This is a genomic window from Endozoicomonas sp. GU-1 (assembly GCF_027366395.1).
Taxonomy (GTDB): domain Bacteria; phylum Pseudomonadota; class Gammaproteobacteria; order Pseudomonadales; family Endozoicomonadaceae; genus Endozoicomonas.
In genome coordinates this window covers 5,130,864-5,246,206 of record NZ_CP114771.1, presented here as the reverse complement: position 1 = coordinate 5,246,206, position 115,343 = coordinate 5,130,864, and the positions used below count along the sequence as shown (strand labels likewise).

Annotated in this window: 103 protein-coding genes and 3 pseudogenes (2 of these 106 cut by a window edge); 55 read left to right on the top strand and 51 right to left on the bottom strand. The window is 48.9% G+C overall.

Translation table 11 applies throughout. The features are described 5' to 3' along the window. Both argS and O3276_RS21930 read left to right on the top strand, forming a co-directional pair. Nucleotides 1-392, top strand: the 3' portion of a protein-coding gene (argS, locus tag O3276_RS21935; RefSeq protein WP_269673213.1) for an arginine--tRNA ligase. The gene continues 1,351 nt to the left of window position 1, outside the view; 392 of the gene's 1,743 nt are visible here — the last part of the coding sequence; its start codon lies off the left edge, out of view; it ends in the stop codon at nt 390-392. Between the two features lie 144 nt (nt 393-536). Continuing rightward, nucleotides 537-1,133, top strand: coding sequence for a hypothetical protein (locus tag O3276_RS21930; RefSeq protein ID WP_269673212.1), 597 nt, complete (start codon nt 537-539; stop codon nt 1,131-1,133). 65 nt (nt 1,134-1,198) lie between these two features. Here the strand turns inward: O3276_RS21930 and dtd are convergent, their stop codons facing one another. Genes dtd through O3276_RS21915 form a run of 3 tightly spaced genes read right to left on the bottom strand, consistent with a single transcriptional unit; the run spans nt 1,199 to nt 2,622 of the window. Then, complete coding sequence (gene dtd, locus O3276_RS21925; protein ID WP_269673211.1) at nt 1,199-1,636, bottom strand: D-aminoacyl-tRNA deacylase; 438 nt, start codon at nt 1,634-1,636, stop codon at nt 1,199-1,201. 33 nt (nt 1,637-1,669) lie between these two features. Beyond that, nucleotides 1,670-2,350 (bottom strand): prolyl aminopeptidase, encoded by a 681-nt coding sequence (gene pip / locus O3276_RS21920; RefSeq protein WP_269673210.1) that lies wholly within the window; start codon nt 2,348-2,350, stop codon nt 1,670-1,672. An 8-nt stretch (nt 2,351-2,358) separates the two neighbouring features. After that, complete coding sequence (locus tag O3276_RS21915; RefSeq protein ID WP_269673209.1) at nt 2,359-2,622, bottom strand: alpha/beta hydrolase family protein; 264 nt, start codon at nt 2,620-2,622, stop codon at nt 2,359-2,361. Nucleotides 2,623-2,905: 283 nt separating this feature from the next. Between O3276_RS21915 and O3276_RS21910 the strand changes: the two genes are divergently transcribed. Beyond that, nucleotides 2,906-3,931 (top strand): hypothetical protein, encoded by a 1,026-nt coding sequence (locus O3276_RS21910; protein ID WP_269673208.1) that lies wholly within the window; start codon nt 2,906-2,908, stop codon nt 3,929-3,931. Nucleotides 3,932-3,985: 54 nt separating this feature from the next. Here O3276_RS21910 and typA read toward each other — a convergent pair whose 3' ends face one another. From typA to O3276_RS21890, 4 genes are all read right to left on the bottom strand, one after another. Beyond that, nucleotides 3,986-5,803 carry a translational GTPase TypA gene (gene typA, locus O3276_RS21905; protein WP_269673207.1) on the bottom strand — a complete coding sequence of 606 codons (1,818 nt, stop codon included), beginning with the start codon at nt 5,801-5,803 and terminating at the stop codon, nt 3,986-3,988. A gap of 500 nt (nt 5,804-6,303) precedes the next feature. Next, entirely contained in the window at nt 6,304-6,921 is a 618-nt protein-coding gene (locus O3276_RS21900; protein ID WP_269673206.1) for an acyloxyacyl hydrolase, read from the bottom strand. Between the two features lie 80 nt (nt 6,922-7,001). Further along, nucleotides 7,002-8,084 carry a capsular biosynthesis protein gene (locus tag O3276_RS21895; RefSeq protein WP_269673205.1) on the bottom strand — a complete coding sequence of 361 codons (1,083 nt, stop codon included), beginning with the start codon at nt 8,082-8,084 and terminating at the stop codon, nt 7,002-7,004. Between the two features lie 352 nt (nt 8,085-8,436). Then, nucleotides 8,437-10,539 carry a capsule polysaccharide biogenesis protein gene (locus tag O3276_RS21890; RefSeq protein WP_269673204.1) on the bottom strand — a complete coding sequence of 701 codons (2,103 nt, stop codon included), beginning with the start codon at nt 10,537-10,539 and terminating at the stop codon, nt 8,437-8,439. A 337-nt stretch (nt 10,540-10,876) separates the two neighbouring features. On the opposite strand from O3276_RS21890, the gene O3276_RS21885 reads away from it, so the two are divergent. The 4 genes from O3276_RS21885 (at nt 10,877) to vapC (ending at nt 13,871) form a co-directional block, all read left to right on the top strand. Further along, a complete protein-coding gene (locus tag O3276_RS21885; protein WP_269673203.1) occupies nt 10,877-11,449 on the top strand; it encodes a TIGR04219 family outer membrane beta-barrel protein in 573 nt (190 codons plus the stop codon). 418 nt (nt 11,450-11,867) lie between these two features. Continuing rightward, nucleotides 11,868-13,097: a hypothetical protein gene (locus O3276_RS21880; RefSeq protein ID WP_269673202.1), complete on the top strand. Its 1,230-nt coding sequence runs from the start codon at nt 11,868-11,870 to the stop codon at nt 13,095-13,097. A 154-nt stretch (nt 13,098-13,251) separates the two neighbouring features. Beyond that, on the top strand, nt 13,252-13,452 hold the full coding sequence (locus O3276_RS21875; protein WP_269673201.1) for a type II toxin-antitoxin system VapB family antitoxin: 201 nt from the start codon (nt 13,252-13,254) through the stop codon (nt 13,450-13,452). An 8-nt stretch (nt 13,453-13,460) separates the two neighbouring features. Continuing rightward, nucleotides 13,461-13,871: a type II toxin-antitoxin system VapC family toxin gene (gene vapC / locus O3276_RS21870; RefSeq protein WP_269673200.1), complete on the top strand. Its 411-nt coding sequence runs from the start codon at nt 13,461-13,463 to the stop codon at nt 13,869-13,871. Nucleotides 13,872-13,955: 84 nt separating this feature from the next. Here vapC and O3276_RS21865 read toward each other — a convergent pair whose 3' ends face one another. Next, nucleotides 13,956-14,219: a DUF2442 domain-containing protein gene (locus O3276_RS21865; protein ID WP_269673199.1), complete on the bottom strand. Its 264-nt coding sequence runs from the start codon at nt 14,217-14,219 to the stop codon at nt 13,956-13,958. Next, the gene (locus tag O3276_RS21860; protein WP_269676039.1) at nt 14,212-14,478 is read right to left on the bottom strand and encodes a DUF4160 domain-containing protein; all 267 of its coding nucleotides are present in this window, start codon (nt 14,476-14,478) and stop codon (nt 14,212-14,214) included. The genes O3276_RS21865 and O3276_RS21860 overlap by 8 nt, the downstream gene beginning before the upstream one ends. Nucleotides 14,479-14,769: 291 nt before the next feature. On the opposite strand from O3276_RS21860, the gene O3276_RS21855 reads away from it, so the two are divergent. The 3 genes from O3276_RS21855 (at nt 14,770) to O3276_RS21845 (ending at nt 15,923) form a co-directional block, all read left to right on the top strand. Beyond that, nucleotides 14,770-15,099, top strand: coding sequence for a type II toxin-antitoxin system Phd/YefM family antitoxin (locus tag O3276_RS21855; protein WP_269673198.1), 330 nt, complete (start codon nt 14,770-14,772; stop codon nt 15,097-15,099). A gap of 2 nt (nt 15,100-15,101) precedes the next feature. After that, nucleotides 15,102-15,449 carry a type II toxin-antitoxin system RelE/ParE family toxin gene (locus O3276_RS21850; RefSeq protein ID WP_269673197.1) on the top strand — a complete coding sequence of 116 codons (348 nt, stop codon included), beginning with the start codon at nt 15,102-15,104 and terminating at the stop codon, nt 15,447-15,449. Nucleotides 15,450-15,587: 138 nt separating this feature from the next. After that, entirely contained in the window at nt 15,588-15,923 is a 336-nt protein-coding gene (locus tag O3276_RS21845) for a transposase (protein WP_442876546.1), read from the top strand. Between the two features lie 437 nt (nt 15,924-16,360). Here the strand turns inward: O3276_RS21845 and O3276_RS21840 are convergent, their stop codons facing one another. Next, a complete protein-coding gene (locus tag O3276_RS21840) occupies nt 16,361-17,785 on the bottom strand; it encodes a transposase (protein WP_269672517.1) in 1,425 nt (474 codons plus the stop codon). A 522-nt stretch (nt 17,786-18,307) separates the two neighbouring features. On the opposite strand from O3276_RS21840, the gene O3276_RS21835 reads away from it, so the two are divergent. From O3276_RS21835 to O3276_RS21825, 4 genes are all read left to right on the top strand, one after another. After that, a complete protein-coding gene (locus tag O3276_RS21835) occupies nt 18,308-18,454 on the top strand; it encodes a hypothetical protein (protein ID WP_269673196.1) in 147 nt (48 codons plus the stop codon). Continuing rightward, complete coding sequence (locus O3276_RS21830) at nt 18,454-18,765, top strand: hypothetical protein (protein WP_269673195.1); 312 nt, start codon at nt 18,454-18,456, stop codon at nt 18,763-18,765. Before O3276_RS21835 ends, O3276_RS21830 begins: the two co-directional genes overlap by 1 nt. Continuing rightward, entirely contained in the window at nt 18,675-19,079 is a 405-nt protein-coding gene (locus tag O3276_RS25960; protein WP_442876545.1) for an ankyrin repeat domain-containing protein, read from the top strand. The genes O3276_RS21830 and O3276_RS25960 overlap by 91 nt, the downstream gene beginning before the upstream one ends. Before the next feature lie 283 nt (nt 19,080-19,362). Beyond that, nucleotides 19,363-21,420: an ankyrin repeat domain-containing protein gene (locus O3276_RS21825; RefSeq protein WP_269673194.1), complete on the top strand. Its 2,058-nt coding sequence runs from the start codon at nt 19,363-19,365 to the stop codon at nt 21,418-21,420. A 30-nt stretch (nt 21,421-21,450) separates the two neighbouring features. Here O3276_RS21825 and O3276_RS21820 read toward each other — a convergent pair whose 3' ends face one another. Together O3276_RS21820 and O3276_RS21815 are read right to left on the bottom strand one after the other, a co-directional pair. Beyond that, on the bottom strand, nt 21,451-21,684 hold the full coding sequence (locus O3276_RS21820) for a hypothetical protein (RefSeq protein WP_269673193.1): 234 nt from the start codon (nt 21,682-21,684) through the stop codon (nt 21,451-21,453). Nucleotides 21,685-22,146: 462 nt separating this feature from the next. Beyond that, nucleotides 22,147-22,922, bottom strand: a protein-coding gene (locus O3276_RS21815; RefSeq protein ID WP_269672523.1) for an IS5 family transposase whose coding sequence is annotated in 2 segments (ribosomal slippage) — nt 22,147-22,583 and nt 22,583-22,922 — 777 coding nt in all. Because the reading frame shifts where the segments join, the coding sequence is not laid out codon by codon here. Between the two features lie 152 nt (nt 22,923-23,074). Between O3276_RS21815 and O3276_RS21810 the strand changes: the two genes are divergently transcribed. From O3276_RS21810 to O3276_RS25945, 9 genes and pseudogenes are all read left to right on the top strand, one after another. Then, nucleotides 23,075-23,401, top strand: coding sequence for an ankyrin repeat domain-containing protein (locus O3276_RS21810; RefSeq protein WP_269673192.1), 327 nt, complete (start codon nt 23,075-23,077; stop codon nt 23,399-23,401). A gap of 45 nt (nt 23,402-23,446) precedes the next feature. Next, nucleotides 23,447-23,713, top strand: coding sequence for a hypothetical protein (locus O3276_RS21805; protein WP_269673191.1), 267 nt, complete (start codon nt 23,447-23,449; stop codon nt 23,711-23,713). Between the two features lie 98 nt (nt 23,714-23,811). Next, nucleotides 23,812-25,065: an ISL3 family transposase gene (locus O3276_RS21800; protein WP_269671896.1), complete on the top strand. Its 1,254-nt coding sequence runs from the start codon at nt 23,812-23,814 to the stop codon at nt 25,063-25,065. A gap of 18 nt (nt 25,066-25,083) precedes the next feature. Next, a complete protein-coding gene (locus O3276_RS21795) occupies nt 25,084-26,382 on the top strand; it encodes a transposase (RefSeq protein WP_269673190.1) in 1,299 nt (432 codons plus the stop codon). Between the two features lie 431 nt (nt 26,383-26,813). Next, a complete protein-coding gene (locus tag O3276_RS21790; protein ID WP_269671929.1) occupies nt 26,814-27,848 on the top strand; it encodes an IS4 family transposase in 1,035 nt (344 codons plus the stop codon). A 15-nt stretch (nt 27,849-27,863) separates the two neighbouring features. Further along, nucleotides 27,864-29,138: an ankyrin repeat domain-containing protein gene (locus O3276_RS25955; RefSeq protein WP_442876612.1), complete on the top strand. Its 1,275-nt coding sequence runs from the start codon at nt 27,864-27,866 to the stop codon at nt 29,136-29,138. Between the two features lie 151 nt (nt 29,139-29,289). After that, nucleotides 29,290-30,365: pseudogene (istA, locus tag O3276_RS21775) on the top strand (IS21 family transposase); the annotation flags it as partial. A 31-nt stretch (nt 30,366-30,396) separates the two neighbouring features. Beyond that, nucleotides 30,397-30,642, top strand: a complete 246-nt coding sequence (locus O3276_RS25950; protein WP_442876544.1) for an ATP-binding protein — start codon at nt 30,397-30,399, stop codon at nt 30,640-30,642. Next, entirely contained in the window at nt 30,570-30,827 is a 258-nt protein-coding gene (locus O3276_RS25945) for a transposase (protein WP_101746541.1), read from the top strand. Before O3276_RS25950 ends, O3276_RS25945 begins: the two co-directional genes overlap by 73 nt. On the opposite strand, the gene O3276_RS21765 is transcribed toward O3276_RS25945, so the two are convergent. Then, nucleotides 30,781-31,167, bottom strand: a complete 387-nt coding sequence (locus O3276_RS21765) for a transposase (protein ID WP_269676037.1) — start codon at nt 31,165-31,167, stop codon at nt 30,781-30,783. The genes O3276_RS25945 and O3276_RS21765 overlap by 47 nt on opposite strands. A gap of 302 nt (nt 31,168-31,469) precedes the next feature. On the opposite strand from O3276_RS21765, the gene O3276_RS21760 reads away from it, so the two are divergent. After that, entirely contained in the window at nt 31,470-31,928 is a 459-nt protein-coding gene (locus O3276_RS21760) for a DUF29 domain-containing protein (RefSeq protein WP_101746539.1), read from the top strand. 204 nt (nt 31,929-32,132) lie between these two features. Here the strand turns inward: O3276_RS21760 and O3276_RS21755 are convergent, their stop codons facing one another. The 4 genes and pseudogenes from O3276_RS21755 to O3276_RS21740 form a co-directional block, all read right to left on the bottom strand. Further along, the gene (locus O3276_RS21755) at nt 32,133-32,555 is read right to left on the bottom strand and encodes a type II toxin-antitoxin system VapC family toxin (RefSeq protein WP_269673187.1); all 423 of its coding nucleotides are present in this window, start codon (nt 32,553-32,555) and stop codon (nt 32,133-32,135) included. After that, complete coding sequence (locus tag O3276_RS21750) at nt 32,552-32,794, bottom strand: DUF6364 family protein (protein ID WP_269673186.1); 243 nt, start codon at nt 32,792-32,794, stop codon at nt 32,552-32,554. Before O3276_RS21750 ends, O3276_RS21755 begins: the two co-directional genes overlap by 4 nt. A gap of 470 nt (nt 32,795-33,264) precedes the next feature. Beyond that, a pseudogene (locus O3276_RS21745) lies at nt 33,265-33,507 on the bottom strand (Txe/YoeB family addiction module toxin); the annotation flags it as partial. A gap of 26 nt (nt 33,508-33,533) precedes the next feature. Further along, nucleotides 33,534-33,788 (bottom strand): type II toxin-antitoxin system Phd/YefM family antitoxin, encoded by a 255-nt coding sequence (locus tag O3276_RS21740; RefSeq protein ID WP_269673185.1) that lies wholly within the window; start codon nt 33,786-33,788, stop codon nt 33,534-33,536. Between the two features lie 188 nt (nt 33,789-33,976). Here O3276_RS21740 and O3276_RS21735 point away from each other — a divergent pair, with 188 nt between their 5' ends. Continuing rightward, entirely contained in the window at nt 33,977-34,345 is a 369-nt protein-coding gene (locus O3276_RS21735; RefSeq protein WP_269673184.1) for a hypothetical protein, read from the top strand. Here O3276_RS21735 and O3276_RS21730 read toward each other — a convergent pair. The 3 genes from O3276_RS21730 to O3276_RS21720 all read right to left on the bottom strand — a co-directional run bounded on the left by O3276_RS21730 (nt 34,322) and on the right by O3276_RS21720 (nt 36,727). After that, the gene (locus tag O3276_RS21730; RefSeq protein WP_269673183.1) at nt 34,322-35,974 is read right to left on the bottom strand and encodes an IS1634 family transposase; all 1,653 of its coding nucleotides are present in this window, start codon (nt 35,972-35,974) and stop codon (nt 34,322-34,324) included. The two genes, O3276_RS21735 and O3276_RS21730, sit on opposite strands and share 24 nt — an antisense overlap. 116 nt (nt 35,975-36,090) lie before the next feature. Then, nucleotides 36,091-36,507 carry a type II toxin-antitoxin system VapC family toxin gene (locus tag O3276_RS21725; protein WP_269673182.1) on the bottom strand — a complete coding sequence of 139 codons (417 nt, stop codon included), beginning with the start codon at nt 36,505-36,507 and terminating at the stop codon, nt 36,091-36,093. Further along, nucleotides 36,494-36,727, bottom strand: coding sequence for a FitA-like ribbon-helix-helix domain-containing protein (locus O3276_RS21720; protein ID WP_269673181.1), 234 nt, complete (start codon nt 36,725-36,727; stop codon nt 36,494-36,496). Before O3276_RS21720 ends, O3276_RS21725 begins: the two co-directional genes overlap by 14 nt. Nucleotides 36,728-36,928: 201 nt before the next feature. Between O3276_RS21720 and O3276_RS25570 the strand changes: the two genes are divergently transcribed. The 4 genes from O3276_RS25570 to O3276_RS21700 all read left to right on the top strand — a co-directional run bounded on the left by O3276_RS25570 (nt 36,929) and on the right by O3276_RS21700 (nt 41,179). Beyond that, nucleotides 36,929-37,117, top strand: a complete 189-nt coding sequence (locus O3276_RS25570; RefSeq protein ID WP_332328148.1) for a hypothetical protein — start codon at nt 36,929-36,931, stop codon at nt 37,115-37,117. A 135-nt stretch (nt 37,118-37,252) separates the two neighbouring features. Next, nucleotides 37,253-38,677 carry a transposase gene (locus tag O3276_RS21710; protein WP_269673180.1) on the top strand — a complete coding sequence of 475 codons (1,425 nt, stop codon included), beginning with the start codon at nt 37,253-37,255 and terminating at the stop codon, nt 38,675-38,677. Nucleotides 38,678-39,147: 470 nt separating this feature from the next. Next, entirely contained in the window at nt 39,148-39,378 is a 231-nt protein-coding gene (locus tag O3276_RS21705; protein ID WP_269673179.1) for a hypothetical protein, read from the top strand. Then, a complete protein-coding gene (locus O3276_RS21700) occupies nt 39,365-41,179 on the top strand; it encodes an anthrax toxin-like adenylyl cyclase domain-containing protein (RefSeq protein WP_269673178.1) in 1,815 nt (604 codons plus the stop codon). Before O3276_RS21705 ends, O3276_RS21700 begins: the two co-directional genes overlap by 14 nt. A gap of 19 nt (nt 41,180-41,198) precedes the next feature. Here the strand turns inward: O3276_RS21700 and O3276_RS21695 are convergent, their stop codons facing one another. Beyond that, nucleotides 41,199-41,585 (bottom strand): type II toxin-antitoxin system VapC family toxin, encoded by a 387-nt coding sequence (locus O3276_RS21695; RefSeq protein ID WP_269673177.1) that lies wholly within the window; start codon nt 41,583-41,585, stop codon nt 41,199-41,201. Continuing rightward, nucleotides 41,585-41,863 carry an AbrB/MazE/SpoVT family DNA-binding domain-containing protein gene (locus O3276_RS21690; protein WP_269673176.1) on the bottom strand — a complete coding sequence of 93 codons (279 nt, stop codon included), beginning with the start codon at nt 41,861-41,863 and terminating at the stop codon, nt 41,585-41,587. The genes O3276_RS21695 and O3276_RS21690 overlap by 1 nt, the downstream gene beginning before the upstream one ends. 329 nt (nt 41,864-42,192) lie before the next feature. On the opposite strand from O3276_RS21690, the gene msbA reads away from it, so the two are divergent. The 3 genes from msbA to hldE all read left to right on the top strand — a co-directional run bounded on the left by msbA (nt 42,193) and on the right by hldE (nt 47,422). Beyond that, nucleotides 42,193-44,007 (top strand): lipid A export permease/ATP-binding protein MsbA, encoded by a 1,815-nt coding sequence (gene msbA, locus O3276_RS21685; protein ID WP_269673175.1) that lies wholly within the window; start codon nt 42,193-42,195, stop codon nt 44,005-44,007. A 216-nt stretch (nt 44,008-44,223) separates the two neighbouring features. Next, the gene (locus O3276_RS21680; protein WP_269673174.1) at nt 44,224-45,747 is read left to right on the top strand and encodes a hypothetical protein; all 1,524 of its coding nucleotides are present in this window, start codon (nt 44,224-44,226) and stop codon (nt 45,745-45,747) included. Between the two features lie 232 nt (nt 45,748-45,979). Further along, on the top strand, nt 45,980-47,422 hold the full coding sequence (gene hldE, locus O3276_RS21675; RefSeq protein ID WP_269673173.1) for a bifunctional D-glycero-beta-D-manno-heptose-7-phosphate kinase/D-glycero-beta-D-manno-heptose 1-phosphate adenylyltransferase HldE: 1,443 nt from the start codon (nt 45,980-45,982) through the stop codon (nt 47,420-47,422). Nucleotides 47,423-47,643: 221 nt separating this feature from the next. Here the strand turns inward: hldE and O3276_RS25565 are convergent, their stop codons facing one another. From O3276_RS25565 to O3276_RS21665, 3 genes are all read right to left on the bottom strand, one after another. Further along, complete coding sequence (locus O3276_RS25565) at nt 47,644-48,825, bottom strand: DUF3418 domain-containing protein (RefSeq protein ID WP_332328147.1); 1,182 nt, start codon at nt 48,823-48,825, stop codon at nt 47,644-47,646. Further along, the gene (gene hrpA, locus O3276_RS21670) at nt 48,806-51,541 is read right to left on the bottom strand and encodes an ATP-dependent RNA helicase HrpA (protein WP_332328146.1); all 2,736 of its coding nucleotides are present in this window, start codon (nt 51,539-51,541) and stop codon (nt 48,806-48,808) included. The genes O3276_RS25565 and hrpA overlap by 20 nt, the downstream gene beginning before the upstream one ends. 146 nt (nt 51,542-51,687) lie before the next feature. After that, nucleotides 51,688-53,367 carry an AMP-binding protein gene (locus O3276_RS21665; protein WP_269673172.1) on the bottom strand — a complete coding sequence of 560 codons (1,680 nt, stop codon included), beginning with the start codon at nt 53,365-53,367 and terminating at the stop codon, nt 51,688-51,690. Between the two features lie 399 nt (nt 53,368-53,766). Between O3276_RS21665 and O3276_RS21660 the strand changes: the two genes are divergently transcribed. Next, the gene (locus O3276_RS21660) at nt 53,767-54,771 is read left to right on the top strand and encodes an SEA domain-containing protein (protein ID WP_269673171.1); all 1,005 of its coding nucleotides are present in this window, start codon (nt 53,767-53,769) and stop codon (nt 54,769-54,771) included. A 68-nt stretch (nt 54,772-54,839) separates the two neighbouring features. Here O3276_RS21660 and ltrA read toward each other — a convergent pair whose 3' ends face one another. Further along, nucleotides 54,840-56,102 (bottom strand): group II intron reverse transcriptase/maturase, encoded by a 1,263-nt coding sequence (gene ltrA / locus O3276_RS21655; protein WP_269672318.1) that lies wholly within the window; start codon nt 56,100-56,102, stop codon nt 54,840-54,842. 575 nt (nt 56,103-56,677) lie between these two features. After that, on the bottom strand, nt 56,678-56,854 hold the full coding sequence (locus O3276_RS21650) for a hypothetical protein (RefSeq protein ID WP_269673170.1): 177 nt from the start codon (nt 56,852-56,854) through the stop codon (nt 56,678-56,680). A gap of 48 nt (nt 56,855-56,902) precedes the next feature. Between O3276_RS21650 and O3276_RS21645 the strand changes: the two genes are divergently transcribed. The 7 genes from O3276_RS21645 (at nt 56,903) to O3276_RS21625 (ending at nt 63,748) form a co-directional block, all read left to right on the top strand. Next, complete coding sequence (locus O3276_RS21645; protein WP_269673169.1) at nt 56,903-57,847, top strand: alpha/beta hydrolase; 945 nt, start codon at nt 56,903-56,905, stop codon at nt 57,845-57,847. Between the two features lie 30 nt (nt 57,848-57,877). Beyond that, complete coding sequence (locus O3276_RS21640) at nt 57,878-59,692, top strand: hypothetical protein (protein WP_269673168.1); 1,815 nt, start codon at nt 57,878-57,880, stop codon at nt 59,690-59,692. A 186-nt stretch (nt 59,693-59,878) separates the two neighbouring features. After that, entirely contained in the window at nt 59,879-60,361 is a 483-nt protein-coding gene (locus O3276_RS21635) for a MaoC family dehydratase (protein WP_101746558.1), read from the top strand. Nucleotides 60,362-60,478: 117 nt separating this feature from the next. Then, a complete protein-coding gene (locus tag O3276_RS25560) occupies nt 60,479-60,754 on the top strand; it encodes a hypothetical protein (protein ID WP_332328145.1) in 276 nt (91 codons plus the stop codon). Between the two features lie 20 nt (nt 60,755-60,774). After that, nucleotides 60,775-61,383 (top strand): pyridoxal-phosphate-dependent aminotransferase family protein, encoded by a 609-nt coding sequence (locus tag O3276_RS25555; RefSeq protein ID WP_332328144.1) that lies wholly within the window; start codon nt 60,775-60,777, stop codon nt 61,381-61,383. After that, the gene (locus O3276_RS25550) at nt 61,280-61,660 is read left to right on the top strand and encodes a pyridoxal-phosphate-dependent aminotransferase family protein (protein ID WP_332328143.1); all 381 of its coding nucleotides are present in this window, start codon (nt 61,280-61,282) and stop codon (nt 61,658-61,660) included. Before O3276_RS25555 ends, O3276_RS25550 begins: the two co-directional genes overlap by 104 nt. Before the next feature lie 336 nt (nt 61,661-61,996). Beyond that, nucleotides 61,997-63,748, top strand: coding sequence for a mechanosensitive ion channel family protein (locus O3276_RS21625; RefSeq protein ID WP_269673167.1), 1,752 nt, complete (start codon nt 61,997-61,999; stop codon nt 63,746-63,748). Between the two features lie 128 nt (nt 63,749-63,876). On the opposite strand, the gene O3276_RS21620 is transcribed toward O3276_RS21625, so the two are convergent. Continuing rightward, on the bottom strand, nt 63,877-64,617 hold the full coding sequence (locus O3276_RS21620) for a UPF0149 family protein (protein ID WP_269673166.1): 741 nt from the start codon (nt 64,615-64,617) through the stop codon (nt 63,877-63,879). Nucleotides 64,618-64,885: 268 nt separating this feature from the next. Here O3276_RS21620 and O3276_RS21615 point away from each other — a divergent pair, with 268 nt between their 5' ends. Further along, a complete protein-coding gene (locus tag O3276_RS21615) occupies nt 64,886-65,134 on the top strand; it encodes a BUD32 family EKC/KEOPS complex subunit (protein WP_269673165.1) in 249 nt (82 codons plus the stop codon). Between the two features lie 134 nt (nt 65,135-65,268). Here the strand turns inward: O3276_RS21615 and O3276_RS21610 are convergent, their stop codons facing one another. From O3276_RS21610 to O3276_RS25940, 3 genes are all read right to left on the bottom strand, one after another. After that, nucleotides 65,269-66,918, bottom strand: coding sequence for a heparin lyase I family protein (locus O3276_RS21610; RefSeq protein WP_269673164.1), 1,650 nt, complete (start codon nt 66,916-66,918; stop codon nt 65,269-65,271). A gap of 14 nt (nt 66,919-66,932) precedes the next feature. Beyond that, nucleotides 66,933-67,199 carry an IS66 family insertion sequence element accessory protein TnpB gene (gene tnpB / locus O3276_RS21605; RefSeq protein WP_269673163.1) on the bottom strand — a complete coding sequence of 89 codons (267 nt, stop codon included), beginning with the start codon at nt 67,197-67,199 and terminating at the stop codon, nt 66,933-66,935. 91 nt (nt 67,200-67,290) lie between these two features. Then, nucleotides 67,291-67,491: a C2H2-type zinc finger protein gene (locus O3276_RS25940; protein WP_442876611.1), complete on the bottom strand. Its 201-nt coding sequence runs from the start codon at nt 67,489-67,491 to the stop codon at nt 67,291-67,293. Between O3276_RS25940 and O3276_RS21600 the strand changes: the two genes are divergently transcribed. Beyond that, nucleotides 67,429-67,725, top strand: a complete 297-nt coding sequence (locus O3276_RS21600) for a hypothetical protein (RefSeq protein WP_269673162.1) — start codon at nt 67,429-67,431, stop codon at nt 67,723-67,725. The two genes, O3276_RS25940 and O3276_RS21600, sit on opposite strands and share 63 nt — an antisense overlap. A gap of 33 nt (nt 67,726-67,758) precedes the next feature. Here O3276_RS21600 and O3276_RS25935 read toward each other — a convergent pair. Both O3276_RS25935 and O3276_RS21595 read right to left on the bottom strand, forming a co-directional pair. After that, nucleotides 67,759-67,884 (bottom strand): annotated as a pseudogene (locus O3276_RS25935) (C2H2-type zinc finger protein); the annotation flags it as partial. Nucleotides 67,885-68,525: 641 nt separating this feature from the next. Continuing rightward, entirely contained in the window at nt 68,526-69,557 is a 1,032-nt protein-coding gene (locus tag O3276_RS21595) for a C2H2-type zinc finger protein (RefSeq protein ID WP_269673161.1), read from the bottom strand. A 493-nt stretch (nt 69,558-70,050) separates the two neighbouring features. On the opposite strand from O3276_RS21595, the gene nrdD reads away from it, so the two are divergent. Both nrdD and nrdG read left to right on the top strand, forming a co-directional pair. Beyond that, nucleotides 70,051-72,183 carry an anaerobic ribonucleoside-triphosphate reductase gene (gene nrdD / locus O3276_RS21590; protein ID WP_269673160.1) on the top strand — a complete coding sequence of 711 codons (2,133 nt, stop codon included), beginning with the start codon at nt 70,051-70,053 and terminating at the stop codon, nt 72,181-72,183. A gap of 58 nt (nt 72,184-72,241) precedes the next feature. Beyond that, complete coding sequence (gene nrdG / locus O3276_RS21585) at nt 72,242-72,727, top strand: anaerobic ribonucleoside-triphosphate reductase-activating protein (protein WP_269673159.1); 486 nt, start codon at nt 72,242-72,244, stop codon at nt 72,725-72,727. 1,654 nt (nt 72,728-74,381) lie between these two features. Here nrdG and O3276_RS21580 read toward each other — a convergent pair. The 3 genes from O3276_RS21580 to glyA all read right to left on the bottom strand — a co-directional run bounded on the left by O3276_RS21580 (nt 74,382) and on the right by glyA (nt 77,054). Beyond that, nucleotides 74,382-75,065, bottom strand: a complete 684-nt coding sequence (locus tag O3276_RS21580; RefSeq protein WP_269673158.1) for a zinc metallopeptidase — start codon at nt 75,063-75,065, stop codon at nt 74,382-74,384. Beyond that, on the bottom strand, nt 75,066-75,527 hold the full coding sequence (nrdR, locus tag O3276_RS21575) for a transcriptional regulator NrdR (protein WP_101746570.1): 462 nt from the start codon (nt 75,525-75,527) through the stop codon (nt 75,066-75,068). Nucleotides 75,528-75,788: 261 nt separating this feature from the next. Next, nucleotides 75,789-77,054 (bottom strand): serine hydroxymethyltransferase, encoded by a 1,266-nt coding sequence (gene glyA / locus O3276_RS21570; RefSeq protein WP_269673157.1) that lies wholly within the window; start codon nt 77,052-77,054, stop codon nt 75,789-75,791. Nucleotides 77,055-77,574: 520 nt separating this feature from the next. On the opposite strand from glyA, the gene O3276_RS21565 reads away from it, so the two are divergent. Beyond that, on the top strand, nt 77,575-78,561 hold the full coding sequence (locus O3276_RS21565; RefSeq protein WP_269673156.1) for an SET domain-containing protein: 987 nt from the start codon (nt 77,575-77,577) through the stop codon (nt 78,559-78,561). Between the two features lie 34 nt (nt 78,562-78,595). Here O3276_RS21565 and O3276_RS21560 read toward each other — a convergent pair whose 3' ends face one another. Both O3276_RS21560 and O3276_RS21555 read right to left on the bottom strand, forming a co-directional pair. Continuing rightward, nucleotides 78,596-80,014 (bottom strand): SET domain-containing protein, encoded by a 1,419-nt coding sequence (locus O3276_RS21560; protein WP_269673155.1) that lies wholly within the window; start codon nt 80,012-80,014, stop codon nt 78,596-78,598. 266 nt (nt 80,015-80,280) lie between these two features. Continuing rightward, on the bottom strand, nt 80,281-81,150 hold the full coding sequence (locus tag O3276_RS21555) for a hypothetical protein (protein WP_269673154.1): 870 nt from the start codon (nt 81,148-81,150) through the stop codon (nt 80,281-80,283). A 298-nt stretch (nt 81,151-81,448) separates the two neighbouring features. Between O3276_RS21555 and ettA the strand changes: the two genes are divergently transcribed. Further along, nucleotides 81,449-83,116 (top strand): energy-dependent translational throttle protein EttA, encoded by a 1,668-nt coding sequence (gene ettA / locus O3276_RS21550; RefSeq protein WP_269676036.1) that lies wholly within the window; start codon nt 81,449-81,451, stop codon nt 83,114-83,116. An 82-nt stretch (nt 83,117-83,198) separates the two neighbouring features. Here the strand turns inward: ettA and O3276_RS21545 are convergent, their stop codons facing one another. The 12 genes from O3276_RS21545 to O3276_RS21490 form a co-directional block, all read right to left on the bottom strand. Continuing rightward, nucleotides 83,199-84,353 (bottom strand): RING finger domain-containing protein, encoded by a 1,155-nt coding sequence (locus O3276_RS21545; RefSeq protein ID WP_269673153.1) that lies wholly within the window; start codon nt 84,351-84,353, stop codon nt 83,199-83,201. A 212-nt stretch (nt 84,354-84,565) separates the two neighbouring features. Next, nucleotides 84,566-85,741 (bottom strand): RING finger domain-containing protein, encoded by a 1,176-nt coding sequence (locus tag O3276_RS21540; RefSeq protein WP_269673152.1) that lies wholly within the window; start codon nt 85,739-85,741, stop codon nt 84,566-84,568. 217 nt (nt 85,742-85,958) lie between these two features. Then, complete coding sequence (vapB, locus tag O3276_RS21535) at nt 85,959-86,204, bottom strand: type II toxin-antitoxin system VapB family antitoxin (RefSeq protein ID WP_269673151.1); 246 nt, start codon at nt 86,202-86,204, stop codon at nt 85,959-85,961. A gap of 111 nt (nt 86,205-86,315) precedes the next feature. Continuing rightward, a complete protein-coding gene (locus O3276_RS21530; protein ID WP_269673150.1) occupies nt 86,316-86,666 on the bottom strand; it encodes a VRR-NUC domain-containing protein in 351 nt (116 codons plus the stop codon). 114 nt (nt 86,667-86,780) lie between these two features. After that, a complete protein-coding gene (locus tag O3276_RS21525; RefSeq protein ID WP_269673149.1) occupies nt 86,781-87,311 on the bottom strand; it encodes a ferritin family protein in 531 nt (176 codons plus the stop codon). Between the two features lie 846 nt (nt 87,312-88,157). Further along, nucleotides 88,158-88,598: a regulatory protein RecX gene (locus O3276_RS21520; RefSeq protein ID WP_269673148.1), complete on the bottom strand. Its 441-nt coding sequence runs from the start codon at nt 88,596-88,598 to the stop codon at nt 88,158-88,160. A gap of 208 nt (nt 88,599-88,806) precedes the next feature. Then, nucleotides 88,807-90,399: a SpoVR family protein gene (locus O3276_RS21515; protein WP_269673147.1), complete on the bottom strand. Its 1,593-nt coding sequence runs from the start codon at nt 90,397-90,399 to the stop codon at nt 88,807-88,809. After that, nucleotides 90,386-91,675, bottom strand: a complete 1,290-nt coding sequence (locus tag O3276_RS21510; protein ID WP_269673146.1) for a YeaH/YhbH family protein — start codon at nt 91,673-91,675, stop codon at nt 90,386-90,388. The genes O3276_RS21515 and O3276_RS21510 overlap by 14 nt, the downstream gene beginning before the upstream one ends. A 91-nt stretch (nt 91,676-91,766) precedes the next feature. Then, nucleotides 91,767-93,689, bottom strand: coding sequence for a PrkA family serine protein kinase (locus O3276_RS21505; protein WP_269676035.1), 1,923 nt, complete (start codon nt 93,687-93,689; stop codon nt 91,767-91,769). Nucleotides 93,690-93,943: 254 nt separating this feature from the next. Next, the gene (locus tag O3276_RS21500; protein WP_269673145.1) at nt 93,944-94,207 is read right to left on the bottom strand and encodes a hypothetical protein; all 264 of its coding nucleotides are present in this window, start codon (nt 94,205-94,207) and stop codon (nt 93,944-93,946) included. 64 nt (nt 94,208-94,271) lie between these two features. Next, nucleotides 94,272-95,936 (bottom strand): VRR-NUC domain-containing protein, encoded by a 1,665-nt coding sequence (locus tag O3276_RS21495; RefSeq protein WP_269673144.1) that lies wholly within the window; start codon nt 95,934-95,936, stop codon nt 94,272-94,274. Further along, nucleotides 95,929-96,597 (bottom strand): Rossmann-fold NAD(P)-binding domain-containing protein, encoded by a 669-nt coding sequence (locus O3276_RS21490; RefSeq protein WP_269673143.1) that lies wholly within the window; start codon nt 96,595-96,597, stop codon nt 95,929-95,931. Before O3276_RS21490 ends, O3276_RS21495 begins: the two co-directional genes overlap by 8 nt. Before the next feature lie 111 nt (nt 96,598-96,708). On the opposite strand from O3276_RS21490, the gene O3276_RS21485 reads away from it, so the two are divergent. From O3276_RS21485 to O3276_RS21450, 8 genes are all read left to right on the top strand, one after another. Further along, nucleotides 96,709-97,275 carry a DUF4202 domain-containing protein gene (locus tag O3276_RS21485; RefSeq protein WP_269673142.1) on the top strand — a complete coding sequence of 189 codons (567 nt, stop codon included), beginning with the start codon at nt 96,709-96,711 and terminating at the stop codon, nt 97,273-97,275. 396 nt (nt 97,276-97,671) lie between these two features. Further along, on the top strand, nt 97,672-98,484 hold the full coding sequence (locus tag O3276_RS21480) for a BrxA family protein (RefSeq protein ID WP_269673141.1): 813 nt from the start codon (nt 97,672-97,674) through the stop codon (nt 98,482-98,484). Further along, a complete protein-coding gene (locus tag O3276_RS21475) occupies nt 98,468-99,016 on the top strand; it encodes a BREX protein BrxB domain-containing protein (protein WP_269673140.1) in 549 nt (182 codons plus the stop codon). The genes O3276_RS21480 and O3276_RS21475 overlap by 17 nt, the downstream gene beginning before the upstream one ends. Nucleotides 99,017-99,040: 24 nt before the next feature. Continuing rightward, on the top strand, nt 99,041-102,697 hold the full coding sequence (brxC, locus tag O3276_RS21470; RefSeq protein WP_269673139.1) for a BREX system P-loop protein BrxC: 3,657 nt from the start codon (nt 99,041-99,043) through the stop codon (nt 102,695-102,697). 4 nt (nt 102,698-102,701) lie between these two features. Further along, nucleotides 102,702-106,400, top strand: a complete 3,699-nt coding sequence (pglX, locus tag O3276_RS21465) for a BREX-1 system adenine-specific DNA-methyltransferase PglX (protein WP_269673138.1) — start codon at nt 102,702-102,704, stop codon at nt 106,398-106,400. A 12-nt stretch (nt 106,401-106,412) separates the two neighbouring features. Next, nucleotides 106,413-108,680, top strand: a complete 2,268-nt coding sequence (locus O3276_RS21460; protein ID WP_269673137.1) for a PglZ domain-containing protein — start codon at nt 106,413-106,415, stop codon at nt 108,678-108,680. A 34-nt stretch (nt 108,681-108,714) separates the two neighbouring features. After that, nucleotides 108,715-110,766 (top strand): protease Lon-related BREX system protein BrxL, encoded by a 2,052-nt coding sequence (brxL, locus tag O3276_RS21455; protein ID WP_269673136.1) that lies wholly within the window; start codon nt 108,715-108,717, stop codon nt 110,764-110,766. 50 nt (nt 110,767-110,816) lie between these two features. Beyond that, nucleotides 110,817-110,975: a hypothetical protein gene (locus O3276_RS21450; protein WP_269673135.1), complete on the top strand. Its 159-nt coding sequence runs from the start codon at nt 110,817-110,819 to the stop codon at nt 110,973-110,975. A 168-nt stretch (nt 110,976-111,143) separates the two neighbouring features. Here the strand turns inward: O3276_RS21450 and O3276_RS21445 are convergent, their stop codons facing one another. Next, nucleotides 111,144-111,590 (bottom strand): RDD family protein, encoded by a 447-nt coding sequence (locus O3276_RS21445; protein ID WP_269673134.1) that lies wholly within the window; start codon nt 111,588-111,590, stop codon nt 111,144-111,146. An 801-nt stretch (nt 111,591-112,391) separates the two neighbouring features. Between O3276_RS21445 and ydiJ the strand changes: the two genes are divergently transcribed. After that, nucleotides 112,392-115,343 carry the 5' portion of a D-2-hydroxyglutarate dehydrogenase YdiJ gene (gene ydiJ, locus O3276_RS21440; RefSeq protein ID WP_269673133.1) on the top strand. Its footprint extends 111 nt past the window's final position, so 2,952 of the gene's 3,063 nt are visible here — the first part of the coding sequence; the start codon lies at nt 112,392-112,394; its stop codon lies off the right edge, out of view.

Genomic DNA, 115,343 nt, shown 5'->3' with positions numbered 1-115,343 from the left:
ACATGCTGGCCTTTGAGGGCAATACCGCACCTTACCTGCTCTATGCCTACACCCGGATCATGAGCATCTTCCGCAAGGCCGGTATCAGCGAGTCTGACCTCACTGGTGATATCCTGCTTGAGAACGATGCTGAACGGGAGCTGGCCCTGCTGCTGTGCCGCTTCAGCGAAACCATTGAATCCGTTGCCAGAGAAGGCCTGCCACATCAGCTTTGCGCCTATCTGTATGACATCTCCGGTGCCTTTATGAAGTTCTATGAAGCATGCCCGGTGAACAGGGAAGGCGTTTCTGAAGACCTGCGCAACAGCCGCTTGCAGATCTGCGCCCTGACCGCCAGAACCCTGAAGCTGGGTCTTGGCCTGCTGGGCATTGAAACCGTCGAGCAGATGTAATAATACCCGCCTGACACCCAATGTCAGGCCCTCTATCGCCTTATTTGCAATTATTTTGCCCAATTAGCCAACATTGGCGGAACTTTTCCGAAACCTCATAGTCTAGAACAATAGTTCAAAAGAATTTTAATAAGGAGGTCAACCATGAGTGGTTCTGCCATAACAAACGGAATAGTCCGATTTACCAAAAGGCTTATCGGTTCTTCCGAGCCCGTGTCTCGACCCTTAGCCATGTATATAGCTGGACGTATTGGCGGAGGTATAACTGTGCAGTTTGGCCCCAGGGCTGTTAAAGCTGTTGTCGACTATACAGTTACTGGCTTTTTTGCAAAGCGGCTTTGCTGTCTATCAGCAAATGCGTTTTTGGGCCCATACTATTACCCTGCCGGCCAGGTGATATTTTCCGGCCTTGCAGCAGTAAGCCCCGGGCCTGTAACGATTGCCGATAAAATTACTCCATACTTCTACCATCAGCGTTATCTGGCCGAGCTTGACAAAAGCGACTTTGACCCGACGCGATTGGAAGCTGAAGATGTGGAACTTGAAGGAGTGGAAGAGGGCTATGTAAATTACACCTACGAGTCCCTCCCTGTTGATGAGTCTACTTACTGTTTCTTCAACAAGGAAGATGCTGAAGGCATGCCACCCTTGCTTCCCCTCAATGGCAAGCCTGAGTTTGAAATGGAGGTATTCAAAACGGTCGAAACAGATGCTTCCGGGGATGATAATGCTGCACTGTAGCCAAAATATGGATCATCAGCCTATTACCGGGCTTGATGATCCATTCCGTTTTTCGGTATTTAACGCTAAGACTCCAGCAGAAATGTCACCGGCCCATCATTGAGCAGGGAGACTTTCATATCTGCACCAAAGCGGCCGGTGGCAACATTGTGATGCAGAGCTTCAGCCCGCTCAACAAAGTAGTGATATAGCTTTTCTCCCTGCTCAGGAGAGGCTCCGGCGCTGAAACCCGGGCGCAATCCTTTACGGGTATCCGCAACCAGGGTGAACTGGGAAACAATAAGCAGGCCGCCCCCCACATCGCGCAAACCAAGGTTCATCCTGCCCTGATCATCACTGAAAATTCGATATTTCAACACTTTATCCAGCAGTTTATCCGCCAGAGCCAGGTCATCCCCTTTTTCGACACCCAGCAACAGAAGAATGCCGGAACCGATTTCTCCGACCGTTTCCCCATCCACCACCACGCTGGCATGACTGACCCGCTGAATCAAAACTTTCATCGATGCATCTCGAGTTGTTTTTCCAATATGCTCTTATGGAGCCAATCTTCGGGCAAAATCATCCGTTGCCCTGACCAGTGCATCCACAATGCCCGGCTCACAGGAAGCGTGACCGGCATCCCGGATAATCTGCAAATCTGCTTGCGGCCAGTGATCCGCAAGCGCCTGCGCATTATCCAGCGGACAGATCATGTCATAACGCCCATGCACGATCACGCCGGGAATGGCTGATATCAGATTCATCTTCTCGATAATCTGATTCGGGTTAATGAAGGACTTATGTTTAAAGTAATGACATTCTATCCGCGAAAGGGATAAGGCCAGGTGTGGATCAGCAAAGTGATCCACCAGTTCATGGTTGGGTCGCAGAGTTGCCGTATTGCCCTCCCACAAAGACCAGTGCTTGGCAGCATTCATTCTGGCCAGTTCATCCTCGCCAAACAGCCGCTGATAATAAGCTTCCAGAAGATCACCTCGTTCACCTTCCGGTATCAGCTCCAGAAAGTGCGCCCAGTGATCCGGAAATACTCTGCTGGCTCCCTCTTTATAAAGCCAGTCAAGATCCTGTTGCCGGGAAAGAAAAACTCCCCTGAGAACCAGTCCTGACACACGCTTCGGGTGCGCCTGAGCATACAGCAACGAAAGTGTTGAGCCCCAGGAGCCGCCAAACACCAGCCACCGCTCAACGCCCAGGTTTTCACGAATCAACTCCATGTCTTCAATCAGTGCAGTGGTATTATTGTGATCCAGTTCAGCATGAGGCTGGAGCGGCCACTCCCCCTCTGATCAAAAAGAATAATCCGATACTTTTCCGGATCAAAAAAACGGCGATCCTGCTCTGTACAACCGGCACCCGGTCCACCATGCACGAAAAGAACCGGTAGCCCATCCTGAGAACCACACTCTTCAATGTATATCTCATGAATATCATCAACTTGCAGGTGCCGGGTAGCGTAGGGCTTGATGGCAGGATACAGGGTGCGCATGGAAAATCCTTTCAGGAAAACACCAGAACAATGCCTAACCTTAACCTTAAACGGTTATTGCGGCAAAGGGCACGTCGTCACTTTTAAAAACATAACTTGAACTAATTCGGCGGCAACCTGTCTGAGACTTAGAACATAAACATCCTCTACTGATAACACCACGCCATTCAGCTACGTACACCGACCTCTCAGGAGAGGGTAATAAAACAGCAACAGCCCGAAGAATATGAAATACCAACCTGGAAAAGTAATTAAAACAATTGTGGTCTTTTTGATCATCCTAATGGCAATACCCGCCAGAGCATCCCGGTACTTCTCTGATGATGATCAAATAATGATTCAGCAATGGGTAGCCAGGACGGGCTTTAAGATTTACTCAACCAATCCTGAAACCCAACAGCATGATCGCTGGCAATATACCCTGACGGCTTTACAAGCCCTGCATACCTGTCGACCCGAACAATTTTATCACTATCTTTCACAACTGCTTATTTCGGCGGGCAGAACGGCGGATGGTGAGCTGCAGCAACTGCTTCAGCCAGCATTGAATCTAAATAAAAAAGAGAAAAACGTCTTTGAAACGTTCATCCATGAGCAGAGCAAGGATGACCTCGCGGCTTGGTTAAGCCATCACACGGAACTGGATAAGCATCTCGTCCGTGATGACGAACTCTATAACAAGCTGTTTGAACTATTAACCAGAACCACCATTAGCAACACCCGGGTTTGCCCTGAAATGTTAATGCTGGAGAACTTCAAGAGGGTTAAGGAGAAGCGGCATGCGGTTTTGCAATGCATCGCCCTGTCAGCAAATCTGTATATTGTTGATATCGATATCAGCCACAACCGAATAGCCACCAGCAAAATACTGGGTCCGGGGCCCATCAGCACCGATCTGACGTCCTCGCCAGCAGTGGTTCTGGACAATAGTGAAGACCTGTTTGCAACCATTCCTGAACTCTACGACAACCCGCACATCAACCCGGTCATATTACTCACCTCACCGTTGGAATACGGTTTTCTGGTCTCTCACCGACTGAGCCAGAAAAGCAACAGGCCCCCGGTATCTCCCCTGACAACGTCCGACATTGAACAAATGCGACAGCGCTACAAGGCAAATAAAAACAAACGGGTTAAACATGAAAAGAAAAGACACTTTTTAGCGGAAGGAAAACGTAACCCTCACTTTCTGGAAGGCTGGATAGCATCACCGGGTTATACCTTTGTGGCATGCCTTGTTATTGCAGCGATTATTACTCAGCTAACGACCACAGTCCCATACCCCGGCAACCCCTGGTTAGGGCCATAAGAAACCCCACACTAAGTGGGGTTTTGCATACAGTATTGCAGTTATTCGCCAGTATTACTTCGAACGACTTGCACGCTTACGCTCATGTTCCTTCAGGAACTTTTTGCGAATACGGATATGGTTGGGCGTCACCTCAACCAGCTCATCGTCATCAATAAACTCCAGGGCCTGTTCCAGAGAGTGGCGAACCGGCGGTGTCAGAATGATGTTCTCATCGGTACCTGCGGCACGAATGTTCGTCAGCTGCTTGGCTTTGGTGGGGTTTACCGTCAAATCGTTATCGCGACTGTGCAGACCGATAATCTGGCCTTCATAAACATCAACGTTGGGGTTAATGAACAGACGGCCACGCTCCTGCAAGCTGAACAACGCATAAGCCAGCACCTTGCCATTCACCATGGAGATAAGAACCCCGTTGTTGCGCTGGCCAACTTCCCCACCCTTGACTTCACCGTAGTGATCGAAGATGGAGGTCAGGATACCGCTGCCTGAAGTCATGGTCAGGAACTGCGAACGGAAACCGATCAGACCACGGGCCGGCATAATGAAGTCAAGACGCACACGGCCTTTGCCATCCGGCACCATATCTTTCAGTTCAGCACGACGCTGGCCAAGCTCTTCCATCACCGGTCCCTGGTGCTGTTCTTCAATGTCCACCACCACGTGCTCAAAGGGCTCCTGCTTAACGCCGTCAATTTCCTTGACCACCACCTGTGGACGGGAAACCGCCAGCTCAAACCCTTCCCGACGCATGGTTTCAATCAGAACAGACAGGTGCAGTTCACCACGGCCGGATACCTTGAACTTATCTGCATCATCGCCCTGCTCAACGCGCAGCGCTACGTTGGAGATCAGTTCGCGATCAAGACGCTCACGGATATTACGGGAGGTAACGAATTTGCCATCCTGACCAGCAAACGGAGAGTCATTCACCTGGAAGGTCATGCTGACTGTTGGCTCATCAACCGTCAGCGGTGGCAGCATTTCCGGACGTTCAGGATCACAGATCGTGTCAGAGATGTTCAGCTTATCAATACCGGTAATGCAGACAATGTCACCGGCACGGGCTTCCGCCACTTCAACACGCTCAAGCCCCAGATGCCCCATGACCTGCTGCACTTTGGCCTTACGCTGCTTGTTGTCACGATCCACCAGTACAATCTGCTGACCAGGCTTCAGTACACCACGGGTAATACGGCCAATACCGATAACACCGACGTAGCTGTTGTAATCCAGGGCACTGATCTGCATCTGCAAAGGACCGTCAACATTGACCGGTGGTGCAGGCACACGCTCAGTAATCATCTCAAACAGCGGTGTCATATCTTCAGCCAGATTGTCCGGATCATGACCGGCAACACCGTTCAGTGCAGAGGCGTAAATCACCGGGAAGTCCAGCTGCTCATCCGTAGCGCCCAGACGATCAAACAGATCAAACACCTGATCCATAACCCAGTCAGGGCGAGCACCCGGACGATCAACCTTGTTGATTACTACAATCGGGCTCAGACCCTGCTCAAAGGCCTTCTGGGTAACAAAGCGGGTCTGTGGCATCGGACCATCAACGGCATCCACCAGCAGCAGAACCGAGTCAACCATGGAGAGCACCCGCTCAACTTCACCACCGAAGTCAGCGTGTCCCGGGGTATCAACGATATTGATATGGAAATCTTGCCACTCAATCGCGGTGTTCTTGGCCAGGATGGTAATACCACGTTCTTTTTCCTGGTCATTGGAGTCCATGATACGCTCAGCGCCCTGATCCTTACGACCCAGAGTACCTGACTGCTGCAGCAGCTTATCCACCAGCGTAGTCTTGCCGTGGTCTACGTGGGCGATAATGGCAACGTTTCTTAACTTATTAATTTCCAAAACTTATTCCGCCTTTCAAAATCTTTAAATCTTTTTCGTACACATATTTGTACACACTTTTAAATCTGTCTGCTCCAGGAGGCCGAGCAACTAAAATGGCGGCAATCCTACCACTACGCCACTCATACGCAAGTTTTATACACCCTTATATCTGCCCGCCTTACCAGCATTTAAGTGCATGGGTATACGTATATGACCAGATATAGCCGAGTTACCACGTTGACATTGCCACGGAAACCAGCCAAAAGGATTTTGCTAATGCTCAAAGCCATCAACAATAAACCGGGAACGGAAATCATATAACACATGTTTTCCATCGGCCCCGGGCATTGCCCTGCAAGCCAAAGCGGTCTTTTGAGTCTTGCCGATCGCGGGGCCACTTGCCGGTAGCTGATCTTACGGAAGTTTGGAAAGCACTCATGGCTTAACAGGCCCAGAAATAAAAATGGCCTGTCAGCGTTGAACGACACTGACAAGCCATCAGGTATTGATAATGTATTTTACCACTTCATCGTCATGCCAAGCATCTGGAAGTCCAGCCCTTCATTCTGAGAGTGTAAATAAGCATTGGAATAGTGAAACCAACCGTAAGTCAGCTCATACTGCTTTGAATCACCAAACTGGATGCCCAGCATAGTACGAATCTCAAACTGGGTATGGCCACCCATATTAATTGGTGACCTTAACTTCTTCTCCAGATCCTGCTCGGACTGATAACTCAACCCCACCCCAACATCCAGAAAGGGCAGCACGGAATAGTCCGCTTGCGGTGTCAGTCGAAATACCGGAGAGAAGCCAATCTGCCATGCTTTGTCTGCACCATCCGGACTCGGCTGATCTTTGGCAGACAGGTGACTTTGCCACTGGCTAAAGCCAAGATCGAAATAGCCATCCAGCTTCCAGTCGGGGTGACTGATAAAATCCTGTTCCCAGTCCCAGCGAACTGCAACGCGGGCATTACTGATATTGGCTTTATCGAAGAGGTATTTGCCACCAGAGATGCTGATACCATCAGGCATCAAATCGAGGCTCATTGCCTTAAGAGGTAAAGCCCCAGACAACAAAGAAGCCACCACTCCGACACCTGTTTTTAACCCAAAAATACTGAACGCTTTCATTGCCTGCTCCCTGGCCTGGTTCTTGTGTCACATAAGAACCATTGTCGGCAGCAGTTATGATGAGCGCAGTACGAAAACGGTCAGGCAACCTGTGGCTCATCCAAAAGATGATCAACAGGCTGCTCGTCAAGTAGCAGAACAACCGGAGCTCGCCTAAGGAAATGCTGTTCGTAAAAGGTCAGCACATTGGCACAGGTAATATCCAGTCTGGTGAAAAAGCTGCCGTTGATTTGGGTCTTGTCAAACAGCAAAGTCTGAAACTGATGGAAACGATCAATATCCACCGGCTCGGCATACTGCCAGAAGTCATTCAAAGTACATTGCGAGGTCAGGCCCGGAATATCGTATATCGCCCGCCCCATCACCTTTACGGGAATCTTGTGTAACAAAGCGGATGGCCCAACCGTGCTGTTCACCGTCACCACACCCAGGCAGTGGCTATAGATGCTGGGCAAACGCAGGTCGTGACAATAAATAACCCGATGAGAGATTCCCAGACGTTCTGCCAGTTCACGGATTACCCGTCCATAATGGGTATAGCCCCGGTCCATCGGATGGTGCTTTAACACCAGCACAGTCTGCTCCGGCCCATAGCTGGCAAAGGAGTGAATCACCTCCTCGATAAACGCTGTAACGGAACCATAGGACGAGTGATACAACATCTGACTATCGTCATGCACCTGCAGCGCCACCATAAAGAACCGCTGACTCAGTTCCGCTCGCATGGACTGTTCCACCTTCTGATCCTGAAAACGGTACAGCCCTTTTCGGGCAAACCCTCTGAGCCATTTTGCCCCCTCAACCACCGGCTGGAACGCCCTGTGATGGCAGTACCGGGCAAAACGCCGACGGGCAAACCAGGCCGCCCAATAATAAGCAGCGGCAAATCGGGTGCGGGCAGCCATCGTCCCGCCCATGGCTGCCTTTGATGAACAAGCATGGGTGTTGACCCCGGCAAGGTCTTCTAAAGAGAGTGCCAGCTGGCTAAAGGCATTCACTCCATGCTCTTCCAGAGTAATGGTGTCCGGCCGCAGGTAGCCTTCCTCAAACACCAGAAAACGCACCCCCAGTCGTTCACAAACCGGTTTGGCAGTGCGATGGTAGAACCGACAGTCCCCCAGCAAAAACACAGATTCAATACTGTGCCGCTGCAAATAGTCCAATAAAAAATCCGCCCAGTGATCCGGCGAATTGGTATAGGCAACCACATGATCTGCCCCGGCATAAAACTGATCACCCCCATTGAAGACAACCCGGTGTGTGGTATAGCCACTGTGGCTGAACAGCGCAGCCAGCTCCCGGAAAAAGGGCCCAACGGACCTTGCAAAAACAGTATATGGCGGGAATTCATGGTTCCGCAGCTTCCTACAGGCGGTTACTACTGTTAAAGGCTTCTGGAACCTTGTCCCAGAAAAAATAAAAATTTGATTCCATAATCAAAGCCGGGATGAACGGGGTGTACGGGTATTAACACTTTTCTGCACCAGTACACCTCAAACTCATTGAAACGATGTACTAAGAAGCTCTCAAGGCTTCCAGCAAAAATAACAGTTTTCGCTGTTTTCGACCCAACCAGGCCAGCAGCCCTGACGATGATGCTTGCCCACTTTTCCGCTCTTTTACCAACTGACGAATCAACCGCTCAGGAGTGGTAAAGCGCCCGGTCCGCCAATGGACATACCGTGGATAAAGACAAAGCGTGATATAAACCAGCTCGTCAATAGAGCGCCTGACCACACGACGAGGGCACGACATATGATCCACCGTCAAACCCCAGCCAGCGTAAAAAGGCATCCCCCAGCAATGCACCGTTTTATTCTGCAGCAAGGCTTCAAACCCCGCCTGGGAACTCATGACATGCAGCTCATCACAACGCTGAATGCAATCAAAGATATCCACATCGGCCACCACCCGGTCGGCCCACTGCAAGGCTTGAGCTTCAGGCAGGTGCCCTGCTCGCCCTGCCTGCACCACGTCCGGATGGGGTTTATACACGATAAAGGTGTTCCTGTCTGCCAGGTGCTCCCGCACCCGTTGCAATAAATCACGATTACTGCATACGGCTGGGCTGCCATATTTCAGTGAAGCATCACTATCTACCTGGCCAGTCACCAGCACTTTGCGCTGATCTGGCCTGGCACCGTGGAAAGGGTCTCTCTGGTTTCCCTTCAAGTTGTACTTACTGATGCGCTGCGCCAGTAGCTGGTGGATCAGATTCTGACCCCGTTGGCGATCTTCATACGACAGCACTTGAGTATTCAACGCCTGTTCCAGATCACTCGGTTGCATGGCGTTGTAATAAATACCACGGCTATCGAGCACCAGAGAACAGGGCCTGCGAAGCTCTGCACCCAGCCCCACTGACCGAATAAACCCATCTTCCATCCGCCATAGCGGCACAGGATATTCCGGCCTCTGTTGCCAGGGCTGCATACCCCACAGCAAGACACCATCCCGTTCAGTGAGTTGTTTGCGCAACGCTTTGTCATTGGATAAATAAACAATACGCCGGGCAAGGCCATGGGCAAACCGACTGACAAACGCCCGCTTCCACAGGCTGAAACCCAGGGCATACAGTGTTTCAATCTTCGGTTGATTATGTTCCTGCTGCAGCACAATCAACGCCAGCACATCTTCCAACTCACATTGTTCGTGAGTTTCCGGATGGATATAGCGGGTGTACAGCAAACAGGCCGCCGCAAACAGACTCTCAACCGAATGCCGACCCGTTCGCCTCGGGCAGGGCTCCCGGTCATCGGTCAGCCCCCAGCCACTGTAAAACGGCACACCAAAACAGACGACACTTTTCTTATGCCAGAGAGCTTCAAACCCGAGCTGGGAAGTTACCACATAGACCTTTGAAAACCAGGAAAACAACGATTGAGCATTGACCTTCGCGGCCAATACCCGAATTCTGTCGTTGTTAAAACCTTTAATCCGGGTACCACAGGGTTCCAGCTCGAAATACCCTCGCTTGGTACCGAGTACCACATCCGGGTGAACCTTTACCCACACCTCTGCGTTTGGATTCTCCTGTAATGCACAATGCAACATGGCCTGAAAACTGCCCATATCCGCCATACCAAAGGCAACGGAGGAATCACCAAAGGTCTGGTCAACCACCAGAACCCTTTCAAAACTGCGGCCAGAGCAAAAACCTTCTGATGAACTGTCACTGAAGAACGCACTACCATCAATAACCACAGGCTCATGGTTGTACTTACTGATTCGATGCTGACAAATACTGCCCAGCAATTTGTCAGCCCGAGCCAGCAGTTCCGGAGTTTGCCAATCGGACTTATTGAGCAAGTTCTCGATATCCGATGGCTGTGTCGCATCGTAATAGATACCGGTTTTATCGGTAATCAATGAAAAGCGCCGGTCTCCCTGGGCGGGGTGCCCAAGGTAACTGATAAACCCGTCTTCCAGCTGCCAGTAGGGTAACTGTTGCTTCTGGGCGAATGACTTCGCCTTCAGGGTATTCTCTTTCTGCCCCCAGCCAACCATCACTGAGCCATCACGTTGGAAATCACGTAATTTCTTTACCGGGCCTCCTAACAACGCAGGCAACTCGGGAGCGGAAGCAATACCGTGGGATACTGTGTAAAAAGTGTACAAGGCGTTACTCTGAAACGGAATATCAGAAATCAGGACTGGGAGGACATTAAAAGCAAAAAGCCAGCCAAACAATAAGAACAGACCACAGAGTCAAGGGGCATTCGAAAAGGGACAATTTAACGCTTACCGTCATTCCTGCCAGGAGGCTGTTTTGAAACCTTCCTTTGGGTTATGGCTCACACTGGCAGCACAAGCGTTGCCAGACCATTACTGGCTGAGGCAGCATCCCTGACTTTAACCGGCACCGCTTCGGCAAAACCCTAAATACACCTGGCAAAATACACGGTAGAGTGCACTTCCTATTACCAGACAACCGTCGTAAACTGAAGTGCAATCCATGAAAAAAGTAATCAGCCTATCCTGCCTGTTACTCTCCAGCACCTTTGCCCAGGCCGATATTCTGGGTGCCAAAGCGGGTGCTGACTATTGGCATACCGAAGACCAGGGTAAAGCAGGCTCTGCTTATGTCCAGATCGAACACCCGATGCCACTGCTGCCCAATGCGGCCCTGAGAGCTACCACCATTGAAGGTGCTGCAAACTCCGAAGGTTTTAACACCGTGGATGCCTACGGCTATTTCGAAATCCTCGATAACGATCTGGTTTCCATTGATCTTGGCGCAGGCGTTCACAAAATCGATGGCAGCCAACATTTTAATGATACCCTGCCCATGGCCGTTGCTGATGTGGAATGGCTGCCCGGCAGTACGTTCTCTTTCTACAGCAAGCTTAACTACGCCAAAAATAACGATGCCACAGTAGAGGATATTAGCGTGGGTGCGCGTTTCAATCTGCTACCGGCTATTCACCTGCAGGCAGGTTACCGCCACTACCAGATAGATACCGATAACGCTGGTGGCCATGCCGATACGGTTGAAGGTTTCACTGCCGGTTTGCATATCGATATTTAATATCGCTGGTTAAAGGTTTCAGGGAAGAATTTATGGTTAAGAAGGTTGCAGCGTTGGACAGTTGAAGGGTTACCCCACGTGCAGAGTGAAAAGGCGTTTTCCTGAAAACACTGATACCCAGCCGCAAGTTTACCCGAGATTACCCGGGAGGTAATTCGCGAAAAAAATACACTGGACCAAAAGGAGCTGTCGCTTCTGGATGCCTTTGAATCAGGTGACTATCAATCTCTGACAGAAGAACTTAAGGCAGCGTTGGGGAACCTGTCTGCTATTTTTCGTTTTTCCTTGACTTCCGTCAAGAACCAGGACCTGACACTGGCTTCCAGATTTGACGGTGCCTACCGGTTGTTGATCGTGAGATGCCTGATCCGTTTCCTATACTTCAGGAGATACCCAACAGCGCACATGGATGAAGCCAATGAGTAAGGTCGATGAAAGCACCCCGAGTCAGCCAGCCATCCCACCAAACAGCAACAGTCCGAAAAAACCTCAAAACACCAGTACAGGCCGAATTTCCCAAATAGCAGATGCTGAGATTAAGCCAACAATTGGCAAAGCTGGTCATGCATTATCCAATAAGTGGACAGATTTTGGTCTGGAGAAACACCAAATCACCCTGTCTTCGAAGATCACTGACCTCAAACAGAGTAAACAAGAGAAGGATCAGCTTATAATTCTCGAGGAGAAAATCCAGACCGCAACTCAAAAGCTGACCGACACGAACCATAATAGTCCAGAGCAGTGTCAGCAAATCAAGGCCCTCATCAACGCCTATATGGATGAACTCGAGATGCTGGACGATCCACCCTGCACGACCCGGCAACTGGCTTTGTTTAGAGACTACCTGCAAGAGCAATTGGTTCTCATGCCCAATGTCTACAAAGGTATTCTCCTCTCCAGCCCAAATACCAACAAGCGCTTTCTCAGTGAAATGGCGACCAAAATCAACGATAAGATTATTGCTACTATGCAGGCTCCAGACCATATTTTTGAGGATCTGGCCATACCGGCTGAGATTGAAAGAGAGGTGCGAATCCCCAGTGACAGTTGCCATGAAAGCGATATGCTCGCCATGAAAGCCGATTTAGATAAACAAGGTCAACTTGTCATCCCCAACCAGATCGGTGTCGATTTGATCAGAAACACTGTACGTATTCACAACAACAATGGAGTCAACTTTGACAATAGTGCTCTATGCGCTCAATACCGCCATAAGATGGCTCATAATGAGACGGATGCCGCCAACGAAGTTCGTCAGGCGTTAGAAGGTGAGATTATCAGTAACCTTGATGGGCTACCGATCGAAACAAAGATGCAGATACTCAGCCACATCAACCAGACCGAGCTCAATCATATGCTCTACTGTCTCCAGGGTACTCTGTTTGACATGATGCCCGATTGGGGTCTGCTCACCCAACAAAACCCAGAGCTGGCTATCGATGTGATACGTAACAACAACAGCACAGACATCACCTACCGCATGAACGCTATTCCAACCCTTGCGGGGGGGGGGCAGGAACTACTGATGGAGAGCCTCTCAAATATGACAGTCAATCTCGCATCTCGCTCAGTCGTACTGCCACTATCGATAATGATGGCCATGTTGATTATGGCAAAATTGAGGTGCGGTTCTATCTCCATAAGGTGAAAGAGGAATCCAGTGCCAAGTCTTGAATGTACTCCAAAAGGGAAACCAGCAAAAAGAACGACGATTAAAAAGTTAAAGCGTTACAGCCATTGGTAATGAATGAGGAGACAGGCTAAATTGTTTTTGTGTAAAGCATTGTGTAAGAGTTGATGATATGCCTTCAAACCTCGCTATAGACGATGACTTGATTGCCCAGGTTCAACAGCTGGGTGGCTTTAAAACCAAAAAGGCGGCCGTTAATGAAGCGCTTGCCGAATTTATTCGCCATCGCAAGCAGCTGGAACTGCTGGATGATTTCGGCACCATTGATTACCACGACGATCAGGCCTCCAAGAAAGAGGCCCGTAGAAAATAATGGTGCTGGTGGATACCTGCGTATGGTCTGCTGCACTGCGTCGGCGTTATGCTGAACCCCTGCCCGAAGAAGCAATCCTGTTGCAGAGATTAATCCGACAGCACCGTGCCGTGATGATTGGTCCGATACTGCAGGAAGTGTTAACCGGCATTAAGCATGAGGCTCAATTCACACGCTTGTGTGACAAACTCAGTACCTTTGATCTACTGCCTATTTCTGAAATGGACTATATCAGCGCGGCAACTCAAGCCAATATCTGTCGTAGACATGGGATTCAGGGATCACATACCGACTTTCTGATTGCTACAATGGCCATCAAACACCAGATCCCTGTACTGACAACAGATAAAGACTTTGTCCACTACCGCAAACACATACCTGTTATCTTGTATGCTGCTGTTCAGGAAGGCAAAAGCTAACACATTGAAACGCTTCAACAAAACCGCAATAGCGGTTTTCCTGTATCGAAGAAGGTTTTAGGGTGAGTTTTTTAAAGCAGGCCCTTAAGCAGCAGGCTTAACCAGTTTACCGGACTCTTCCAGCCTTTTATAAAGGCTTCCTGCACTGAACTCCAGGCCATTAGGCCAGCAAAGAGCCCCTAGCTCGATAAAAAAGCGCTGAAAAAAAACGTCATCCTCTAAAGCTCGGGTTAGGCTGGTTTTATGTGACAGCATTTCACTAAAATCCATAACACCAAAGCTGCCATCAGAAAAGCGAAGCTTTATTCCCAGGCCTGCCTGAAAAACAGCCTGAACAATTTTAATCATTATCAGCTCCTGCTATACGCTCAAGTGGTTGAAGATCCGTTGCCCTTTGCCAGTTGTCCGACAACTCAGCCTGATGCGACAAACACCAGTCACCAACAAGTTTTGCTGCTTTTATGGGTAAACGCCCCTCCAGAATATGGCCTGTGGATATTTCTACCAGCGCCTCATGCCCCTGATACTCGGCATGAATATGCGGTGGGGCATGGTCAGCGTGGTACATCCTGATATAAATCCCAAAAAAGCTTGATATTACTGGCATCATAGAATTCTTGTCGAGCGTATTATTATACCGATGGAAAAATAGATATAGTCTCAAAACAAGTCAAACCCATCAGCTACCTAAAAGCCAACGCAGAACAAGAACAGGCCACCCATTAAAATATCCAGACTAAAACAGGGTTAAATTTATGGCTGTCCTGAATCTCTTCAGCACCCAATACAAATAGGGAGGGATACTGCGAAAACCGGCCCGGAAAGGTTTGTGGATGACAGCAGAAAAGCTAGACTATATAAAGTCTTAATTAAGACTTTTCAATATAAGGAAGCCAGGATGAAACTTTCACAGCAAGTCAAACCCATCAGCTACCTGAAGGCCAACGCAGCCGAAGTACTTAACCAGCTGCAGGAGAGCCGGGAACCCCTGGTGATCACCCAGAATGGTGAAGCCAAAGCCGTTATTCAGGATATCCACAGTTATGAAGCATTACAGGAAGATCTTGCCCTGTTAAAACTGCTGGCCCTGGGCAAACGGCAGCTGGCAGACCAGAACACCATCACGGCAGACAGTGTAATGGCCGATATTGACCAGCTCCTTGAAGATGACAATCCTGAGAGCCATAAACACAGCGATAATCAACAACAAAACAGTGCAGGAGAATAACCATGGCAAAGGTTATTCTCACTCAGGATGCCCGTCAGGACATTCTGGACATTATAGCCTACACCAGAGACCACTTTGGCAAACCACAAGCTGTTAAATTAAGGCAGATCTTTAACACCTCCCTGCAAAGCCTCAGGGAACAACCCTATAAAGGCGCATGGGTTCCCGAACTGGCACAGTTTGGAAATACAGAATACCGGCAACTGGTGAGAAAACCTTTTCGCATTATTTATCTGATCACTGAGGCCGCAACAGAAAATAAACAGGACATCACCGTTGCCATATTGCTTTGCGCGGATGGGCGGAGAAATTTCAGCACATTATTACAAAAGCGGCTGTTCAGGCATTGAACACTATTCAGTGTTTTTAAAAATTTCCTTGACTTCATTCAAGAATCAAGACCCTGGTTTTACGAATAAGGCTTCAGGGTTAATCCCAAAGCCTGTAATACCACTAATAAGATCTTAAGGGTTGGATTCCCCTCCCCAATGTATGCAGCGATTGGTGACATAACGGCATTTCAAAATGGTCGGGAAATGGCAGCCTGGCTTGGACTGGTACCCAAACAACAGTCTACCGGTGGCGTACCCACTTTACTGGGGATCAGTAAACGAGGTGACACCTACCTGCGAACCCTGTTGATACACGGTGGACGAACCATTGTCAGGGTAGCCGACAAACACGACGATCGACGTAATAATTGGATTAAAGAGCTTAACCAGCGCAGGGGCAAGAATATACCAGCGGTGACAGTTGCCAATAAGAATGCTCGGATTGCCTGGGCTGTGTTAACCAAGAAAGAACCCTACAAGGCAGGAGCATGAGCATCAAACTATTAAACATTTGTCGTTAAAAAAGAAAAGCAACAGCGGTTAATCAGTGTAAGAAGCCTGCAACGAGTTGCGTGGATAAAGTTCAAATGATGGCATAAAAGGTAAGACCTGCACTCCCTTGAACCTGACCGGGGTCAGGGCCCATAGAGGCCGAAGACCTGATGAGGTGGGAGTGAGCCATCAGGGCCAGAGGCATTGAGACCTCACCCCAAAGGCCGGACTCTTTATTATAAGAGTGGAAGCACTACTCTTTAGTCATGATGGAAAACTTTTCCTTGCAATGCGGGGCGGACCATATATGACCCTCTTTTCCTGGCACACAAAACCGCATGGCAAAGACCCAGGGCTTCCGCCTGGCGTACATAAAAACAGTTGATGCCTTCCGGCAGAATATCCCGGACGATGGCTAACACTCGACTCTCAAGTTTCTAATGCACAAGTGTTTGATATTCCGGTAAACGATACTTGAGTGAAGCAGTTGGCATCATTCTCCCCAGCTCCCTGCCCGCCATATGCTTGCTGGATATTCTCACTGGCCGGTAGTCTTCCAGAGACTCCGTCAGCTTCTTGAACTGCTCCTGAGGATTTTCTGAATCCACAACTGTCCGGATGATATCCAGCAACGCATCGATTCTGAGCTTCTCGACCAGACAGCCAACGGTAAGCGCAGGCTGCTTGTGTTCCAAGCGGGCAGATTGTTCAGGATGAAGGAGCAACATATGGTCACACAGCACGCTCAGGATCACGCCACGCTCAGACCCTTCAATGCCTTGCTGCAAGGCTCTGTTGCACCAGCCTTCATGAAGTTTCCAGTCCTCAAAGAACACCTCGATCAACCACCTCAGCGTGTGAAGCCGGGCAATATCATCATGACGCCAGGAAACATCCGTGGCGGCCAGATAGCGATAGTCGTCCTCTCCCTCGTATTTCAAAGCAATAATAAATCGCTTCTGCCCATGGGCTTTGACCTTGAGACGGGCAGACAATACCGTCACCTTTTGCTCCTTTCCTCCTCGTATGACCAGAGTTTTTTTAACGCCAGGCCCGAGATAACTGTCAAAATAGGTCTTCAGATTAACTTCTTTGTTTTTGTAGATCACCGTCTGGTTCCAACGGAGCTGGCTAACAACCTGTGTTCCCGAGAAGACTGAGGAAGCTCCATCCATAAAATGGGCATCACCATAGAGAGCGTCCGCCAGGATGCCGGTGACGTTTATATCAGGAAAGTGGCGTTGGAAGGCCTGAATCAAATCCAGCGCCAGTAGCTGTTTTGTTGGGTACTCACTGTTGGGCTTTGGCTTGGGAGGTCGATCCTTTGGAGGAACTCCCTGTTTTTTCAACAAGTCTCTTTTCTTCCGCCATTCGGTCATCTTCGGGTCAGGCATATAGAACCGGAAGTCAATGGGAATGGTCACCAGCGGGGTTTGTAAAACCAGAAAGACCAGCTCCTGACCGTTGACATAACCACTGGTCTTCTTCTCCCTAATCTTGTGGGTCTTGCCTATCTTTTTGGTTCGTTTGCATCGTGAGCGCCCGGTGTCGTCAATAAGAAGATTTCCCTCTGATAAACCATAGCGGCCAATAATGACGAGAACACTGATGCGTAGCAGTAGATGCCAGACAATTTCGGATCGGTAAAACATCCACCATAAGGCGGCTGATGTGTATTGGCCAAGGCTTCGACGTTCCATGGTTGCCCAACAGAGCTTCTGCGTCAGAATCATTGCCGAAATGACAAATGCCAGAAAATAGCGTTGCTTGGTAGTCAGTCGCTGAGCTTGCGGAGCACGGCGTAAGGCTTGATCGAGATGATCAATAAATTGAGTAGCGCAGGGAAGAATACGTATAACCATGGTCACATGAATGTTGCCAATACATTACTTTGCAACCAAGCTTGGTACAGCAGGCCTCCTGTTGCCACGATGAAGACTCTGCGCAGCTAAAGTCCGAGTAGCGGCAGTGAGACCTGCTCAAATTTGACCCAATAGTCAGACTAAAACTTTAGAGTCGAGTATAAGCTTCGTCACCGCCAATTGGCCAAAGAGATTGACAGGCAGAGCCCAAAAGGGAAGCAGGCAGGATCAGAGCTTCTGCGCGCTAAATCTGACGATGTCATTATGCTTGCCGCACCCTCCCCAGTTCATTTGACTCAAGCTTATCAACTGGGTAAGCCCTACTCATCCCTTCGTATATGGAAGGTATCCTGACCGTAAGGAAAGGGTATGGTGGAGAGGGTAAAGGATGTCGGACAAAGTGAGTGTCTGCCGCGTTAACAACCTGTCCGGCATCAAAGACCTCCCGAATTCCTTTAACGGCTTTATTCTAATAGCTATAGAGCTACGCCGAAGCTCCATTCACTGACGCTTTATCAGGTTATGCATCAACGATCCTCATTACAAATCCAGTGGGCGGTTATCCACGCGCTGATGGTGCGGGAGATGAAAACCCGCTTTGGCGATTACCGTCTGGGCTATGCCTGGGCGCTGCTGGAGCCCCTGTTTCAGATCCTGTTTTTTCCTTAATGTACGCCTTTGGCAGCAGAACCATGGTGGGCGGATTGGCGATTCCGGTCTTTCTGGCCACCGGTATCGCACCGTTTCTTTATTTCAAGAAAGTCATTAGCCAAAGCCTTGGGGCGGTCACGGCCAACCAGAATCTGTTTCTCTTTCGTCAGATGCGGGTCTTCGATGCGTTCCTGGTGCGCTTCCTGCTGGAAATGGCCACACAGATATTGTCAAGGTATTGCTGGTTGACCGCTCCCTGGCCAAAGACAAGGATAACTATGGCTGTACAGCTTTCCACTTTGCTGCTCGTGATGGTCACACAGATATAGTCAAGGTATTGCTGGACATTGACCGCTCCTACCACCTTAACCTGGCCGTAGATATCGATAACTATGGCTATACGGCTCTTCACTTTGCTGCACGCGATGGACACACAGATATCGTCGAGTTGTTACTGGCCGCTGACGACTCCTTGGCCAATGTTAGGACTTTATATGATGGATTTACAGCTTTAGAGTTGGCCACCCATTTTGATCAAACTGCGTCCAGGGAACTCCTTATTCCTATGACGGAACCCGGGTCGAGCGAAACGGAGACCGAGGCTGAATTTTGGGGCTCTCTCTGTTTAATAATTGACTCATAACCATCCCGGAGCGTTGCCTGACTGGTGCCGTTGCTGTTGTTGGTGGTAATAGTGGTGCCAACCCGTACCCCTTCAGGAATAAGCCCCTTGAACTGTTGTCAGATACTCGTGGTTACCATTGCTTGCATTCCGTATAAACGATGACTGTCTTGTAAAAACTGTTTCCGTACCTGACTGTTGATTAAAACGACAATCTTCCTGTAAAAATTCTATCTTTTGTGGAACTCAATCGGCTGATTCTTTGTCCTACTCAAAGTTTTAAGTCAAGTAGCAGGCTAAAGCGATGAATGGTGTCGGTGGAAATGGGGCAGATTTATTCTTTCAATGTTCTATCTGCAGTCGTGACGACGGCTATTATGGCCAGCTTGGCGGGCGTTCACTGGTCAGAACCTCTTGCAATCCGAAACCCCACGTTTTCCACGTGGAATGCATCACCCAATGGCTTGACAATGAACACCAGAAGGTAAAAAGGCTTGATGAACGCCAATGTGCTGAATGTCTCCAGAAAAAGGCACTGCCATTGATTCGTATGGACGGTATGAGACCACTTAATGACGAATCCCCATATTGTGAAACCCGGATATTTAATGCCTGCCGTACCGGGAATACGGCCAACTTGAAAATGCTACTGAGCCAAGATAAGACTTTGGCCAATCGGGCTTACCATTCGGTGACCACCGGTCATCCTGAACACCTGTTAGCGGTTGCCTTAAAGAACGAACATACTGATGCAGTCCGGCTCTTGATTGATTACCAGGCCGATGTCAATGCCGTCGAGCACAATGGTGAGACCATCCTGCACATTGCTGCCCGGATGCGCCGCACCGAGGACTTCCAAATGCTGGTCAGGGCAGGGGCGGATATCAATAACGTATTGAGCACCGCTGTCCGAAAGGGTGATGCTCTACTCCTTGGATACCTGATCAGCACAAAACCCAGCCAACCTGCCCTTAATAAGGCCCTGCGCGAAGCCGCAGAGCAGGGGCAAACGAGGTGCCTTGAAATCCTGGTCAGAGCGGGAGCGAACGCCCTTGATCGTGCCTTGTACATCGCTGTTCTGTCAGGAGACATCGAGGCTCGACGCATTCTGGAACAACATGGTGCAAATATTATTACCGTAATTCACACTGCTGCCAGAGAAGGTTCTTTGGAATTTTTCAATCTCCAGCTTAACTGGAGTCACATCAATGAAACCAATGAAGAAGGTCAAACGCCGTTGCATATCACCGCAGCCAATGGGCATAGCGAGTGCCTGGAAAGGCTGCTTGAAATCAACAGAAAGAAGGTCAATGCTCGCAGCAATAGCGGCGAAACAGCCCTGCATCTGGCCGCTTGTAACGGCCACGGCAAATGCCTGAGTCCGCTGATTGAAAATGGGGCGAATTTGAATGCAACCAATAATAACGGTGAAACGGCCCTCCACTTGGCAGCTGGTAAAGGCCACAAAGCCATTATCAACGTATTGCTGGAAATTAAACCCTCCCTGGCCAAAGAGAAGGATAACGCTGGCAGTACGGCTTTCGACTTGGCTTTCTGCAAGGGCCACAAAGAGAGTGCCGAGGCCTTACGGGCAGCTGACGGCAACAAAGCGCCGCTTGACCGCACAGACACCGACAAGGCCGGGGTATTGTCGGACAGTGACCGATCCAGGCGCCTTCAGGATTTTCACGATGCCGCCGACAATGGCAACATAAAGTTGATCAGGAAATTGCTGAACTTAGACTCTTCCTTGGCCAAAGAGAAGGATATAAATGGCTGGACGGCTCTACACTTCGCTGCTTTTCGGGGCTACACAGACATTATCAAAGAATTGCTGAAAATCGAACCCTCCCTGACCAGGGAGAAAAATGAGTTTGGCCATACGGCTCTCGACTTGGCTCGCCTCATTGGCCACGAAGAGATCGCCAAGGACTTACGGGCAGCTGGCGGAAACAGAGCGGCTGTTGCCCGCACAGACACCGGCAAGGCCAGGGTATTGTCGGACCGTGACCGATCCGGGCGCATTCGGGATTTTCACTTTGCCGCCAACAGTGGCAAAACAAGGTTGATCAGGGAATGGCTGTATTTAGACTCTTCCCTGGCCGAAGAGAAGGATGAAAATGGCTGGACGGCTCTACACTTCGCTGCTAGTCGGGGCCACACAGACATTATCATCGCATTGCTGGAAATCAAACCCTCCCTGACCAAGGAGAAAGATGAGATTGGCAATACGGCTCTCGACTTGGCTATCCTGTTTGGCCACACTGAGTGCAAGGAACTTTTTGTTGAGGGCAATGGAGCCCAACCATCGGTTGAAGACAATGGACCCAACCATCGGGCTGCCTTCAACAATGAGCAATAAAATTTCGCGGAGAACTGATTCTTGATTATTTCAAACCTCCACCTCATACTGCGCCATGCTCGACGCAGTGCCTTTTATCTCACCATCCAGAATAAACGCCTTTTCACCAACGTTTACAGTCTCTCCCTTAACGGTAATCACCGAACCATCCCGAAGCTCTGCCTGACTGGTGCCGTTGCCATTGTTGGCTGCAATGGTGGCGACAACCCGCACCCCTTCGGGAATGAGCGCTTTGAACTGTTGCCAGATGTTAGTGGTGGCCATTGCTTGCATTCCAGATAAACGGTTACTGTCTGGTAAAAATTGGTTCCGCACCTGACTTTTGATTAAAACGACAATCTTCTTGTTAAAAATTCTTTTTTTGTGGAACTTAATCTGCTGATTTTTGTCCTACTCAGAGTTTTGAGTCAAGCAGCAGGCTAAAGCAATGTCGATGAATGGTGTCGGTGGAAACGAGGCAGATTTATTTTTTCAATGTTCTATCTGTCTTGGTGACGACGGCTATTGCGGGCAGTTTGGCGGGCGTTCACTGGTCAAAACCTCTTGCGATGGCGCTCACGTTTACCACCTGGAATGCATCACAGAGTCGCTCGAAATTGTACAATAGTCAGCAATGGCTCTTGACCAACGTCAATGTGCAGACTGCAAGCAACCTGCACTGCCATTGATTCGTATGGACGGCATGAGACTACTTAATGACGAATCCCCTTAGAGGCTGTTTTAAAACTACTTAAACCTTCGTAGCATTATGCGAATCATGCATATATAAACGAAGGCTTCTGAACTCCTTGGCAGCTGTTCATAGTCTTTAGATAAACGTCTGGATCCTTCAAACCAGCCAAAGGTTCTCTCCACAACCCAGCGCCTGGCTTGAACGACAAACTTTCCCCGTGGGCGTTTTGTGATTTCAAGTTCCCTTTTGGGTTTGAAGCGATAAAACCACTCTTCAAGGTAACCCCGGTAGCCACAATCAGCCCAGACTTTCCGGATGTTTTTAAAGTATTTCTTAAGGTGAGCCAGTATGAATTGACCTGCAAAACTATCACTAAATGCGGCTGCGTGTACCCATACCACCAGAATCAGGCCAAGAGTATCAACAGCTATATGACGTTTTCTGCCTTTTATTTTCTTCCCGCCATCATAGCCTCGATCCCCCCTTTTACCGAGGTTTTCACGGATTGGGAGTCAATGCTTGCTGCTGTTGGTTGTGGCTCTTTGCCCGCCTGAATTCGCACCTGGTCACGAAGAGCATCATGCACCTTCTTCCATGTGCCATCTTGTTTCCAGATTCGAAAATAGGTGTAGACAGTACTCCATGGTGGAAAGTCAGAAGGCAGCATTCGCCACTGACAGCCTGTTTTAGTGAGATAGAATATGGCATTCAATATCAGACGATAACTCCAGTCGCGTGGTCGCCCATTTTTTGGAGTATCATAGCCAGGGTCAGGGAATAGAGGCTTGAGGATTGCCCACTCGTCATTGGTCAGGTCGGATGGATACATAATTATCCTCCTTAAACTAATCAGATACTGTAGTTATAGACGACGTTGAGTTTTTTATCCTGAGTTAATGGTCAGTAACTTTTACAACAGTCTCTTATTGTGAAACCAAGATATTTAATTACTGTCGTACCGGAAATTGGCGCGATCTGAGAGTGCTGCTGCGCCAGGACAACACCTTGGCCAATCGGCTTTATTATTCGGTGACCACCGGTCATCCTGAACACCTGTTAGCTGTCGCCTTAAAGAACGAACATACGACTGATGTAGTCCGGCTCTTGATCGACTGTCTGATCGAATGTCGTGCCGATTTCAATGCCGTCGAGCATAATGGTGAGACCATCCTGCAATTTGCTGCCCGGATGCGCCGCACCAAGGAATTCAATATGCTGGAGAGGGCAGGGGCGGATATCAATAACTTAGTGCGCACCGCTACCCAGGGGGGCGATGCTCCACTGCTTCAACCTAAATTCAGCGGTTAACCCATCAGCTAAAATCTTACCCTCAGCCATACCGAGGGCTCACAGATGGTTCGTCCACCAAAACCCGCTCACCCAAAGGGTGAGCTGTCAGAAATGAAAAAAGACCCCTTGTCGGTCACGCTCGAAGTCGATTCTTTCGATGGAAAAATTCATGTTGAGTGGGAACCGGAAGCTTCGGTCACTCCAATGGGGCAATTGGCTTTTTTTATCCAATTTTTAAAAACGGGCCATCGATTTGAACCTTGGGTCAATGATTGCCCATTGACCTATAAAAGCCCCAATGCACCTCAAAAAGTGGCTCTTCAGGGATAACTGTGGGTAGAAATCAACAAATTTGAAAAAAAAAAGCACCAGCGGCTGATTTCAGGTATGTTTTTATTTGCAGACAAAAACAAGAAGAAACGCCGCTGATGCTGATAAAAACTATCCTCAATAAAGTTCATAAACTCAAGTCATTTGTTTATCAGGATGTAAAACTCGGTCTCTATCAAGGCTCTGAAGTATTCAATGTCATCGTGGTCCCACGCAAGAACGGCCATGCTATTTGCTCAGGATGTCAGCAACCAGCTCCGGGCTATGACCGTCTTGCTGAACGTCGTTTCGAGTTTGTCCCTCTCTGGGGAATCAGGGTTTTTCTGCTCTACAAAATGCGTAGGGTTGAATGCAAGACATGTGGCGTAAAGGTTGAGCAGGTTCCATGGGCTGAAGGCAAGAAGGAACTCACCAAAGTTTACATGCAGTTTCTGGCAAACTGGGCTAGAAAGCTCTCCTGGAAGGAGGTCGCCCGTACTTTCAATACCTCGTGGGAGAAGGTCTTCCATGCTGTTGAGTATGTGGTTGAGTGGGGCAAGAAGCATCGTTCACTTGATAATATCAAGGCCATTGGTGTTGATGAGGTGGCGTATCAGATCGGCCATAAATACTTGACTGTTGTCTACCAGATTGATCGCGACTGTACACGGCTACTATGGGTTGGTCAGGAGCGTACCGAAGCTACGATTCGCAGCTTCTTCGCTTTCCTGGGTACACAGCGTAGCCAGCGGTTGGAGTATGTCTGTTCTGATATGTGGCAACCCTACGTAAAAGCGATTGCGGTGTTTGCCAGCCAAGCATTACATATTCTGGATCGCTTTCATATCGTTGCCATGCTGAATAAGGCCATTGATGAAGTCAGGACCACGGAACACAAACAGCTTCAGGCAGATGGTTATGAACCGGTGCTGAAAAAAACACGCTGGTGTCTGCTCAAGCGAAAAGAGAACCTGACCGAGAAAGAAGAGATCAAGCTGAACACAGTGCTTCAGTACAACCTCAAAAGTGTCAGAGCCTATCTTCTCAGAGAAGAGTTCCAAGTGTTCTGGGACTACATTTCACCACACTGGGCAGGAAAATACCTGGACCGGTGGTGTACAAGAGTGATGCGATCAAAGATAGAACCGATGAAGAAAGTTGCTAAAACTGTTCGACGACACAAGCCACTTATCCTGAACTGGTTCAAGGCGAAAAAGGCGTATTCCAGCGGTATCGTTGAGGGTCTGAACACCAAGATAAAACTCACTACGAGAAAATCATACGGTTTCAGAACCTACAGATGTGCGGAAATTGCGTTATATCATGCGCTTGGCAAGTTACCTGAACCGGAAATGACCCACAGATTTTACTGACGAGGCCAAAAAGTTGATGTGCTCGGGTCAATAATGCTCTCCATACTTTCCGGCCATAAACGATACGCACACATTGGAACCATTATTGGCGACAACGTTAATGCACAGCTTCTTGGCATGAAAAAAATTGTCAGTGACGATTCCGCCAGACGTGGTTTGAAGAAAATTGATGAGCAGCAAGGCGTTGAATGGATGCAAAAACATCTGCACCTCTGCTTTGATCCACTGTTAACCATTCCATGGATTATGGATGTCGATGTGACTGTAAAAACCATCTATGGAAATCAGGAAGGTGCGGTGAATGGTTACAACCCATATAAAAAAGGAAGGCCATCCCACACCTATCACTCCTACATGATGGCCAACTTAAAATTGATACTCGAAGTTGAAGTCAGGCCGGGTAATGAAAGTCATAGTAAATACTCATTGCCAGGATTAATGGCGTTATTAAATCGTTTGCCAAAATGTTGCTGGCCTGAATTTGTTCGTGGCGATTGTGATTGGGGAAATGATCGAGTGATGTGTGAATTGGAAAGCGCGGGCTGTCATTATCTTTTTAAAGTCAAAAAGTATGACAACGTCAAGAAAGCCATATGCCAAGCGCACTGCGGCGGAGGCTGGACAAAATATGATAAGCACTGGGAAGGCAAGGAATCGGTTATTAAATTATCAGGATGGAAAAAAGAACGGCGTATTATTATTGTACGCAGACGTCATCCTGAAAACGAAATGCTGGCCCTGGAAAAAGAATTAAAAGAGCGTCAAACAACACTGGCTTTAATTGAAGAACCGGACAATATAAAAGCCTATGAGTACTCAGTACTTGTCACTTCACTTGATAATGATGTTGTCTCCATTATTAACCATTATCGAAACAGGGCTGACTGTGAAAATAATTTTGATGAAATAAAAAATCAATGGGGCTGGGGCGGATATGTTACGCAAGATTTGGCAAGATGTCGCATGCTAGCGAGAATGGTAGCTTTAATATACAACTGGTGGACGCTTTATGTTCGTTTAAGTAATCCTGAATCCCACAAGGAATCTATTACCAGTCGTCCATTATTAATGAGCTCAATTGGAAAGCTCACCGAATCAGGCAATCAAAAGAGAATAAAATTGACAAGCCATCATCGTTTGATGAATAAAATTGCTGAATTACAAAGCCAGCTGTGTGATTTTCTTGATTCAATTAAAAGTATTGCACCGCAGTTGAGTCCATTTCAGGCCTGGTGTCGCATTCTAACGAAAGCGACCTCAAAGTTTTTGAAAAATGGTCAGGTTGTTGCAGATCAACAATTAATCAGCTCGGGGTAAATGCTGGTATAGAGTTCAGTTGAGAGGTTCAAAAGCTATCCCTGCGGGCATGGCTCAGGGGTGATCAACTGCTTAATTTAGGTTCAATATCTGAGCAGCACCGAGTCTGGCCCACTTGCCCTTAATAAGGCTCTGCGCGAAGCCGCCGAGCGGGGGCAAACGCAGCATCTTGAAATCCTGATCACAGCGGGAGCGAACGACCTTAACGTCCTTAATGATGCCTTGCGCATCGTTGTTACGTCGGGAAACATCGAGGGCCGACGTGTTCTGGAACAACATGGTGCAAATATTTTTAATGTGCTGGACCACTGTACACGACAAAAATTAAATTAGGAGTAAGCCAGCAGGATTCACTATCTTGAGTTTTTTAGCTCAAAAGACCCACGACAATGGAACCCGCCGACTTACTCATCACGCAGTTTAGAACCTATTTGAAATGGAACAAGTGTCGCCTGAACGTCCTTGCTTTCCTCGTACTTGGGCTGCTGGAAAAACAGACCGTAAACTTCACAAGTCTTGCAACCACCTTCCCCGGAAGGTCGCAGACCCTTTCCTGTTACCGAAGGATTCAGCGTTTTTTTCTCGAGGTGGTTTTTGATGAAAGCATCATGGCCACATTAATTGCCAGTCTGTTCGCCCCGGAAGGCAGGTGGCAGCTCAGCATGGATCGGACTAACTGGATGTTTGGAATATTCAAAATCAACATCCTGTTTCTGGCAATAAACTACAAGGGAATGTCTATCCCGATTTTATGGACACTCCTGCCCAAAAAAGGTTGCTCGAATACGACTGAACGCGTTGAGCTGCTGAAGAGGTTCCGAAAAATTTTCCCTGAGCAAGCCATACAGCGCCTGTTAATGGATAGAGAGTTTAAAGGAAAACAATGGCTGAAATATCTGGTTCATGGTAACTGGCCCTTCTGCATCAGAGTTCCCAACAATACGCTTGTTCCCAATAAGCATCAAAACAGGTTACTGCCAGTAACCAGAATATTTTCACTGTCAACAGGCGAAACTATGGCAATCCGGCAGCCACGAAAAGTCTGGGGGCAAATGGTATACCTTGCCGCCTCCAAAAAAGGGAGCGATCCCATGGTGGTGATCTGTAACGCCGAACCCTGGCGTGCCATTAGTGACTATCTCCAGAGATGGCAGATAGAAACCATGTTCCAGGCTATGAAAGGACGGGGCTTTAACCTTGAGGACACGCATCTGAAGGATCGAGATAAAATATCGAAATTGCTATGCACTCTGGCATTAGCCTTTTGCTGGGCATATAAGACAGGTGAGTGGATAAATGAAACAACGCCCATCAAGGTAAAAAGCCATGGGCGAAAAGCACAATCTATCTTCCGAGCAGGGCTGGATTATCTTGCCCGGATTTTGAATCATGTTGATACGTGGCTGGAAGAGCTATTTGGGGCTGTAGCACTGCTCTTTGAGACCAGGTGGGAGAGAGCCTCATGAAAATTGTCGTGTACAGTGGTGCTGGACACTGTTGCCAGTGAAAGTTCTTTGGGAATTTTCAAGCTTTTCCACGAGAGCTGCTTCAACGAAACCAATGAAGAAGGTCAAACACCGTTGCATATCATTGCAGCCAAAGGGCATAGCGGGTACCTGGAAAGGATGCTTGAAATCAGCAAAGAGAAGGTCAATGCCCGCAACAATAGCGGCGAAACAGCCCTGCATCTGGCTGCTTGTAACGGCCACGACGAATGCCTGAGAAAGCTGATTGAAAATGGGGCGATTTTGAATGCCACCAATAACAATGGAGAAACAGCCTTGCATCTGGCTGCTCAAAACGGCCATGACGGATGCCTGAGACTGCTGATTGGAAAACAGGTAAATTTCCGATGTTTGAGACCGCGGATTGGAAATGGGGCAAATTTGAATACCACCAATAAGAACGGCGAAACAGCCCTGCATCTGGCCGCTTTTAACGGCCATGTGGGATGCTTGGGACCGCTGAGTGGAAATGGGGCACATTTGAATACCACTAATAAGAACGGGGAAACGGCTCTTCACTTGGCTGCTGGAAAAGGTCACACAGCCATTATCAACGAATTGCTGAAGATTGCCCCCTCCTCACTGGCCAAAGAGAAGAATAAGTTTGGCCAAACGGCTTTCGACTTGGCTTACTGCAAGGGCCACGAAAAGATCGCCGAGGTCTTACAGGCAGCTGACGGCAACAAAGCGGCTCCTGACCGAACAGGCACCGTCAAGGCCAGGGTATTGTCGGACAGTGACCGATCCAATTACGTTCGGGGTTTTCACGATGCCGCCAAAAATGGCGACACAGGGTTGATCAGGAAATTGCTGAGGAATGATTCCTCCCTGGCCAAAGAGGAGGATAACTGGGGCTGGACGGCTCTCCATGAGGCTGCTAGGTGGGGCCACACAGAGATCGTCAGGAAGCTGGTGTCCGTTCCAGGAATCAATCTCAATGAGAAGGATAACGATGGCAAGACGCCTCTCCATTGGGCTGCTGAGGCGGGCCACAGAGAGATCGTCAGGGAGCTGGTGTACAGAGGAATCAATGTCAATGAGAGGACTAAATCTGGCTCGACGGCTCTCCATCTGGCCGCTATGGGTGGCCACACAGAGATCGTCGAGGTGCTGGTCCGTTCAGGAATCAATGTCAATGAGAGGACTAAATCTGGCTCGACGGCCTTTCGTTTAGCTGCCCTGAGGGGCTACACAGGCTGCAAGAAACTGCTTAAACGCTATAAACAGGCTGCCTTCTACAGTGGGCAATAAAATTGCGCGAAGAACCGATTGGGTATTCCGGAAGCATTCGGCCACCCATTCCGGTAACATCCGGCCACCCTTTTCCAGCCAGCGGCGCAGTCTATTTCAATAACCGTTACCCTCGTTCTTGAGACCCTTTCAAGGATGATGGGATTGCATCATGAAGAGACTGCCCATGCGCAAAATTCGTGAAGTTTTCAGGCTCAAATTTGAGCACAACCTCAGTGAGCGAAAGATCGCCCAAAGCTGCAATATCTCCCGCTCAACCGTTAAAAATTATCTGGCTCGGCTTTCGGTTTCTGAACTGACCTGGCCACTGCCTGACTCCATTGATGAGCATACGCTGGAGCAGCAATTGTTCCCCGTCAAACCATCATCAGGCAGGAACAAGCAGGCTCAGCCTGACTGGAGTCAAATTCATCAGGAACTCCGGCATCCCGGTATGACTCTGATGCGACTCTGGCAGGAGTACAAAGCCTGTCATCCGGATGGTTATCAGTACAGCTGGTTCAGTGACCAATATCGGTCATGGAAGAACCCGGTGGATGTGGTCATGCGGCAAAACCGTATAGCCGGAGATAAGCTCTTTATTGACTACGCAGTTCAAACGATGCCTGTCGTTGACCAGTACACTGGTGAAGTACGACAAACACAGATTTTTGTCGCTACACTGGGAGCTTCCAACTACACCTATGCGGAAGCCACTTGGAGCCAATCGCTTCCGGACTGGGTCGGCTCTCATGTACGTGCCTTTGACTATTTTGGAGGCACTCCCTGCACAATGGTACCTGATAATTTGAAATCAGGCGTAAAACAACCCCATCGGTATGAACCGGTGATCAATCCCACCTATCCGGATCTGGCTGAGCATTATCAAGTAGCCGTTGTTCCGCCCGGGTCAGGAAACCTCAGGATAAGGCCAAGGTTGAATCTGCCGTACAGGTGTTCGAACGCTGGATACTGGCCAGCCTGCGTAACCAGACATTCTTTACCCTGTCGGCACTGAACAAAGCGATTCGCAGCCTGCTGGATGAGCTGAATAACAAACCGTTCCAGAAATTACAAGGTAATCATCGTTCACTATTTGAGGAGCTGGACAAACCGGCACTCAAGCCTTTACCTGCAGAGCGTTATCAATACGCTGAGTGGAAAGAGGCTCGGGTACACATTGACTACCATGTGTCAGTAGACGGCCATTACTACTCCGTGCCTTACCAACTGGCTAATGAGCAATTAAACAGTCCAGACATAGAACAAATGTCGTTTGATGAACGGTTGGGGGCTGATGGTTGATCGGGAAATGACTGTCCGTGATAACCGGCGCTTGAAAACCCGTTTAAAAAATGCACGACTAAGGCAGCATGCCTGCATGGAAGACATTGACTTCCGCCACCCTCGCGGATTCAAGCGTGAGCAGTTTCAACAGTTACTGGGCAGTGGCTGGATAAAGGATCATCAAAACGGCCGAAGCTGCTTGGACTGCACTTACTGCCGAGCTATTCTCCGGAGTTAAATCCTGATGAACAGGTCTGGAATCAGCTCAAAGAAAAGCTGGGAAAAGCTGCTTTGAAGACCAAAGATGAGTTCATAGATTTTGTTCGTAGTAAGATGCGAGCGCTACAAAAAACGCCTGAAGTTGTTAAAGGTTTTTTCAGGTTGCATGACACCAGCTATGCCTGCAGGCAGTGCTACCTATAATGGTTAGAAATCTGTAGGGTTCTTTCTTGGTTAACACAGCCCAGGCAATGCGAGCATTCTTATTGGCAACTGTCACCGCTGATATATTCTTGCCCCTGCGCTGGTCAAGCTCTTTAATCCAGTTATTACGTCGATCGTCGTGTTTGTCGGCTACCCTGACAACGGTTCTGCCACCGTGTATCAACAGGGTTCGCAGGTAGGTATCGCCCCGTTTACTGATCCCGAGCAACGTGGGCACGCCACCGGTCGATTGCTGCTTTGGCACCAAGCCCAGCCAAGCAGACCATTCCATTAGGTCTTGATTCTTGAATGTCGTAAAGGCCGAAAGAGTTACTGGTATTTTGGGAGCAGAAACTCAGGATTGACCGGAAAGAGCGTCAAGCCCAGTACTTCTAGTGCTGGGAAGGATAGCTCGGAGTCCGATAGGACTCCTAATGCGGTCTATTCTGTTGTTCGATGTATTGTTTTGATATTGGTTCATCCAGTAATGGACGAAGTTGGTGCCGATGAAGCCGGCACCGCCTGTGACCAGGAGATGTTTCATTAACTTATCTAAGAGTGAGTAATTGACAAAAAAGGGCTTGCATCTACATTGAATCAGGCATAACCATAAGGAAATGCTAATACAGGAGGTCAAGCCGTATGGCCAAACCAGACTTTCAGAATTTATACGAAAATGACTATTACGCTTGGGTAAACAAACAGCTTGAGCTTCTGCGTTCCGGGCAGTGTCATGCAGTCGATATTCAAAATCTGGTCGAAGAAGTTGAGGATATGGGCAAAAAAGTAAAGCGTGAGCTTGAAACCCGTTTAAGCGTACTGCTCATACATTTACTTAAGTGGCAATATCAACCCGATCGACGTGGGGCAAGTTGGGAGATCACCATAAAAGGTCAACGACGTGACCTGGAAAAACTCCTGTCGAAAAACCCCAGCCTAAAGCATATTCTGGATGAAACCATAGCCAGTGCCTATGCCGATGCAGCCTATTATGCTCATATTGAAACAGGTTATCCTGAAGAAGACTTCCCACCTGATTGTCTCTGGACGTTTGAGCAGTTTATGGATGCTGACTTCTGGCCTGATCGCTTTAAAGATTAGGCGCGCTAACGCCCTTCGGTCAGATGTTGATGGCTTATCGCAACTCTGCAAGCACCTCTTTGAGACCTTTCCGCCAGTGCTCGATATCTGTCTGAGGTCCTCGCTGGGTGCGGGGTTTCATGATTTTTCCCTGGCTCAATGGCTGAGTTGATTTCGGTTTTTTTCTTTGAACTCCGGGGTCAGAACTGCTCCCATTGTGTCTTATCAATGACATCCCAGGCTTTCCAGAAATTGCAGTGGTGTCATTACCGCCAGGTTTTGCGTTTTATAGTCTTTTATATTACGGGTAATGAGCAGGTTGGCACCCCCGCTCTGTGCGGTGAAGTATTGAATACCGTCTTCAAAGTCTGTGAAAGTCGAGTGCAGCGCAATTTCAAGACTTGCTTCAGAGGTGGCCATTACCTTGAGCAGGCTTTTGAGTTTTTGCAGTGTTGCCCGTGCTGCCTTCTGGCCTTTTATTCTGCGGAGAATATAAAAGACGTTGGCAAACACCAGAACCGATGTTGCACCATAAAATTCACCGGACTGGATTTTGGAAAAAATAGCGGCGCTTTGTTCAAACCAGGGTTCTCGTTTTGCCAGTAAGTCCAGCACAACGTCGGCATCCAGAAACAAGGTGGGGGTCATTGGTATTTGTCCTGCAGAAAATCGATGTAGTTCCTGGCGTCTTCCAGCTCTTTTTCGCTGATAATGCCCGCTAGATCGGCTACTGCACCAGTGAGTTGTGGTGCCTGTGAGTGTTCTGTACGGGGTAAGCTTTTTAAATAATTCTCTACCAGCTTCGATAAGCTTTGCTGCTGCTTTGCAGCATAGGCTTTGGCTTGCTGCACCACTTCAGGATCAACGGTCAGGGTTAATTTGTTCATTATGCATTTTCCGCAATACGTATTGTTTTAAAAAAATAGTACGTAATTCAGTAATTGACAAGTCGGCGGATGGAAAAACATTTTCTGAAATCCCACATAAACAGCAACGGAAACCTGCACGGGCACTTGGGTTTTACCAGGCGAGTTATAAATCTACCGAGGCAGCGGTCTGTGCGACTTTGGCATCCGGCAGTTATACCCAGAAGGCTATTGCTGATTATTTTGGCCTGCATTATTCCACGGTGAGTAATACCAACTCCACCTTCTAAATATGAACTGCGCAGCCATTTTGAACCGCTGGATCTTCGTTGGAATTCCTCGCAATAGCCCTGCTATTACTCGTCATTCCGCCTTGCCCAGCGGTCCAAAATGACTTGCTCGTTATCATATTTAGAAGGTGGAATTGGTATAAGATGCTTGCACGACAGGCATAGGGTTGATGGTGACAGGGCTCCAGGGTTGTTTTTGTTTCAGTAATGGAAGCGGCATTGGAGTATGAACAGGTTGCCGTTGCTGAAGGCGTATACCAATCGATGTTCCTGGTCTATCCTGCGCGACCAGAATCCTGAAAAGCTACCTTTGAGTGGCTCCGGTTTTCCTGTGCCTTCAAAGGGGCTACGCAGACATTCTTTAATGGGTTTTCTTAGCTTCCCGGCTTTTGGTTTGTCGGTGGCCAACCAGTATTGGCCGTCTTCCCATGCTTCTTCAGACCAGCTTTACGTGACCTTTTTCGGGGTACTCATAAGTCAGGCAGATCCCTTTGGATACCCTTATTGGCTTTGAATTGTTCAGCGGCGGATTTCAACCGACGGGCATTTTCAGGAGAAGAGAGCAGATAAAGCGTTTCCATCAGGCTGTCGTAATTTTCTTTCGACATCACCACCGCATCTTCTGCGTCGCGTCGATGAATGATGGTGTGGGTTGCATCATTAACAACGCTGTCCAGAACCGCTTTGAGATTTTTTCTCATTTCTGTGTAGGAAACCACATTCATTTTATTTTTCCAGATACCTGTACGTGAATCAGATGGGTGAAAGTCTCATACTGACTGTCTTTTCAGAGTTTGCGCTCCACGGAATGCCCCATAGCAACTAATTTTGCCCGGCCTGGTATAGGGTAACGGCCAAACACCGGTATGATGCTTACTGGAATACGACACCGTTCCAGTGAGAGGCCGCCCCGATGGAAGTATGTCAGCCACTGGCTAAAACCGCCAATCCTTGCCACGCGCTTGAGCAGCTCGAACTCATGTTGACCCGCCTGCGCCAGCATCATAATCCGATCAGGCATTTTGAAGATTATGAAAACGAGGTCCATGCTCTTTTTGCTCAGGCAGAGCGTGAGGTTCTTGCAAATGACCTGGCTTCACTCGACGTCGATGCACCAGCCATTGAGCTCAATGGCACCTGCTATCACCGGGCATTGCGCTGTTCTGCAACTTATCAGTCAGCTGTCGGCCCTATCCGGGTTGCCCGTACACTGTACCGGCATGACAAAGAACCTTGCATCTGCCTTTCACCACCCCAATCAGGAATATACCGACTCATATAAAATGCCTAAAACTTGAATGATCGTCCATTGTCTTTCCTTCAAACCGACCACACGTTGTTCCTGATTATTGACCGTTAATACACTAACCCCTTGAAAACAGAAAAACACCCATCTCGCCGTTGGATTCTGGCAGGGCTTTTTTTTCTGGTTTAAGAATACACGGCTCTGCTTCTTCAATTCATACCTTATTCTGTGTTGGATAGCAGCATAGACCATCAGACACAGTGTCATCACCATTAACAGGGCCTCAATTCGTTCCGCTTTCTTCAGGTAGAGTGAGAAAACCAGAAAGTCCGGGCTCTTCAGGAATCGAAAGCCACCTTCAACCTTCTGTTGTGACTTGTAGGTAGACAACAGCTCAGCGGCATTTATGCCCTTGTGGGTATTCAAACCCTTTTGGTCCAAATCATTGGTGCCCAGGATAAAGCAACCCAGTGAGGCCAGCGAATTCTCTCTTTTCTCGCAGGAAACAAAGCATGTGCTCTGTACAAAATATTCGAAGTGATCAGGCTTACTATCTGACGATGGACGTCCTTTGCCCGGATAGCAGGGTTTACAGATAACCTCAGGTTCCGTTTCACTTTGACAGAGTTTCGATTGTTTCTGCCACAAGGCAAAAGCTTCCAATGCATCGTCCCGGCACAGAAAAGCCTTTTTACCCAACTTTTCCAGATCGCGGGCTTCTTTCAGTGACTGTTTCTGCATCTTTCTGGTCAGCGTTTTCTGTTCACTGAGCCTTCGCTTTTTATTGAGAAACAAGAACCATCGTTGTCGAACATCGCCATAACAGGCAGGTACTTCAGTAAAAGAATAATCCTCATAGCCTTCAACAGGCTCCAGTGCCATGGCAGGCGCTTTGCCGACCAGCTCCTTGGCATCCTTGATATTCAGCGGCACCCGGGAGATAAACAGCTGTTTTTGCTTATCAAGCAACTGGAGGGTTTCAGCAACGTACATGGCTGCATCTGCGACCAGATAACGGTTATTCAAAGCTGCCTTAAAACACGACAAATGATTTTTGATAGTTTCCTGAAAGCAAGTTTTGTCGTTTACATTACCACTCGCAGGCGCCATAAACACAGGGATACCCGCCTCATTTTCGGTGATTAACTGCAAGACAACCTGATTCAGGTCAGGCCGGTGATCACGGCTATAGCCGCGGCAGATATGGATGCAGTTCAAGTCATCAGGGTTTTCATTATTGTTATAGACACCGTCTGTATGAAGGCTGGTGCCGTCCAGGTTTAATGCCTTGCAGGGCAGCTTTAGATGGTTGACGACCTTAATGGCAAGATTCAGATATAAGTCACTGACGCCAACTTCATAAAGACTGTCGAGAGCCCGGCCAAGTATTTTGTCGTTTAAGTGTTCTGCCTGGATGCCTTCCCCAATGAGGCGATCAATCGGCTTGTCCTCAAAAAACTCAGGGACCAGGTAGAGGGTCTGCCCTGTAAAGCCCAGCCCATTGATGATCATTGCGACCACAGCCTGTCCAATGGTGACATTGCGTGCATCAGAGTCATTGGTTATGCGTGCATCGAAATATTCGGCTATCTTTAGCTCCCGGCACATGGCGGCAACCAGGCCAAGATGATTAAGGTTCTTAGACTGGTATTGAACTGGCGGCATATCGGTGCTCCTGAAGATCTGATCAGTCCTTTGACATCAGATTTCAGGAAAATATCAATCGGGGTGGTGAAAGGCAGTTTCAACGCTTTAACGGTGCCATTTATATCCATCAGAGATCAATTCCAGAATGGATTTAAAACGTTTACCCCCGTATTGATAAAGGCCCGGGTGTTGCGGGTAACCAGTGTCAGGCCATAGGTGATGGCTGTGGCCGCAATTTGTTTCTCAATGGCATTTTCATAAGGCACTCTGAGCTTCCCCCAGATTTGAGCCTCGGTAATGCCAAATTCCAGGATGTACTGGCTGTAGTCTCTGATCAGGGTCTTCAGCCAGTGTTCAAGCTGCTTGGCCTGAGGCGTGTCACCTCTATGGCGAATTTTCTCCACACCCCGACGGAGGTCTCCGAGGGTAATCACGCTGAGATAGAGTGGCGATGCCTGTTGAGTCGCCTCTTTAAAGAACCCCTGAACACCGGGGTTGGCTTTTTGTTTCTTGCGAATTTCACCAATGACATTGGTATCAATCAAATACACTGGAATCACCACTGTCTTCGAGACGCTCAAAGTCATCATCATTACCTACATTGGGGATACTTTTCAGGGCTTCAGTAAAGCTCTTTTTTTGGGGCTTTAACAGAACCGATTCAAGAATCCGACGGTGTTCGGCCTCTGCGCTAAGCCCATTTTTACCCGCTTGAGCCTTAAGTGCTGCAACGATTTTTTCGTCAATATTACGAACGATTAGGTTAGGCACGATCCACCTCCTGAATATTCTATAAAATGATAGCATTGATATCATTTTTGACCAGCACCTTCTGGAATCTATTGCCTTACAATTCAACGTATTAACCATTAGATATTTCTATGACTGTAAACATCAGAAAAGCTGTTTTCCCGGTTGCCGGTATGGGCACCCGCTTCCTTCCCGCGACCAAGGCCACAGATGCTGCCCGTGGTGAATAAGCCACTGATTCAGTATGCCGTGGAGGAAGCGGTGGCCGCCGGTATCAAGGACCTGATCTTTGTCACCTCCTATACCAAGGTGCCGGTGATTAACCACTTTGATAAAAACTTCGAGCTGGAATACCGGCTGGAACAGGCAGGTAAGCAGAATCTGTTACTCGACTCTAAAGTTTTAGTCTGACTATTGGGTCAAATTTGAGCAGGTCTCACTGCCGCTACTCGGACTTTAGCTGCGCAGAGTCTTCATCGTGGCAACAGGAGGCCTGCTGTACCAAGCTTGGTTGCAAAGTAATGTATTGGCAACATTCATGTGACCATGGTTATACGTATTCTTCCCTGCGCTACTCAATTTATTGATCATCTCGATCAAGCCTTACGCCGTGCTCCGCAAGCTCAGCGACTGACTACCAAGCAACGCTATTTTCTGGCATTTGTCATTTCGGCAATGATTCTGACGCAGAAGCTCTGTTGGGCAACCATGGAACGTCGAAGCCTTGGCCAATACACATCAGCCGCCTTATGGTGGATGTTTTACCGATCCGAAATTGTCTGGCATCTACTGCTACGCATCAGTGTTCTCGTCATTATTGGCCGCTATGGTTTATCAGAGGGAAATCTTCTTATTGACGACACCGGGCGCTCACGATGCAAACGAACCAAAAAGATAGGCAAGACCCACAAGATTAGGGAGAAGAGGACCAGTGGTTATGTCAACGGTCAGGAGCTGGTCTTTCTGGTTTTACAAACCCCGCTGGTGACCATTCCCATTGACTTCCGGTTCTATATGCCTGACCCGAAGATGACCGAATGGCGGAAGAAAAGAGACTTGTTGAAAAAACAGGGAGTTCCTCCAAAGGATCGACCTCCCAAGCCAAAGCCCAACAGTGAGTACCCAACAAAACAGCTACTGGCGCTGGATTTGATTCAGGCCTTCCAACGCCACTTTCCTGATATAAACGTCACCGGCATCCTGGCGGACGCTCTCTATGGTGATGCCCATTTTATGGATGGAGCTTCCTCAGTCTTCTCGGGAACACAGGTTGTTAGCCAGCTCCGTTGGAACCAGACGGTGATCTACAAAAACAAAGAAGTTAATCTGAAGACCTATTTTGACAGTTATCTCGGGCCTGGCGTTAAAAAAACTCTGGTCATACGAGGAGGAAAGGAGCAAAAGGTGACGGTATTGTCTGCCCGTCTCAAGGTCAAAGCCCATGGGCAGAAGCGATTTATTATTGCTTTGAAATACGAGGGAGAGGACGACTATCGCTATCTGGCCGCCACGGATGTTTCCTGGCGTCATGATGATATTGCCCGGCTTCACACGCTGAGGTGGTTGATCGAGGTGTTCTTTGAGGACTGGAAACTTCATGAAGGCTGGTGCAACAGAGCCTTGCAGCAAGGCATTGAAGGGTCTGAGCGTGGCGTGATCCTGAGCGTGCTGTGTGACCATATGTTGCTCCTTCATCCTGAACAATCTGCCCGCTTGGAACACAAGCAGCCTGCGCTTACCGTTGGCTGTCTGGTCGAGAAGCTCAGAATCGATGCGTTGCTGGATATCATCCGGACAGTTGTGGATTCAGAAAATCCTCAGGAGCAGTTCAAGAAGCTGACGGAGTCTCTGGAAGACTACCGGCCAGTGAGAATATCCAGCAAGCATATGGCGGGCAGGGAGCTGGGGAGAATGATGCCAACTGCTTCACTCAAGTATCGTTTACCGGAATATCAAACACTTGTGCATTAGAAACTTGAGAGTCGAGTTATAACTCTTCACTTACGTTCAACCGTCTGGCTCTCTCCAGGCCCGCCGCCGTTTGAGACTACCAGCTTAGAGGCTTTATCCCCGGAGCTTCACACCTTGAATTACTCCGCAGCATGTCCGGGTAGGAGCATCTGGATGTACAGAAGTCCGAATTACAAATTAATGTGTCGACACCTCAAACTTACCTTTATAAATCAGGTTGTTCGCCTGATTATCTGGTCGCAAGCACGCTACCGCCCATCGTTTTTTCGCATTCTACCTACTTAATCGGTGAACACACTTGCCTATAACGAAACAGCTGTTGATTCCTGCTCAGTACTGACAGACCTTAATCGTGGCATGCCGCGATCGATCCGTTGGTTCAGAAGCTGATCAGGGAGGGGGTAAATTTTCAGCGAGACAATGTACTGCCAGACCTGCCCAGGAGTAAATACGTAACATCACCACTGGAAATGATTGACAGCCGCAGAGTTTATGAGGTGATTTTTTACTCCTGCTCAGAGGCTGTTCAAAACCCGGAAAACTTCTCTGCGCTTGCCCTGCAGCTCAAGCATTTTCATTGTGCATGGGTGACGCAAAAATTCAGATTACAAACCCTCAACACCATCTATGCTGGTCGTGAGAATTTGTGGAGACCCTGTTCTTTAAAGGGAGGAGCAAAGACTGCCGATGCAAAACATTGATAGTTTCGCTCGCAAAGGGATGAGCTGGGGAAACCTGCACACTATGGCTAAAAAAATTACCACAAACACACCAACTCAATATCCAGCTCAAGAAAATAAACCCAGGCCGGTCAACGATAATACTCGAGGGGTGTTTGCCAATACCCGGCAGGTTTCCCCGATCACTGAGCACAGTGATACCCATATTGGCAAGGGTGTTAACAGTGACAGACCAGCGAGCCGACTGGATAAAGATGCACAAAAAAGCCTTAGTAACTCATTGATCACTCTGGCTGACCCTGTGCAGGAACATACTTCCCGGGACAAAGTGATCACCGGCCTGCAACGGGTTGCAGCGCACTCCCTCCAGGGCATCCCCTATGATCTTCTGAGCCAGCTGAAAGAGGCCGCTGATAACCGCGGTGCAGCACTGTTTACCCGACCTGTGGAGCCGGTCTGTCGCACCCTGATTGAGGAAGGGTGGCCCACCAAGCATTTCAGGATCAAGGCAAAAAGCAGTAACTGGGGGGCTCAGGCAGGTACCATTCCGGTGCTTCAGCAGTACAGCAAACTGGCCCTGGACAGGGACAGTAAAATAGAAAAATACAGCAAGCAGGCAGAAAAGTGCCTGAAAGGGGTAGATCGCCAGGGCAACCCGTACGCCGAGGCGGTGCCATTAAGAATTAGCCAGAACCGCCTTGAGGAGCTTGAACGCAATGGCTATCTGTATCAGCGAAATGAGCAGGTCAATGAACAAGGTGACCCGTGTCTCTATTTCAAGACACGGGCCTGCAATCGCAGTGACGGGCCTGAACATACCCAGCTATTGATAAGAGAACCCGATGGCCAATGGGCTGTTTACGACGCTGATCATATATCCCCAGCACCTGTTATGGTGATTGCGCAGCCGGCAACAGAACCGGGCGACACGGCACAGCCCATGACCGCCGATATTGATCCACTGATGGAGGTTTTTCCCCTGGAGAAACTGGATCTGGAGCGTTTCGACCGATTACCCATACCTTTAGTCTCAGACCAGGTTGTCACCCGGCAGGTAGACAAGTATCGAGCGAGACTGAAGAAATCCTTTGCTGCCGGAAAAATATCCAAAGAGGTGTTGCAGGAGAAACTGGCTGGCTATGATCAGTTGGAAAAAAAACTGCAGAACGATTTTTATTCGGTAAAAGATGAATCCGGGCAAACCCTCTTCAGGGAGGACTCGGATATGGGCAATGTGTCAAACCGAACCCGGAATATGGTTAGCTATTACGAACGGGCATTGGGCAGAAAACACCGGGTTATTCATCATAATGTTGATGTTCACAGTCTGGCCACGGATGAGCAGGCCAATTACCCCATTACCGCTTTTCTGCCAGCCTCGTTAAATATGGCAGAAGGGATTTGCATGATTTTCAATGAGGAGCAGTTTCACTCTGTGCTGGGTGAGCTGATGAATCGGGGTTATGCAGTCCAGCAAAATCCGCTCTGGAAAACCCATCCGAAAAATCCCAATTTTCTCAATGCCAAGGCCCGTGTGGCAGCCAGTATGAAAGCTTCGTTAATCGACCCTGAAGAGTTTGTCAGGGGGCTTGAGCAGATGGCCCGGGTGGACGATCCCGATGAAGATTACCGGGCAGCGCTGATCTCTGAACAGGAGGACTATCTGCAAGGTGGCGCTCATGAGCGCCGTGATTCCGCTGTCAGCTTCATTAGCAGTATCGACTCCGTTGACCTGGGATCAGAGGGGGGCTCAACAATAGCGGATATTTCCGATTTCAGCGACAGTGATTCTGAGGATGATGATTCCGGCTTTGGTCCTTAGGATCTTTACCTACCGGCGATCACTGCGGCCAGAGCAGGCTGAACTCAGGCAACCTTGAAGCCTTGCGGTCAAAGGTCAGGGTTGTTACACATTGTTGTTTGTTATGATGCCCGATCATGGCATCCGCAAAATCATAACCCTGTTGATAATCATCAAGAGCTTTCAGGGTTTCCGGACAATGATCAGTTACGCACTTTTGCAGGTGCAAAACAGCTCTAAGTTTCTGACATTGCTGTTCGGGATCTACCCTGTAAAAATGACTGAGCACCCACACAGTTTCAATCAACACCAGAGGGCTGATGTAAAACTTCTGGCAACCGGTGAGGAAGTTGAGAACCTGTTGATACTGAGGCTCGTCATCCCGAACCAGATAGCGAATAAGGATATTCGTGTCAATACCGTCCATTACTGCTTGCCTTTGTGCTGGTCATGTTTATTGATCCAGGTTTCAGAGGCACCCGCCTTAATGGCTTGTTCCATATCGTCCAGCGATGCCTTGCGACCATTGGTGTGTTGGGCCAGGCAACCACCTAGGGCTTCAATATCGTCAGACATGGGGGTCAGGATGATGACTCCGTCTTTTTCTTGAAAGAGCACTTTATCACCGGGTTGCAACTGATATTTTTCCCGAATAGCACTGGGAATGGTGACCTGCCCTTTGCTGGTGATTGAGCTGGTTGACATGGCTGAGGTCTCTGGTTCGAGTATTACAAAAGGTAATACCTGATCAACAGCTTGTCAAAACGGACGGGTTAAGTAGTACATTCAGGTTTTAAGCCTGTCCTTTTTCCGCAACCGAATAAGCAAACATGCTATTTTTCCTGAAGCGCTTCCGCAAACGCCCGGTAAAAAGGCTTTTTAAATGGCTGATATCGCTGTTATGCTCGCGGGTTCATTTTTATTTTAATGAAAATGCCGCCAGAACGTGCTTCCCAGCCAGACTTTTCTTTTAATCGGAAGCGGCACTTACGCTCATGGCAACGTCTGTCCAGAGCCGGAAATGATCCTATACCATGTCAGAACAGAACCCTAATCCTGGCAGTCTGCAGATTTACCTTCGACTGCTGACTTACGTAAAACCCTACATCGGCTATTTTGCCCTGAGTCTCCTTGGCCTGGCCATCTTTGCCCTGACCCAGCCCGGTTTCGCCAAGCTGCTTGAATACTTTGTCCAGGCGCTGGAAGGCGAAGAGGTCACCCTGCTGCAGAACCAGACATGGCTTCCCAACTCAGCCATTTCATCACTCTGGCTGATCCCGTCACTGATGGTCATTATCGCCATCGTTAGGGGCATTGGCTCTTATCTGGGTAATTACTACATCTCCAAGGTTGCGAACTTTGTTATCCATGACCTGAGAACCGAGATGTTCGAGCGCATGATCAACCTGCCCAATGCATTCTTTGATAACAACAACTCCGGCCACCTGATTGCCCGTATTACCTATAACGTCAGTCTGGTGACTGCCGCGGCCACCGATGCCATTCGTGTTGCCGTCCGGGAAGGCCTGACCGTTGTCTTCCTGCTCAGCTTCCTGTTTTACACCAGCTGGAAGATGACCCTGATCTTTATTGCCGCACTGCCAATCATTGCCATGGTGGTTGCCTATGCCAGCAAACGTTTCCGCAGGATCAGCAGAAATATGCAAAATTCCATGGGTGACCTGACCCATGTCACCTCGGAAACCATTAATGGCTATCGGGAGGTCAGGGGGTTTGGCGGTGAAGGTTATGAATGTGATCGCTTCCGGTCTTCCAGTGCCGCCAATACCCGCCAGAACCTTAAGCTGGCCAAGGCGGGCTCCGTCCATACGCCGGTTCTGCAATTTATTGTCTCCATAGCCCTTGCCCTGTTGCTGTTTATGGTTCTGTTTGTCAAAGGTGACTCAACCACCGCAACCCTGGTAGGTTATGTGACGGCGGCCGCCCTGCTGCCCAAGCCGATCCGCCAGCTCAGCGAAGTGAACGCCAGTATCCAGAAGGGCATCGCGGCGGCAGAAAGTATTTTCGCCATGGTGGATGAAACACCAGAAGCCAATCATGGCCAGTACACCTGCGACCGGGTCACCGGTTGCGTTGAATTCAGGCAGATTGGTTTTGCTTATCCGGGTGCGGAATCACCCGCACTGCAAGACATCAGCTTTACCATTCAACCCGGACAAACCTACGCCCTGGTGGGGCGATCCGGTTCCGGCAAAAGCACCCTCGCCAATCTTGTTCCCAGGTTCTATAACCATACCGAAGGCGATATCCTGATTGACGGTGTTCCCCTGAATGACTTTGAATTGAAAAACCTGCGCAGCCAAATTGCCCTGGTCAGCCAGAACATCACCCTGTTCAATGATACCGTTGCCAGAAATATTGCCTACGGTGCCCTGGGGGATACCGCCGATCAGGAAGATATCCGCCTGGCTGCAGAAGCGGCCCATGCCACAGAGTTCATCAAAGACATGTCGGACGGTATGCACACGATTGTTGGCGAAGACGGCGTTCTCCTGTCCGGTGGCCAGCGTCAGCGTCTGGCCATTGCCCGTGCGGTGCTGAAAGATGCACCCATCCTGATTCTGGATGAAGCAACCTCAGCCCTGGACACGGAATCCGAGCGCCACATTCAGGCAGCCCTGGATAGCATCATGAAAGGCCGTACCACCCTGGTGATTGCCCACCGCCTGTCAACCATTGAGAATGCCGACTGCATTCTGGTAATGGAGCATGGCCGAATTATTGAACGAGGAACCCATACTGAACTGCTGGCGAAAGGTGAACATTACGCCAAACTGCACAAGATGCAGTTTCAGGATGAACCGCCTGTTACCGTAGAACAAGTTTAAATATTACACAGTAGGAAAATGGAACTTTTGCTCTCTTTTTCAATCTTACGTAGCACATAATTTCAATAAGTTTGATGCGTAAAATCTCCGTTCACCCCGGGCACCGTTCGGCTCAGCTCAGGATGAACGGAGCCTGGGAGTTATTGATAGAAGGAATTCATCAATTACATTGAAACCATGTACTGGTCGTATCTTGAGCTTAAACGGGCATTTCCAATGGAAACACATCGAAGCACTAACCCGGCCGACGTTTCGGCAGCACTTTCCACCAATCAGTTGACTCAGCCTTTAGCATCCGCTGCTAATAGCTCTAAATGCGTTTTTTCTTCTCAACGAACTGTTGCAAAATGTCAGGCTCATACATCCAGTCAGTCAGGCTCAAATGACATAACATCTACCAAGACCACTAACATTGAAGCAAGAGCTGTGCTTCCCAGTCGTGCGTACACGACAACACTTGCATCTTCAGGCTCTGGTTCTTCCATACCACTCAAAGGCACTCAAAATAATGACATTACGGAAAGCTCTCTGCCCGTTGAATTGCAAGAGTGTATTCAGGAATGGCAAAAGATCTCGACTAAATACCCGCAAAATTTAATATTTCAGGAACTCATCGATTTCATGACCAAATGCAGGAAAGCGTTGATACTCCGATCAATTCAACTGGGCAAGTTTGACAAGGAAAACCCGGCACACATTGCCGAGGCTTTTCTGTCAGGTACGTTGAATATGGCATCCCGCAGAGTCTCCAACATACCAAAGTATGTTTTAAAGGCAGAATTTTCACCTGATAAGACGGATGCCAAAAAAATGTTCCGGGAACATGATGTATTTCAAATATCGTGCCTTTTCAATCCTGATTCCGGAAAAGGAATAATTACTGAGACCATCTCCCACCAGGGTGTTACGTTTTTTATACCTGACGACCCTTTTAAAACAGCTTCCACCGCTACAAATTTCATTGGGGCATTGCTTTCTACAATTTGTACTTTTTATGATCATTCTGCGCCCCCGAAGGGTGCTCAGGCTCAAACCGAAAGTACAGTTACTGACTCAATATCCAATTCACCCAAAGGCGCTGACTCAACCTGCCCTGATACCAGTGACGATAATATTTGTGACCTTGCCATACTGTTCAAAACGCTGGGATTATGGAAAATCCGGGATAAAACGCTTATTGTTCCCCGTGGCAAAACACAATCCGGTCACATCCCACCCTTCAAATTAATCACCTCATTCTCAAAGTCCATAGCTGAAAGCCACCCCTACCATGGGTTGCTCAAAAGGGCTCAGCTGGACCCGGCAGGGGTAACTTATTTCCCAAGAACAAGTGAAGTCCAATCAGAAAACCTGACCAAATTTCAAAACAGTGTCTTAAATCTTCTGGAAAAGATGTCGCTGTTGCGCGCGAAAGAGGCAAGATCTTCAAAACCCAAAGAACCCCCACCATCTGAATTAGCGCAACCATCACCAACAGTAGCCCCAGAAAGCTGTTATAAACTTGTAACCCCCTTGGAAAGCACGCAATCCCTTGCCAAACAAATCGCTTTGCTGATCGAGCGCAATGATGCAGCTAAGCTCAAAACATTACTTGAACATAACCCTCAATACGCCACTGAGCTTAAAGACTCCCAGAATAATAAACTGCAAAAATACCTGTCTAAATGCCAGGATATCCAGGCTGACAATGATGAGGCGAGTGTCGAGGAGTACGACGACTATCTGACGTCACAGGATTAATATTCTTTCTCACTTACGCAGCAGAAAACATCTATGGTAAAGTCGTCAATTTACCGTAAAACAGCTGTACTGCCCCCGATCCGGAAACACGAAACAAGGCGTATAAGGTGTACCAGCACACGCTATATAACCTTTGCCAAAATACCCGTCAACTGACTTTAAGGTGCATATTGCACGGCTGTGGTATGGTAAGTACTTAAGCAACTGCCATTAAGCTGACTGGACCTCATTGATGAAATTGACGATTCCCCGTTTTGATCTGGCCAAAGTCCTGGTAATTGGCGATATCATGCTGGATCGATACTGGCATGGTGCCACCTCCCGGATTTCACCGGAAGCTCCGGTGCCTGTAGTCAAAGTCGGACAGATAGAAGACCGTCCGGGCGGAGCGGGCAATGTTGCCCTCAACATTGCCACACTGGGCGCACCGGCATGGGTTATCGCGGCAACCGGTAACGATGAAGCCGCCGACGTCCTTCAGACCCGGCTGGAGGCCGCTGGCATCTACTGCAGCTTTGCCCGAATTCCCGGTGCACCGACCATTACCAAGTTACGGGTCATTTCCCAGCATCAACAATTGATTCGTCTGGACCATGAAGAAACCTTTGATGGTCTGAGTCCCGATGTCATTGAAGAAAAGGCCGCCCAGCTTCTCCATAACCTGAGCGCCATTGTCCTGTCTGATTACGGCAAGGGCACTCTGCAGGGCTGCCAGCAACTGATTCGCCTGGCCCGATCCCATAATATTCCCGTTCTCGTGGACCCCAAAGGCAGCAGCTTTGAGCGTTACCGTGGTGCCACGGTGATAACGCCCAACCTGAAAGAGTTTGAGACGATTGTTGGCTCCTGCCGCAGCGAAGAAGAGCTGGTCAGTAAAGGTCAACAACTGTTAAAAGACCTTGAGCTGGGAGCACTGCTTATTACCCGCAGTGAACACGGCATGACCCTGATCCGGGAAAAGGAACCTGAAGTTCACTTCCCGGCAAGGGCAAGAGAAGTTTTCGATGTAACAGGTGCAGGCGATACGGTTATCTCGGTACTGGCCGCCTCCCTGGCCGCTGGCTGTGACCTGCCCCAGGCTGCCGGTCTGGCCAATATTGCCGCCGGCATTGTTGTGGCCAAGCTGGGCACCGCCAGCGTCTCCATGCCCGAACTGAGGCGTGAAGTGAACCGGGAGCTGGGTGCTGAAAGAGGCGCGGTATCTGCCGAGCAATTGATGGTTGCGGTTGAAGATGCCCGGGCTCACGGCGAAAAGATCGTATTTACCAACGGCTGTTTTGATATCCTCCATGCTGGCCATGTTGGCTACCTGGAGCAGGCACGCAAGCAGGGGGACAGGCTGATTCTGGCCATTAATGGCGATGATTCTGTCACCCGCCTGAAAGGCGAAGGACGCCCGATTAACCCGGTGGACCGGCGCATGGCAGTACTTGCCGGCCTGGAAGCAGTGGACTGGGTTGTCAGTTTTGATGAAGACACCCCGGAAAATCTGATTCAGGCAATCAAGCCGGATGTACTGGTAAAAGGCGGCGACTACTCACTGGATGAAGTGGTCGGTGCCCCGATTGTTCATGAATACGGTGGTGAAGTGAAAGTACTGGCTTTCCTGGAAAACTGCTCAACCACGGCCATTGTCGATAAAATCCGCGATGAAAAAGAAGCACAACCTGCCTGATGATTGCCTGGCCATAACCCCTGTGGCCAGCCCCTGATCTGAAACATCTGCCGGGCATCACCCGGCAGAGTAGTCGGGCTTAACAACATCGACAGGTTCTGACAGGTCAAATAACAAGTACTCATTAACCGGATCTATCAAGGGCCGATATATCGATCAGGCCCAAGCTTGACACATTTACCGTGACTCCTTGATAACATGGGTGAGAAAACACCGGTGAATCAAATCGCTTCCACCTCTTCCCACAATTTCCGCAGTCGTTTGTCCGATACCGGAAAACGAGTGCCCAGTTGCTGGGCAAACAGGGAAACCCGGTACTCTTCAATCATCCAATAGAATTGCTGAAGATTTGGATCGACCACCTTATGCTGATCATGAGCCTCCCGGCGTTTATCATATTTCTGCTGCAGAGCGGTCAGCTCTTCCGTCCAGGCCCGATCACGGTTTACCTGGGCTGGCAGTTTCTCTAACCTGACCTCAATCGCCTTAAAATAACGAGGATAGTGGCTTAGCCACTCCATACCCGCTGACGTCATAAACCCCGGTTGCAACAGCCTTTGTACATGCTGCTTGATATCCGCCAGGGCCAGGGCTCGGTCAAAACTGATCTTACCTTTCAGCTGTCGGCTAATTCCCTGGGCAATCCGAAAGATCTCATTAAGAATGGGATCAATCTTCTCGGCAAAAGGCACAATGTCGCCTTTACGCTGCTCCAGCAATGCCATGAATGATTCACGGCTTTTCGGCAGCTCGCTGTCCTTACTTAGATAGACACCGCTGATAATCAAACTCTGCACATCATCTTCCAGCAGGTTCTGATTCATCAGGTTAGTGGCCAGCAACCTGGTTTCTTTCAATCGGGCCATTTTACTCAAGGCAAACTTAAGCTGGGTGGACAACCTGATCCTGAGCAGTCGGGTCAACCCTTTGCGGTTTTCAACGTCAGCCATCGCCGCACTCTCAAACAGCTGAACCGCCACGGAATCACGCTGGTCAACCAGGGCCGGGTATGACTTTAATACCAGCCCCCCGGCTTTCCGGGTAATCTCATGGGGCAGCTCGCCACAGGTCCAGTCCAGCAGACCTTCCTGCTCCAGATGACTTTTCGCCAGCTTACGGATGGTGTCCTGTACATGATCAGAGAACTGTTGTCTGAGCTGATTTAAATCACGCCCCTGGCCAATAACATCGCCATCTTCATTCACCACCCGGATATTCATTAGCAAATGTCCATCCAGGCTATCTGTGTTCCAGTGCTCTTCGAGAATGCGCACACCGGACATACGTGTCAGCTGTCGTCCAAGCATGTCGGTCAGCGGCTCGTCACAGGCAGAGAGTGATTCCAAAGCACCATTAACAAAATCAGGCACAGGGACAAAGTTCTTACGCACTGGCTTGGGCATGGATCGCACCAGGGCCACACACTTGTCGAAACAGCATACCGGGCACCAGCCACTCCAGACGATGCCTGGGCAGCAACCTTAATGCCTCTACCGGCACGGTCAGGGTGACGCCGTCATCCGGCTCACCCGGGGCAAAGTGATAACTGAGGGGCAGCTCCAGCCCCTCCCAGCGGAAGCGATCCGGGTATCTGTTGACGGTGATATGCTCTGCTTCATGCTGCATCAGATACTCTTTGGTAAGGTGGAGCAAATCAGGCTTCTGTCGTTCAGCCCCCTTGCGCCACTTTTCAAAGCCTGCACCGTTACAGATATCCGCAGGAATCAGGGCATCGTAAAAGTGGTAGAGCGTGTCACTGTCCACCAGAATATCCCGGCGACGGGACTTTGCTTCCAGCTCATCCACTTCGTCAATCAATGCCAGGTTATGCTTCTGAAACGCCCCTTTGGAATCAAAATGCCCTTCCACCAGGGCTTCACGGATAAAGATTTCCCGGGCAACCACCGGATCTATCGGGCCATAATTCACCCGACGACGACCGACCACAATCAAGCCGTACAGTGTCACCTGCTCAAACGCCACCACCTGGGCACGCTTCTTCTCCCAGTGGGGTTCAAAATAGTTGCGCTTCACCAGATGCGTTGCCAGCGGCTCAATCCATTGGGGCTCCAGTTTGGCATTGGTTCGGGCAAAGAGCCGGGAGGTTTCCACCAGCTCTGCCGCCATCACCCATTTGGGCTTGCGCTTATAAAGCGTCGATGCCGGAAACAGATAGAAGCGCCGGTTTCTGGCTCCCATATAATCCGCTTCATCATCTTTACTGCCCAACTGGGACAAAAGGCCGGATAGCAGTGACTTGTGAACATCACCATAGCTGGCAGGGCTGTCATTCACGCGGAATTGCAGGTCTTTACAGGCCAGTGTCAGCTGTCGATGGAGGTCGCGCCACTCGCGCATGCGCATAAAAGACAGAAACTGTTTATTGCAGTATTTGCGCAGCTGGTTCTGGGACAATGCCTGCCGCTGTTCCTCATAGGCTTCCCAGAGATTCACATAAGTCATAAAGTCCGAGTCATCGTGATAAAACTCACGGTGGCGCTGATCGGCTGCCTGCTGCTTATCCTGCGGACGTTCCCTGGGATCCTGTGCCGCCAGGGCACTGACAATAATCAACACTTCATGCAGGGCATTATTGTTATTCGCCTCAATCAGCATCCGTCCAAGGCGTGGATCTACCGGCAGCTGCCCCAGCTGTCGGCCAATCGGGGTAATGCGCCGGTCTTTCCCCACCGCCACCAGCTCCTGCAGCAGCTTGAAGCCATCATTAATGGCTTTGCCATCCGGTGGATCAACAAATGGAAACGCGGCAATATCCCCCAGCCCCATCCGCAGCATCTGCAAGATCACCGCCGCCAGGTTGGTTCTGAGAATCTCCGGATCGGTAAACTCCGGACGGGAAAGAAAATCCTCCTCAGAGTAAAGGCGAATACAGATACCTTCGGCAACACGACCACAGCGCCCTTTACGCTGATTGGCCGATGCCTGCGACACAGCCTCAACCGGCAGCCGCTGGACTTTTGACCGGACACTGTAGCGGCTGATACGGGCAGTACCGGGGTCAATCACATAGCGAATGCCCGGCACCGTTAATGAGGTTTCGGCGACGTTGGTGGACAAAATAACACGACGACCGGAGTGTTCCTGGAAGATCCGGTTCTGCTCGGCGGCAGAAAGGCGGGCATACAGTGGCAGAATGTCAGTATGGGGCAGTTTGGCATCCCGGAGGAACTGGTGAGTTTCCCGGATATCCCGTTCACCGCTGAGAAACACCAGCACATCGCCCAGTGGTTTGCCCTTTCCTGCGCGTTCAAGGCTGTCAATCTCTTCCAGTGCGGCCAGAATCCCCTGCTGTAATCGCTGGTCGGCATCACGCCCTTCCAGCTCAAGATCTTCCAGTGGACGATATAATGTCTCTACCGGATAGGTTCTGCCCGAGACTTCGATCACCGGCGCTTGATCAAAGTGCTTTGAAAACCGTTCGACGTCTATGGTGGCCGACGTGATGATGACTTTCAGGTCTGGTCGTTTAGGCAGGATCAGCTTGATATAGCCCAGAAGAAAATCAATATTCAGGCTGCGCTCATGGGCTTCATCAATGATCAGGGTGTCATAGCGGTTAAGAAAACGGTCATTCTGGATCTCGGCCAGCAGAATACCGTCAGTCATCAACTTGATCAGTGTGGTTTCGGTGGAGTGATCGGTGAAACGCACCTGGTAACCAACCTGCTCCCCCAGCACGCCCCCAAGCTCTTCAGCAATGCGATTGGCAACGGAACGGGCGGCCAGTCGCCGGGGCTGGGTATGGGCAATCGTACCAAAAATACCCCGACCCGCTTCAAGACAGATTTTTGGCAGCTGGGTTGTCTTGCCTGAGCCCGTTTCACCGGCGATCACCACTACCTGATGCTCACGGATAGCCCTGGCGATATCCCCTTTCCGGTCAATCACCGGTAGTGCCTGCTCATAACGGACTTCAGGAAGAGCCGCTTGTCGCTGCTCTACCAGCAACAGCGATGACGCTATTTTTTTCTGAATCCGCTCCAGACCTGCCTCATCATCCCGTTTCAGCCGACGCAATTGACCACGCAAGCGGTAACGGTCACGTATCATGCATTGATTGATGGACTGATGCAGTTGCTTATCGGAAAAGCCGGACACCCAGGTACTCCCGTTTATATGGAATCAGTGATGATGATATAAGTTTGACAAGCGGCCTGAATGGCCGCCCGAGAAGAATTCCAGGGTCTGTTGACGTTTCGTTGCGTGCTCAGCGCAACGAAACGTCAACAGACCCTAACCACTCATTAAATTTGCCGGGCTGCCAGCTCTTCATCACGCAAATGACGACGGAGGATCTTACCCACATTGGTCGTGGGCAGCTCATCTCTGAACTCAACCATTTTGGGTACTTTATAGCCCGTCAGGTTCTGCCGGAAAAAGTGAATCACTTCTTCTTTGGTCAGCCCCGGATTACTGGACACGACAAACACCTTGATCGCTTCTCCAGAGCGTTTATCGGGAACACCGATCACGGCACACTGAGCAACATCCGGATGAGCAGAGAGCACCTCCTCCAGCTCATTCGGGTAAACATTGAAACCGGAGATACAGATCATGTCCTTTTTGCGATCGACAATAGTGACATAACCTTCCTCGTCTATTCGGGCAATGTCGCCAGTCCTCAACCAGCCATCCAGAAACGCTTCTTCAGTGGCCTGCTCACTCTGCCAGTAGCCCTTCATCACCTGAGGGCCTTTTATGCAGAGTTCACCCACTTCGCCAATGGGCAGATCCTGATCTTCAGCATCAACCACTTTCAATTCACAGGACGGCACTGGCAGGCCAATGGTGCCCAGTTTGATTTTACCCAGTGGGTTAATCGTCACCACGGGTGAAGTTTCGGTCATACCATAACCTTCACAGATACGACTGCCGGTCAGGTTCTCCCATCGCTCCGCAGTATCCAGTTGCAGCGCCATACCACCGGAAATGGTGTTTTTCAGATAGGAGAAATCAAGACGACGGAAGTCTTCCTGGTTCATTAGCCCGACAAACAGAGTATTCAGACCAATGAACATGCTGAAAGGCTTACCGGTCAAATCCCTGATAAAGGATTTCATATCCCGCGGGTTGGTAATAAGCATGTTATGCTCACCCATCAAGATAGCCACCATGCAATGCACGGTAAAAGCAAAAATATGATAAAGCGGCAATGGCGCAATAATCAGCTCCTCGCCTTCCTGCAAATTACCCCCAACAAGTGCCTTGACCTGGAACATATTGCTGAGAATATTGCGGTGAGTCAGCATGGCACCTTTAGCGACACCTGTCGTACCACCGGTATACTGCAAGATGGCAACATCATCATTTTCCCGGCGAATATCCGTGCAATGGTGCAAGGCTCCCCGACTGAGAACAGTGGTAAATGACACCGCCGATGGCAGCGAATAATCCGGCACCATTTTCTTAACGTGTTTAACCACCAGATTCACCAGCGTCCGCTTAAAGGTGGGCAGCATATCGCCGACCTGCGTCACCACAACATGCTTGATGGCCGTTTTGGGAATCACCTTCTCAGCCATGTGCGCCATGTTGGCCAACACCACCAGCGCCTTGGCTCCGGAATCGCGGCACTGGTGCTCCATCTCACGTTCGGTATAGAGCGGATTGGTGTTCACCACAATCAATCCGGCACGCAGTGCGCCAAAGACCGCCACAGGAAACTGCATGACATTGGGCAGCATAATGGCGATACGATCGCCGGGGCGCAAATCGGTGTGATTTTGCAGATAACTGCAGAAATGCCCACTGAGCTCATAAAGACGGGAATAGCTCAGCTCATGCCCCATGTTGCTGAATGCCGGTTTGCTGGCAAACTTGCGGGTGCTGTACTCCAGTACATCAATAATTGAGCGATACTGACCAACATCTATCGTTGCAGGAATACCTTGCGGGTACTTGTCTTTCCAGAAACCGGTGGTCATGGAGTACGCCTCCCACATCCATGATGGAGCTGTGTAGAATAAAAACTGGCTCGCAAACTGTTCAACCTGTCTTGCCGACTATCGCATTGGAAAATTTTTTGAGGTTATCAGTTTTCTGCTGCTCCTGATAGACGACCTGCGGTAAATACTTCTAACCTGCTTGCAACGAAGGCCTGAACAATAGTATTCACAAGAGAAAAGCCAATGGACAGAATAAACGGCAATCACCTGCTAACGGGCGCTTACACGCCACCATCTGATAGCCATTAAAGTACAACGACCACTGAAGACAGCACAACCACAGTCTTCAAGCCCCACAAATTCATCACTGAGCACCAATCTTTCTGATAGATTGATATCCCCGATGGTACCTCTTCTTCAGCCAGTAGTGAGTCAGCAATGGCCTTTGTCATCGCTCCAGAGAAAACGGGCACCCCCCCCCCCCTTTTCAGCAACAGCATGCCTCGTTTATCCGGGGATCCTGACATGACCAAACCCGCCAGGGAATTTATACGTCTTTGGAAGTATATTACCGAAACCGGAGCAGTTAAGGTTTTTATTGGCAACCTTCTTTCGCCAAATAGAATGAGCAAACTTCTGAACCAGTTAAATGCGCTGACATTATCCCGGGATGAGCAACTGCAAACCCTGACAAATTACTACCTGATAACATTCGGTGACCACCCGGGCAGAGCTATGCAACGCTTTACAGATGACAGAAAGTCAGTGGAACACCATTTAACAACCCCGGACCATCCCGCCCGGAGTATAACAACGATGACCTCGGTTTTTGATCAGGTCGAAGCCTGTATCAATAGCGGCCTGGGTATTCACAGACATTTAACCAACCTGTCACAAAACCACTACTCCATGTCCATGGACGATTTGGAGCACAAAGAGTTGGATGAGTGCAACCTGCACCTGCAAACGGAATATCAAAAAGATCTGGCAATCTCCTCCAGCACGAAATTAAGTGACATTTTTTCCAATGATTTATTAAGAGGCATGAATATTGACATTTACTCTCCGTCAGACCGCCCCCTGCTTAGCATTTACAGCAATACAAAAACCTGCTCATTCAAGGAAAGGGAGGAGAGCGGTGTTATTATCGACCAAATGACCTTTGACACAGGGAACCTTACGGACCGTGATACTCGTGAACAGCTATTCCAATCCCTGATTGAAGCAAAACTTGACAAGATCCTGCGCTCTCATAAACAGGTACATATTTTTACTTTTCTCTGTAGCCAACGATCTGCCAATATTTTCCACAATTTATTAAACCTGTATTTCATTGGTAAAAATCTGAGTTTATCAATGCCTGAAAGACAAATAAGAACGGAAACAAGAGTTCTTGATAATGGTGATGTATCAGTGAGGACGATTTTATCGCTGCAAAAATAATCGGGTAAGGGCTGGTCTTTCTCCAGCCCTCCCCACAGCACCCGGCATGCGGGTCCGCACCGGGCGGTTCAACGATGATGGTGAAACCTGATCCATAAGTCTTTCAATGAAACAAGCCCAATTTTCGCGAGGTAATTGTTATTCAGTGCCTGTTGTACCGCATAAGTTTTACTCAGACGGTAATACCCTTTGCTGCTGGCTGCGATCTTGGCGGCGTTCACTTTATCAACGCCTAACCTGACCAGATTCTTGAAACGGGTTTTTGGCTTGCGCCATTGCTTCAGAAAACAGCAACGGATTCGCCGACGTATCCATTGATCCAGCAGGGGAATTGGTCGGTAATATTCCGATAACCGAAAATACCCCATCCAACCCCGGATATATTGCGCCAGTTTGCGTAACCGATGTTGCATTGAGACACCCCAGCGACGACTGGTCAACTTGAGTATCCGGTATTTGAATCGGTCCAGACACTTCTGGGCCCAGCGAACTTTCTTCCCTGTGAAGGTGAAACTCAGGAATTCGCTTTCTGTTGCTTTCACAACTTTACTTTTCCGGGAGTTAATCTTCAGTTTCAATTTGCGTTCAATGAATTGGGTAATGCTGTGCATCACCCGATCCCCTGCACGCTGACTTTTGACGAGAATCACAAAATCATCACAGTATCTTGCAAAGCAATGACCCCGATATTCAAGCTCCTTGTCGAGTTCGTCGAGGACCACATTAGACAGCAAGGGTGATAAAGGCCCACCCTGTGGCATGCCAACCCTGGTCGGGTAGACATTGCCCTCAATCATGACTCCGGAGCGCAGGTAGCGACCAATCAGTTTCAGAAGGCGTTTGTCGCGGACCTTACGGGAGACCCTCGACATCAAAACGTCGTGATTAACCGTATCAAAGAATTTACTCAGATCAACGTCAACGGCGTAATGTAGCCCCCCGTTGATCAACTGCTTAACCTGACGGACTCCGTCGTGTGCTGACCGTCCCGGTCGGTAGCCAAAGCTGTTTGGGGAAAATCCCGGGTCAAAGACAGGCGTCAGCACCTGCACAATGGCCTGCTGTATGACCCTGTCGATCACGGTTGGGATTCCCAGCAAGCGTTCACCGCCGTCCGGCTTTTCTATTACATGCCGGCGCACGGGTGACGGCTGATAGGTTCCGTCCAATAAGGCTTGACGCACTGAAGGCCAATGCTGTTTGGCAAAGTCTGGATAAGCTTCAATGGTGACTCCATCGATACCCGGAGCACCCTTGTTGCTTCTGACCTGTTTCCATGCGCTTGCCAGATTAGCCGGTTCAAGTACGCAATTTAGTAGATCATGGTTCAAAGCTGGTCAAAGATTCTGTCGCCAGGTACGGTGAGTCGCCGGACGGCTGCATCGCCCTGAGGGAATCAGTCTCCTCTTTGTCATCGATGTTCGGCCCTTCGCTGACGACTTCCCGTCCATTAATGACTTTTGTCGTACAGCTACTATGGCCTCTGCTGACTTCTGTCCAATCACCACGCAGGGTTACCTCTGCTGGCGCTATTGGTTGCCATCGGGTTTGCTCGAACAGGATGATGAGTCACTGTTCGCCGAGCCTGTTGTAACCAGTGGCTGAGAACTGGGAACTTACCAATCGCATGTTGAACAGATCTCCCCGGATAAGAACATGGACTTTCAGTGCACAACCGCCGCATTTACCGTGTCTCACGAACCAGAGGGCTTTGTGATCCTTGGCTCACTCGCCCAGAGACTCAGCCTTGTATGCGATTTCTGTACGTCGGCTCGCACCTTTGCACTCAGACTGCCTCCGCACAGCCCCTCGCGGGACTGCACTTGCCTTAAGCTAGTGGTTGTCATCAGCAGGCGTCTTTACCGCCAGTCAGATGTAGGTTCTCCCACAGGGGACTTTCACCCCATCAGTTCATGCCCATGCCGGGCGTACCAAGCTGATCGATGGCCGCTCCGGCGATGCCACCTCTTTTGATATTGAACAGATGATTGAGGTAGAAGCACTGTCCGTGATCACTACGGACAACCTTCAGCCACACTTTGATAAAATAAACGTGAAAATCTTCGAGCCAGTTGCCATTCAATTCAGATGTTAAGCATAATCAATCTAAAAGCCTATTCAAGGACGCTGTATGACCCACCCGGAATCACCACCTTCACTGGTAACCATCAACAGCCAATCAGGCCACCACCGTATTCCGGTTTACCAGTGGCTGGCGAAAAAAAGTCCAAAGGCTGTGCTCCATATCAGTCATGGCATGGCTGAGCACAGTGCCCGCTACCAAGAGCTGGCGGAGCAACTGACCAGAAGAGGGTTTCATGTCTATGCCCATGATCATCGCGGACATGGCACCACAATCAACAAAGATAAAACGTCCAGCCGAGGGCATTTTGGTGATCATGATGGGTGGAATAATGTGGTTCAGGACCTGAAGCGGGTCGTTGACCACACCCTTGCCCAGCACCCGACTCTACCCTGCTTTCTTCTGGGTCACAGCATGGGCAGTTATATCCTGCAAAGCTATCTGGCCAGGCATAATCCCAATATATCCGGTGCCATTCTCTCTGGGTCAAACTTTGTGACAAAGCCATTGCTGATGCTCGCCCGGCTGGTCGCCAAAATTGAAACCCTGCGCCAGGGAGTGATGGGGCACAGCCCTGTCATCCACCAACTGACATTTGCCGGATACAACACCCGCTTTAAACCCAATACGACCGAGTTTGACTGGTTAAGCCGCAACCCTGAATCGGTTATGCGATACGTCAGGGACCCTCTTTGTGGTTTTCGCTGCAGCAACCAGCTCTGGCATGACCTGTTCGGAGGGCTGCAGGAAATCAGTTCAAAAAGCCGGTTAAAGAAAATCAACCATCAGCTGCCAGTACTGATCATAGGGGGAGACCAAGACCCTGTCAGCGCACCGGATGGCTTAAAAAATCTGCAAAAAGCATGGATCAGTTCTGGTCACAGCAATACAACATTGACACTATACCCAGGTGCCAGACACGAATTATTTCATGAAACCAATCATCAGGAAGTGATTGATCAGCTGTGCACCTGGCTTGACAAGCACAGTTAACAATATCCATAAGCCGCCGATTTCTGAACTATGGACAAATCTTCAGGTATCGGCGGACCAGCGCAGAGCCAGTTTATTGCCAATCTGAGTCCCCCTGATACCTCAAACAGCCACCAGACTATTTCTCAAACCCGGGGTTTGCGGGAGATACCTGTCAATGAGGTTCCCCCAAAAGGTCTTCATCAACGCTCAGCTGTTCCAACAGAGCCAACCTCCTACCTCGGCTGGCTGACAGCACCAGCCAGAGAAGTTGCCAGGGCAGTGGCGTTATTTTCATACGATCTTGCCAACACAACTTATCAGACGTTCAGTGAAGGCTGGTCCTCCGTAGGTCAGGGAGTATCTGAGGTGGCAAAGTTTGGCATTGGAACCATGGGTTTTGCCGCCTCTCTGGCACAGGCCGGCCTTGCGGCAGCAGGGGAGCAGGCAGATGAAAACGGTTTGGCCATAGCCGACAGCAAAGTTGATCTGCTTGGCTGGGCCCTGGCCAAAGCTGGCATTAAAACGGTGGGAGTCCCGAAATCAGAATTGCGGGCACTCGGCATGTCCATTGTCAAACTCTATATGGGCAAACAGCAGGACATCCATATCACCAAAGGAAAGCTGGAACTTTCTGCAAATAACCATAGCCCGGAAGGAATGATAGGTGGCCGCAGTCACCAGAGTAATACCTCTGCCGCTTCATCATCTCCGGGTAATAACAGCGCCGACAAGGTTGAACCCATTATAAAGATCGGAAATATACATCTTGAAGGTATACAGCCCGGTATTGTCAGACCTCAGGGGAGTGACAGGCACGGTAATGGGATAGAAAGCCTGACCATCACTGCCGACAAACTCACTTTTGATGTTGACTATTACCCGTCCGGTTCCGCAGAAGCTTCCGGGGAAGCACCTGTAACGCTCGCTATTGAAATCAATCAGCCAGAGCTTGTTGGCGAGAGCAACCTTCTGTCATTAATCGCTGCGTCAATCAACCGCTACTGCTCAGGGCTAAAGCATCAGCTGCCAGGGGCTATTGTTTCTGATCTGGATGCCTCCCCGGCAATGTCGACATTCTGGCATCAGGAAGATACCGGTGCCCGGCTGAAGTCACAGATCACAAATATCAAAGTCAGAAACCTGAACAGCCTGGCACCGGCTATGTCCGAATACATTCCTGAAGAGACTAACCTGTCATTGCTTGATCTACATGCGGGTCTGAACAGTAATCTGATTGGCGACCAGACGTCGAAACCAACTATCTTTTTTGACAATCTTAAGTTCAGTGACAACAACGCAGGTCCATTTCATATACAGACTGGTCAGATGAGGCTGGATGAAGATATGAGTGGCTCGCTGGATATTATGGTACAAATTCCTTTTGCTAAATTAGCGGAGTTTATGCAACAACTGCCTGATGCAGCCAGGAAAAAAATCACCGGAAAAAAAGCAGGTGATAATCAGCTGGGCATAATGATTCATTTGGATATCACAGGTGGGGATATAGACTTAAACACCCTCACTGCACATGGGGTGAGTGACAAAAAATTACCGCTACTGCAAAAGCAGATTGAGAAAGCAGTCATCCGGGCACTGCAGTCAAATCACACGCGATTCAGAAACCTGTCCTCAGGGAGTAAAGCGTTGAAGATCGACTCGCTTGCCATTTCAGACAAGCCCCCCGGGTTTATCAAAAAGAAGCTGCACGGAATGACCACAAAAGCAACATCTGTCCACTTCGATATGGGTGACCAGCCATCCATAAAAACCGAACCGAAAAGCAGAGGAATAATCTCTCTGACCAAGCTGTTGGCACTGGATGAGAGGCCCGGCTCACAGCCTCCCCCCACGGCTGAAGAATAACGGCTCCAACTTCTGATGCAGTCACTGCCGCCATAGGGCCTGTTGACGTTTCGTTGCATGGCCAGGAAAAACCGTGACGGCATTCCTCCATTACCCCACACCCCACAATAGGTGCGATAATCATTACCAATGAAATACTGCTCAAACAGTTACCCATACTTTAACAAAGCAATAGAGCCTTAACTTATGCGCAAGCTGGAAAACATCCCATTCGAAGCATTAACCATTGGCACCAGGGCCAGCCTGACCCGCACACTGACCGACGAAGACCTCCTGCTGTTTGCCAAAGTATCCGGCGATACTAACCCCGTTCATCTGGACGAGGCATTTGCCGCAACCACCCAGTTCGAAGGTCGTATTGCCCACGGCATGTGGACCGCCTCACTGATTTCCTGTGCCCTGGCGACAAAACTGCCGGGACCCGGTGGTATCTATCTGGGCCAGGAGCTAAAATTCCTGCGCCCGGTGAAAGTCGGTGATACGGTAACGGTTGAGCTGGAAATTCTGGAAATCAATGAACAACGAAAGCGTGCAACCGTTTCGACCAATGTGATCAACCAGAATGGTAAAACCGTTGTGAAAGGCAAAGCGGAAATCATGCCGTCCTCTGGTAAGGTCGTTGTTGATGAATATCCGCTGCCCGAAGTAGTATTGAAGCGAGCCGAATAGCAACATCGACTGAAAGCCCTGCCTGACACGCCCTCTGCTGTCAGGCTTCCCCCAAAATAATAGACTGGCACGCTCTACCCGACAGCAGTGCCCATAAGTGGAGAATAACAGGCAGTTATGACTATCGCCCCTTTTCACCCCCCAAAACGTACCCTGATGGGCCCCGGCCCCTCAGATGTTCACCCCAGAATTACCGAAGCCCTGGCGCGCCCCACCATTGGGCATCTTGACCCTGAGTTCATCCGGATGATGGATGAATTGAAGTCACTGATTCAATATGCCTTCAAGACCAGCAACCAGCTGACACTGCCTATTTCCGCACCCGGTTCGGCAGGAATGGAAGCCTGTTTGCCAACCTGGTCGAAGAAGGCGACAAGGTTATCGTATGCATAAACGGTGTCTTTGGCGGCCGGATGAAAGAAAACGTCATACGCATGGGCGGTACCGCGATTACCGTCGACTCCGACTGGGGGCGTGCAGTAGACCCGAAAGCCGTGGAAGAAACACTGAACGCCCACCCCGATGCCAAAGTTCTGGCTTTTGTTCATGCCGAGACCTCTACCGGTGCACGTTCGGATGCAAAAACACTGTGTCAACTGGCCAGAAAGCATAATTGCCTGACCATTGTCGACACCGTAACCTCGCTGGCCGGTTCAGAGCTGGAAGTCGATGGGTGGGGAGTCGATGCCGTTTATTCCGGTTCCCAAAAGTGCCTGTCCTGTGTTCCCGGTTTGTCACCGGTCAGCTTCAGCGAAGCCGCTGTGGAGAAAATTCAGGCCAGAAAAACACCGGTACGCAGCTGGTTTCTCGATATGAACCTGGTTATGGGCTATTGGGGGGGGGGGGGATGGCAAAAGAGCCTACCATCATACGGCACCCGTCAACCAATTATACGCCTTGCACGAAGCGCTCTGCCTGTTGCAGGAAGAGGGGCTGGACAACAGCTGGCAGCGGCACCAGCGGCATCATCAGGCACTGGTTGCCGGACTGGCCGCCATGGGACTGGAAATGCTGGTTCCTGAAGAGGAGCGACTGGCCCAGCTGAATGCCGTGGTCATACCGGAAGGTATCGATGACCTTGCGGTTCGACAGCAACTATTGGCGGAATATAACCTGGAGATTGGTGCAGGTCTCGGCGCATTTGCCGGCAAAGTGTGGCGAATCGGCCTGATGGGGTATGCCGCTAATCAAACCAATGTATTGCACTGTCTCTCAGCGTTGGAATCTGCGCTGCAAAGACAAAGCCACAGGTTCACACCCGGCGAAGCGATAAAAGCCGCCATCGCTGTTTATCAATAGAAAGAAAGGCTCAAATGGTGACCTCCATGCCTACGGCAAGCAGGCATCGCGTTTCTATACAGACACGAAAACCGTGACCTCCCTCTGGAACTATGATGAAGAGGCGGTTAAGCAAAGTGATCAGCCAAACCTGACAATCCATCTGAAATAACCCCTCAAAGGCTGGCTTTTGCCAGCCTTTGCTCCATCCAGAACCAGTATTTTGCCCAAAATGCTACATCAGCATATCTCTTTAAACAAAGCAGAGGTAAAATTCTGGCCCACAAATTTTCCCGTAGTACCCTAAATCAACACCTTAACTGGAACAGCGTCTGATGTTCCTTTCGGAGACTTCCGGTGTTCAGAAACCTTGTCTGGATATTACTGTTTTTTTCCTTCAACGCCTTTGCCGACGTCACCACTCCCCAGCCACCGTTACCAACGGAGCTGATTGATGCTCATGCTGCGGTAATAATGGATCTTAAAGCCACCGGCGCGCGTGTGCTCCAAATGGAAGCCAGCTGGAATACAACCACATCCGAAATGGGCCGCGACCTGATTCAGCAACAGATCGTCTCAGATATCCGCACGACCACTCAACGTGTAAATAATTTCCTGGATCAGGTCAAGGCCGTTAATACAACAGCAGCCGTACAACTGGGCGAGGTGGTGGTGAACGCAGAAAATCACTTTTTTGAAGCCCGGCTGGCTCCCGCCTCATCCGACCTGCGTAAAATGTTTGAACAATACGAACAGGCTGAAACTGACGAACAATTGCTGGTGCTGTTCAATATCAATGACTTTTATGCCTATATCAACTGGCTACAGAGCGAAAGGCTGGATAACCTGAATTTACTGAAAAGCTGGCAGGTTGATACCACCGTATTACAGCAGAAGCTTGACCATGAGATCACTCGCTATGCCGAGTTTATGGCTACCTACCTGCGCAACAATAACCGTCAGAAAGGGCTGTTGCAGACCGAGCTTAAATCCCTTCCTGCTGATGCCCGCAGCTCTCTGGAAAGCAAAATTGCCAACCAGGATCGCCTGGTGCGCAGCGCGGTCGCCAACCTCAGGCAGATCTTGATGATGATGGAAGAACAGGGGCTGCCGGTGGATCATTACAATGAACTGATCTTCAAGGCAACCGGCAATCTGGCCGAAGCCGTGGTTAACTTTGATACGCTGCGTGCGGTAATTGTCGGGCTATGGGACGACCTGACGCACTGGTTCAAAGCCAATCTGGGCGGCATCCTCTCCCGCCTGTTCCTGTTTGCCGCCCTGATGGCGGCAGCCATAGTGTTAGCGCGCCTGGTTCGGCGGGGCATATCCCGTGCCGTCACCCATAAAAAAGCCCGTTTCAGTACACTGGTTCAGGAATTTTTTATCAATATTGGTGGCAACCTGGTGATCATCTTTGGCCTCCTGTTCGCCCTGGCACAAGTGGGTCTGGACCTGACACCGGTACTGACCGGCCTGGGTGTTGCCGGTATTGTCATCGGTTTTGCCCTGCAGGATACCCTGTCCAACTTCGCCTCCGGAATGATGATCCTGATCTACCGCCCTTTTGATGTGGGTGACTTTGTTGAGGCGGGCGGGGTTGCCGGTAAAGTTGGCAAGATGAGCCTGGTCAACACCACCATTCGCACCTTCGATAACCAGGTCTTTATGGTGCCTAATGCCAAGATCTGGGGAGAAACCATCAAAAACATCACCTCGGAACGGATCCGCCGGGTGGATATGGTCTTCGGGGTTGCCTACGGCGACAATGTTGAGCGGGTAGAAGGGATTCTCGAAGATATTGTCAGCAGCCATCCGAAAATCCTGAAAACGCCAGAGCATGTTATTCGTCTGCATGTGCTCAATGAGTCATCCGTGGATTTTGTCGTTCGTCCCTGGGTAAAAACAGACGACTACTGGGATGTATACTGGGATATTACCCGTGAAGTAAAAATCCGGTTTGACCGGGAAGGCATCACCATTCCATTCCCGCAACGGGAACTGCACTTTTATAAAGCACCCGCCGAACTGCCGGGCGAGCGGGTAACCGTGCAACGATCAGAAATCGGGCTGCGCACGGTGGGCGAAGGGGAAGACGGGCGCACTTAAAAGACTTTTTGGCACCACAAAGGGACAAAGGACACAAAGAAGAGCAACAGAAGGTAAGAGCGAAGCTCTTACCATCAAAATGCCGTTACTTTGTGTCTTGGTGCCTTTGTGGTTAACAGTTCTTTCTTTTAAGCCTTTTCACAGCACTTCTTGTGCTTTTTGCCGCTGCCACATGGACACGGGTCATTGCGGCCAACTTTGGTCACCTTGACCGGAGCGGGCTTTTCCAGCGCCTTTTGCCAGATCTCGCGAATATCGTGACACATCACCGCCATCTCCCGGGCCACCGCTGGCATTGCCTGCAGCATCTTATTCACATCCGGGCCATCTTTCTTTTTGGCTTTTTCCAGCAGGCTGTCTGCACGACTCCAGACGTTCAGCAGTACCATGCAGCTGGACCAGGACTCTTCCATAGGCTGAACCCCGGGATGCTTCAGCACCTGGATCCAGACATCCATCAGCAATTGGCAACCCTGCCCATAACCTGTCGCCCATTCCTGCAGGCGGGAAAATTCTGAACAATACACATCTTCAGCCCGGCACTCTTCCGGCAGTACCTCAAAACCACCCGTGATGGTCTTTCTGGTTTTATCCAGCAGGTTAAACAGGATATGGCGGATATCATCTTCCTGCTGTGGGGATTCAAACGACGGTGTGTTAGTCGCCAGCGCCAGGGTCATCCAACGATCCGGCGGAACATTAACCGGTGAGTTGGCAATGGCAAACATCAGGCCTTTGATGGCTGGCAGCGTCATAACCTGACCGCTTTTCCCGCCAGGGCGTGATGCCAGATAGGCAGATAATACGGTTTCCTGCTGCTGATCAAACTCGCCATTGGCCAGGGATGCTTTTCCAGAACTAGCGCTCAACTCAATCTCCTCTCTCCATTTCAGGACAGATACAAAAAAGGGCTGATCATCGCATCAACAACCTGATCCATCAATAAGTAACCAGCGATTGCCGACAAATATGATAAGTAGCTAACCATAATCATATATTTCTGACTCCATATGGCCAGCTACTTAAAAGGCGTTAAATATCATTGACAGAGACGGTAACCACGTTGTCAGTGTACCTGACCATAAATTAAACTACCCTCCGACTGTTTTATGCCAGAATGGCTTCGGTGAGAAATACATGACACAAGGCTCCGGCCTACCGGGTTACGGCCTACCGGTCTCTGGCCTATTAAAGAAAGTGACGGAAGATATCAGCAACCTGATTGCTGCCATGCATGAGCAAGGGGTTGCCCATGGTGATATCCGACTGAAAAGCCTGCGTATAATTGATGGCAGGCTGGGGCCCGGAAATGCAGAACGTTTCAGTGTGGCTGGAGTGTGTTCAGGTCCCCGTCAACTTTATATTGAGATCATCCATCAGGGTTAACGCCCACCAGATGCCTCGGAATATAACTGCACAACAATTATCCAGTATGCCAACGCTGACTGGCCAAAACGCATAATTGGACAGAACCAGGTGTCATTGGGCACACGGTGAAAATCCCGTCTGGAAAATTCGGCCTAAGGTTGAGTCTCTGGAACCTCGCAGTATGGTTTAAGTTCTGGTTGACAGCCACCGGAAACCGTAGTGTTATCAATTTCATGTTGTGGCTTGGGTTGCAGCACGCCAATTTGCATGTTGACATGCTTGAATCTGATGGCAATCGGTTGGTCAGAGCTTGTGCGATATATCCCGAATTTGCCATACATATTGCCCCCGCCACGATGGGGTGCATCGTTTCTTCCAATATAGGTTACCGCATTTACTTTCATGGCGTCATTTACCCACATCCTGACGTGTCCGGGGGTTGCTTCCGAGCCGGAATAGTTGCTTGTTTTAATCTCAAACTTCAGGTTTGCCCAGTTTTTAATCACGTTTAAATCGGTATCATTGTTGCCAATCTTCGTACTGAACAGATAGCTGACATCCCGTTCACCATTACAACATTTGGTTTGACTTGTCCCGTCAAAATAATTGCTGAATTTTAAATTACAACGCTGGCTTTTATCATTGTATGGGACGTATTCTGATCGAGCCATAAGTGCTAAATAATAGTTTTCTTTGTGCTTTTCAAGGCTTAAGGATAGCGGTGGGTACCCACCCTGTTCAAATTTCATATTATCTTTAACCAATGTCGTATAGGCCTTTGCTGAACTCGCAGGCGATAGCAGATAGTTTTCATTGCCCACTTCACTTCGGTATAACCACCGATCGGGCTTGCCATGAATCTGGAAAATAATCGCCTCTCCCAATTGCTCTACCATTAAATCCATAGAGACAGAAAAGACACCACCCATAGGTACAGATCCCGGGCAATCGTTAAGATACGCCTTGGATTCCTTTAAAAATGCCAGTTGCTTCCTTGAATAGTCGGGTACTTCACCGGACTTAAAGAAACAGCTGGTTAACTCCACTCTTCCCTTACACCCCTTATTACCGCTACTTTCAGGGGGGCAAGTATTTTGTCCACCTTTCTTGAGGGTGTTGTCACGAAAATCCCTAAGTTCAAAACGATAGGTTATCCCTTCTGCCTTCTGAGAAGGTTTCTGCTTTAACCTTGAGAGATTTGGATTACCAACTCTGGCAAATTGACCATCCATGGTTAGTTCGCTATTCAGCAGGGGCCGATTATGGTCTTTAACCAGAGGAACGTCAGTCCATCTGGTCTTTTTCTTATTGGTTGACCGTCTATTTCTAACTGCGCTATCCACTGAATCATTATCTATCGGGTCATCCCCCTTCTCGAGAGAGTCAATCAAAGCCTGGTGTGATGCTTCACCACCATCTTTTTCGATTTCCATTAAATGGGCTGAATGCAGGCCAGATGACTCAATTGGGAAATCACCGTTGTCAAATGTACTTTTATTCCAGTCTTTAATTGGTGGTGTTGGTCTGAGCTGCAAAGAAGTTGAATTATCCGGCAAAGGATTCGCATCTGTAACACTCCGACTTGACAGGAGGATCGTCGCCAGAATCCTGCCTGGATATTTGGTTAAATAATAAAGGGGATTAGGAGCATTTTTCAGGGCTGAGCCTATTGAAGCTAATCCCCCCTTTAGAGCGTCACCAACGTCTGAGACAATCCGGCTATTAAATTGACCCTGAAAATTATCTGACCGTTCATTGCTATTAAACTCAGTTAACGATGATGTTGGTATATTTCCTACCATTCTGTCTTGTGGGATCAGAAACAGCTGTCATAATGCCTTTTTTTATGGGGTTTCATAAGGCTTATGTCGTATCCATCCAACAGCCAGTTCATTTGTTGCCCTGTGATCGTCACCAGCTCGTCGGCTTGCTTTGGCCAGTGGAATTTATCTTCAGCGAGACTTTTGTAATAGAGGACAAAACCGGTATTTTCCCAGAATAAGCATTTGCTCTGGCTTAATCCGGAATCACGCCAGGATTGAACGCGTTGTTGCCACTTCTCTCTGAGGGAGTGTGTAGACATGTTTGCCTCCTTGTAGACTGGAGGCTTATGATTTCGCAGTAGAGATTGAAGTGGTAGGGCGTGGGTTTTGAATGCGCTTACAAACCATGTACTAGGTTGATGACAGTTCAGCCAGTTTCTGCAAATGGCTTTTGGTTTTCTGGTGCTTTCTTAGATAACTCTTTAGTTTAAAGCTCGTTTCGCACAACTCACACTTAAAGGTACCATCCTCACTGTCATGCATGAGACTATGTTTTCTCAGGCTATTGGCGAGTCTGAAGCGCTTTTTGCAAACCTTGCACGTATAGGGCATCTCGCCGGTATGGATGCGGGTATGTTGTGTCAGGCCAGTGGCCATACTGAAGCTCATATCACACACCTCGCACTTATAGGGCCTTTCGCCGGTATGGATGCGGGTATGTTTTTTCAGGTCACTTCTTTGGGTAAAGCGCTTGTCACAATGATCACACTTAAAGGGTTTCACGCCAGTATGGCGGCGGATATGTATTTTCAGGTTACTGGAGTAAGTGAAGCTCCTTTTGCATAACTGACGATTATAGGGCTTTACGCCCTTGTGCATACGCATGTGGTTTGTCAGATTCACCTTTCGATTAAAGCGCTTATCACATTGACGGCACTGAAAAGACTTCGTGGCAGTGTGCAAGACCTTTGTTGAATTTTCTATCTGAGCACCTGATTCATTCATTTTTATTTCTGTGAAAATATCACCATTTCCGGATTTATCGCAATTTTCGAGGTGCGAAGATGGTGGACGTTTATTTACCTTACTATCTGCGGAAGTATGGCAAAGATGATCAGGCTTGGGAAATAGTGCAGGAATCTTCTTAATTTCTGGCCAAATGGGTGAATCAAAAACACCATATCGTTCGATCATTTTAGCAATATAGCCAGAATCAACCGACTCAATCACTTTAACTTTTTTGTCACAGAAGATCCCATTTTTTTCTCCAATTTCTTTTGCATCACATATTGTTGCTTCAGTGAGCCAGTTAAAATCCTCAGGGGAAAAAAAAAAGGTAATGAGAAAATGGGACCATTTTTGTACTTTATTACTAAATGGTTTTTGCTATGACTCGTGTTCGACCACTTTTCCAAGAATAAATTCCTTAATTCCAAAATTTTTTATTTGTCACAACCAGGCACAAGGACTTGTCAGGAACCTGTTTGCTCTTTGCCGGGCGGCCAAGTAAAACAATGACATTTACACCCTCCCGGATAACCGACAGTTCTCCATAATTTTTGACCAATCTAACGGGGCTCCCGGACAGGCAAAGCAGGTTTTACCGTTTGCCTGTCCAGAGGACAGCGACCAGTATTTCCTGATGGTCAGGTTGATGACAGTTCAGCCAGTTTCTTCAAATGGCGTTTAGTTTTCTGGTGCCGTGTTAGTTGATTTTTTAATGCAAAGCATATTTCGCACACCTCACACTTAAAGGGCTTCTCACTGGAGTGGAGGCAGCGGGTGTGGCTAATCAGGCCACTTTTTTGGATATAGCTTTTATCGCATAACTCACACTTATAGGGCCTCTCGCCGGTATGGGTGCGGGTATGCTTTTTCAGGCTATTGGCTTCACGGAAACTCTCTTTGCACACCTCACACTTAAAGGGCCTCTCGCCAGTATGGATGCGGATATGATTTTTCAGCTCACATCTTTGGACAAAGCGCCTGTCGCAGAACTCACACTTAAAGGGCCTCTCGCCAGTATGGATGCGGAGGGTGTGTATTGTCAGGCCACTGAAATACCTGAAGCTCTTTTCACATACATTACACTTAAAGGGCTTTACGCCAGTGTGTGTACGGATGTGTACTTCCAGATTCTGCTTTCGATTAAAGCTCTTTTCGCATACATTACACTTAAAGGGCATTACGCCAGTGTGTGTACGGATGTGTTCTTCCAGATTATGCTTTCGATTAAAGCTCTTTTCGCATACATTACACTGAAAAGACTTCTTGACAGTGTGCAAGACCTTTGTTGAATTTTCTATCTGAGCATCCGGCTCATTCATTTTTATTTCTATGGAAATATCACCATTGCCAGATTTATTACAACTTTCGTGGTTCGAGAATAGTGGACGTTTATTTCCTTCGATATTTGCAGACGTAGAGTCAATATTATCTAATTCAGGAAATAATGGTGGAATCTCCTCCATTATTAGCGGGCAAATGGACGAATCAGAAACAGCATTTCGATCGATCATTTCAGTAACATAGCCAGAAACAGCCGATTCAGTTGCTTTAACTTTTTTATTATAAAAAAACCCATTATTTATTCCGATCTCTTTTGTATCACATGTTGTTTCAGTGAGCCAATCAAAAGTATCAGGGGAAAAAAACAGGTAACCAGAAAATGTATTCATTTTTTTGCACTTTATTACTAAGTTATTTTCATTAGATTCAGTATTTGACCACTTTCCCAAGAAAAAATTCCTTCATTCCAAAATTTTTTAACATTTTATTCAATACCGATTCTGAACCAGGAAAGCCTTGCCGAATGGCGATGAAGTGCGCTTTCCATGCTGCAACTGTTTTGCACAGTCGCCGTCATTTTCCTCTTGATATGAAAATATTTCGGCATATACCTACAAAATGCTATTTCCAGCAGGCTCATCGTGTTTAACCACACAGTATGTAAGACTTTCCCTGTCAGTAACTCCTGACTTCCGAATGAAAACCGTGCTTTCCCCAGCAGATTTACGTTTTGTCAATATTGCAGAATCAAACAGTTTAGTAGATCATAGCCGCCGCAAAACACCACATATAGTGCCAATTATACACGCATACCACTACCTGTAGATATTCCACCCGAAAAGGCGCAATATCTCATTACTCTATTTTGTCCGGAGATTCACCATGACTGAGATCATCAAACGCGATGGCTCACGCCAGCCTTTTGATGCGCCACGCATCGTAAAAGCCGTTGCCAGCGCCCTCAATGATGCTCAGATCAAAGACCATGACTTTGCTGAGTACGTTGCGAAAAAAGTAGCCAGCACCGTGGAAGGTCTGGAACTGGTGGATATCTATGATATTCAGGATCAGGTAGAACACCTGATGATGAGCAGCGAATACCATAACGCTGCCCGCAAATACATTGAATATCGTCAGACCCGGGATATTGAACGTGAGTCGCGTAATGCCCTGAGCCGGGACATTCTGAGCATTATCAACCAGGATAATGACGAGCTGCTCAACGAAAACGCCAACAAAGACAGTAAAATCATCCCCACCCAACGGGACCTTCTGGCCGGTGTGGTCGCCAGGCACTACGCCAGGCAGCATATTTTGCCAAAGCATATTACTGCGGCCCATGACCGTGGTGAAATCCATTACCACGACCTGGACTACGCGCCCTTCTTCCCGATGTTCAACTGCATGTTGATCGATATTGAAGGGATGATGACCAACGGTTTCCGCATGGGTAATGCGGAAATTGAAACGCCCAAATCAATCACTACTGCAGCGGCCATCACAGCCCAGATCATTGCCCAGGTTTCCAGCCACATCTATGGCGGTACCAGTATCAATGAGATTGACCGTATTCACGCACCTTACGTACGCAAAACCTTTGAAAAGCATCTGCAACAAGGCATGCGCTGGATCCGTGATGAAGAAAAAGCCCGTGAATACGCCATGGAGATGACCGAAAAGGATTGCTATGACGCCTACCAGGCACTGGAGTATGAGGTAAATACCCTGCACACCGCCAATGGTCAGACGCCGTTTGTCACCTTTGGCTTTGGCCTGGGTACCAGTTGGGAAGAGCGCCTGGTGCAGCAGTCCATTCTGAAAAACCGGATTCGCGGTCTGGGCAGAAACTGCAAGACACCGGTCTTTCCAAAGCTGGTCTTTGCCATCAGAAAAGGGGTGAACTTCAGCCCTGAAGATCCGAACTACGACATCAAGCAGCTGGCACTGGAGTGTGCCAGCAAGCGGATGTACCCGGACATTCTCAACTATGACAAGCTGGTGGAAGTGACCGGAAGCTTTAAAACACCCATGGGCTGTCGTTCATTCCTGGGGGTTTATGAAGAAGACGGCAAGATGATTCACGATGGCCGTAATAACCTGGGGGTCGTCTCACTCAACCTGCCCCGCATAGCGATTGAAAGTAAAGGCAGTGAAGAGACCTTCTACCAGCTGCTGGAACAGCGTCTGCAGCTGGCGAAAGAAGCCCTGATGACCCGGATCCAGCGTCTGGACAGTGTCCGTGCACGGGTAGCGCCCATTCTCTATATAGAAGGTGCCTGCGGTGTTCGCCTTAAGCCGGATGACAAAATCAGCGATATTTTCAAAAATGGCCGTGCCTCCATCTCCCTTGGCTACATCGGTATCCATGAGACAATCAATGCCCTTTATGGTGGCAACAATGGTTCTGGTGATCTGTACGACAGTGAAGAGCTGCGCCAGAAAGCCGTTGCCATTGTGGAAACCATGCGTGCCGCGGTGAATAAGTGGAAACAGGAAACCGGCTACGGTTTCAGCCTCTACTCAACCCCGAGTGAAAGCCTGTGTGACCGTTTCTGCCGTCTGGACAAAAAGAAATTTGGTGTTATTGAAGGCGTGACTGAAAAAGGCTACTACACCAACTCTTTCCATCTGGATGTGGAAAAGAAGGTCAACCCATACGACAAGGTCGACTTTGAACAGGTATACCCCAAACACGCCAGCGGTGGCTTCATCTGCTACGGTGAGTACCCGAACATGGTCAACAACCTGAAGGCTCTGGAAAACGTTTGGGACTACACTTACGACAAGGTCCCATACTACGGCACCAATACACCCAATGACTCCTGCTACAGCTGTGATTATGAAGGTGAGTTCAATGCCACCAGCCGTGGTTTTGAATGCCCGCAGTGCAAAAACCGTGACTCCGACAAGATGTCCGTAACCCGTCGTGTTTGTGGCTACCTGGGTCAACCGAACAGCCGACCGTTTATTAAAGGTAAGCAGGAAGAAGTGGTTCGTCGGGTGAAGCACCTCTGATACGGCTGCCTGTTCCCACGCTCTGCGTGGGAACAGGCACCATGGAAAAGCAAAGAGCATGAACTATCTCCAGTACTATCCAATCGATGTGGTCAATGGTGAAGGCACCCGCTGCACCCTGTTTGTCAGTGGCTGTGAACACCGCTGCCAAGGCTGCCATAACGCCACCACCTGGGATGCCCGCAAGGGAACCCCTTTTGACCAGGCCATGGAAGACCGGATTATTGCCGACCTTGGGGATTCCCGCATCAAACGGGATGGGCTGTCGCTGTCCGGCGGAGACCCACTGTTTCCAGGCAATCTATCCGGCATACTGAAGCTGGTTCAGCGGGTAAAGGCCGAATATCCACAAAAAAACATCTGGCTCTGGACTGGCTACACGCTGGAAGAACTCAGCCAGGCCCAACAGGAGGTTGTGCAATACATTGATGTGTTGATTGATGGACGCTTTGAGCTGGATAAGAGAGATCTGTCACTGCCCTGGCGGGGCAGCAACAACCAAAGAATAATTTATATCAATAATACACCGAGACAGATTACTTAAAGAAAATGGAACTTTGGGATCAAAATTTAGTCTATTGAGAGTAAATCAAGAATTTAATTACCTAAATATGATTCCCAATTCCAGTTTAAATATCGTTTCTAACAATATTGCTCCTGACAGTATTGCTTCTAACAGTACTGCTTCTAACAATATTGGACGATCTAATGAAAACCCGAATACTGATGCCCTGGCTTCATGGCTGGATCGTACCTTACAGGCCGTTTTTGAGGCTGACCCCAACATACCCAGAACCATAACTTATGAAATGAGAGCAACTGATGGTGCCTACCTGCACGGAACCCGCCATTTATTCAATCCTGTTGCTCCCATGCCAGAATCTACTGCTGCACAAAACCCGGAACCTGTTCCACAACAAGAAATGCCGGATGCAAGTAAGACTCAACCACCCACCGATGCACAATGCTCTGTCTGCTTGAGTGATTTTCAAAGTGCACCAGAAGCAGCATTTATCCCCGGATGTGAAACACCAACGTGGATTCACTCTGACTGCCTGGCACAGCACACTCAATATCGAATTGCAGACCCCATAACAAATGATGAAATAAATGGCGTTGGCATAGCCTGCCCAACGTGTGATTCGTCCAAACACCACTCCATACCCGTCGACAAGCTTGCTCCACAGATATCATCCCCGGATTGTTTGCAGATGCTGCAAGATTTCCACCTGCAATCACAACTCCGGATTTTTGCCCGGGATCCGTTTTCCCCATTGCTTGGCCCTGTAGTGACAAAAAATGCTACATGCCGAGACTGCAATGAACAGTATTTTGTCAACCTGAGAGAGCCTGAACAGGCTGTAATCAGCTGCTCTGGACAAATTTACAAACGCAATATTGGTTTCGTACCCTGTACTCGCAGGTTTTGCGCAAACTGTGAAGAAAAGCCCCATTTCAATAAGAGTTGTGATGAAGCACATATCATAAATCAGGAACAGCGGCTTTCTGATTTGAATGCAAAACTGCAGGTCTACCAGATGGCTCAGGCGGATGACAGTAGATTCAGGCCATGCCCGAAATGCGATAACCTCATTGAGAGATCTTCAGGCTGTAATCACATTCGACGGTCAGGCCTCCATGCACGTCAGAATGCAGCCGCAGATGCCAGTTTTTGTGACCATGACATTTGCTTTGAGTGCCTTAAAGATTGGAATGAAGCAGAAAGTATTCAAAAACAAGGCGTATTCAAAGTAAAACACGATTTTTACCATTGTAATGATGCCGAGAACCGTCAACTTCTTTACGCCAGAAAAATTGCGGATTTAAACCAGGACATTCAAATGCTGAGAGGGAGGAGAACTCCACACCCCCCCTTACACAGGTCAAACAGATCTTTCTCTGGCAACAGATCCTCCGCTGGCAGTTGATTTATTCTGCCAGATTTAACCAAAGAAAAACGTAGGAACAAACAGAACCAGCAGGGATAAACTGACCATATTTAAGTAGTTAACCAAATGAAATCCTATTTTCTGACTAAGTGAACAGTCACTCTGCGGCGTTACAACTCCGGTCACATAGCTACGGCTATGCTCCCTGCGTTGTGCCTTGCATAGTAACTGCCCACTTAGCCAGAAATATACGATTCCATTTGGCCAACTACTTAACTCAATTCCAAAGGCATCCATTTGCCCAACGGCTTATCGTCTTAAAATAGCTATCCATCGTCCGATATTCAGCAAGCTTGCCAGTGCCGCAGCAACATAGGTCATTGCCGCGGCTTTCAGGACTTTTCTGGCCCCCGGTAGATCGTCTCTGGCAAGATACCCTTCCTCCAGAATCGGCAGGGCCTTGTTAAAACTGGCATCCATCTCAATGGGCAGGTTCATCAATTGCACCCAGAGTGAGGCAATCATCCCGGAAGCACCCAATAGCAAGGTGATCAGGGTGCTCTGGGGAAGCCGGGTGAATAAGAAAATAAAAGGCGTCACCATCAGGGCCATAACGCTGAACCGCTCAATCATCATGGCCATTTTTACCCGCTTCTGACGGCGCATAAACCCGGGGTGCTGCTCCTGATGCTGCAAGGCATGGCTGACTTCATGGGCAGCAACGGCGACAGCAGCGATGGTCTTCCCCCGATAGTGCCATGAGCAGAGCGAAACCACCCGGTTTTCCGGATCATAATAATCCTCACCTTCCTGACCTTCACGAACGGATACGCCATCCAATTGGAATCGATCAATCAGGTGCTGTGCCAGCTCGCCGCCGGTGCCCTGGAGATCCGGTCGGTCTTTGCCATATTTACGGAACGTATGCCTGACCCAGAACTGGGGGCCAAAAACCAGGACCAGAATCGCCAGCAATAACAGAATCAGAGGCATTTAATCCCGATCCTCAGTCTCCAGTCGGTCGATCTCTTCCCGAAACTCATTCAGATCCTTGAAATGACGATAGACGGAGGCAAAACGGATATAGGCCACCTCATCCAGCTGCTTTAATTCGCGCATAACCTCTTCACCCAGAATCCGGGAACTGACTTCCCTCTCACCCATGGCCCGCAGGCGATGAGTAATGCGGCTCACCGCTTCTTCCAGCTGCTCAACGCCGACCGGCCTTTTTTCCAGGGCACGGGACATGCCCGCCCGCAGCTTATCTTCATTAAAAGGTTCACGGGTACCATCCCGTTTCACCAGCCTTGGCATGAGCAGTTCTGCTGTTTCATAACTGGTGAAACGTTCAATGCAGGACAGGCATTCGCGACGCCTGCGCACCTGGCTGCCTTCTGCAACCAGACGCGAGTCGATCACTTTTGTTTCAGCAGCACCACAGAATGGACAATGCATTGAGCAAATTAATCCTTGAGTTTTTGAGGGGATTGGGGGACACCGTTTGCTATGTGTCCCAAAGCAATGATAACCAGCTGCGGTTTTATTACAAGTTCCCGGTTTCTGCCCGTATATCAGAACCCGAAGCAGTTTCAGCGACTGAAGCACTCAATGGAGAAAGCCGCTTATTAACCCAGGACCTCAATTGCGATCTATAAAAAAAGCCGCTGACCTTGCACACATTCAAGGCACAGCGGCTTTTTGATACCACCCAAACAGTTACTTGTAAACCGGAAGACGCGAACAGATTTCCAGCACTTTGGCTTTCACTGCGGCTTCCACCTGTGCATCACCGGAACCATCGCCCAGGGCATCCAGGACATCACAGATCCAGCCAGCCAGGGCTGCTGAGTCTTCTTCATTAAAACCGCGACGGGTAATAGCCGGAGTACCGATACGAAGGCCACTGGTTACAAAAGGTGAACGAGGGTCATTAGGCACTGCGTTCTTGTTCACCGTGATATTGGCACGGCCAAGGGCTGCCTCGGCATCTTTACCGGTGTATTCCTTACCGATCAGATCCATCAGGAACAGGTGATCATCGGTCCCACCGGACACGATATTGATACCCCGCTCCATCATCACCCGGGTCATGGCCCGGGCATTCTCGACCACCTGAGCCTGGTAAGTCTTGAATTCATCAGACATCGCTTCTTTGAAGCAGACAGCCTTGGCAGCAATCACATGGCACAGAGGACCGCCCTGGGATTCAGGAAAGACGGCAAAATTCAGTTTCTTGTTCAGCTCTTCATCTTCAGCGGCGAGAATCAAACCACCGCGCGGTCCACCCAGGGTTTTGTGAGTGGTGGTGGTGACCACATCAGCAATGCCCACTGGCGAAGGATAAACGCCCGCAGCCACCAGCCCGGCAACATGCGCCATGTCAACCAGGAAGTAAGCACCGACCTTATCGGCAATATCCCGAAAACGCTGCCAGTCAACAATCCTGGAGTAGGCAGAAAAGCCACCAATAATAAGTTTGGGTTTATGCTCCAGGGCAAGGCGTTCAACTTCTTCGTAATCCAACTCACCGGTATCAGGTGTAATGCCGTACTGCACTGCATTATAGATTCGGCCGGAGGAGCTGACGCTGGCACCGTGGGTAAGGTGGCCACCATGGGCCAGACTCATGCCAAGAATCGTATCACCGGGCTTCAGCAGCGCCATGAATACCGCCGAGTTGGCCTGGGAACCCGAGTGCGGCTGAACGTTGGCGTAGCCTGCGCCAAACAGTGCCTTGGCACGATCAATGGCCAGCTGCTCAACCACATCAACGTGCTCACAGCCGCCGTAGTAACGTTTGCCGGGATAGCCTTCAGCGTATTTATTGGTCAGCGCACTGCCCTGAGCTTCCATAACTCTTGGACTGGCATAATTCTCGGAAGCGATCAGCTCGATATGCTCTTCCTGACGCAGGGTTTCTGCATCAATAGCCGCCTTCAGCTCCGGATCGAATTCAGCGATGGTCATGTCCTTTGTGAACATTCATTACCTCGGTTGCCTGTTAACAGCCTCCTGGGAGCCTGTGAAATGCCTGGATTTTGGTGGTGAGACGCTATTCTAATACAGCCCGCAGGAAATCGGCAGTATAAACCACTCAATGTCCATGATGAATACTCTGTTTAACGCCTCTTTTACGCAAAGACAGGCTCAAAGGATTTTTGACTCATGAATGGCTCAGACACCGTGCATTTGCCCCGCTTCCGGAACTGTGTCTCAGCAACAACGTTAAGTAGCTGGCCATATGGAATCATATATTTCTGGCTACTTGGGCAGGAGCTATGCGAGGCACAACGGAGGGAGCATAGCCGTAGCTATGTGACCGGAGTTGTAACGAAGCAGAGTGCCTGAACAAGGAGTCAGAAATATATGATTTCATATGGTTAGCTACTTCCCCCCCTGACAGATAATCCAGCGAAATGATAAAAAATGCTGACAAACATTTTGAACCAGCAGTTAACTTCTCTGTCGAATAGATCCAACTCTACAAAAAACACGCCACAACATGATACCAGCAATCTGTTCACCCAACAGGACTGAACCACCCGTTGAACCCCCTGCACTTCACCGTTTTGGCATTGATCCCGGAGCCAGAAAGCGCTGCTTCAACCGGTCAGTTGCTGAAGAGCCTCCTCACGAAAATTTTATGCGTGATGAGATTATGGATGATTTACAAACCATCCGAAGCATCAGATCAATTACTACTGTCAATCCGACAGAACTCACGTTATTTCAAAATAAAGAGACGATTACCAGAATACGAAAGCTGAGAGACATGACCAATCTCGCCTTACTTCGGTTACAAGACACAGAAAACACGCATGTGACTGCATTTACTCCCCCGGAATCACCTGTCTCGTTGCTTGCCCATGAAGTCGGGGCTGCCCACGGTTCTCACCACGGTCATCGCCACAAACTCAGGGCGCGGATCCAGGCCAGTACTCAAGGTGTCGTCCACGGTACCGGCGTTGTGGCGAAAAAGCGGTTCAAAAAAGGTCAATTCATCTCTCTGTATCATGGCCCACTGATATACCGAATAAGAAGCCGACAGTCGGGCCAGCAACAAAAATTCAATGTATTCAAACTGGAGCAGGGTAAAAAAGGGCCTGTTCCCCGATTTATGGAGAAAGATACTTTTGCTGCCTGGTCTGGCATTTTTCTCAAGTATTCCGGAACGCCCGGCATTGAGATTGGCCGTGATGCTGTCGGCCCCATTCGATATCTGAACCACTCCAAAAATGCCAATGTAAAAATCATCACACCCCGGGTATTGAGTAGATTTCCAGTTAATCAATGTGATCAGATTCTGTTAAAGGTTACTGCCCTGAAAGACATTGCCCCCGAAGAAGAACTGCTATTCGATTACGATCCGGACCTACCAGAGTCAGAGATTGACTTTACGCTATCAACAGTAGAAAAACCCGGGCAAACGGGTGCAATAGCCATTCGTAATGCCCTCAGGAAAATTCATCAAAAAACGATAGCAGGCTAAATGCCTGCTACCGGCAACGGTTTATTAATAGCATCTAACCAATTTCGGTATACTTAAAGGAAGCGAGATATTCTTTTAAGTCATGAATACTCATCCAGGTTTGTTTACCGTTAAACATTGAATCCGTTAAAAATTCTTGTAAATCATTAATATTTTTCATTGTTAACTTATCCATATCTTTGCTTAGTTCAGTTTTTAATGAAGATAAATAAGAAGCAATATCTTCCAAAATTGACGGATTATTAGATAAAATTATATGCAGTAGTTTTTTATTATTGGGATCCAGACCTGCTTTCAGTTGATTAAGGCTTACTGGATGATATGTTTTATCACGAATATCCTGAATTTTATCCATGATATTGCCAATTAAAATATCAAGTGATTCTGGCAGATCAACTTTTTTTTCCTTTGTTTTTACTGACCTTTTCCTCCCACCCTTTAGACATTTTTCGTTCAGCTTTTTAACTCTCTGGATTATTTTGTTTCTTTGATTTCTGCTTGCCTTATTATCTACCGACGAGATACTGAAGTCTATTTCAGAGTCTTCCTGGTTTGTATCATAATCAAATACCAGCTCTTCTCCCTTCTTAATATCTCTCAGGGATACAACCGTCAGCTTAAGAGTTTCCCGGTCCCCCCACGCTAACGAGCCCACATTTGTACAGCTGATCATTACATTGGGTTGCTTGGAGTGATTCAGGAATCGGATATCATGTTCACAGTCACGGCCAAGCTCAATGACACGTGCGCCAGCTTGGGCAATAGTAACGTTCGACCATGCAACATAAGTGTCGTTTTCCAGGATATTAACACCCGCAGTGTCATCATCGCCCGGGTCCTTGATGGTAAAGACAAAATATTTGCCATTTTTCGGATTAATGGTTCTGAACACCAATGGTCCATCGTAAGGGCATATTATCTGTTCCGCTTTGAAGTTTTGGTTAGCAATGACACCGGTACCATGTACAACACCTTCTGTTGACCTTATGCACGGGGGAGGGAGATCGGTGCCCGGGGATGTTGGCGTCATTGCCCTTTCTGAAACAGGAGAGTCCGGGGAATACACCACCTCTTGACCATTAACAACCGTGATCCCGGCCCCCTGATTTAAACGTTGAATTTGTTCGTCAACCATTTTTCTGAGAGTTAACAGTTGGTTTGTCACTCCTGAATAATCTTCCCCGGGAACTAACTCGATATTTCTGGCGCGTAAAAGAACCATTAAATAACCAAACACAGCTTCCATATCATTAAGGCAATTGTTGCAGCTGGGTGGCCGGGAATTAACGGAAGGCTGGGCGCTATTAACAATTGCTACACTCCTTTCAACCTGATCGAGTCGCATTTTTTTTGCCGGGGAAGGGGTACTTTCTGTTAAATCAGAGTTTTCCTCTCTTGAGTAAGATGGACACTTTGTCGGTGTTTGGCCAAAGCCGATTCCAGATGGAAGCATTGATTTTATCCTTCATGGTTTTATTGGTATTCCACTTTTTCTGACCATAAAAACAGCTTCTAGTTCAAAAAATATCGCTATTCTACTTTTTGATTTTTAGACCAATTTGTTGCCACCGCACGACTGCATGGATGCAGGAGCCAGAGCAACGCAGGAGCAGTTGCCGCGTAGGGCAGTCTATTCTCGGTCAGCCTCCTGTGGGGTTGCCTGGGAGCCTCTCGGACAGCCTCCCAGAGCATAAAGGACAAGCGAGAGCGGGAGCACGTTTATGAAATATCCGGGCTATCTTTTAACAGTAGGTTTTGGCCTGAATTTTTTTCCATAAAGGACAAAAATTGTTGTTTATCCGGGTATGCGGAAAAGGTAACTACCATGCGTTGACATGATTCTCCACTAACCAATTTTATGTCACTAGCTGTGCCTATTGAAAAGACGTTTTCTGTAACAATGCAGCCGTTTTCTGGATAGGAATATTGTTTAACTGTTTCAGGAATATGTTCTGTTTCAGCAAAGAGCAGATCTCCACCGGAGTATGCACCTTCCTTCTGCTTGCATGGCGAAATGACTGATGACATGGTTAAAGGGGCCCAGCCAGTATTCCAGGGAATATTCACTATTTCAGGGTTGTCTGAATTGAGCGTGTATCTTACTATTGTGACACTCATAGGAACTGACTGACCGGACCAATTGCCTAGAGTTGCCATTTTTTTCAGGTTGGAGCAAACGAAATTAGCCATTGATTCAGTAGCATTATTTTTAGCTAGCCTGATTCTCACATCAACTTCGTTGGCTAATTTACAAGATTTGTCAAATTTGACAATGGGTGCTTTTACTGTACGTCCCAAATCAACCGTACTCCCGAACATATCCATATATTGGTAATGATCAGAGGAAAGGCCTTTAAGTCGGGCTGGGTGGAAAACCTTTTCCTTTGGGCCATGAGTATCCTTAACACTTTTTGAATCTTTTATGCCCTGGTATACCTGATGCACTAAATTTTTCTCATAACAGCCTTCAAGACTGATAATAAGTCGGCCCTTAAAATTGCCTTCCATTTGGCCAGTGGCATTGTTCAAGTTTTCGCGCAGTTTGATATTAAATTGTGAAGTAATGTCTGCAGAAGGTCCCAATAACATAAGCAAATCCTCATTCAAAATTTAAAGTGGCCAACCTATGGAGGTAGGTATGGTAGTAGAAACATTTTAAAATTTTGACATTGGCAGTTATGAAAAAGTTCCATACTGATTTCAACGGCGTTTTCCACCATTTTCATGGGGTGGGTCCAGAGGAATTTTTCAGAGCAGGGATAAAATGTCTGTAATCACAAAAGTGCCTCCCAATACCGCTTCTTCAAATCCCGAATACTCTCAAACATTGTTTTACCATTCTTTGTTGTATTGTATTATTCAGTTCAATTTATCACGGATAAACATGATGTCTCAGTTCGTTTACACCATGAATCGGGTGAGCAAAATCGTTCCCCCGAAACGTCAGATCTTAAAAGATATTTCTCTCTCCTTTTTCCCGGGTGCCAAAATTGGTGTTCTGGGCCTGAACGGTGCGGGCAAGTCCACCCTGCTGCGAATTATGGCTGGTGTGGATAAAGAGTTTGATGGCGAAGCCCGCCCTCAGCCCAACCTGAACGTCGGCTACCTGCCCCAAGAGCCTGAGCTGGATCTGGCCAAAACCGTCCGCGAAGTGGTGGAAGAAGCACTGGGGGAAGTTAAGGCCGCTCAGCAGCGTCTGGATGAAGTTTATGCCGCCTACGCTGATCCGGATGCCGACTTTGATGCCCTGGCCACGGAACAGGCCCGTCTGGAAAACATTATTCAGGCCGCCGATGCCCACAACCTGGAGCGCAAGCTGGAAGTGGCAGCAGATGCCCTGCGTCTGCCTGAGTGGGATGCAAAAATTGAACACCTCTCTGGTGGTGAGCGTCGCCGCGTGGCTCTCTGCCGCCTGCTGCTCTCCAGCCCTGAAATGCTGCTGCTGGACGAACCCACCAACCATCTGGATGCGGAATCCGTTGCCTGGCTGGAACGCTTCCTGGTTGAATACCCAGGAACCGTTGTTGCCATCACCCACGACCGTTACTTCCTGGACAATGCCGCTGGCTGGATTCTGGAACTGGACCGTGGTGAAGGTATTCCTTACCAGGGCAACTACAGCGCTTGGCTGGAACAGAAAGAGCAGCGTCTGGAACAGGAACAGAAGCAACAGGATGCCCGCCGCAAAGCCATGGAACACGAGCTTGAGTGGGTTCGTTCCAATGCCAAGGGCCGTCAGTCCAAATCCAAAGCCCGTCTGGCCCGCTTTGAAGAGATGCAGTCCCAGGACTTCCAGAACCGTAACGAAACCAATGAAATCTACATTCCACCCGGTCCACGCCTGGGTGACAAGGTGATTGAAGTCAACAACCTGAGCAAAGGGTTCGGTGACCGCCTGCTGATTGATGACCTGAGCTTCAGCATTCCCAAAGGGGCCATTGTCGGCATTATCGGCGGTAACGGTGCCGGTAAATCCACCCTGTTCAAAATGATCACCGGGCAGGAGCAGCCGGATTCCGGAACCGTTGAGTTCGGAGACACCGTTAAAATCTCCAACGTCCAGCAGCTTCGTGATGAGCTGGATGACAGCAAAACCGTCTGGGAAGCCATTTCCAATGGCCAGGACATTCTGCGCATCAACAACTATGAAGTGCCATCCCGTGCTTATATTGGCCGCTTCAACTTCAAGGGTGGCGATCAGCAGAAGCGTGTCGGTGAACTCTCCGGTGGAGAGCGGGGCCGTCTCCAGCTGGCGGCCACATTAAAAGACGGTGGTAATGTACTGCTGCTGGACGAACCTTCCAACGACCTGGACGTTGAGACCCTGCGTGCCCTGGAAGAAGCCCTGCTGGCATTCCCCGGCTGTGCCATGGTGATCTCCCACGACCGCTGGTTCCTGGACCGTGTTGCCACTCATATTCTGGCCTACGAAGGCGACTCCAAAGTGACCTTCTTTGAAGGTAACTACACCGAGTATGAAGCTGACCGCCTCGACCGCCTGGGTGCAGAAGCGGCTGGTCCGCACCGTATTAAGTACAAGCGTATTGATGCCTGACGATATCTGCTACTGATGCACCCACCCGATCACCAAGGATAATTCGCGGTGATCGGGTGTTACCCGGTTAAGCTTCTTCAGATCAGAATAAGAACCTATCGGCATCAAACTGCCCAGAGGGAATGTCTAACGTACTGTCACTAACAGGGCATTGAGAGCTGGAGTAACATTCTAAGTCTATAGTTTCACTCCGGCTATTGGAGTATAAACCGTCAACAGAATCAACCGGCCAGCTCTCGAAAAGCTTTTCAGAAGGGGTTGTTTCGAATAATTTCTTATATTCAAAACTCTTTTCTTTCAGCTCCAGCTTCAATCTATCCCAGCTAAAAAATTTAGTAGATGGGTCGAATACGTTGCGAAGAGGGATGGAATTACGTTTGTCATTGATAAAAATAGCGTTGTGTTTCCATAAATCATAATGATGGATGCGTAGATCAGTTTTGCAGTCAAAAATGGCTGGATACGTCTTTTCCAGGCTGAGAAATAATAAATCGGTTCGAATGTCTTCCAGAAGATTTGTGAAAGCAGCTTCTGGAGTTTTTGCGTTGTTAATATCTGCAGACGTATAGCCCAATTTAATCTTTGGCTCATTGGGGTTGAACTGCACATAAATGTTAATCGTTGGTTGCCCGTCAACGTAGATGAATTCGTCTAAGTAGCAACATTTTTCATCATAAAACACATCAGCGATTGTGTACTGTTTTTGGGCAAATGATTCAAGGAGCCATGCAATAATTTGGGTGTGGTTGTTCTTCAGAAAGTCTTTTGCCTCTTGATGTGGGAAAGTTACCAGGGGATAAGGGCAGAGAGCTTTCGTGCCGGAGCTGATCGAGGCATTGGTTCCTACGACTGTACAAAGGTTTTCAGTGCATTCCAGTGGCAAACTCTCTCTTAATAATCTGCTATTGTCGTAGACTGTAATCGTTGAAGGACTGATAACACCCTTACACTCAGGACAGGGCTGCTGACGGTTTAATAGTTCATCAGTGCATTTTGAGTGGTACACATGGAAACATGGTAACAAGGATAATTGTTTGATTTCAGTACTGGTTAAAGTTTGCAGGCAAATAGCGCAATTACCTTGCAGAGCAGTTTCTACTCGCCGGGATGACTGTGTAGCTTGAAGCTGGTGCCCCTTAAAGTTTGCATTATTAGCTGGAGACGTTGATTCAGAGGTAGGGACTGTAGGGTCAGGGATAACGGATTCAGACTGTGCCACAATGCTGGTGTCAATCAAGTTGTATCTCCTTTTTTCCTGAAGTTAATTTCATCTTTTTGACTATTATCACAATAAAAAGTTCCTGACCGGACTTACAGTAGGTTTCATTAAATGGTAACTGCCCTCTTAGCCAGAAATATACAATTCCATTTGGCCAACTGCTTATCTGCTGCTACCCCACCGGAGTTAATTCGAGGTGATCGGGTATTACCCGGTTAAGCTTCTTCAGATCAGAATAAGAAACTATCGGTATCAAACTCCCCGGAGGGAATTTCCAACGTACTTTCACTGACAGGGCGTTGAGAGCCGGGCGTGCTCCATTCTGCGTCTGTGGTTCCCCTCAGGCTGCTGGAGTGAAAACCGTCAACAGAATCAAATCCCCGGCTCTGAAAAGATCTCATCCGGGAAAACTCATTACACTCGAAAAATCTTTCAGAAGGAGTTGTTTCGAATAACTTCTTATATTCAAAACCCTGTTTTTCCAGCTCCAGTTTCAATCTATCCCAGCTAAAAGATTTAGTTGATGGATTGAATATGGTGCGAAGAGGGACGGAGTTATTTTTGCCATTGACAAAAATAGCGTTGTATGTCCATAAATCATAACGGTAGATGTATAGGTCTGTTTTGCGGTCAAAAATGGCTGGATGCGAGTTTCTCAGGCTGAGAATTAATAAATCAGTTCGAATGTCTTCCACAAGATTTGCGAAAGCAGATTCTGCCGTTTTTGCTTTATTAATATCTGCAGACGAATAGTACAATCCTTGCATGGACTCGTTGGGGTTGTGCTGCACAAAAAGCGTAATCGCTGGTTTCTGGTGAATGTGTTCGAATTCTGTTCCGCAATATTTTTCGTAATAACGCACATTAGCGGTTGTGTAGTGTTTTTGAGCAAATGACTCAAGGAGCCATTCAATAATTTGGGGATGGTTGTTTTCCAGAAAGTTTTCTGCCTCCTGATATGGGAAAGTTGCAAGAGGGTAAGGACAGAGAGCTTGCGTGCCGGAGCTGATCGAGGCATTGGCACCTACGACAAGACAAAGGTCTTCAGTGCATTCCAGTGGCAAATTCTCTCTCAATAATGTGCTGTTTTGGTAAATTTTAATTTTTGAAGGACTGGCAAGAGCCCTGCAGTCAGGACAGGATTGATCTAATACTTGAGCATAACATGCTGAGTGGTACACATGGAAACATGGCAACAAGGATAATGGCTTGATTTCAGTATTGATGAAAGTTTCCAGGCAAAGAGCGCACTTACCTTGCAGAGCAGCTTCTACTCGCCGGGATGACTGTGTAGCTTGAAGCTGGTGCCCCTTAAAGTTTGCATTATCAGCTGAAGACGTTGATGTAGGGGCTGCAGATTCAGGGATAACGTATTTGGGCTGTGCCCCACTGCTGCTGTTAATCAAATCGTATCTCCACTTAACCTGAAGTTAATTTCATTTTTTCGACTAATTTCACAGTGAAAAGTTCATAACCGGGCTTACCGGTGAAACTGGATGGGCATGACAAGGTGATTGCACTGATGGCAATCAGTCCGTCATTCCGGTTGAATATAGAGTCAACAACAGCCGGGCGGTTTTTAATCACATAAATGCAAATATCAGTATCCAGTGTATTTCAGCATCAAAGTGACTCCCGCTCCCGTTGTTCCTGTGAAGCCCTTTCGGTCATAAAGTCATCGGTCACCCCGTCATCAGGATTGATATTAAAAAAGGAATCCCACGTCTTACCCACCGGAGATAATATCCTGTCCTGCCCCTGCCCCCGTACCCTGACATTGACCTTTTTAACATCACCGGGAAAACGGATCTCCGCCGGTAAGCGGACTGCCTGAGTCCGATTATTTTCAAAAACAGTACCTTGAGCCATATCAGTCGCCACCCTCCAAGCCATATACATGAAGTATGTAGCATCATTCCAAAGGCTGTAGCAAAGAAATTATATTTCCGGTATGAGGCTTTGTTATTCCGGCTAAAAAGACTATACCCACCCAACATACACCACCTCCGCTGGAATTCCGTTTTCCTGAAAAAAGGCTAACCACAATTTCTGGTTTTCCTGCAGCCTGTCTCCCGGCCCCTTAACCTCCAGCCACTGATACCGGTTATTTTCCGGATCAAACAGGATCAGGTCCGGAAACCCGGTCCGGTTGTGGGCAATATCAAACATCAGTCGTTGAAACATGGCACACAGCTGTGCCATCGGTATCAACGATACGGCCAGGGCAATCAGCTCCGGACTGAGTGCCGGCCAGATCACCAGACGATTGCTGATGCCCTGCTTCCCGTTACAGGTTGCCAGCAGAGTATCCAAAAGATTGCTTTCAGACATTTCTGCCTGGAGTTTTTGCCAATTCGCCTTGGCGGAAAAAACCGGTGCAAGCTGTTAACCGACACCGGGATCCCATATGAACCTATGTCGACTCTTAATCCGTCTTATCCATCTCTACTCAAACCGTCTCAGCTGCGTTGCCAGCTGTTCTGCCGTTTGCAGTTGTGCTGTCATTACTTGCGCCGTTACCATGTCGTCTGCCTGGTGAGCCAGTTTGATGGTATGCCTGGCAGTCTGGGCAAACGTTTCACAGGCCTTGGCAATCGCTTCAGCGTTCTGGTAGGTCTCCTGCGCTTGTGGGTCTTCAATCCGGGAGCACTCAAACATCTCGTTGTAGTCCGAGGGTACCCGACGACCGAATAAGCTGATGCGCTCAGCAATCTGGCATGATGGTGGAAAGGGTTGTACAGTCTGGTTTTGCCGCACCTGGTATTGGCTGGGCTGGCAGGCCACTTCCGGAGCCGCCGCCGCCAGTAGCTGGGTAAACTCAGCAGCCCGGGCACCCTGATTGTTCCACTGGGCCGCCTTGATCTGGTTCACAATGGCCTGCTGTTCACTGTAGGCAGCCACCAGTTTTTGGGCCAGTTCGTTTTTTTCGGCGGTTTTGATGCCAGTTGCCGCTTCTTTCAATGTTGAGGCAGTCATTTCGTTACTCTCAAATGGCAAGCATTAGGTACCGAAATCCGATGGACAGGCCGTAAATGAAGATCTCGTTAGTGGTGCGTCGACCATCGCCCAGTGAGTCGTTGCCGATGAACCGCAGGCAACCACTGGAGACATCCAAATAACACCGTGATTTCATCGTAATTTCAGTAAATTTAACTATAGTAATGTCGTTTATTTTTTTTGCTTTTATTTGAGATTGTTAATTGCTTAAAAATTATCCGACATAACCGGAAGTATTAAGTCGTTCTCGTCCAAAAACGCATCCCCCAGCTTAGCCCGGATATTTCATAAACGTAACATTTAGATAGATGCTAAGGAATTGTCTTTTAATAAGTTCCCGATTTCCGTTCACCCTGAGCTTGTCGAAGGGTCGTGCCACCGAACTTCGACAAGCTCAGTCCGAACAGAGCCAGGCAATGAAAATAGGGAAGTTATTTCCAGACAACTCCTAATCCTAAATAGCTGGCCTTTAATATATAAGTAGCTGGCCATATGGAATCATATATTTCTGGCTACTTGGGCAGGTGCTATGCGAGGCACAACGGAGGGAGCATAGCCGTAGCTATGTGACCGGAGTTGTAACGAAGCACGACTGCATGGATGCAGGAGCTAGAGCAACGCAGGAGCAGTTGCCGGGAGTGCCTGAACAAGGAGTCAGAAATATATGATTTCATATGGTTAGCTACTTACAGCCTTTTGGCTTCCGGATGATGTTTTCCGGATTTTCAATTGGTTGCGTTTTGGCAGAAAACCAAGCCTTCTTACAGTACGTCATGGTCGGTGTCAGTCAACCGGTAACACCAAACGACACTACTTGTCTGATAATTAAAACAGATTGGCCAGTAGCTCAGCTGGAAATCCCCTGCTTTGCAAAAATTCTCTCTGTTCATTAATCTCCCGGGATTTTCTCGGGTGCTTGTGACCAAACTTCTGTTGACGAACCGACTTTGCCAGCTCCTGCCAGTTGATCTCCGACACTTTCAGGGCATTGACAATCATCTCCGGATCAATGCCTTTTTTTTCCAGGTCCTGGGCAATGCGTGAAGGGCCCTGGCCTTTGGCCGCGCGGTGTTGAATAAAGCCTTCCACATAGCGCTCATTACTCAACAGCCGCTCTTTTTCCAGCCGGTCAAGCACATCAAGGATGAGTTCATCGTTATCAGAGAGATAGGATAATTTTTGCGCCAGCTCGTCGTGTGAGTAATTTTTCTGCACCAGCAGGTTCATGGCTGCATGTCTCAGCATGTTGGCAGTGACTTCAGGCATCGCTACTCTCCTGTGAACTTGTCAGCCCCGGTATCTACTCCGGACAATCTCTGAAATAGCACTGTATCCGGGCACATGGATACCGGGTTTGCGATTATTGGTCGATGGATTATGATTTTAGCGCCGTTCATCGATACACCTCTGCGCTGGAGCACGCGGGAACACATGAAGTTATTCCGGGACAATTCCTTACTGCGGCGCTTTCTGCTTATGGGCGCTTCCGGTTGACCCGCTTTTTCGACGTAACCTGAACCTGCTCTTCCCTGTCGCAGGTGCTTTCCGTGCTGAAGGTGTACTGGATGATGTTATCCTGATCTACCGAGTCCAGTTTGACATCAAATCCCCACAGGCGATGCAGATGCTTCAAAAGTTCATGGGTGCTGTCTCGCTCCAGCGGACGTCGCTGGTGCAGGTAATGGCGCAGGGTCAACGAGCGATCGCCCCGGACATCCACGTTGTAGACCTGTATGTTGGGTTCCCGGTTACCCAGGTTGTAAAGGGCAGCCAGGTTTTCCCGCAACTGCCGATAGCCCTGCCCGTCATGGATGGCATCCACTTCCAGGTAGGGGTTGATGTCGTTGTCGTCGATGCTGAACAAGCGCATGTCCCGCATGACCCTGGGGGACAGGTACTGAAGAATGAATCCCTCGTCCTTGAAGTTCTGCATGGCAAAGTGCACGGCGTCCAGCCAGTCACTGCCCGCCAGGTCGGGAAACCATTCACGGTCCTCTTGCGTGGGCTGTTGGCAGATCCTGCGAATGTCCCGGAAGATGTTAAACCCCAGAGTATAGGGGTTAATCCCGCTGTACCGCGGATCATCAAAGGCCGGCTGAAACACGACACTGGAGTGTGAATGCAGAAATTCCAGAATAAAGCCTTCGGTGATCAACCCTTCATCATACATCTCATGCATCAGGTGGTAGTGCCAGAACGTTGCCCAGCCCTCGTTCATGACCTGGGTTTGTCGTTGCGGATAGAAATACTGCGCCACTTTACGCACGATGCGGATGATCTCCCGCTGCCAGGTCTCCAGCAGCGGCGCATTCTTTTCGATGAAGTAGAGCAGATTCTCTTCCGGGTCTTTCGGAAACCGTTCATCCTGACGTGACTGTGGTGGCTCGCTCACCGGGATGGTGCGCCAGAGATCATTCAGGTTGCGCTGGATGTACGCTTCACGCTCCCGCGAGCGCGCCTGTTCCTGCTCTGCCGAGACCGGTGCGGGGCGGATATAGCGATTGACGCCCTGATTCATCAGCGCATGGCAGGCATCCAGTATCGCTTCCACCTCCGTAACGCCATGCTTCTCTTCGCACCGGGCGATGTAGTGCTTGGCAAACAGCAGGTAGTCAATGATGGCGCTGGCGTCCGTCCACTGTCTGAACAGGTAGTTACCTTTAAAAAAGGAGTTGTGGCCGTAGCAGGCGTGGGCGATCACCAGGGCCTGCATGGGCATGGTGTTCTCTTCCATCAGATAGGCAATGCAGGGGTTGGAGTTGATCACGATCTCGTAAGCCAGCCCCATCCGTCCCCGCTGGTAGTTCTGCTGATTGTTGAGAAAGGTTTTGCCATAACTCCAGTGGTTGTACATCAGGGGCATCCCCACCGATGAGTAGGCGTCCAGCATCTGCTCGGAGCTGATCACTTCAATCTGGTTGGGGTAGGTGTCCAGCCGGAATTTATCCGCCAACCGGGCAAATTCCCGGTCGTAAAGGTCCAGCAGTTCGAACGTCCATTCGGACCCGGTGGACAGCGGTTTTCCCCGCTGGACGGTATGCCTTTCCGGCGCTTCAGCGGCCAACATGGGAACCCTCCTTTTTTTCAAAGAGACGCCGGAAGGTGGGGTAGATATCCAGATAGCTGCGGATGTGCTGCATGGCAAAGTGATCCGGGTAGGATTCGGCAATGGTTGCGTACTCATACCAGAGGTTCTGGTGCTGCTGGTCGGTAATCTCCACGTAGGCAAAGTACTGGCAAACCGGCAACAGCTTGTCCAGGATAATATTGGTGCAGGTGCTGGAGTCTTCGCCCCAGTTATCCCCGTCCGAGGCCTGGGCGATGTAGATGTTCCACTGACCGGGCGGGTATCGCTGTTGAATGATGTCGTGGGTAAGCAGCAGGGCTTTTGAGACAATGGTGCCCCCGGTTTCCCGGGCGTAGAAGAAGTCGTGCTCATCACACTCCCGCGCTTCACTGTGGTGCCGGATGAAGACTACTTCCACGGCCTCGTAGTTGCGCTCCAGGAACAGGTAGAGCAACAGGAAGAAGCGCTTGGCCATGTCCTTGATCTCCTGGGTCATGGACCCGGAGACATCCATAACACAAAACATCACCGCCTTGCTGGAGGGCAGGGGTACCCTGGTCATGTTATTAAAGCGCAGATCAAAGTCGTCAATAAACGGCAGTCGTTTGAGTTTCCTGTTAAGCGACTTGATCTCTTCCCGGAGGAGGGTGGCCTGCTGCTGATCGACAGGATCCGGGCTCACTTCCATTTCCCTGAGCCGTCGCTTGAGGGTGCGGATCACTTTTCGGTCTTTACCTGACAGGGCTATGCGACGGGCATGGGCAGCCCGCAGCGAGCGCACGATATTCAGCCGGTCCGGGGAGCCGGCAGTGGTAAACCCTGCCCGTTTGAGTTGATAGTCGGTGCTGTCTTTCAGTTCTTTTCGCAGCAGGTTGGGCAGCTCCAGATCATCAAACAGGTATTCCAGGAACTCGTCCCGGTTGATCTGAAAGACAAACTCATCCGCCCCTTCGCCCCTGTCGCTGGCCTGTCCGTCACCGCTGCCCTGCCCTCCGCCACCCGGTGGCCGCTGAATGCGATCACCACGGTGAAACTCGTGATTGCCGGGATGAACATGGCCGTGATGCCCACCCTGCCCGTGGTGAAAAAACGGCTCACTGAGGTCTTTTCTGGGGATAGTGATATCACTGCCACTGTCAACGTCGGTGATGGAACGCTGGTCAATGGCATCCTGGACGGCGGCTTTGACATGATGCCGGTAACGCTTCAGAAACCGCTGCCGGTTCACGGTGCTCTTCTTTTTTCCATTGAGACGCCGGTCGATGATGAGGCTCATGATGAACGCTCTCCCGATAGCTGCAGCTCGGTAGATCAACCCCGGTCGCAGGGCTGGAGATGGGCCCGCAGTAGCACGGACCGGTCGCGGATCATTGGGACTTCCGGACCCGGATGTACCACTCCGACAGCAGGCGCACCTGTTTCTCGGTATAACCGTGAACCACCATACGGGAAACGAAGTCTGCGTGCTTGCGCTGGTCCTCCTGCGAACCCTTGGCATTGAAGGAGATGACCGGCAACAGGTCTTCGGTATTGGAGAACATTTTCTTCTCAATGACGGTGCGCATCTTCTCGTAGCTTAACCAGCTGGGGTTTTTGCCATCGTGGTTGGCCCGGGCCCGCAGTACAAAGTTGACCACTTCGTTGCGGAAATCCTTGGGATTGGCGATGCCTGCCGGTTTTTCGATTTTTTCCAGCTCTTCGCTCAAGGCACCCCGATCCAGAATGTGCCCGGTGTCCGGGTCCCGGTACTCCTGGTCCTGAATCCAGAAGTCGGCGTAGGTGATGTACCGGTCAAAGATGTTCTGCCCGTATTCTGAGTAGGACTCCAGGTAAGCAGTCTGGATCTCCTTGCCGAGAAACTCAATGTACTTGGGCGTCAGGTACTCTTTAATAAAGGCAAGGTAACGGTCATGAACCTCTTCCGGAAACTGTTGCTGCTCAATCTGTTGCTCCAATATATAAAGCAGATGCACCGGGTTGGCCGCCACCTCGGTGGGATCGAAGTTGAATACCTTGGACAGGATCTTGAAAGCGAACCGGGTGGAGAGCCCGTTCATGCCTTCATCCACCCCGGCCATATCCCGGTATTCCTGCAACGGTTTGGCCTTGGGGTCGGTGTCCTTCAGGTTTTCACCGTCGTATACTTTCATCTTGGAGTAGATGGAAGAGTTCTCCGGCTCCCTGATGCGGGACAGCACGGTGAACTGGGCCAGCATCTTGAGCGTATCCGGGGCACAGGGTGCCGCTTTGAGCGAGCTGTGTTCCAGCAATTTCTGGTAAATATGCACCTCCTCACTGACCCGGATGCAATACGGCACCTTGACAATGTTGACCCGGTCGATGAAGGCTTCATTGGTCTTGTTGTTCCGGAAGGACTGCCATTCAGACTCATTGGAGTGCGCCAGCAGAATCCCCTCATAGGGAATGGCCCCCAGCCCTTCGGTGCTGTTGTAATTGCCCTCCTGGGTGGCGGTCAGCAATGGGTGCAGCACTTTGATGGGTGCCTTGAACATCTCCACGAATTCCATGATGCCCTGGTTGGCCCGGCACAGCGCCCCTGAAAAACTGTAGGCGTCGGGGTCATCCTGGGCATACTCTTCCAGCTGGCGGATATCCACCTTGCCCACCAGGCTGGAAATGTCCTGATTGTTTTCATCACCGGGTTCGGTTTTGGCAATGGCAATCTGGTTCAGCCTGCTTGGATAGAGCTTGACCACCCGGAACTGAGTAAGGTCGCCACCAAACTCGTTCAGGCGCTTGACCGCCCAGGGGGACATGATGTAGCTGAGATAACGACCGGGAATGCCGTATTCCTCCTTAAGAATGGCCCCATCCTCTTCAGGGTTGAACAGTCCCAGCGGCGATTCAAACACCGGCGACCCCTTGATGGCATAAAACGGCACCTTTTCCACCAGCTGCTTCAGTTTTTCGGCCAGGGAGGACTTGCCGCCCCCTACGGGACCAAGCAGGTAAAGAATCTGTTTTTTCTCTTCCAGGCCCTGGGCCGCGTGTTTGAAATAAGAGACCAGCTGTTCAATGGCCTCTTCCATACCATAAAACTCTTTGAACTCCGGGTAACGTTTGATCAACTTATTGGAGAAAATCCTGCTCAGGCGCGGATCACGGGCGGTATCAATGACTTCCGGCTCACCGATGGCCTTCAGCATACGTTCGGCTGCATTGGCGTAGGCCGAAGGATCCTCTTTACAGAGTTTCAGGTAGTCCAGCAGGCTCAGCTCTTCCTGCTGAACTGCCTCATACCGTTGCTGGAATTGCGCAAAAATGGACATAGCAAACGATCCCACCGTGTAGAAAGGGAGAGAGTAGACATCTAACCGGGTGGTGCCAGAGAACAGGAACGCCACCTGATCCCTTGATTCAATGAACACACGCTGCCCGTGTGGTCTCTGCAGTCTGACAAGAAATGAACGACCCTTGACCGTTAAATGATCGGCGAATCAAACCCGGGTAACACTCGATGTAAAAAAAACCTAGAACACATACCGTGACTGAATAAGGCTCTGAACTGGATATGCTGAAAATGCTACCTGCTCTTTCGGTAACAATCCCTGATGCCCACCTCTTTCAGGGGGTAATTGTCGATCAGATGGTGATAAACCAAACTGCTCTGCTGTTCACAGGCAAGAGTAATCTGTCGTTCAATATCTGCAAGATTCGCTTCTGCCGCCACCGCTCGTTGAATCACTGCGTGGACATCCACATGCAGCGCTCTGGCTTTGCTGAGCAAATCGGCGGAGAGATCGGTTTCAAATGCAACGGAACTATCGTGACCGGTTTTTATAGCCATGATCAACCTCCTCAATCATCAGCTGTCGCTTAATTGTAGCAAATCAATGGAAGTACGATATTCACTAATTTATATCGAGCCGCGTTCTGTCCTCTATCCATCTGACATACACCACCTCTGCTGGAATCCCGTTTTCCTGAAAAAATGCCAACCACAATTTCTGGTTTTCCTGCAGCCTGTCTCCCGGCCCCTTAACCTCCAGCCACTGATACCGGTTATTTTCCGGATCAAACAGGATCAGGTCCGGAAACCCGGTCCGATTGTGGGCAATATCAAACATCAGTCGTTGAAACATGGCACACAGCTGTGCCATCGGTATCAACGATACGGCCAGGGTAATCAGCTCCGGACTGAGTGCCGGCCAGATCACCAGACGATTGCTGATACCCTGCTTCTTGCTATAGGTTGCCAGCAGAGTATCCAGAAGATTGCTTTCAGACATTTCTGCCAGCCTTTGATGAATCGAATCCTTACAGCTTCGATAAAAATCCGGAGTCATCAGGTCTGCTGGTCCACTCTGAAACGGGTGGAAAAACGCCCCCTCCCGGTCGGCAAAGATAATCTCCCAGAACCACAGGCCAGCAAGCCCATTGATCAGGGCATTTTCCACATAAAACACCTGCCACCCCTGATCTTTGAAATGCGCCTGTACCTGAAATTCAACCCGCTGACCATTGTCATTCAGCTCAAGAGTCCGTTCGTTAAACGGTGCGGTTTGCCGCCTGCGCTTCTCGCCCATCAGGGTTTTGGCAAACCGATGGGCAAAAGCCAGCTCCAGGCTGCTGGCCGGTGAAGCCTGTATCTCTTCACACAGTGCCAACGCGCCAGCCGTATCATTGAGCCTGGCCAAAATGCGAGCCCGCCGTTCCCGGGACGGAGGCAAATACGACTGCTGAAAACTGGCGACGGCCTCCCGCAAAGCACCTTGCCTTTCCAGGTCACGGGCAATGGCATTCACCAGCCGGGCATACCGTCGCTTAAGGGTCGGATGGCTGAAATCAGACGACGGTGGTAATTTAGCGGCCAGGGCCTGCAACTCATCAAGGTCAAGTTTCTTGTTGTCCCGGGCCACTGCCTGCCAGAGCAGTGACAGGCTCAACCCCTGCTCCAGCGCCTCCCGGCGGTCAAATAACCGCGAGTTTAGCGGATAGTTTTCAAAGCGATTCAAACCCAGGTCCTGAAGTACAAACTCCGTCAAATCCTGACTGAGGTTACCAAAGAACAGGAACAATAAGGTTCTCAGCTCTTCCCGGTACAGCGGTTGAAGAATGGTAAACGGCAGATCAGGGCATGGGTTACCGCTATCCACCAACCGATTTACCAACGCCTGCTTACGTTCGCTTCGATAAGGGCCAAGCTGGTCAGGAAAACAGCACAGTAACTCACTTTTGGTCATAAGCTCGGACACCGCAACCAGATCCAGCGGCGGGTTAACCTGCATAAGACCCGCACCGACCAATTCATTTACCGCCAAGTCAATGGAAGCAATTTCCGGATAGCTAAGTTTATCCCGCCGAAACATCGGGCCTTTGCGCCCCACCAGCCGCACATAGAGTTTCTGTGCATCCTCCTCCAGCCGTCGGAAGGTGTTGAGAAAACCGGTTTCGCGGCCACTCAATAAATCAGCATACTGCTGCTCAACAAAACCAAGCAGCCGCTGAAAATTGGTCAGGTAATAGTCTTCAGGTAATACCACCGGTGTGTGCAATGGTGCCTCGCTATTATTCACAGACAGCAATATCAGAAGGGCGGAACACCTGCAAACCGGACACATCCAGTAATGACTGCTGGTACATCAAGGTTGCCAGTGCTGTAATCCGGGTGGGACGAAGTACTTTCAAACCGGAAACCGGCAGGCTGCCTAACAGCGACAGCAGATAAAATCCAACAGACTCCATCAGCCGAAACTCATCACGATTGCCATGCAGCAATGACGGCTGGTAAATAGCCAGAGAGCGAAGCCCCAGTGCTTTCAGCCCACTCTCCACCTCACCTTTCACCTTCATATAAAAGGCCAGCGACCCCTTATCTGCCCCATAAGCACTGATCAAATGAAACGACGGCTGTCCATGGTCCACTGCCCACTGACCAAGTGCCAGCACATAGTCACGATCAACTTTGGCAAAGGCTGACCTTGAGCCAGCCTTTTTTATGGTGGTACCAAGACAACAGAACAAGACGTCAACGGTTAAATCCAGATCCTGTAACTGATCCAGGCTCAGCACCACCTCCCTGACTTTGGCATGACCCGCCCATTGTGTCGTCCGGTAGTGCAGAACAACGACCTCGGAGTAGTGGCTTCGCTCCAGCAGGTATTGCATCAACACCTGCCCGGTGGCACCGGTCGCACCAACCACCATGGCAACCCTTGGGGGCTTTTCTTTACTCATCCTTTTTAACCCGACTATCCAGTTGAGTAGAATCACAAATACCAGTCGAAATCCACTGGCAAATCAAGTAAAAAGTGCGGCATAACTATTTTTAAAATGAGATCGCAGTTTATGACCAGGCTTGCAGAAACATTGGCCGCCATTGACCAGCTTCACCAGATGGACCCAAGCGTCATTGATGATACCCCGGCAGAATTAAACTACGCCCGGCAAATGACCCACTGGTTGCAACAGCTGGCTCCGGATGCTTCTGAGGAGTTGCAGATCGCCGTTCGCAGTCAGCACCTCTGCCGCTGGGAAATCCCCCGGTCAGAATACCCTGAAGGACGCACCGGCTACCTGAAGTGGCGCACCGAACTGGGCAAGCTGCATGCCCGAAAAGCCGGTGAAATCATGGCCAGAAACGGTTATTCAGAAGCAAGCTGTGCACAAGCGTCCGCGATTATCCGCAAGCAGGGCATCAAGCGAAATGCCGACACCCAGACGCTGGAAGACTGTGCCTGCCTGGTCTTTTTGACCCGCGACTTTTCGGCCTTTGCCGCCAAACACCCCAGGGACAAAGTGATCGCCATTGTGCAGAAAACCTGGAAGAAAATGTCTGAGCAGGCCCAGCAGAAAGCGTTGGCGTTGCCATTTGCAGAGCCTGACCTGCAGGTTCTTCAGGAGGCGTTGGCGTAGGAACTGTTTTCACGAATTTACAGGACGTTTTTCGCATTCATCGGGATATTGTTGCACGAACGAATGGTAAAAACCGTTCGTGACAGCATATGATCCGGAAAAATCCAGGATTTTTGGACTCTTTTTCCAAGCTTTACCTGCGTGCAGACCAAAAAGTGATTTATTTGGTTACCTCTTCGAAAATACACGACTACCACCAATCACCTCACAAGCGTACAATAACCAGTTACCTCAAAATCCTCCTCTGAGCTATCTGGTCCCATGCTCCCCGGCGTCAATAAAAGACAATGGTAACAACCACGGGCGGTAGCGTCTCTGAAATGCAGAAATCTCGAGAGGAGATAGCCCCTGGACAAATACATCGAACAGCGTTCACCGAATCTGCGAGGATAAAGATTGGCAAACACTGAGTCCCTCCAACCAGACGAGCTGCCAGGTAATGTCTACAACACCACGATCAAAGATATAGCAGGCCTGAAGGATTACCGGCAAATCTTCAATATCGTGAATGTGCATTTTGCCCAGCCTGACTCCACAGAATCCCGGATCACCGATGACAATGAATTCGATATCCGCACCATCAAAACCCGGTCAAAGGTCAACTGGGCCATCCAGAAAACGGTTTTACACTTCATCAACGCAGACCACGAAGCATTAGCCAGCAGCGTATTCCAGGAACATATCCCCGATCAGGACAGAAAGTTCGCCTTTTTCTGGCATCTTTGCCTGAACAACCGACTGTTTAGAGAGATCACCACCCGGGTATTTGTAAAAACCTATTTCTCAGGGCGTGCGCAAATATCCCAGGAAGACATCATTGCCTTCGTTAAAGATATTTCCGATAAAAACGATCCCTCAAAACCCAGCTGGTCTGAAGATACCCTTTACCGGGTTGCCACCAAGTACCTGAGCTTGATGACCAAGTTTGATTTTGTCACCTCAGGCCGAACCAAAACCTTTAACCATATTCGCCCCTCATCCGAGGCGCTGACCCTGTTTCTCTATTTCGCCAGATTGTACCAACCCGCAGTGGCCAACATTCTGAAAAGCCGTTTGCTGCCCACCTGTTTTATCACGGCTGAAGATATTCAAAGCCGGTTAAAAAAGCTCTCCATACAGGGCTTTTTTCATATGAGTTTCAACGGGGTGGAATTAAACGTTGAGTTAACACACAGCTATAAGGAAGTATGCGATGTCCTATACCGCTGATCATAAACAGAAGTTTACTGATCTGAACCATCATCTTGCCCACCAGGATCAACTCCGCCGAAAAGCCAATGGTGGAAACAGTATTCTGTTCTCTTACCCTCCTGAGGATGAAATGCTGTATATCCGGCAGGCTCGGGAAGTTTATGGAGAAACGGCAGAGTTTATCGATATCAGCCGGTTACTGGTTCAATTTATTGATGAAGACGACTGGTCATCGTTTGCTGAGTACTACAACGATTTTGCCAACACCCCGCACCAGGTATTCAAATCTGATAATGATACCCCGGATCTGTTTGATCTGATTATCGACGCGATAAAAGAGACCAGCTCCCGAGGCAAAATCCCGTTTCTTATTCGCAGTGGCTGTCTGTACGGAACCGGTATAGAAAACGTCAATATCATGGAACACAGGGATGTAATGGGTCTTAAGCAACCGCTGGTTATTTTTTACCCCTCCACCATCACCGGTGAAAACCTCCAGTTTCTGAACTTCAAACCCGCCTCCCAATATCGCTGTGTATTAGTGAACTAAGGGCCAATTAATCAGGGATAAGTTATGACAGCCATTCAAGATATTCTGAAGATCGACCTGCAAGAAGACATTAAAAACGTAATTGACCTTGAAGATCGTTCTGAAATCGAAATCAAACAGGAAATTGAATCGTACATCGTTACGGAAGGCATTAGTGAACATCTGGATGAGTTTCTGGGTCAGTTCACCTCGAACATCAAAGAAACCGGTGTCTGGCTATCGGGTTTTTACGGTTCCGGTAAGTCTTATTTTGGTAAAATGCTCTGCCATATCATCGGCAACCCGATGATTGCAGGCACACCGGCCAGAGATCGATTTATTTCCCGTATTCAGGGTGTTAACAATGAAGCCCTGCTGGAAAGCACCATCCGCAAACTGGATAGTATTAACAGCCGCGTTATCTCTCTGGATGTTGCCAAGCAGAACACTGAGAAAGGTCTGGCCTTTACTTTGTTTGCCAATTTCTTGAAGCATCTGGGTCTGCGTAATGATATATACGGTTATATGGAGTTCGATCTTCTTCTTGAAGGTAACTACGACGAATTCAAAACGGTTGTAGAACGCATCGAATCCACAGAGTGGGATGACCTGAAAAAGAACAACCGGCTGGTTGCCAGAGCGATGCGTAAGGCCTTTATTGACATGGGCCATAGCGAAAAAGACTACGAAGACACCAGAAACGTTTACAGCGCTAATATCGAAAATTTTGATGCCACAACATTAAAAGCGGAGCTGGAAAAATACCTCGCGAAAAACACCGATGAAACCCTGGTATTTGTCTTCGACGAAGCCAGCGAAGCCATCAAACAGCAGAAGTTCACCTTGCTGGACCTGGAAGGCATCAGTGAATCTTTATCCAGCATTAACAGCAAAGTCTGGACCATCGCCATTGCCCAGGAAAAACTGGATGATGTTATTAACAACGCCAACGTCAACCGCAGCCAGTTAACCAAAGTTACCGACCGCTTTAAAACCAAAATCCATCTGGAATCCACCGATGTCGATGTGATTATCCGTACCCGTCTATTGGAAAAAACCGGGTCGGCGCACAATGATCTGCTGGATTATTACAGCAAAAACGAAGCGGCCATCACTGACAGCACTAACCTGAAGTCTGGTTTCCCGACCAAAACCACTTCAGCGGAAGAATTTGCTACCTACTACCCATTCCATAAATATCAGTTTGATATTCTGCAGAAATTCCTGTTCAGCTCCAATGCGCTGGTCGCCACCCAGATTGCCGCCCGTGGGATGATCATTACCACCTTCGATGTGCTGCGTAAACAGATGCGTGAACAGACGCTGTACAACTTTACACCAGGCTTTGCCATTTGCACCGAGGCACAGACCGCACCACCGGTTGATTTGGTCAATAAATACGACAGCGCTCGCAAAGTTCTCAAAGAGAGCGACAGCTCCATCGATGGTGAAAAGCTGCTGAAAACCATCCACCTGCTGGCGGATTCTGAGGTGGTCTCCCCCACGGTAGAAAACATTACCAAAAGCTACATTACCGATATTGCCATTTACTACGGGGTAAAACCCAATATCGAAGCCGCCTTAACCCTGCTGGTTGAGGCCAAAGTACTGCTGCTCTCCAACCACAACTACAAAATCACGTCCGATCTTGAAGGCAAAATGCTGGAGGAGATGAAAGACTTTGACGTTGAGCTGTTTACTAAAAAGCGTGAGCTGGTCAAGTACATCAAGGATTACAAAATATTCAACAGCGTTGCGTCCTACAGCGATGCCGGTGACAGCTTCAAGTTCAGTATCACTTCCGATCAGGATGATGAATTAACCGGTTCCGCAGGCAGTAAACATCTGAAACTGGTTGCCTACAGCCTGTTTAATATCAATGAAGACCGTCAGGATTTTATTGAACAGATCAAGCTGGATACCCAGTATGAAAAAGGTCAAATCACCCTGATTCCCGACACCACCAGATTTGCCGATATCGACAAACTGCTCGGCGACATCATGCGCTTCGGCTACATGGAAGAAAAGTACGCTGCTGAAAAGGATCAGGCCAAACGTCAGATCATCCGGGAATTTGAAACCATTCGGAAGGATAAGCAAAACACCCTGGAGGACCTGATTCAGAGCGCCTATCAAAACGCCACTCTGGTTTACCTGTTTGATGACCACCTGCTGGATGAAAACAGCTTTAAAGGCACCATCGCAGACAATCAGCGCAAAATGGTCAAAAACCTCTACACCAAACGGGTATCCAGCCAGCTGAATGATGCTCTGGTACCGAAAATTTTCAGCGCCGACAAGGAAAGCCTTAGCAAGCTGTTCAGTGCTGCTGATTTCAAATTTTTCGATGGCCACGGTAACTTTATTGGCGATCATCTGCGCATCGTCGAAGAGATCAACGAAAAAATTAAATCCCGCTATGTGGATGGTAAATCCCTGGAGTCGGCGTTAAACGGCAAGCCCTGGGGTTATCAGTACGGCACCATTGTCGTTACACTAGCGGTACTGTTCCGGGCAGGCCGTCTGGCAGTGAAACATGGTGGCAATGATCCTTATTTCTCCCATGATCAGAAAGAGGTACATAACGCCTTTACCAATGCCACCAAGTTCAAGTCGGCCTCCTTTAAATCCATTACTGCGGCATTAACTTCCAGCCAGAAGGACAATGCCGTTCAGCTGCTGATGAACCTGGAAGTCGCTGACCATATCGGTCGGAAAGTTGACTGGAATACCAACGACTTTGATCTGGCCGACAGCATCCAGCAAATGGCGCAACACTTTATTGATGCCATTGGCACACTCAATAATAGCGTTGATCAATTCGAGAACCTGTTCCCGAAAGTGGCCGAACTGAAATTAGTGCTGCAACCCTTTACCGGCAAAACCACCGAAAGCAATTACATCGAAAAAGTGGAGTACTTGCTCAACAACAGCGATAACTTCTCCAATGCCATTCAGGCCATTTTGAAAGCCCAGGGCTTTATCAAGAAAAACTTCCGCAAGGTGGAAGCGTTCAAACGGTTTATTGAGGATGTGCGCAGTGAGCTGCGTAAGGCAGACCGCAAAGACACCACCATTGCAGAGGCCCATGAAGAGTTTGACCGGTTATTCAAAGCGGATATGGTCAAAAACTTTGGCAAACTGCAAGACGAAGTACAAACCGTTAAAGACGGTTACTTCAAACTGGTAAAAAGTGCGGCTGCGACCATGAGCCAGCAATACCAGCAGCTCAATGGCAAAATTGATAAAGCCCTGCGGGAGTTAAAGGCGAACTATCCGACAGAGCCAAACAAACATAATCTGCAAAAGCTGGAAACCCTGCAAAGTTATGCCACCAACCGGATCGTTAAAGAACCGGCGCTGGATTACAACATTGCCTGTTCCAACTGTAAATTCTCTCTGTCTGAGATGCTCAACTACACCGTTCAGGCTCCGCTGAAGGAGAATGAACTGTTTATGCTTGAGAACAGTTTTATCAAAGATGAGCCTGCACCGCCTGTCACCGGTGGTAGTGCAATAGAAGGCACCACCGAAACCGGTACAACTCCAGCCACACCGGCCAAACCGAGAAAAGTGGCTGTGCCGCTTGCCAACGGAGTCATGACCGTGGGCGCATACCGGGCGCTACTGGCCAATCAGTTGACCGCCCTGGCCTCCGCCAAACCCGAAGACGAAATTGAAATTGCCGTAGAAGGTTTTTAATCCCATGAAATTAGCCGATCACGTTGACAGCCTGCGGGAGCTGATTGAGGGTGCCTTCGATAAGCAGTTTGCCCGTCTTGGTTTTGGCAAAACCAAACAGACCGCCGAAGACAAGCTGCCCGAAGAAGTGCGGGCAAAACGGGAACGGTTTAACCTGATGCTGGCCAGCCATGAGGCGGAAACCGGCAGTTGCCAGGCCGGTCGGGAAAAGCTGATTGATGAACTGACCTTTACCCTGTTTAACCGACTGGCTGCCATTAAAGTGATGGAGGCTGCCAGCCTGTTCCGCCCGATCCTGACCAAACAGATGGAGCACGGTAATCGCTCCTTTGGTCATAAAGCCTGGCTGGAAGACTATCCCCATATGCGGGACGAAGAGCTGGAAGGGATTCGGGACTATATCATATACGCCTTTAATGAACTGGGGCAGACCTTGCCCCTGTACAGTAAAGAGTACCCCTATGCTTTATTGCCAGATCCGATCAGCCTGAATGAGATTATTGATCGGTTTAATGCAATACAGCAGGATGCCCAGGTGGGCAGCGATATCTGGCTCAGTGATGATGTGCTGGGCTGGATGTACGAAAGCTACAACAACCAGAAGAAAAAGGCCCATAAAGACAGCAAGGCGAAAACCGAGTATGACAAGGTTTCCCTGCAGTCCCAGGTCTATACCCCACGGTGGGTGGTTGAGTTTCTGGTGCAGAACTCTCTGGGTAAGTTGTATCTGGAAATGTATCCCGACTCTGAAATAAAGAAGGCGTATAAAATTGCTAATGCGCCGGAAACCCGAATTCGGGAGCGCAAGCCACTTCATGAAGTAAAAATCATTGATCCGGCCTGTGGCTCGGGTAACTTCCTGCTTTATGCTTTCGATTTTTATTATGCGCTCTATCAGGATCAGATCGATAACTACGGTGCAGACTACGAAGAGAAAGATATTCCCAGGCTGATTATTGAGAACAACTTGCACGGTATTGATTTGGATGATCGGGCTGTGCAGTTGGCGCAGTTGGGGCTTTATATTAAGGCTCGGAAGAAGCGTCGTACCATTGGTGAGCTGAGTTTTAAAGTAGTCTCTTCTGACTTCTACCTACCTAACTTCAATGAAGTGCGTACTATTTTTGAAGATGGCTCCACATTACAACCAAAGCAAAAAGAGCTGATTGAAAAAGTCTGGAGTGATTTGCGGTATGCCTATAAGTTTGGTTCGCTGATTCATATTGATGAACTATTGAAGCAGGAGCTGCAAGAACTAGAAGAAAAGGCTGAAGGGGATTTGTTTGGCGCGGCTGATGTTGAAGAGCACAAAGACTTTGCATCGGCTTTCTTTACCAATTTGAGCAAAGCCGTGGAGAAGTTTGCTAAAACTGGGGCTAATACATTTCTAACTAGCAAAACTCGGGATGCGATTACTTTCCTTGAATTGTTGACTACTGAGTATGATATTGCTGCGGCTAACCCTCCTTATACCGATAGCGCAGATTTTGGTCATGAGCTCAAGATATTTATTGAGAATAATTATAAAAAACCGTACAAATTTCACACAAACCTATACGCTACCTTTATCAAACGATGTTGTGAACTAACAAGCTTAGATGGCAAAGTCGCAATGGTTCACCCTCCAACATTTATGTATATAAAATCATTTATAGATGTCCGAAAGTACATAATCGAAAACACAGGGATTGATATATTTATTGAGTGGGGCTATTTAGGTATGTTTCACTCTTCAGCTCGCGTAGATTCAGCGATGTATGTACTAGACAGATGCAATTCTAATAATGATGCATCATTTATAAAATTAAACAATGTTTACGAAGGAAAGCGCTATGAAGCCTTTGTTGATTCTTATACTGCCTTAATAAACGGAATTGAGCATAAAAATAACTATTCCTTGCATCAAAACAGGTTAAAGAAAATAAAAACTTGGCCATTTATCTACTGGATCTCTGATGAGTTTCGAGAAAAATTTGGGACAAAAGGATTTGGTGAATATTTTAATGCTGGTGGTGGATTGACATCTGCAAACAATGATAGATTTCTTAGGTTTTGGTGGGAGGTTGATCGATCCAGCTTATCTAAAAAGGTTGATGATGCTCGAAAGTGGCGTAACTATGTGAAAGGTGGTCCATTTAATCGCTGGTATGGCAACATATGGACGATCGTAAACTGGGAAGATAATGGATATGAGATAAGGACTTTCACTGATGTTAATGGCAAACCACGAGCTACATTGCGAAGTGAAAAGTTTTATTTTAAAGAAGGGATAACCTTTGCAAAATCTGGCTCTAAAGGTGCATCATTTAGATATATGCCAGAAAACACAATAATAGATAGTGGCAGCCCTGGGATCTATTCAAACATATATGACAACTTAAATTATGCAATTGCTTTTTTGAATTCAAAATTAGCATTCTATATCCTGAGCTGCTTAAACCCCACCGTATCAACTCAAGTAGGTGATGTTGAAAGAATTCCATTTGTCATCCCTCCTAAAAAGTTAGAATCAAAAGTCCAGTTAATTTCAAGAAGGTGTATAGATATAAAGAAACATCTTTGTAAATTTTCTTTGTTTGAGCAGTTGTTTGAGAAATCACCACTTTTAACTTTTCAACAATCTGAATTTAAAACCAGAATCAAAGGGTTTCTAAATCATGAAAACTATTTTTCTACTCAGATTCTGATTAACGAGGCTTTAATTAACGAAATAATCTTTAAAATTTACAATTTGACTGAACATGATGAGACGATGGTGATTGAAAAAGAAGGCCCTTGTGTCGGTTCATTACCAATAAATAGTGAAGCCCGCGACGCATTCATGACTGAATTAGATGCATCGAATATATTTTCTTTACATTTAATTGCTGATTATTTAGAAAAGTTGCCAGTCAAAGATTTCGAGGAAGAAGAACGTGCAAGTATAGAAAATCGTTTTTCTACACTCTATCAGAGCAATAACAACTTTGAAGAGTTCTGCATTCGTTATCAAGTCAATCCAATTAATATTTGGTACTGGTTCAAACAGATTAGCACCATTCCAAAACAGCGCATGAACATTCTATCCATGGAATTTCTTGCCGATATGATTCGTGAGATTCTGATGAAAGATGAGGATGGCATAATACCATTGGTTCCCAACGCTGGGGAGAAAGTGCTGTTAGACCGTATCGAAGAAACATTCCAGGAAAAAAGTTTTACCTCTGCACAGTATTCCAGTTTTGATTCTGTATTAGGCCGACCAATAAATGACTACATAAATAAATATTTCTTCGAGGAACTGACTGAGCATCTCAATTTGTTCCAATATTTGCCAAAAACTCCCTTTATCTGGCACCTAACCAGCGGCCCAGAACAAGGCTTTGACTGCTACATCATTATCTACAAATGGAACCGCGATAAGCTGATGCGCCTGCGCTCGGTCTATATCGAAAACCGTGAACGCGCTTTGGCAAACCGTCAGAGCGATCTGTCTGATAACGAAAGCGCCGAAGCCCAGAATGAGAAGGCCCGCATCTTCAAACAGCTAAAAGAGATCGACACCTTTAAGAAAAAGATCGATGAGTTGCTGGCGGAAGGTTACAACCCCATTCTCGACGATGGTGTGGGTAAAAATATTGCACCGCTGCAACAGAAAAAGATGCTGGCTTACGATGTGCTCAATGCCAGTCAGCTGAAAAAATACCTGAACGCCGACTGGTAAGGATGCCCGACAATGATTGATTCCTGGTTTAACGACGATGTACAGCGCATTCTGGCACATCACCCGGTGGCGGTATTTATTGATGCCAGTGGTGATGCGGAGTTTCTGCTGAACACCCTGCCGGACCATTGCATAATCCATAAGACCGGCAGTGATCTGGAAGAGCTTGAGGCCAAATACCGTATTGAAAAGGCGCTGCAGGCAGAGCCTGATTCCGGCCAGAAGTTTCTGGTCTATACCCAGCGAACCAAAGATGATTTGAAATTTGTGCGGGAATACTGCGAAACCCACGGTGTGATCGAAATCCGATATTTGCAGAATTACATCAAGGATAAGGTGCATCAGACGCTGAATCTGAATATCAACCTGCCCCAGAGCGAGTTGGTGGCTGCCGCGAAAGTCAGTGTGGGTAAAGATAAGTCTTACTGGTTTGACCTGAGCCATAAGGGCGTATCGGAGATTTTTGACCTGGAGAAGGAGCTGCTGCCCTTTGTTCATGCCCCGGATACCTTTGCCAGTAGCCATTACGATGCCCAGATACGGGAAACCTTCTATCGGCAGGTGAATGCCCTGCTGGGGCAGGAGTATATGGACAAGCCGCCGACAACACTGGCCAGTGAGGTGGTGAATGCCATGCTGGATGGCCTGGCCAGCAATGCTTGCGATAAAACCCTGTGGTCGGTGTATACCGGCTGGCTGGATTCCAACACCTACGCTTCATCGTTTCCTGACTATCTGCGCCGCTATTCAGCTCAAGGTGGCGCACTGAATGGTGTGGATATCTGGCATGTGCATCCGGATCATCCATTTCGGCAAGTGGATGAACAATGGCTGAAAGTCGTCGGAGAACAGCTGGCAAGTAATACTCTGGATAAACGTCTGCTGGATAAGTTGAAGCAGCGACATCACAGTAAGCAGGCTCAGGCCCTGGGTATCCGTTTTTGGGCGGACCTTCTTACGCTGTTGAATGTTGATTCAGGACTGATGAATAGCCTGGGTTCTTTAAGTGATTGTATTGACTATTACAAGGCAAACTTCAGTTCGCTGGATACCGCCATCCGCAACCTGTACACCGAGTTTCTGAATCAACCTGAGTTGCTGGAGCCGTTTCAGACCCGTTATAAAGAGCTGGTGACCATTTTTATGGATAAGTGGTTCCGGTACTTTGATCAGTATCAGGAAAACCAGACCGGTACCTTGCAGCGAATTATTGATCAGAATACTGGCAAGAAGATAGCGGTGATTGTTGGTGATGCAGTGGCTTATGAAGTTACTGAGCAGATTGCTTTACAGGTTAAGGGTCAGTTTAAGCTGACCCGGGATGCTATCCTGGCGGATTACCCCTCTGAAACTGAAAACAATATGAGCCATATCTATATGGACAACGGCAGTATTGTCGCTGTGCAGGGGCAGCGGGAAAAATATCTGACAGAGCAGAATGCCGGGAACACCACCATCGATTACCTGAGGCTTGATGAAGTGAATGATCAGGCCCGAGCAGGTCAGGTGTTGATTTGCACTTATAAGGACATTGATGACCTGGGAGATAAGATCGACCATAAGGCACTGAAATTTTTCCCAGGTGCTATCGCTTTTGTTGCCGAGAAAGTATCGCAATTGCTGAACAGTGGTTATAACAAAGTCTATCTGATCAGTGACCATGGCTTTGTATTAACGGGTATGCTCAGTGAAGCGGATAAGATTGTCGTTAAGCCCACGGGTGAACACTATATTGATGAACGATTTGTCAGAACAGCTGTGCAACAGCCTGACCTGACCTCTCAGTTTATTGAAAGGACCAGAGATTATAACGAGTTCAGCTATTTGTACTTTGCCCAGACCATGAACCCGTTCAAGACGCCTGGTACTTATGGGTTTTCTCATGGGGGGCTGGCACCACAGGAGTTGATCACCCCTTACTTCTGCTGGGAGAAGGAAGCTGATGATATCGGGGAGCTGGCAGTATCCATCGCTAACAAGAGTGACCTGAGCGGCGTGGCGGGAGACTATTATCAGATTAAACTTGAGCCTGAAGCGGCTGAAGATAATCTGTTCACCGGTGAACGTAAGGTAGTGATGGTCTTTTTTGCGGGTAAACAGCAAGTCAATACCAGCGATATTATTACTATCAGGAACGATGATAGTGCCGTGGTGAAAGAATACAGTTTCTCTGGCTATGATGAGATCGAAGTACAGTTATTAGATGCCAGCACAAAACAGCATCTTGACCGGGCGACCGTTAAGCGAAATAACGACCGGGATTTAGGCGGGTTACTATGACGCCAGCGGGAGGATTTGAATTGAGGAATGGGCAATGGCCGTGCTGAATGAGTTGGACTTTAAGCTGCTGGAACATTTCCGGGGCTACGTGGTGAAAAAAGACCTGGTGCGGCTGGTGAAGGTAGGTGCTAACGTGCCTGTCTTCGTGCTTGAGTATCTGATCGCCAACTCCTGCTCTACCGATGATGAAGAGAAAATTCGGGAAGGCATGGAAAATGTAAAGCGCATTCTCAGTGAGCACTATGTGAACCCGGAAGAGAGCGCCCTGATTCATTCCAAGATTCGGGAGAAAGGGCGTTACAAGATTATCGATAAAATTTCGGTGGAGCTGGATTCCAAAAAGGATATCTACTGGGCCAAACTCCAGAACAGTAATATCACCCACGGCAATATTCGTGACGGGCTGGTGAAAGAGCACGAAAAGATGCTGATGGGCGGTATCTGGGCCATTATCGATGTGGAGTATGATCCGGATATCCGGATTGGCCAGCATATCTATCCGTTTGTGGTCACCAGCATCAAACCGATTCAGCTCTCTTCTTTTGATAACAGCAAGATTATCAATAAGCGCAAGGCGTTCAGCAAAAGTGAATGGCTGGATATTTTGCTGCGCAGCTGTGGTTATGAACCCAGTGCTGAAGGGGTCAATGACCGGATCAAGATGCTGCTGCTGGCCCGCTTGCTGCCCATGGTGGAAAGTAATTTTAACTTTATTGAGCTGGGGCCGCGTTCAACGGGTAAGTCGTTTGTCTTTAAAGAGCTGACACCTTATGCGGTGTTGATTTCCGGTGGCCAGGGGACGGTGGCCAAGCTGTTTGTCCATGGTTCTACCGGCAAGGTGGGGGCTGTGGGCCAGTGGGATGCCATCTGTTTTGATGAGGCGACGGATAAAATCTTTAAAGACAAAGATGCCGTGCCACTGATGAAAGACTATATGGAGTCTGGCTCGTTCTCCCGGGCCGGTGCCGGTGGTGAGATTACCGGTGTGGCTTCCATTATTCTGAACGGTAACATTAACCAGCCGGTTGAGACGGTGCTGCAGACTTCCCATCTATTCAGTCCGCTGTCGGCTGAGGTGAGTAACGATACGGCGTTTCTGGATCGCCTGCACTTTTATCTGCCAGGCTGGGAGATGATCAAGTTTGCGCCGCAGCACTTTACGGCGAACTTTGGTTTCAGTACGGATTACTTTTCGGAAGCATTGAAATCGTTCCGGCGGGTGACGTATACCGATGCGCTGGAAAACTTTTACTCGCTTGGTTCACACCTGAAGCAGCGTGATACCAAACCGGTTAAGAAGACGGTTTCCGGTTTTATCAAGCTGTTGCATCCGGATGGTGAGTACACCAAGGACGATGTTCGGGAGTACCTGGAAATAGCCCTGGAAATGCGTCGCCGGGTCAAGGAGCAGTTAAAGCGCATTGGCGGTATGGAGTTCTGGGATACCAACTTCTCCTATATCGACAAGGAAACTCAGGAAGAGCATTTTGTTGGCCTGCCGGAAGAGAAAGGCTCGCATCTGATTGAAAATACGCCGCTGCCGCCGGGTGTCTGTTATACCAGTACCAGTGATGGTGATAATGTGGCACTGGTGCGGATTGAAGCGGTTGCGGTTTCCGGCTCTGGCAAGCTGAACATTACCGGTGTTAGCAGCAACAGTGTTAAGGAGAATGTGAAGAACACCTACCAGTATATTAAGGCCAATGAGAAGACGATTCTGAGTGAGCAGCATTCGCTGAAGAATTACGATATCACCATTCAGGTTACTAATATGCTGGGTTCTTCTGTTTCATCTGGTATTGGTTCTGCGGTGTATATTGCGATTGTCTCGGCGCTCTACAAGAAAAACCTCAAGGCTGGGCTTGCAGTGTTGGGGAATATCTCGGTGGGTGGTGCTATTGAGCGGGCCATTAACTTTGCGGATAAGCTGACCATGTTGTCTGAGAACGGGGCCAAGTCGGTGGTGGTGCCTATGGATAACCTGGTGGAGCTGGCTAATATCCCTGCCACTGTTTTGGGCAACACTGATGTTCCTTTTTATCAGAATAATCAGATGTTGATGCAGAAGGCGATTTTGTTGGATTGAATGGCTTGATGCTACGCTGTGCCCATTTGACACAGCGTTGATTTTCTCTGTTGGAAATTCAAAATGATATGATGAACTCAATTGCGCCCAATGAGACTGCCACTATGGTAAATCCTACTGATGATGAGATTGAAATTGAGAATCAGGAAGAGCTTGAACTCAATGCTCGCCCTCATCAGATGGGTACTAATACTGAGGTACGTAAGTAGTTAACCAAATGAAATCGTATTTTCTGGCTAAGTGATCAGTCACTCTGCGGCGTTCCAACTCCGGTCACATAGCTACGGCTATGCTCCCTGCGTTGTGCCTTGCATAGTAACTGACCACTTAGCCAGAAAATACAATTCCATTTGGCCAACTACTTACCTTTTATTTCTTCATCTAAATTGAACCGGCTCTTTTGATGTATCGCGAATAATAACAGTTCCTGCGAGCTTGTCGTGCCAACCCTGTTTTCGCTTGTCTATGCCGATCCAGATAAAGCCAAGCCCTAAAGGCAGCATGGCAGGAATGTAGGCAAAGTATCTGCCTATTGCCTGACCTGTGCTCATTTTTTTACCGGTTGTGGCATCAACCACTCGTAATCTGGTCGCCATTTTTCCGGGGGTTCCCATATAACGCAACCAGAACCAAATGGTTGCTGCAAATGGGACGACATATCCTAGCAATATATCCCAAAACCCATATATCAATTTATCGTCAACCCAGTACTCTTCACCATAGATAAAGGACAGCGGGATATATAAAACGATAAACATGACGATCATATCGATAATCATTGCACCAAAGCGAATCCAAAAACCTGCAAATTCTTTATTGTCCATATAGTTCTCACTCAAAAAAATGACTAATGATGGTGTGACAGACATTTATATAGGTAGGTGACAACGCTTCCTTTGTCTCGTACACGCTACCGCCCGTAAGTTGTACCACTGTCTTTTATTGAGCGCGGGGAGCACCTGCCTCGCCAGCTCAGAAGTAACTTTTTATTAACAGTCACATTTTGTTAAGTAGCTGCCATTAAAATAACTGCACAATGGTGCAGAATATATAAATATTCTGCAACTGTACATGCTGCACTTAAGTAGTTGACCAAATGGAATCGTATATTTCTGGCTAAGTGGGCAGTTACTATGCAAGGCACAACGTAGGGAGCATAGCCGTAGCTATGTGACCGTAGTTGTAACGCCGCACGACTGCATGGATGCAGGAGCTAGAGCAACGCAGGAGCAGTTGCCGGGAGTGACTGTCCAATTAGTCAGAAAATACGATTTCATTTGGTTAACTACTTATACCGCAGGGACAAGGTGGTCGTCATTGTGCAGAAAACCTGGAAGAAAATGTCTGAGCAGGCTCAGCAGAAAGCATTGGGTTTGCCGTTTTCAGAACCTGACATGCAGGTTCTTCAGGAGGCATTGGCTTAGGAACGGTCATATTTCAATAAACGCTGCCCGCTTCCCGCCGCCCGAAAAAGACAGACCGCATGTGCTTGTGCTTTTTCGGGCATCGGGCAACGACTTTAGAAACCACAACATACCAGAGTAAATCACAAACCCGCCATCTTTTGTTCCCTACTTTTCCTGCTTTACGTACAATACCCCACGGGATTGATGGGGAGCAAAGCGGTGATCAGCAGGCTGGATCAAAAAACGACAAATACCTTATATAGTCACTTTGCCAGTGAACTGGCCTCGGCTGGCTTTAGCGGGGATATTGAACTGGGCTATGCCGACCGGACTGTTCTGGCAACAGACAATTCAATCTACCAGGTACTGCCAGAGGGCGTGCTCTACCCTCGCTCAACGGCAGACATCAGCAAGATTCTCACCCTGGCCAATAAGCCATCGTTCCATCAGATCGTCGTGTCTCCCCGTGGTGGTGGTACCGGCACCAATGGTCAGTCGCTGACGTCTGGTTTTATGGTGGACACCAGTCGTTATATGCACCGGGTGCTGGAGATCAACACCGAAGAGCGCTGGGCCAGGGTTCAATCCGGCGTGGTCAAGGACTACCTGAACGAGCTGGCGGCGAAAGAAGGCCTGTTCTTTGCCCCGGAACTCTCCACCAGCAACCGGGCAACCGTGGGCGGCATGGTGAATACCGATGCCAGTGGTCAGGGTTCCGTAGTGTATGGCAAAACCCGCCACCATGTACTTGAACTGACCTCAGTGCTTGCCGATGGCACGGTATGGAACTCCTCACCAGTCGATAACGATCAACTTGAGCAACTGTGTCAACGACGGGATCGTATTGGTGAGATTTATAACACCCTGAAAAAGACCCATCGCGAACATCAACAACAGGTGTCTGACGTATTCCCGCACCTGAATCGAAACCTGACCGGCTATGATCTGGCCAATATTGTCAATAAAGATAACCAGCATGACCTGAATGCCATTCTCTGCGGTTCCGAAGGAACCCTGGCTATCATCAGTGAAATCAAAGTTAATCTGCTGCCTATTCCCAAACACTCTGCCCTGGTGCTGGTTTTCTACAGAAGTTTCCAGGACTCGCTGCAGGATGCCCAGACACTGATGTCCGCCGTGCCAGATTCCATTGAAACCATCGATTCCCGTGTGCTTGGGCTGGCCAAGGCTGACAGTGTCTGGGAAAGCGTCAAAGGCTTCTTTCCCGGGCAGAGTGATGATATTGACGGCATCAACTTTGTCGAGTTTACCGGCGACAATGAAGCGGAGATTCAGCAGGGTATCGATCGCCTGAAAGCCGTACTTGAAGAACCGGTCAGTACCTGGCGAGCCGGTCACAGCGTAGTCAACGGCACTGGCAATGTTAAAAAAATATGGAACATGCGCAAGCAGGCTGTCGGGCTGCTGGGCAATATGAAAGGCGACGCACGACCTATACCCTTTGTGGAAGATGTGGCGGTTCCTCCGGAAAATCTCGCTGACTTTATTCAGGCGTTCCGGGCACTACTGGACAGTCACCACCTTTCCTATGGCATGTTCGGGCATGTGGATGCCGGTGTTCTCCATGTCCGCCCGGCCATTGATATGAAAGACCCGGAACAGGAGAAACTGGTCCGGTTAATCAGTGATGACGTGGCCGCCCTGGCCAGAAGTTATGGTGGTGTGCTCTGGGGTGAGCACGGTAAAGGGATCCGTTCGGAATACGCACCGGACTTCTTTGCCGAGCTCTACCCGGTGTTGCAGGAAATTAAAGGCGTATTTGATCCCTACAATCAGTTAAACCCCGGCAAGATTGCCACCCCCGCCACCGAACCGGTTCAGCTGCTGAAGATTGATGAAGTGCCCACCCGTGGCCAGCAGGACCGGGAAATTGAGCGCAATGCCTTTGCCGCGTTTACCAGCAGTTTGTACTGCAACGGCAATGGTGCCTGCTTTAATTACAACCCCAACAGCGCCATGTGCCCCACCTGGAAAGCCACCTATGACCGGACGCAATCCCCGAAAGGCCGCTCTGGCCTGGTGCGGGAGTGGCTGCGGTTACAAACCGCCGCTGGTGCCGACATAGCTGGCGAGAGCCATAAGATCCGTCAGGCGGGCCCACTCTACAACGGTGGTCAGAAACTGATAAACCTGGTGAACAAATGGCGAGGTGAAGAGGACTTCAGTCATCAGGTGTATGGCGCTCTGGATAATTGCATGAGCTGTAAGTCCTGTGCCGGACAGTGCCCGATTCAGGTCAATGTGCCCGACCTGCGCTCCCGTTACTTCGAACTTTACCACGGCCGCTACCCGAGACCGGTCAAACACCATGTGGCCGGTTTACTGGAGCCAATGCTGCCGGTACTCGCCAGGATCAAACCGGCTTACAATCTGGTTATGGGCTGGTCGGTGGCCAATACCCTTGCCAGCAAAACCATTGGTCTGCAGGATATTCCGGCGATTACCAGTTCATCGCCGGTTAACGACTGCTGTCGTGCTGGTGCGGCCATTGCCAACCGCACGTTGCTGGATGCCATCCCCGATAGTGAACGGGATAAAACCGTCATTATTATTCAGGACGCCTTTACCAGCTTCTTTGAAACACCGCTGCTGACCGACCTGGTTGAGCTGCTGATTCGTCTTGGCTACCGCCCATTGATTGCCCCTTATCGCCCCAATGGAAAAGTACTCCATGTCTATGGCTTCCTGGGTCGGTTTGAAAAAATCGCCAGAACCAATGGTGAGGAGCTGAAAGTACTGGCCGACAGTGGCATCAGCCTGGTGGGCATTGATGCGGCGGTTACCCTGACCTATCGGGATGAGTACCGGGAAGTGATGGGCGACAGGTCCCCGGAAGTACTGCTCCTGTCCGAATGGTTCGCCAAACAGTCAGAAACAATACGTCAGTTGCCATTAAGCCTTGCCTCCGCTGAGGCAGAAGACTTTGTGCTACTGGGCCACTGTACAGAAATCTCCAATGTCCCCGCAGCTCCTGCTCAATGGCAACAGCTATTCAGTGACCTGGGTCTTAAACTCACCTATAAAGCCACCGGCTGTTGTGGGATGGCGGGCATCTACGGCCATGAGACCCGTAATCAGGAAACCTCAAGAAAGCTCTACGACATGAGCTGGAAGGAGGTTGTGCAGAACCCTGAACACAGTGGCAGGCTG

Coding starts and splice junctions, on each gene's coding strand:
- O3276_RS21680 (WP_269673174.1), top strand. CDS start 44,224: ATGGAAACACATCGAAGCACTAACCCGGCCGACGTTTCGGCAGCACTT.
- O3276_RS21635 (WP_101746558.1), top strand. CDS start 59,879: ATGCGCAAGCTGGAAAACATCCCATTCGAAGCATTAACCATTGGCACC.
- O3276_RS21505 (WP_269676035.1), bottom strand. CDS start 93,689: ATGTCCATTTTTGCGCAATTCCAGCAACGGTATGAGGCAGTTCAGCAG.
- O3276_RS21530 (WP_269673150.1), bottom strand. CDS start 86,666: ATGTCTGAAAGCAATCTTTTGGATACTCTGCTGGCAACCTGTAACGGG.
- O3276_RS21755 (WP_269673187.1), bottom strand. CDS start 32,555: ATGACCCCCACCTTGTTTCTGGATGCCGACGTTGTGCTGGACTTACTG.
- O3276_RS21595 (WP_269673161.1), bottom strand. CDS start 69,557: ATGAATACATTTTCTGGTTACCTGTTTTTTTCCCCTGATACTTTTGAT.
- O3276_RS21930 (WP_269673212.1), top strand. CDS start 537: ATGAGTGGTTCTGCCATAACAAACGGAATAGTCCGATTTACCAAAAGG.
- O3276_RS21875 (WP_269673201.1), top strand. CDS start 13,252: ATGCCTTCAAACCTCGCTATAGACGATGACTTGATTGCCCAGGTTCAA.
- O3276_RS21885 (WP_269673203.1), top strand. CDS start 10,877: ATGAAAAAAGTAATCAGCCTATCCTGCCTGTTACTCTCCAGCACCTTT.
- O3276_RS21660 (WP_269673171.1), top strand. CDS start 53,767: ATGGCCTTTGTCATCGCTCCAGAGAAAACGGGCACCCCCCCCCCCCTT.
- O3276_RS21515 (WP_269673147.1), bottom strand. CDS start 90,399: ATGTTGGCCGCTGAAGCGCCGGAAAGGCATACCGTCCAGCGGGGAAAA.
- O3276_RS21840 (WP_269672517.1), bottom strand. CDS start 17,785: ATGGTTATACGTATTCTTCCCTGCGCTACTCAATTTATTGATCATCTC.
- nrdG (WP_269673159.1), top strand. CDS start 72,242: ATGAACTATCTCCAGTACTATCCAATCGATGTGGTCAATGGTGAAGGC.
- O3276_RS21750 (WP_269673186.1), bottom strand. CDS start 32,794: ATGAACAAATTAACCCTGACCGTTGATCCTGAAGTGGTGCAGCAAGCC.
- pip (WP_269673210.1), bottom strand. CDS start 2,350: ATGGAGTTGATTCGTGAAAACCTGGGCGTTGAGCGGTGGCTGGTGTTT.
- O3276_RS21640 (WP_269673168.1), top strand. CDS start 57,878: ATGGACAAATCTTCAGGTATCGGCGGACCAGCGCAGAGCCAGTTTATT.
- O3276_RS21900 (WP_269673206.1), bottom strand. CDS start 6,921: ATGAAAGCGTTCAGTATTTTTGGGTTAAAAACAGGTGTCGGAGTGGTG.
- O3276_RS21845 (WP_442876546.1), top strand. CDS start 15,588: ATGTATGCAGCGATTGGTGACATAACGGCATTTCAAAATGGTCGGGAA.
- O3276_RS21730 (WP_269673183.1), bottom strand. CDS start 35,974: ATGCCGCCAGTTCAATACCAGTCTAAGAACCTTAATCATCTTGGCCTG.
- O3276_RS21565 (WP_269673156.1), top strand. CDS start 77,575: ATGATACCAGCAATCTGTTCACCCAACAGGACTGAACCACCCGTTGAA.
- O3276_RS21665 (WP_269673172.1), bottom strand. CDS start 53,367: ATGACCACCGGTTTCTGGAAAGACAAGTACCCGCAAGGTATTCCTGCA.
- O3276_RS21695 (WP_269673177.1), bottom strand. CDS start 41,585: ATGGACGGTATTGACACGAATATCCTTATTCGCTATCTGGTTCGGGAT.
- O3276_RS21825 (WP_269673194.1), top strand. CDS start 19,363: ATGAATGGTGTCGGTGGAAATGGGGCAGATTTATTCTTTCAATGTTCT.
- O3276_RS25560 (WP_332328145.1), top strand. CDS start 60,479: ATGACTATCGCCCCTTTTCACCCCCCAAAACGTACCCTGATGGGCCCC.
- brxL (WP_269673136.1), top strand. CDS start 108,715: ATGGCCGTGCTGAATGAGTTGGACTTTAAGCTGCTGGAACATTTCCGG.
- O3276_RS21525 (WP_269673149.1), bottom strand. CDS start 87,311: ATGACTGCCTCAACATTGAAAGAAGCGGCAACTGGCATCAAAACCGCC.
- O3276_RS21880 (WP_269673202.1), top strand. CDS start 11,868: ATGAGTAAGGTCGATGAAAGCACCCCGAGTCAGCCAGCCATCCCACCA.
- O3276_RS21645 (WP_269673169.1), top strand. CDS start 56,903: ATGACCCACCCGGAATCACCACCTTCACTGGTAACCATCAACAGCCAA.
- O3276_RS21520 (WP_269673148.1), bottom strand. CDS start 88,598: ATGCCTGAAGTCACTGCCAACATGCTGAGACATGCAGCCATGAACCTG.
- O3276_RS25940 (WP_442876611.1), bottom strand. CDS start 67,491: ATGCCCTATACGTGCAAGGTTTGCAAAAAGCGCTTCAGACTCGCCAAT.
- O3276_RS21865 (WP_269673199.1), bottom strand. CDS start 14,219: ATGATTAAAATTGTTCAGGCTGTTTTTCAGGCAGGCCTGGGAATAAAG.
- ettA (WP_269676036.1), top strand. CDS start 81,449: ATGTCTCAGTTCGTTTACACCATGAATCGGGTGAGCAAAATCGTTCCC.
- O3276_RS21600 (WP_269673162.1), top strand. CDS start 67,429: ATGTTTTCTCAGGCTATTGGCGAGTCTGAAGCGCTTTTTGCAAACCTT.
- O3276_RS21560 (WP_269673155.1), bottom strand. CDS start 80,014: ATGCTTCCATCTGGAATCGGCTTTGGCCAAACACCGACAAAGTGTCCA.
- O3276_RS21490 (WP_269673143.1), bottom strand. CDS start 96,597: ATGAGTAAAGAAAAGCCCCCAAGGGTTGCCATGGTGGTTGGTGCGACC.
- O3276_RS21510 (WP_269673146.1), bottom strand. CDS start 91,675: ATGAGCCTCATCATCGACCGGCGTCTCAATGGAAAAAAGAAGAGCACC.
- O3276_RS21610 (WP_269673164.1), bottom strand. CDS start 66,918: ATGGTAGGAAATATACCAACATCATCGTTAACTGAGTTTAATAGCAAT.
- O3276_RS21850 (WP_269673197.1), top strand. CDS start 15,102: ATGGCAAAGGTTATTCTCACTCAGGATGCCCGTCAGGACATTCTGGAC.
- O3276_RS21485 (WP_269673142.1), top strand. CDS start 96,709: ATGACCAGGCTTGCAGAAACATTGGCCGCCATTGACCAGCTTCACCAG.
- O3276_RS21555 (WP_269673154.1), bottom strand. CDS start 81,150: ATGTTATTGGGACCTTCTGCAGACATTACTTCACAATTTAATATCAAA.
- O3276_RS21835 (WP_269673196.1), top strand. CDS start 18,308: ATGCATCAACGATCCTCATTACAAATCCAGTGGGCGGTTATCCACGCG.
- O3276_RS21690 (WP_269673176.1), bottom strand. CDS start 41,863: ATGTCAACCAGCTCAATCACCAGCAAAGGGCAGGTCACCATTCCCAGT.
- O3276_RS21915 (WP_269673209.1), bottom strand. CDS start 2,622: ATGCGCACCCTGTATCCTGCCATCAAGCCCTACGCTACCCGGCACCTG.
- O3276_RS21710 (WP_269673180.1), top strand. CDS start 37,253: ATGGTTATACGTATTCTTCCCTGCGCTACTCAATTTATTGATCATCTC.
- O3276_RS21735 (WP_269673184.1), top strand. CDS start 33,977: ATGGAAGTATGTCAGCCACTGGCTAAAACCGCCAATCCTTGCCACGCG.
- O3276_RS21445 (WP_269673134.1), bottom strand. CDS start 111,590: ATGGACAATAAAGAATTTGCAGGTTTTTGGATTCGCTTTGGTGCAATG.
- O3276_RS25565 (WP_332328147.1), bottom strand. CDS start 48,825: ATGCCCAAGCCAGTGCGTAAGAACTTTGTCCCTGTGCCTGATTTTGTT.
- O3276_RS21830 (WP_269673195.1), top strand. CDS start 18,454: ATGTACGCCTTTGGCAGCAGAACCATGGTGGGCGGATTGGCGATTCCG.
- O3276_RS21700 (WP_269673178.1), top strand. CDS start 39,365: ATGCAAAACATTGATAGTTTCGCTCGCAAAGGGATGAGCTGGGGAAAC.
- O3276_RS21855 (WP_269673198.1), top strand. CDS start 14,770: ATGAAACTTTCACAGCAAGTCAAACCCATCAGCTACCTGAAGGCCAAC.
- O3276_RS21475 (WP_269673140.1), top strand. CDS start 98,468: ATGTCCTATACCGCTGATCATAAACAGAAGTTTACTGATCTGAACCAT.
- hldE (WP_269673173.1), top strand. CDS start 45,980: ATGAAATTGACGATTCCCCGTTTTGATCTGGCCAAAGTCCTGGTAATT.
- brxC (WP_269673139.1), top strand. CDS start 99,041: ATGACAGCCATTCAAGATATTCTGAAGATCGACCTGCAAGAAGACATT.
- O3276_RS21800 (WP_269671896.1), top strand. CDS start 23,812: ATGCTGATAAAAACTATCCTCAATAAAGTTCATAAACTCAAGTCATTT.
- O3276_RS21820 (WP_269673193.1), bottom strand. CDS start 21,684: ATGGCCACCACTAACATCTGGCAACAGTTCAAAGCGCTCATTCCCGAA.
- nrdD (WP_269673160.1), top strand. CDS start 70,051: ATGACTGAGATCATCAAACGCGATGGCTCACGCCAGCCTTTTGATGCG.
- tnpB (WP_269673163.1), bottom strand. CDS start 67,199: ATGTCTACACACTCCCTCAGAGAGAAGTGGCAACAACGCGTTCAATCC.
- O3276_RS21740 (WP_269673185.1), bottom strand. CDS start 33,788: ATGAATGTGGTTTCCTACACAGAAATGAGAAAAAATCTCAAAGCGGTT.
- O3276_RS25555 (WP_332328144.1), top strand. CDS start 60,775: ATGAAAGAAAACGTCATACGCATGGGCGGTACCGCGATTACCGTCGAC.
- O3276_RS21500 (WP_269673145.1), bottom strand. CDS start 94,207: ATGGCTATAAAAACCGGTCACGATAGTTCCGTTGCATTTGAAACCGAT.
- O3276_RS21460 (WP_269673137.1), top strand. CDS start 106,413: ATGATTGATTCCTGGTTTAACGACGATGTACAGCGCATTCTGGCACAT.
- O3276_RS21760 (WP_101746539.1), top strand. CDS start 31,470: ATGGCCAAACCAGACTTTCAGAATTTATACGAAAATGACTATTACGCT.
- O3276_RS21805 (WP_269673191.1), top strand. CDS start 23,447: ATGGTTCGTCCACCAAAACCCGCTCACCCAAAGGGTGAGCTGTCAGAA.
- O3276_RS21615 (WP_269673165.1), top strand. CDS start 64,886: ATGACACAAGGCTCCGGCCTACCGGGTTACGGCCTACCGGTCTCTGGC.
- msbA (WP_269673175.1), top strand. CDS start 42,193: ATGTCAGAACAGAACCCTAATCCTGGCAGTCTGCAGATTTACCTTCGA.
- O3276_RS21705 (WP_269673179.1), top strand. CDS start 39,148: ATGATTGACAGCCGCAGAGTTTATGAGGTGATTTTTTACTCCTGCTCA.
- O3276_RS21580 (WP_269673158.1), bottom strand. CDS start 75,065: ATGCCTCTGATTCTGTTATTGCTGGCGATTCTGGTCCTGGTTTTTGGC.
- dtd (WP_269673211.1), bottom strand. CDS start 1,636: ATGAAAGTTTTGATTCAGCGGGTCAGTCATGCCAGCGTGGTGGTGGAT.
- glyA (WP_269673157.1), bottom strand. CDS start 77,054: ATGTTCACAAAGGACATGACCATCGCTGAATTCGATCCGGAGCTGAAG.
- vapB (WP_269673151.1), bottom strand. CDS start 86,204: ATGGCTCAAGGTACTGTTTTTGAAAATAATCGGACTCAGGCAGTCCGC.
- O3276_RS21910 (WP_269673208.1), top strand. CDS start 2,906: ATGGCAATACCCGCCAGAGCATCCCGGTACTTCTCTGATGATGATCAA.
- nrdR (WP_101746570.1), bottom strand. CDS start 75,527: ATGCATTGTCCATTCTGTGGTGCTGCTGAAACAAAAGTGATCGACTCG.
- O3276_RS25950 (WP_442876544.1), top strand. CDS start 30,397: ATGAACGGTTGGGGGCTGATGGTTGATCGGGAAATGACTGTCCGTGAT.
- O3276_RS21860 (WP_269676039.1), bottom strand. CDS start 14,478: ATGCCAGTAATATCAAGCTTTTTTGGGATTTATATCAGGATGTACCAC.
- pglX (WP_269673138.1), top strand. CDS start 102,702: ATGAAATTAGCCGATCACGTTGACAGCCTGCGGGAGCTGATTGAGGGT.